At 71.2% G+C, this 114,315-nt stretch carries 109 protein-coding genes (1 of these 109 only partly in view); 43 read left to right on the forward strand and 66 right to left on the reverse strand.

What is annotated here, in order from left to right:
- Nucleotides 1–348 precede the first annotated feature (348 nt).
- The 6 genes from C503_RS0113060 to C503_RS0113085 form a co-directional block, all read right to left on the reverse strand.
- Nucleotides 349–1,629, reverse strand: a complete 1,281-nt coding sequence (locus C503_RS0113060) for a thymidine phosphorylase (RefSeq protein ID WP_018682659.1) — start codon at nucleotides 1,627–1,629, stop codon at nucleotides 349–351.
- Nucleotides 1,629–2,030, reverse strand: coding sequence for a cytidine deaminase (locus tag C503_RS0113065; RefSeq protein ID WP_018682660.1), 402 nt, complete (start codon nucleotides 2,028–2,030; stop codon nucleotides 1,629–1,631). Before C503_RS0113065 ends, C503_RS0113060 begins: the two co-directional genes overlap by 1 nt.
- Entirely contained in the window at nucleotides 2,027–3,283 is a 1,257-nt protein-coding gene (locus tag C503_RS0113070) for an ABC transporter permease (protein ID WP_018682661.1), read from the reverse strand. The genes C503_RS0113065 and C503_RS0113070 overlap by 4 nt, the downstream gene beginning before the upstream one ends.
- Entirely contained in the window at nucleotides 3,280–4,398 is a 1,119-nt protein-coding gene (locus C503_RS0113075) for an ABC transporter permease (protein ID WP_018682662.1), read from the reverse strand. Before C503_RS0113075 ends, C503_RS0113070 begins: the two co-directional genes overlap by 4 nt.
- Entirely contained in the window at nucleotides 4,398–5,948 is a 1,551-nt protein-coding gene (locus C503_RS0113080) for an ABC transporter ATP-binding protein (RefSeq protein WP_018682663.1), read from the reverse strand. Before C503_RS0113080 ends, C503_RS0113075 begins: the two co-directional genes overlap by 1 nt.
- Nucleotides 5,949–6,058: 110 nt before the next feature.
- Nucleotides 6,059–7,132, reverse strand: coding sequence for a BMP family lipoprotein (locus C503_RS0113085; RefSeq protein ID WP_018682664.1), 1,074 nt, complete (start codon nucleotides 7,130–7,132; stop codon nucleotides 6,059–6,061).
- Between the two features lie 508 nt (nucleotides 7,133–7,640).
- Here C503_RS0113085 and C503_RS0113090 point away from each other — a divergent pair.
- From C503_RS0113090 to C503_RS0113115, 6 genes are all read left to right on the forward strand, one after another.
- Complete coding sequence (locus C503_RS0113090) at nucleotides 7,641–7,979, forward strand: hypothetical protein (RefSeq protein ID WP_018682665.1); 339 nt, start codon at nucleotides 7,641–7,643, stop codon at nucleotides 7,977–7,979.
- 334 nt (nucleotides 7,980–8,313) lie between these two features.
- Nucleotides 8,314–8,745 carry a succinate dehydrogenase, cytochrome b556 subunit gene (gene sdhC, locus C503_RS0113095; RefSeq protein ID WP_018682666.1) on the forward strand — a complete coding sequence of 144 codons (432 nt, stop codon included), beginning with the start codon at nucleotides 8,314–8,316 and terminating at the stop codon, nucleotides 8,743–8,745.
- A 1-nt stretch (nucleotide 8,746) separates the two neighbouring features.
- Nucleotides 8,747–9,157 carry a succinate dehydrogenase hydrophobic membrane anchor subunit gene (locus C503_RS0113100; protein WP_018682667.1) on the forward strand — a complete coding sequence of 137 codons (411 nt, stop codon included), beginning with the start codon at nucleotides 8,747–8,749 and terminating at the stop codon, nucleotides 9,155–9,157.
- Nucleotides 9,158–9,187: 30 nt separating this feature from the next.
- Nucleotides 9,188–10,951 (forward strand): succinate dehydrogenase flavoprotein subunit, encoded by a 1,764-nt coding sequence (gene sdhA / locus C503_RS0113105; protein ID WP_018682668.1) that lies wholly within the window; start codon nucleotides 9,188–9,190, stop codon nucleotides 10,949–10,951.
- Entirely contained in the window at nucleotides 10,951–11,736 is a 786-nt protein-coding gene (locus C503_RS0113110; RefSeq protein ID WP_026316252.1) for a succinate dehydrogenase iron-sulfur subunit, read from the forward strand. The genes sdhA and C503_RS0113110 overlap by 1 nt, the downstream gene beginning before the upstream one ends.
- A gap of 290 nt (nucleotides 11,737–12,026) precedes the next feature.
- Complete coding sequence (locus C503_RS0113115; protein WP_018682670.1) at nucleotides 12,027–12,464, forward strand: hypothetical protein; 438 nt, start codon at nucleotides 12,027–12,029, stop codon at nucleotides 12,462–12,464.
- 1 nt (nucleotide 12,465) lies between these two features.
- Here C503_RS0113115 and C503_RS0113120 read toward each other — a convergent pair whose 3' ends face one another.
- On the reverse strand, nucleotides 12,466–13,803 hold the full coding sequence (locus C503_RS0113120; RefSeq protein ID WP_018682671.1) for a D-alanyl-D-alanine carboxypeptidase family protein: 1,338 nt from the start codon (nucleotides 13,801–13,803) through the stop codon (nucleotides 12,466–12,468).
- Nucleotides 13,804–13,917: 114 nt separating this feature from the next.
- Here C503_RS0113120 and C503_RS0113125 point away from each other — a divergent pair, with 114 nt between their 5' ends.
- Entirely contained in the window at nucleotides 13,918–14,145 is a 228-nt protein-coding gene (locus C503_RS0113125) for an SCO4848 family membrane protein (RefSeq protein ID WP_018682672.1), read from the forward strand.
- A 1-nt stretch (nucleotide 14,146) separates the two neighbouring features.
- Complete coding sequence (locus C503_RS0113130; protein ID WP_018682673.1) at nucleotides 14,147–14,491, forward strand: hypothetical protein; 345 nt, start codon at nucleotides 14,147–14,149, stop codon at nucleotides 14,489–14,491.
- 25 nt (nucleotides 14,492–14,516) lie between these two features.
- Here the strand turns inward: C503_RS0113130 and C503_RS43265 are convergent, their stop codons facing one another.
- Together C503_RS43265 and C503_RS43270 are read right to left on the reverse strand one after the other, a co-directional pair.
- Nucleotides 14,517–15,572, reverse strand: coding sequence for a hypothetical protein (locus C503_RS43265; RefSeq protein WP_018682674.1), 1,056 nt, complete (start codon nucleotides 15,570–15,572; stop codon nucleotides 14,517–14,519).
- 40 nt (nucleotides 15,573–15,612) lie between these two features.
- A complete protein-coding gene (locus C503_RS43270) occupies nucleotides 15,613–16,668 on the reverse strand; it encodes a hypothetical protein (RefSeq protein WP_018682675.1) in 1,056 nt (351 codons plus the stop codon).
- A gap of 62 nt (nucleotides 16,669–16,730) precedes the next feature.
- Between C503_RS43270 and C503_RS0113145 the strand changes: the two genes are divergently transcribed.
- Nucleotides 16,731–17,894, forward strand: a complete 1,164-nt coding sequence (locus C503_RS0113145) for a saccharopine dehydrogenase family protein (protein ID WP_018682676.1) — start codon at nucleotides 16,731–16,733, stop codon at nucleotides 17,892–17,894.
- Here C503_RS0113145 and C503_RS0113150 read toward each other — a convergent pair.
- Both C503_RS0113150 and yhjD read right to left on the reverse strand, forming a co-directional pair.
- Nucleotides 17,881–18,624: a methyltransferase domain-containing protein gene (locus C503_RS0113150; RefSeq protein WP_018682677.1), complete on the reverse strand. Its 744-nt coding sequence runs from the start codon at nucleotides 18,622–18,624 to the stop codon at nucleotides 17,881–17,883. The genes C503_RS0113145 and C503_RS0113150 overlap by 14 nt on opposite strands.
- A 67-nt stretch (nucleotides 18,625–18,691) precedes the next feature.
- Nucleotides 18,692–19,711 carry an inner membrane protein YhjD gene (gene yhjD, locus C503_RS0113155; protein WP_018682678.1) on the reverse strand — a complete coding sequence of 340 codons (1,020 nt, stop codon included), beginning with the start codon at nucleotides 19,709–19,711 and terminating at the stop codon, nucleotides 18,692–18,694.
- A 305-nt stretch (nucleotides 19,712–20,016) separates the two neighbouring features.
- Between yhjD and C503_RS0113160 the strand changes: the two genes are divergently transcribed.
- Nucleotides 20,017–20,679 (forward strand): hypothetical protein, encoded by a 663-nt coding sequence (locus tag C503_RS0113160; RefSeq protein ID WP_018682679.1) that lies wholly within the window; start codon nucleotides 20,017–20,019, stop codon nucleotides 20,677–20,679.
- Between the two features lie 366 nt (nucleotides 20,680–21,045).
- Nucleotides 21,046–21,711, forward strand: a complete 666-nt coding sequence (locus tag C503_RS0113165) for a hypothetical protein (protein WP_018682680.1) — start codon at nucleotides 21,046–21,048, stop codon at nucleotides 21,709–21,711.
- Between the two features lie 7 nt (nucleotides 21,712–21,718).
- Here the strand turns inward: C503_RS0113165 and trpS are convergent, their stop codons facing one another.
- Nucleotides 21,719–22,756 (reverse strand): tryptophan--tRNA ligase, encoded by a 1,038-nt coding sequence (trpS, locus tag C503_RS0113170; protein ID WP_245572469.1) that lies wholly within the window; start codon nucleotides 22,754–22,756, stop codon nucleotides 21,719–21,721.
- Nucleotides 22,757–22,913: 157 nt separating this feature from the next.
- On the opposite strand from trpS, the gene C503_RS0113175 reads away from it, so the two are divergent.
- Nucleotides 22,914–24,428: a S8 family peptidase gene (locus C503_RS0113175; protein ID WP_018682682.1), complete on the forward strand. Its 1,515-nt coding sequence runs from the start codon at nucleotides 22,914–22,916 to the stop codon at nucleotides 24,426–24,428.
- Nucleotides 24,429–24,495: 67 nt separating this feature from the next.
- On the opposite strand, the gene C503_RS39220 is transcribed toward C503_RS0113175, so the two are convergent.
- From C503_RS39220 to C503_RS0113205, 6 genes are all read right to left on the reverse strand, one after another.
- Nucleotides 24,496–24,807, reverse strand: a complete 312-nt coding sequence (locus C503_RS39220; protein WP_156893182.1) for a hypothetical protein — start codon at nucleotides 24,805–24,807, stop codon at nucleotides 24,496–24,498.
- A 501-nt stretch (nucleotides 24,808–25,308) separates the two neighbouring features.
- On the reverse strand, nucleotides 25,309–25,671 hold the full coding sequence (locus C503_RS0113185; RefSeq protein WP_018682684.1) for a HepT-like ribonuclease domain-containing protein: 363 nt from the start codon (nucleotides 25,669–25,671) through the stop codon (nucleotides 25,309–25,311).
- A complete protein-coding gene (locus C503_RS0113190; RefSeq protein ID WP_018682685.1) occupies nucleotides 25,661–25,969 on the reverse strand; it encodes a nucleotidyltransferase family protein in 309 nt (102 codons plus the stop codon). The genes C503_RS0113185 and C503_RS0113190 overlap by 11 nt, the downstream gene beginning before the upstream one ends.
- A gap of 15 nt (nucleotides 25,970–25,984) precedes the next feature.
- Nucleotides 25,985–26,812, reverse strand: a complete 828-nt coding sequence (locus C503_RS0113195) for an exodeoxyribonuclease III (protein ID WP_018682686.1) — start codon at nucleotides 26,810–26,812, stop codon at nucleotides 25,985–25,987.
- Nucleotides 26,813–26,830: 18 nt separating this feature from the next.
- On the reverse strand, nucleotides 26,831–27,145 hold the full coding sequence (locus C503_RS0113200; protein ID WP_018682687.1) for a hypothetical protein: 315 nt from the start codon (nucleotides 27,143–27,145) through the stop codon (nucleotides 26,831–26,833).
- A 181-nt stretch (nucleotides 27,146–27,326) separates the two neighbouring features.
- Nucleotides 27,327–28,547, reverse strand: a complete 1,221-nt coding sequence (locus tag C503_RS0113205) for an NADP-dependent isocitrate dehydrogenase (protein WP_018682688.1) — start codon at nucleotides 28,545–28,547, stop codon at nucleotides 27,327–27,329.
- Between the two features lie 123 nt (nucleotides 28,548–28,670).
- Here C503_RS0113205 and C503_RS39225 point away from each other — a divergent pair, with 123 nt between their 5' ends.
- Entirely contained in the window at nucleotides 28,671–29,063 is a 393-nt protein-coding gene (locus tag C503_RS39225; RefSeq protein ID WP_018682689.1) for a hypothetical protein, read from the forward strand.
- 56 nt (nucleotides 29,064–29,119) lie between these two features.
- On the opposite strand, the gene C503_RS0113215 is transcribed toward C503_RS39225, so the two are convergent.
- Nucleotides 29,120–29,686, reverse strand: coding sequence for a GNAT family N-acetyltransferase (locus C503_RS0113215; RefSeq protein ID WP_018682690.1), 567 nt, complete (start codon nucleotides 29,684–29,686; stop codon nucleotides 29,120–29,122).
- 60 nt (nucleotides 29,687–29,746) lie between these two features.
- Between C503_RS0113215 and C503_RS0113220 the strand changes: the two genes are divergently transcribed.
- Nucleotides 29,747–30,556 (forward strand): metal-dependent hydrolase, encoded by an 810-nt coding sequence (locus tag C503_RS0113220; protein ID WP_033400588.1) that lies wholly within the window; start codon nucleotides 29,747–29,749, stop codon nucleotides 30,554–30,556.
- A gap of 146 nt (nucleotides 30,557–30,702) precedes the next feature.
- Here the strand turns inward: C503_RS0113220 and C503_RS48860 are convergent, their stop codons facing one another.
- Nucleotides 30,703–31,062 carry a PIN-like domain-containing protein gene (locus C503_RS48860; protein ID WP_425393521.1) on the reverse strand — a complete coding sequence of 120 codons (360 nt, stop codon included), beginning with the start codon at nucleotides 31,060–31,062 and terminating at the stop codon, nucleotides 30,703–30,705.
- Nucleotides 30,944–31,639: a DUF433 domain-containing protein gene (locus C503_RS0113225; protein WP_211222389.1), complete on the reverse strand. Its 696-nt coding sequence runs from the start codon at nucleotides 31,637–31,639 to the stop codon at nucleotides 30,944–30,946. Before C503_RS0113225 ends, C503_RS48860 begins: the two co-directional genes overlap by 119 nt.
- Nucleotides 31,640–31,741: 102 nt before the next feature.
- Here C503_RS0113225 and C503_RS0113230 point away from each other — a divergent pair, with 102 nt between their 5' ends.
- The 3 genes from C503_RS0113230 (at nucleotide 31,742) to C503_RS0113240 (ending at nucleotide 34,280) form a co-directional block, all read left to right on the forward strand.
- Entirely contained in the window at nucleotides 31,742–32,314 is a 573-nt protein-coding gene (locus tag C503_RS0113230; RefSeq protein ID WP_018682693.1) for an HhH-GPD-type base excision DNA repair protein, read from the forward strand.
- A gap of 101 nt (nucleotides 32,315–32,415) precedes the next feature.
- The gene (locus C503_RS45895; protein WP_018682694.1) at nucleotides 32,416–33,831 is read left to right on the forward strand and encodes a serine/threonine-protein kinase; all 1,416 of its coding nucleotides are present in this window, start codon (nucleotides 32,416–32,418) and stop codon (nucleotides 33,829–33,831) included.
- A 68-nt stretch (nucleotides 33,832–33,899) separates the two neighbouring features.
- Nucleotides 33,900–34,280: a bacteriophage spanin2 family protein gene (locus C503_RS0113240; RefSeq protein ID WP_018682695.1), complete on the forward strand. Its 381-nt coding sequence runs from the start codon at nucleotides 33,900–33,902 to the stop codon at nucleotides 34,278–34,280.
- 126 nt (nucleotides 34,281–34,406) lie between these two features.
- Here C503_RS0113240 and C503_RS0113245 read toward each other — a convergent pair whose 3' ends face one another.
- The 4 genes from C503_RS0113245 to C503_RS0113260 all read right to left on the reverse strand — a co-directional run bounded on the left by C503_RS0113245 (nucleotide 34,407) and on the right by C503_RS0113260 (nucleotide 38,011).
- Nucleotides 34,407–35,273, reverse strand: a complete 867-nt coding sequence (locus tag C503_RS0113245; protein ID WP_169514537.1) for an ROK family protein — start codon at nucleotides 35,271–35,273, stop codon at nucleotides 34,407–34,409.
- Between the two features lie 184 nt (nucleotides 35,274–35,457).
- Entirely contained in the window at nucleotides 35,458–36,477 is a 1,020-nt protein-coding gene (locus C503_RS39235) for an HAD-IIIC family phosphatase (RefSeq protein ID WP_018682697.1), read from the reverse strand.
- Nucleotides 36,474–36,941, reverse strand: coding sequence for a GNAT family N-acetyltransferase (locus C503_RS0113255; RefSeq protein WP_018682698.1), 468 nt, complete (start codon nucleotides 36,939–36,941; stop codon nucleotides 36,474–36,476). Before C503_RS0113255 ends, C503_RS39235 begins: the two co-directional genes overlap by 4 nt.
- Nucleotides 36,938–38,011 carry a bis-aminopropyl spermidine synthase family protein gene (locus tag C503_RS0113260; protein ID WP_018682699.1) on the reverse strand — a complete coding sequence of 358 codons (1,074 nt, stop codon included), beginning with the start codon at nucleotides 38,009–38,011 and terminating at the stop codon, nucleotides 36,938–36,940. The genes C503_RS0113255 and C503_RS0113260 overlap by 4 nt, the downstream gene beginning before the upstream one ends.
- Before the next feature lie 181 nt (nucleotides 38,012–38,192).
- On the opposite strand from C503_RS0113260, the gene C503_RS46775 reads away from it, so the two are divergent.
- Both C503_RS46775 and C503_RS0113270 read left to right on the forward strand, forming a co-directional pair.
- The gene (locus C503_RS46775) at nucleotides 38,193–38,609 is read left to right on the forward strand and encodes a universal stress protein (protein WP_018682700.1); all 417 of its coding nucleotides are present in this window, start codon (nucleotides 38,193–38,195) and stop codon (nucleotides 38,607–38,609) included.
- A 12-nt stretch (nucleotides 38,610–38,621) separates the two neighbouring features.
- Complete coding sequence (locus tag C503_RS0113270; protein ID WP_018682701.1) at nucleotides 38,622–39,218, forward strand: pentapeptide repeat-containing protein; 597 nt, start codon at nucleotides 38,622–38,624, stop codon at nucleotides 39,216–39,218.
- Between the two features lie 59 nt (nucleotides 39,219–39,277).
- On the opposite strand, the gene C503_RS47830 is transcribed toward C503_RS0113270, so the two are convergent.
- On the reverse strand, nucleotides 39,278–45,970 hold the full coding sequence (locus C503_RS47830) for a glycohydrolase toxin TNT-related protein (RefSeq protein ID WP_245572480.1): 6,693 nt from the start codon (nucleotides 45,968–45,970) through the stop codon (nucleotides 39,278–39,280).
- A gap of 95 nt (nucleotides 45,971–46,065) precedes the next feature.
- Here C503_RS47830 and C503_RS48490 point away from each other — a divergent pair, with 95 nt between their 5' ends.
- From C503_RS48490 to C503_RS0113305, 6 genes are all read left to right on the forward strand, one after another.
- Entirely contained in the window at nucleotides 46,066–47,274 is a 1,209-nt protein-coding gene (locus C503_RS48490) for an MFS transporter (protein WP_033400578.1), read from the forward strand.
- Nucleotides 47,271–48,491, forward strand: coding sequence for an MFS transporter (locus C503_RS0113285; RefSeq protein WP_018682703.1), 1,221 nt, complete (start codon nucleotides 47,271–47,273; stop codon nucleotides 48,489–48,491). Before C503_RS48490 ends, C503_RS0113285 begins: the two co-directional genes overlap by 4 nt.
- 70 nt (nucleotides 48,492–48,561) lie before the next feature.
- Nucleotides 48,562–49,548, forward strand: coding sequence for a helix-turn-helix transcriptional regulator (locus tag C503_RS0113290; RefSeq protein WP_018682704.1), 987 nt, complete (start codon nucleotides 48,562–48,564; stop codon nucleotides 49,546–49,548).
- Nucleotide 49,549: 1 nt separating this feature from the next.
- Entirely contained in the window at nucleotides 49,550–50,500 is a 951-nt protein-coding gene (locus C503_RS39250) for a DMT family transporter (RefSeq protein ID WP_018682705.1), read from the forward strand.
- Nucleotides 50,501–50,504: 4 nt separating this feature from the next.
- The gene (locus C503_RS0113300) at nucleotides 50,505–51,359 is read left to right on the forward strand and encodes a bifunctional methylenetetrahydrofolate dehydrogenase/methenyltetrahydrofolate cyclohydrolase (RefSeq protein WP_018682706.1); all 855 of its coding nucleotides are present in this window, start codon (nucleotides 50,505–50,507) and stop codon (nucleotides 51,357–51,359) included.
- A complete protein-coding gene (locus C503_RS0113305; protein WP_018682707.1) occupies nucleotides 51,356–51,664 on the forward strand; it encodes a DUF3017 domain-containing protein in 309 nt (102 codons plus the stop codon). Before C503_RS0113300 ends, C503_RS0113305 begins: the two co-directional genes overlap by 4 nt.
- Before the next feature lie 189 nt (nucleotides 51,665–51,853).
- Here the strand turns inward: C503_RS0113305 and C503_RS0113310 are convergent, their stop codons facing one another.
- On the reverse strand, nucleotides 51,854–52,684 hold the full coding sequence (locus C503_RS0113310; protein WP_018682708.1) for a helix-turn-helix domain-containing protein: 831 nt from the start codon (nucleotides 52,682–52,684) through the stop codon (nucleotides 51,854–51,856).
- Between the two features lie 215 nt (nucleotides 52,685–52,899).
- Between C503_RS0113310 and C503_RS0113315 the strand changes: the two genes are divergently transcribed.
- Together C503_RS0113315 and C503_RS0113320 are read left to right on the forward strand one after the other, a co-directional pair.
- A complete protein-coding gene (locus C503_RS0113315) occupies nucleotides 52,900–53,883 on the forward strand; it encodes a malate dehydrogenase (RefSeq protein WP_018682709.1) in 984 nt (327 codons plus the stop codon).
- 67 nt (nucleotides 53,884–53,950) lie between these two features.
- Complete coding sequence (locus C503_RS0113320) at nucleotides 53,951–54,766, forward strand: inositol monophosphatase family protein (RefSeq protein ID WP_245572470.1); 816 nt, start codon at nucleotides 53,951–53,953, stop codon at nucleotides 54,764–54,766.
- A 56-nt stretch (nucleotides 54,767–54,822) separates the two neighbouring features.
- Here the strand turns inward: C503_RS0113320 and C503_RS0113325 are convergent, their stop codons facing one another.
- On the reverse strand, nucleotides 54,823–55,779 hold the full coding sequence (locus C503_RS0113325; RefSeq protein ID WP_018682711.1) for a zinc-binding dehydrogenase: 957 nt from the start codon (nucleotides 55,777–55,779) through the stop codon (nucleotides 54,823–54,825).
- 76 nt (nucleotides 55,780–55,855) lie between these two features.
- Between C503_RS0113325 and C503_RS0113330 the strand changes: the two genes are divergently transcribed.
- Entirely contained in the window at nucleotides 55,856–56,488 is a 633-nt protein-coding gene (locus C503_RS0113330) for a TetR/AcrR family transcriptional regulator (protein ID WP_018682712.1), read from the forward strand.
- 128 nt (nucleotides 56,489–56,616) lie between these two features.
- Complete coding sequence (locus C503_RS0113335; RefSeq protein WP_018682713.1) at nucleotides 56,617–57,021, forward strand: SsgA family sporulation/cell division regulator; 405 nt, start codon at nucleotides 56,617–56,619, stop codon at nucleotides 57,019–57,021.
- A 77-nt stretch (nucleotides 57,022–57,098) separates the two neighbouring features.
- Here the strand turns inward: C503_RS0113335 and C503_RS0113340 are convergent, their stop codons facing one another.
- From C503_RS0113340 to guaB, 10 genes are all read right to left on the reverse strand, one after another.
- On the reverse strand, nucleotides 57,099–60,404 hold the full coding sequence (locus C503_RS0113340) for an error-prone DNA polymerase (protein WP_018682714.1): 3,306 nt from the start codon (nucleotides 60,402–60,404) through the stop codon (nucleotides 57,099–57,101).
- Between the two features lie 243 nt (nucleotides 60,405–60,647).
- Nucleotides 60,648–62,195, reverse strand: a complete 1,548-nt coding sequence (locus tag C503_RS0113350) for a DNA polymerase Y family protein (RefSeq protein WP_211222390.1) — start codon at nucleotides 62,193–62,195, stop codon at nucleotides 60,648–60,650.
- On the reverse strand, nucleotides 62,164–62,859 hold the full coding sequence (locus C503_RS45910) for a hypothetical protein (RefSeq protein ID WP_156893184.1): 696 nt from the start codon (nucleotides 62,857–62,859) through the stop codon (nucleotides 62,164–62,166). The genes C503_RS0113350 and C503_RS45910 overlap by 32 nt, the downstream gene beginning before the upstream one ends.
- 603 nt (nucleotides 62,860–63,462) lie before the next feature.
- Complete coding sequence (locus C503_RS0113360) at nucleotides 63,463–64,929, reverse strand: FAD-binding oxidoreductase (RefSeq protein WP_425393522.1); 1,467 nt, start codon at nucleotides 64,927–64,929, stop codon at nucleotides 63,463–63,465.
- Nucleotides 64,930–65,159: 230 nt separating this feature from the next.
- The gene (locus C503_RS39255) at nucleotides 65,160–66,767 is read right to left on the reverse strand and encodes an FAD-dependent monooxygenase (RefSeq protein ID WP_018682719.1); all 1,608 of its coding nucleotides are present in this window, start codon (nucleotides 66,765–66,767) and stop codon (nucleotides 65,160–65,162) included.
- Nucleotides 66,764–67,729, reverse strand: a complete 966-nt coding sequence (locus C503_RS0113370) for an MBL fold metallo-hydrolase (protein WP_018682720.1) — start codon at nucleotides 67,727–67,729, stop codon at nucleotides 66,764–66,766. The genes C503_RS39255 and C503_RS0113370 overlap by 4 nt, the downstream gene beginning before the upstream one ends.
- 135 nt (nucleotides 67,730–67,864) lie before the next feature.
- Nucleotides 67,865–69,583 (reverse strand): GMC family oxidoreductase, encoded by a 1,719-nt coding sequence (locus C503_RS0113375; protein ID WP_018682721.1) that lies wholly within the window; start codon nucleotides 69,581–69,583, stop codon nucleotides 67,865–67,867.
- 73 nt (nucleotides 69,584–69,656) lie between these two features.
- Nucleotides 69,657–70,154, reverse strand: a complete 498-nt coding sequence (locus tag C503_RS39260) for a GNAT family N-acetyltransferase (protein WP_018682722.1) — start codon at nucleotides 70,152–70,154, stop codon at nucleotides 69,657–69,659.
- A complete protein-coding gene (locus C503_RS0113385; RefSeq protein ID WP_018682723.1) occupies nucleotides 70,151–71,296 on the reverse strand; it encodes a GuaB3 family IMP dehydrogenase-related protein in 1,146 nt (381 codons plus the stop codon). Before C503_RS0113385 ends, C503_RS39260 begins: the two co-directional genes overlap by 4 nt.
- Before the next feature lie 29 nt (nucleotides 71,297–71,325).
- Entirely contained in the window at nucleotides 71,326–72,837 is a 1,512-nt protein-coding gene (gene guaB, locus C503_RS0113390) for an IMP dehydrogenase (RefSeq protein ID WP_018682724.1), read from the reverse strand.
- 244 nt (nucleotides 72,838–73,081) lie between these two features.
- Here guaB and C503_RS47840 point away from each other — a divergent pair, with 244 nt between their 5' ends.
- Nucleotides 73,082–73,453, forward strand: coding sequence for a DUF5319 domain-containing protein (locus tag C503_RS47840; RefSeq protein ID WP_026316261.1), 372 nt, complete (start codon nucleotides 73,082–73,084; stop codon nucleotides 73,451–73,453).
- Between the two features lie 81 nt (nucleotides 73,454–73,534).
- Here the strand turns inward: C503_RS47840 and C503_RS43280 are convergent, their stop codons facing one another.
- From C503_RS43280 to C503_RS39270, 4 genes are all read right to left on the reverse strand, one after another.
- Entirely contained in the window at nucleotides 73,535–74,722 is a 1,188-nt protein-coding gene (locus C503_RS43280) for a hypothetical protein (RefSeq protein WP_018682726.1), read from the reverse strand.
- Nucleotides 74,723–75,295, reverse strand: coding sequence for a sigma-70 family RNA polymerase sigma factor (locus C503_RS0113405; protein WP_018682727.1), 573 nt, complete (start codon nucleotides 75,293–75,295; stop codon nucleotides 74,723–74,725).
- A 277-nt stretch (nucleotides 75,296–75,572) separates the two neighbouring features.
- Nucleotides 75,573–76,169 carry a response regulator transcription factor gene (locus C503_RS0113410; protein ID WP_018682728.1) on the reverse strand — a complete coding sequence of 199 codons (597 nt, stop codon included), beginning with the start codon at nucleotides 76,167–76,169 and terminating at the stop codon, nucleotides 75,573–75,575.
- A gap of 122 nt (nucleotides 76,170–76,291) precedes the next feature.
- On the reverse strand, nucleotides 76,292–77,353 hold the full coding sequence (locus tag C503_RS39270) for a hypothetical protein (RefSeq protein ID WP_156893185.1): 1,062 nt from the start codon (nucleotides 77,351–77,353) through the stop codon (nucleotides 76,292–76,294).
- A 202-nt stretch (nucleotides 77,354–77,555) separates the two neighbouring features.
- Between C503_RS39270 and C503_RS0113420 the strand changes: the two genes are divergently transcribed.
- Nucleotides 77,556–77,855 (forward strand): WhiB family transcriptional regulator, encoded by a 300-nt coding sequence (locus C503_RS0113420; RefSeq protein ID WP_026316262.1) that lies wholly within the window; start codon nucleotides 77,556–77,558, stop codon nucleotides 77,853–77,855.
- A 64-nt stretch (nucleotides 77,856–77,919) separates the two neighbouring features.
- On the opposite strand, the gene groL is transcribed toward C503_RS0113420, so the two are convergent.
- The 9 genes from groL to C503_RS0113465 form a co-directional block, all read right to left on the reverse strand.
- A complete protein-coding gene (groL, locus tag C503_RS0113425; protein WP_018682731.1) occupies nucleotides 77,920–79,542 on the reverse strand; it encodes a chaperonin GroEL in 1,623 nt (540 codons plus the stop codon).
- A 79-nt stretch (nucleotides 79,543–79,621) separates the two neighbouring features.
- Nucleotides 79,622–79,915 (reverse strand): co-chaperone GroES, encoded by a 294-nt coding sequence (gene groES / locus C503_RS0113430; RefSeq protein ID WP_026316263.1) that lies wholly within the window; start codon nucleotides 79,913–79,915, stop codon nucleotides 79,622–79,624.
- Nucleotides 79,916–80,121: 206 nt separating this feature from the next.
- The gene (locus tag C503_RS0113435) at nucleotides 80,122–80,304 is read right to left on the reverse strand and encodes a type II toxin-antitoxin system HicB family antitoxin (RefSeq protein ID WP_018682733.1); all 183 of its coding nucleotides are present in this window, start codon (nucleotides 80,302–80,304) and stop codon (nucleotides 80,122–80,124) included.
- 44 nt (nucleotides 80,305–80,348) lie between these two features.
- Entirely contained in the window at nucleotides 80,349–81,986 is a 1,638-nt protein-coding gene (locus C503_RS44520) for an esterase/lipase family protein (RefSeq protein WP_018682734.1), read from the reverse strand.
- Entirely contained in the window at nucleotides 81,983–82,408 is a 426-nt protein-coding gene (locus C503_RS0113445; RefSeq protein WP_018682735.1) for a hypothetical protein, read from the reverse strand. Before C503_RS0113445 ends, C503_RS44520 begins: the two co-directional genes overlap by 4 nt.
- A gap of 2 nt (nucleotides 82,409–82,410) precedes the next feature.
- On the reverse strand, nucleotides 82,411–83,454 hold the full coding sequence (tsaD, locus tag C503_RS0113450; protein ID WP_018682736.1) for a tRNA (adenosine(37)-N6)-threonylcarbamoyltransferase complex transferase subunit TsaD: 1,044 nt from the start codon (nucleotides 83,452–83,454) through the stop codon (nucleotides 82,411–82,413).
- The gene (rimI, locus tag C503_RS0113455) at nucleotides 83,451–83,945 is read right to left on the reverse strand and encodes a ribosomal protein S18-alanine N-acetyltransferase (RefSeq protein WP_018682737.1); all 495 of its coding nucleotides are present in this window, start codon (nucleotides 83,943–83,945) and stop codon (nucleotides 83,451–83,453) included. The genes tsaD and rimI overlap by 4 nt, the downstream gene beginning before the upstream one ends.
- Nucleotides 83,942–84,601 (reverse strand): tRNA (adenosine(37)-N6)-threonylcarbamoyltransferase complex dimerization subunit type 1 TsaB, encoded by a 660-nt coding sequence (tsaB, locus tag C503_RS0113460; RefSeq protein WP_018682738.1) that lies wholly within the window; start codon nucleotides 84,599–84,601, stop codon nucleotides 83,942–83,944. The genes rimI and tsaB overlap by 4 nt, the downstream gene beginning before the upstream one ends.
- A 35-nt stretch (nucleotides 84,602–84,636) precedes the next feature.
- On the reverse strand, nucleotides 84,637–85,254 hold the full coding sequence (locus C503_RS0113465; RefSeq protein WP_018682739.1) for a hypothetical protein: 618 nt from the start codon (nucleotides 85,252–85,254) through the stop codon (nucleotides 84,637–84,639).
- 285 nt (nucleotides 85,255–85,539) lie between these two features.
- On the opposite strand from C503_RS0113465, the gene C503_RS0113470 reads away from it, so the two are divergent.
- On the forward strand, nucleotides 85,540–86,976 hold the full coding sequence (locus C503_RS0113470) for an acyl-CoA synthetase (protein ID WP_018682740.1): 1,437 nt from the start codon (nucleotides 85,540–85,542) through the stop codon (nucleotides 86,974–86,976).
- 46 nt (nucleotides 86,977–87,022) lie between these two features.
- On the opposite strand, the gene C503_RS45915 is transcribed toward C503_RS0113470, so the two are convergent.
- The 6 genes from C503_RS45915 to C503_RS0113500 form a co-directional block, all read right to left on the reverse strand.
- Complete coding sequence (locus C503_RS45915; RefSeq protein ID WP_169514538.1) at nucleotides 87,023–87,547, reverse strand: RICIN domain-containing protein; 525 nt, start codon at nucleotides 87,545–87,547, stop codon at nucleotides 87,023–87,025.
- A 205-nt stretch (nucleotides 87,548–87,752) separates the two neighbouring features.
- Complete coding sequence (locus C503_RS0113480; protein ID WP_018682742.1) at nucleotides 87,753–88,460, reverse strand: HAD family hydrolase; 708 nt, start codon at nucleotides 88,458–88,460, stop codon at nucleotides 87,753–87,755.
- Nucleotides 88,461–88,503: 43 nt separating this feature from the next.
- Nucleotides 88,504–88,959 carry a tRNA (adenosine(37)-N6)-threonylcarbamoyltransferase complex ATPase subunit type 1 TsaE gene (tsaE, locus tag C503_RS0113485; protein ID WP_018682743.1) on the reverse strand — a complete coding sequence of 152 codons (456 nt, stop codon included), beginning with the start codon at nucleotides 88,957–88,959 and terminating at the stop codon, nucleotides 88,504–88,506.
- Nucleotides 88,952–90,019 carry an alpha/beta fold hydrolase gene (locus C503_RS0113490; protein WP_018682744.1) on the reverse strand — a complete coding sequence of 356 codons (1,068 nt, stop codon included), beginning with the start codon at nucleotides 90,017–90,019 and terminating at the stop codon, nucleotides 88,952–88,954. Before C503_RS0113490 ends, tsaE begins: the two co-directional genes overlap by 8 nt.
- A complete protein-coding gene (gene alr, locus C503_RS0113495) occupies nucleotides 90,016–91,089 on the reverse strand; it encodes an alanine racemase (protein WP_018682745.1) in 1,074 nt (357 codons plus the stop codon). Before alr ends, C503_RS0113490 begins: the two co-directional genes overlap by 4 nt.
- Nucleotides 91,086–92,522, reverse strand: a complete 1,437-nt coding sequence (locus C503_RS0113500) for a bifunctional ADP-dependent NAD(P)H-hydrate dehydratase/NAD(P)H-hydrate epimerase (RefSeq protein ID WP_018682746.1) — start codon at nucleotides 92,520–92,522, stop codon at nucleotides 91,086–91,088. The genes alr and C503_RS0113500 overlap by 4 nt, the downstream gene beginning before the upstream one ends.
- 70 nt (nucleotides 92,523–92,592) lie before the next feature.
- On the opposite strand from C503_RS0113500, the gene C503_RS0113505 reads away from it, so the two are divergent.
- The gene (locus C503_RS0113505; RefSeq protein ID WP_018682747.1) at nucleotides 92,593–93,387 is read left to right on the forward strand and encodes a dienelactone hydrolase family protein; all 795 of its coding nucleotides are present in this window, start codon (nucleotides 92,593–92,595) and stop codon (nucleotides 93,385–93,387) included.
- A gap of 99 nt (nucleotides 93,388–93,486) precedes the next feature.
- Here the strand turns inward: C503_RS0113505 and purH are convergent, their stop codons facing one another.
- The 8 genes from purH to C503_RS0113545 form a co-directional block, all read right to left on the reverse strand.
- Complete coding sequence (gene purH, locus C503_RS0113510; RefSeq protein ID WP_018682748.1) at nucleotides 93,487–95,058, reverse strand: bifunctional phosphoribosylaminoimidazolecarboxamide formyltransferase/IMP cyclohydrolase; 1,572 nt, start codon at nucleotides 95,056–95,058, stop codon at nucleotides 93,487–93,489.
- The gene (gene purN, locus C503_RS0113515) at nucleotides 95,055–95,687 is read right to left on the reverse strand and encodes a phosphoribosylglycinamide formyltransferase (RefSeq protein WP_033400580.1); all 633 of its coding nucleotides are present in this window, start codon (nucleotides 95,685–95,687) and stop codon (nucleotides 95,055–95,057) included. Before purN ends, purH begins: the two co-directional genes overlap by 4 nt.
- A gap of 65 nt (nucleotides 95,688–95,752) precedes the next feature.
- Nucleotides 95,753–97,246: a cell division protein PerM gene (locus C503_RS0113520; protein WP_018682750.1), complete on the reverse strand. Its 1,494-nt coding sequence runs from the start codon at nucleotides 97,244–97,246 to the stop codon at nucleotides 95,753–95,755.
- Nucleotides 97,247–97,391: 145 nt separating this feature from the next.
- Nucleotides 97,392–98,102: a DUF5336 domain-containing protein gene (locus C503_RS0113525; protein ID WP_026316268.1), complete on the reverse strand. Its 711-nt coding sequence runs from the start codon at nucleotides 98,100–98,102 to the stop codon at nucleotides 97,392–97,394.
- A gap of 180 nt (nucleotides 98,103–98,282) precedes the next feature.
- On the reverse strand, nucleotides 98,283–99,173 hold the full coding sequence (gene sucD, locus C503_RS0113530) for a succinate--CoA ligase subunit alpha (RefSeq protein ID WP_018682752.1): 891 nt from the start codon (nucleotides 99,171–99,173) through the stop codon (nucleotides 98,283–98,285).
- A gap of 5 nt (nucleotides 99,174–99,178) precedes the next feature.
- Nucleotides 99,179–100,348 (reverse strand): ADP-forming succinate--CoA ligase subunit beta, encoded by a 1,170-nt coding sequence (gene sucC, locus C503_RS0113535; protein WP_018682753.1) that lies wholly within the window; start codon nucleotides 100,346–100,348, stop codon nucleotides 99,179–99,181.
- Between the two features lie 161 nt (nucleotides 100,349–100,509).
- On the reverse strand, nucleotides 100,510–100,782 hold the full coding sequence (locus tag C503_RS39280) for a hypothetical protein (RefSeq protein ID WP_156893187.1): 273 nt from the start codon (nucleotides 100,780–100,782) through the stop codon (nucleotides 100,510–100,512).
- Nucleotides 100,779–102,623, reverse strand: coding sequence for a hypothetical protein (locus C503_RS0113545; RefSeq protein WP_018682755.1), 1,845 nt, complete (start codon nucleotides 102,621–102,623; stop codon nucleotides 100,779–100,781). The genes C503_RS39280 and C503_RS0113545 overlap by 4 nt, the downstream gene beginning before the upstream one ends.
- Before the next feature lie 825 nt (nucleotides 102,624–103,448).
- Here C503_RS0113545 and C503_RS0113550 point away from each other — a divergent pair.
- Together C503_RS0113550 and C503_RS0113555 are read left to right on the forward strand one after the other, a co-directional pair.
- A complete protein-coding gene (locus C503_RS0113550; RefSeq protein ID WP_018682756.1) occupies nucleotides 103,449–104,144 on the forward strand; it encodes a M23 family metallopeptidase in 696 nt (231 codons plus the stop codon).
- Between the two features lie 108 nt (nucleotides 104,145–104,252).
- Nucleotides 104,253–105,449: a serine hydrolase domain-containing protein gene (locus C503_RS0113555; RefSeq protein ID WP_018682757.1), complete on the forward strand. Its 1,197-nt coding sequence runs from the start codon at nucleotides 104,253–104,255 to the stop codon at nucleotides 105,447–105,449.
- A gap of 25 nt (nucleotides 105,450–105,474) precedes the next feature.
- On the opposite strand, the gene pcrA is transcribed toward C503_RS0113555, so the two are convergent.
- Complete coding sequence (pcrA, locus tag C503_RS0113560) at nucleotides 105,475–107,859, reverse strand: DNA helicase PcrA (protein ID WP_026316269.1); 2,385 nt, start codon at nucleotides 107,857–107,859, stop codon at nucleotides 105,475–105,477.
- Between the two features lie 292 nt (nucleotides 107,860–108,151).
- On the opposite strand from pcrA, the gene C503_RS0113565 reads away from it, so the two are divergent.
- From C503_RS0113565 to C503_RS0113600, 8 genes are all read left to right on the forward strand, one after another.
- Nucleotides 108,152–108,460: a chorismate mutase gene (locus tag C503_RS0113565; protein ID WP_026316270.1), complete on the forward strand. Its 309-nt coding sequence runs from the start codon at nucleotides 108,152–108,154 to the stop codon at nucleotides 108,458–108,460.
- A 62-nt stretch (nucleotides 108,461–108,522) separates the two neighbouring features.
- Complete coding sequence (locus tag C503_RS0113570; RefSeq protein ID WP_018682760.1) at nucleotides 108,523–108,831, forward strand: hypothetical protein; 309 nt, start codon at nucleotides 108,523–108,525, stop codon at nucleotides 108,829–108,831.
- Between the two features lie 150 nt (nucleotides 108,832–108,981).
- The gene (locus C503_RS0113575) at nucleotides 108,982–109,305 is read left to right on the forward strand and encodes a hypothetical protein (RefSeq protein ID WP_156893189.1); all 324 of its coding nucleotides are present in this window, start codon (nucleotides 108,982–108,984) and stop codon (nucleotides 109,303–109,305) included.
- Nucleotides 109,306–109,308: 3 nt separating this feature from the next.
- Nucleotides 109,309–111,858 carry a hypothetical protein gene (locus C503_RS0113580; RefSeq protein ID WP_018682762.1) on the forward strand — a complete coding sequence of 850 codons (2,550 nt, stop codon included), beginning with the start codon at nucleotides 109,309–109,311 and terminating at the stop codon, nucleotides 111,856–111,858.
- A gap of 9 nt (nucleotides 111,859–111,867) precedes the next feature.
- A complete protein-coding gene (locus C503_RS0113585) occupies nucleotides 111,868–112,410 on the forward strand; it encodes a hypothetical protein (RefSeq protein WP_018682763.1) in 543 nt (180 codons plus the stop codon).
- Between the two features lie 11 nt (nucleotides 112,411–112,421).
- Complete coding sequence (locus C503_RS0113590) at nucleotides 112,422–112,748, forward strand: hypothetical protein (protein WP_018682764.1); 327 nt, start codon at nucleotides 112,422–112,424, stop codon at nucleotides 112,746–112,748.
- A 206-nt stretch (nucleotides 112,749–112,954) separates the two neighbouring features.
- Nucleotides 112,955–114,190, forward strand: a complete 1,236-nt coding sequence (locus C503_RS0113595) for a hypothetical protein (protein WP_156893190.1) — start codon at nucleotides 112,955–112,957, stop codon at nucleotides 114,188–114,190.
- Between the two features lie 4 nt (nucleotides 114,191–114,194).
- On the forward strand, nucleotides 114,195–114,315 hold the 5' portion of the coding sequence (locus C503_RS0113600; RefSeq protein ID WP_018682766.1) for a hypothetical protein. Its footprint extends 101 nt past the window's final position; 121 of the gene's 222 nt are visible here — the first part of the coding sequence; it begins with the start codon at nucleotides 114,195–114,197; the stop codon falls past the right edge of the window.

Consider the following 114,315-nt stretch of genomic DNA (forward strand, 5'->3'; position numbering starts at 1 on the left):
CGCCGCCGCGGCCAACGCCAGCAACGACCCCACCGGATACCGCACACCCCGCCGATCCCGCGGATCAGGCACCCGAGCCAGATAATCCCGCAGGTCAGCCACCCACTCCACACCCCGCCCCGGCACCACACCCAGGGCCAGACGATCGAACGCAGCAGGCATCAGGCAGGATTCCACCACGGGCACGGCTCTCCAACGATCATGCGACATCAGCAATCACATGATCAACGAGACCGTGCCCGACCCATACACCGGGCAACCGACTTTGCCGACCCCCTGCCGGGAGGGAGGGGTGTGCCCTGGTGTGTGTGCCGGGGGTGCGAAAGGATCTTGTTCGGGCTGCCGGGGTCAGCCGCGGATGGTTTCGGTGATCAGGGGTGGGCGGGCTGGGGCGGTGTCGGTAATGGCGTAGGCATCTTGGAGGGCGGTCAGGGCGGCCGGGATGGCTTCGGGGGTGTCGGTGTGCAGTTCCAGCAGAGGGTCGCCTTCCGCGACCCGGGCGCCGGGTTTGGCGTGGCAGAGGATTCCGGCGGCGGCCTGGACCGGGTCTTCCTTGCGGGCCCGGCCCGCGCCCAGGCGCCAGGCGGCGACGCCGATGGCGTAGGCGTCCAGGTGGGACACGATGCCGGTGGCGGGTGCGGGCACGACGTGGACGTGTGCGGGGCGGGGGAGCTCGGCGTCCGGGTCGCCGCCTTGGGCGCGGATCATGCGGGCCCAGACCTCGTAGGCCTGGCCGGAGGCGAGTACCACGGCTGGGTCCACATCGGACACCCCGGCCAGGGACAGCATCTCGCGGGCCAGTTCCACGGTCAGTTCGACCACGTCCGCGGGGCCGCCGCCGCGCAGGACCTCGACCGACTCCGCTACCTCGACCGCGTTGCCGACCGCGTGGCCCAAGGGGACCGACATGTCCGTGAGCAGGGCGGAGATCCGCAGGCCGCGGCCGATCCCGATGGCCACCATGGTCTCGGCGAGCGCGCGCGCGTCCGCGTAGGTCTTCATGAAGGCGCCGGAGCCGTATTTCACGTCCAGTACCAGGGCGTCCGCGCCTTCGGCGATCTTCTTGCTCATGATGGAGCTGGCGATCAGCGGGATGCACTCGACGGTGGAGGTCACGTCGCGCAGGGCGTAGAGCTTGCGGTCCGCGGGGGCCAGGCCCTCGGTCGCCGCGCAGATGACCGCGCCGACGGAGGTGAGCTGGGCCTGGATCTCGGGCAGGGTCAGCTGTGCGCGCCAGCCCGGGATGGACTCCAGTTTGTCGAGCGTGCCGCCGGTGTGTCCGAGGCCGCGGCCGGACAGTTGTGGCACGGCCGCCCCGCACGCGGCGACCAGCGGGGCCAGCGGGAGGGTGATCTTGTCGCCGACGCCGCCGGTGGAGTGCTTGTCGACGGTGGGGCGGTCGACGTCCAGGGACAGGGTCTCGCCGGAGGAGACCATGGCGGCGGTCCAGCGGGTGATCTCGTCGGCGTCCATGCCGTTCAGGAAGATGGCCATGGCCAGGGCCGACATCTGTTCGTCGGCGACCACGCCGCGGGTGTAGGCGTCCACCACCCAGTCGATGTGGTCGTCCGACAGGCGCTCGCGGTCCCGCTTGGCGCGGATGACGTCGATGGCGGTGAACGGCTCCATCAGGGGGTTCCCTTCGCGGGCAGGTCGTGCGGGCCGAAGGCGTGCGGGAGGACGGTGGTCATCGGGGCCGGGCCGTCGGGGGTGTCGACGAGGCAGTCCGGACCGCCGAGCTCGTAGATCACCTGGCGGCAGCGGCCGCAGGGCATGAGAAGTTCGCCGTCGCCGCCGCGGCAGGCGAGGGCGACCAGGCGGCCGCCGCCGGTGAGTCGGAGTTGGCCCGCCAGCGTGCATTCGGCGCACAGGGCCAGGCCGTAGGAGGCGTTCTCGACGTTGCAGCCGGTGATCACGCGGCCGTCGTCGACCAGGGCCGCCGCGCCGACCCGCAGCCCCGAGTAGGGGCAGTAGGCCAGCGCGGCGGCGGAGACGGCGGCGGCGCGCAGGGCGTCCCAGTCGACGGTCACGCGCCCTGCCCCCGCCGGTAGGGTTCGCCGCCCATGCGCGGCGGTCGGAGTCGTTGCGACGCGAGCCCGAGGACCAGCAGCGTCACCACATACGGTGCGGCGCCGACGAGCTCCGGCGGTACCTGGTCGCTGGCGAAGAACCACCAGCCGAACAGCACACCGATCGCGGCGGCCACACCGGACAGTACGTTGTGGCCGGACCGGTACTGCATCACCGCGACCACCAGCAAAGCGATGGCCAGCAACAACAACAGCGCGTGCACGGCCGCGGAGTTGCGCAGTGCCATGGCATCCGTGTAGCCGAACAGGGTCGCGCCGGTGGCCAGGCCGCCGGGCCGCCAGTTGCCGAAGATCATGGCGGCCAGGCCGATGAAGCCGCGGCCGCCGGTCTGCCCGTCGCGGTACTGGCCGGAGCTGACCGCCAGGAACGCGCCGCCCAGGCCTGCGAACGCGCCGGACGCGATCACCGCGATGTACTTGTAGCGGTAGACGTTGACGCCCAACGACTCCGCCGCGGCCGGGGCCTCGCCGCAGGAGCGCAGGCGCAGCCCGAACGGCGAGCGCCACAGCACCCACGCGGTGCCGATGATCAGCAGCACGGCCAGCACGGTCAGCAGCGACAGCTGGGTGGTGACGCCGCGCAGCAGTCCGGCCAGGTCGGAGAGCAGGAACCAGTGCTTGCCCTCGATCGTGCCCAGCCAGTCGGAGAGCCCGGGAATGGTGATCTTCTGCGCGTCCTCGATCGGCGGCGACTGCTTCTGCCCGCCGCCGGGGGCCTTGGCGAAGTACTCCTTGGACAGGAACAGCGCCGCGCCGGGGGCGAGCAGGTTGATCGCGACACCGGAGATGATGTGGTCGACGCCGAAGGTGACGGTGGCGACGGCGTGCAGGGCACCGCCGACGACGCCGAGCAGCAGGCCGAACACGACGGCGGCCCACGGCCCCCACTGGTAGCCCGCGTAACCGGCGCCGAAGGTGCCGAGCACCATCATGCCTTCCAGGCCGATGTTGACCACGCCCGCGCGCTCGGTCCACAGGCCGCCGAGCGCGGCCATGGCCAGCGGCACGGCGGCGGTCAGCGCGGCCTGGGTGGTGCCCGCCGAGGTGAGGTCGTTGGCGCCGGTGAGCACGCGCACCAGCGACACCACCGCGAGCCCGGCCACGGCGGCGATCAGGTACACCATGGGCGAGACGCGCCTGCCCCGCTTGGGCGGGGCGGTCTCCAGCCCCACCGACAGCCCGCCGCCGGTCACGCGGTCACCTCCTCTGCGGTCTTGGTGCGGCCCAGCGCGTGGCCGACGGCCCGCTGTTCGGCGCGCACCCGGTAGCGGCGGACGAGTTCGTAGGCGACGACGACGGACAGCACGATCACGCCCTGCATGATGTCCACGATCTCGCGCGGCACGCCCGCGGTGTCCAGCGAGTTCGCGGTGTTGAACAGGAAGCCCCAGAGCAGCGCGGCGATGGCCATGCCGATGGGGTGGTTGCGGCCGAGCAGGGCCACGGCGATGCCGATGAAGCCGACGCCGACCGGGAAGTTGAGCGAGTAGCTGTAGGAGGAGCCGAGCAGCTCGGGCATGCCGACCAGGCCCGCGACCGCGCCGGAGAGCAGCATCGAGACGATGACCATCTTCTTCACGCTGACGCCGCTGGCCACCGCGGCGGACTCGGACAGGCCGGTGGCCTTGAGCTCGAAGCCGAAGCGGGTGCGGGAGAGCACGAACCAGTAGAGGAAGCCGACCAGCACGGCCAGGAACACCAGGCCGAAGACCTTGCTTGAGGAGCCCTCGATCTCGAAGCCGGGCACCCGGCCGCCCTCGGTGATCTTCGGCGTGCCGATGTTGTTGCTGCCCGCGGTGCTGACCGCGAGCCGCTCCGGGCTGTTGAGGTAGGAGACCAGGTAGGTGGCGATGGCGTTGAGCATGATCGTGGAGATCACCTCGGAGACGCCGCGGGTGACCTTGAGCAGCGCGGCCAGTCCGGCCCAGGCGGCGCCGACGAGCATGGCGGCCAGGATGGTGAGCGCGACCCGGACGAACGAGGGCAGCGAGTCCATGAACGCGGCGCCCGCGAGGCCCGCGGCGAGCAGGGCGGCGAACCGGTACTGGCCGTCGACGCCGATGTTGAACAGCTTCATCCGGAAGCCGATGGCGACCGCCACCGCGGACAGGTAGTAGGAGGTGGCGGTGTTGAGCGAGTTGACCAGGGTGCGCGGGCGCTGGGCCGCGGTGGCCATGGCGTCCACGGTGTCGAACGGGTCGTGGCCGGTGGCCAGCAGGATGACCGCGGACACGGCAGCGGCGAAGACCAGGGCGCCGACCGGGGCGATGAGTCCCAACAGGACGGACCGGGGGGTGAGCGAGCGCATCAGCCTTCCTCCCGCCCCGCGCCGGTCATCGCGGAGCCGAGCTGCTCCGGGGTGACGGTGGCCGGGTCGTGTTCGGCGACGAGCCTGCCGCGCAGGATCACCGCGAGGGTGTCGGACATGCCGATCAGCTCGTCGAGGTCGGCGGAGATGAGCAGTACGGCGAGCCGGTCGGCGCGGGCGCGGCGGATGTGGTCCCAGATGGCGGCCTGGGCGCCGACGTCGACGCCGCGGGTGGGGTGCGAGGCGATGAGCACGACGGGGTCGCCGCTCATCTCCCGGCCGACGATGAGCTTCTGCTGGTTGCCGCCGGAGAGGGCGGCGGCGTTGACGTCGATGGAGGGGGTGCGCACGTCGTACTCGGCGACGATGCGCTCGGTGTCGGCCTTGGCGCCGCGCCGGTCGAGCAGCGGGCCGCGGACGTTGGGCGGCCGGGTCTGGTGGCCCAGGACGCGGTTCTCCCAGAGGGTGGCCTCCAGCAGGACGCCTTGGCGGTGCCGGTCCTCGGGGATGTAGCCCATGCCCGCCTCGCGGCGGTGCCGGGTGGAGTCGCGGGTGATGTCGCGGCCCGCGAGGGTGATGGTGCCCGCGTTCGGGGTGCGGATGCCCATCAGTGCCTCGACCAGCTCGGCCTGGCCGTTGCCCTCGACGCCCGCGATGCCGAGTACCTCGCCAGCGTGGATGGTGAAGGAGATGTCGTCGAGGACGGGGCGGCCGTCGGCGCTGGTCACGGTGAGGCCGGTGACGGTGAGCACCTCGGTCGCGGTGACGGTGGACTCGCGCAGCTCCGGCACCGGCAGCGCGCTGCCGACCATCAGCTCGGCGAGCTTGCGCGCGGTGACGTCGGCCGGGGACACGCTGGCGACGGTGGTGCCGCGGCGGATGACGGTGATGTCGTCGGCGACGGAGAGCACCTCGTCGAGCTTGTGCGAGATGAACAGGATGGTGAGGCCCTCGGCCTTGAGCTCGCGCAGGTTGCCGAACAGCTCGTCGACCTCCTGCGGCACCAGCACGGCGGTGGGCTCGTCCAGGATGAGGATGCGGGCGCCGCGGTAGAGGACCTTGAGGATCTCGACCCGCTGGCGTTCGCCGACGCCGAGGTCGTCGACCAGCCGGTCCGGTTCGATGTCCAGGCCGTAGGCGTCGGAGATCTCGCGGATGCGGGCGCGGGCGGCGGTGAAGTCCAGGCCGAGGCCCTTGCGGGGCTCACTGCCCAGGACGACGTTCTCCAGCACGGTGAGGTTGTCGGCGAGCATGAAGTGCTGGTGCACCATGCCGATGCCCGCGCGGATGGCGTCGGCCGGGGAGGCGAAGGCGGTCGGCACGCCGTCGATGGCGATGGTGCCCTCGTCCGGCGGCTGCATGCCGTAGAGGATCTTCATCAGGGTCGACTTGCCCGCGCCGTTCTCGCCGACCAGCGCGTGCACGGTGCCCGCGCGGACGGTGATGTCGACATCGGAGTTGGCGACGACGCCGGGGAAGCGCTTGGTGATCCCGGACAACTGGACGGCTGGGGCGAGGGTGGTGCTGCCCGCTGGTGGCTCCGTTGACACGGCCGAATCCTTTGTCGCTGGCAGGGGGACTTGACGGGGAGGGGGCCGGATGCCGACGGGCCCGGGGCCGCTGGTGCGGTCGCCGGGCCCGTCGCGATCCGGTCGCGCCGCTACTTCTTCTCCGGCACCTTGATCTCGCCGGAGATGATCTTCTGCTTGTAGTCGTCCAGCTTGGCCTTGATGTCGTCGATCTTGCCGCCGCTGGTGGCGTAGTCGACGCCGCCCGCCTTGAGGTCGTAGACCTTCTGGCCCGCGACGAACTTGCCGTTCTTGACCGAGGAGATGAAGTCGTACACGGCGACGTCCACCTTCTTGATCATCGAGGTGATGATCACGTCCTTGACATCGGCCAGCGCGGGCTGGTTGTACTGGTCGGAGTCGACGCCGATGCCCAGCTTGGTGTTGGCCTTGGCGGCCTTGAACACGCCGTTGCCGGAGCCGCCAGCGGCCGCGTAGACGATGTCGGCGCCCGCGTCGAACATGCCCTTGGCCGCGGTCTCGCCCTTGGCCGGGTCGTTGAAGCCGGTGTAGTCCGGCGGCTGGGTCAGGTACTTGACCTGCACCGTCGCGTCCGCCTTCACAGCCTTGACGCCCATGGTGAAGCCGACCTCGAACTTCTGGATCAGCGGCGTGTTGACGCCGCCGACGAAGCCGACGTTGCCGGTCTTGCTCTTCAGCGCCGCCGCCGCGCCGACGAGGTAGGAGCCCTCGTTCTCGGCGAAGGTCAGGTTGGCGATGTTCTTGCCGACGTCGACGCCGTCGGTGGCGTCGTCGATGATGGCGAACTGCACGTCCGGGGTGTCCCCGGCCACCTTGCCGACCGACTCGGCGTAGGCGAAGCCGACCGCGATGACCGGGTTGTAGCCGCCCTCGACGAGCTGGCGCAGCCGGTCCTCCTTCTGCGCCTCGGTCTCGCCCGCGGCCGCCTCCAGCTCCTTGACCTCGAAGCCGAACTCGGACTTGGCCTTGTCCAGGCCGCGCGCGGCGGAGTCGTTGAAGGACTGGTCGCCGCGGCCGCCGATGTCGTAGGCGAGCCCGATCTTGAGGTTGGCCGCGGCCGCACTGCCCGCGGTCGTGGTCCCCCCGCTGCTGCCGGAGTCGTTGTTCTTCGACCCGCAGCCTGCCAGACCGAGGCCCAGCGCCAGCAGGCCTGCGGCGAGACGAACTCCTCGCGTTCGGCGCAAGGCTTTCTCCTTCCGGATCTCGCGTGGCGCCCGACGCGAGCCGGACGCGGCTTGTTCCGCAGGACCGTACTCCCCGGTACGACGCGGGCCGGGATACGACCCAGGGCGTAATCCAATTGTTGAGTCACGCCACCCGGCCGGGCCACTCGACGACACCACCGGGTGGTACCCGGGCCGTTCGACGCGTGCGTACCGGCTGATCAGGACGGCGCAAGGGGGCTCACGTGGTCCAGAGTGGACGTCTAGGGGTCCGACCGTGGTCGATTCAGGCCACCGCGAGCCGAGCGCCCGACCGATCGGGCGCTTGCACGATCCAGTCACTCTTGGTCAGAGCACTCGTCGAACCGACCCTTCACTCGTTCGGCGCTGTCCGAATCACTCCTTCCGCCGTAAAGTGTTGATTATCGGCGGACGCGCCGGGAAAACTGGGGAGTTCTGGACTTCGACTCAATCAACGAGTCGCGTCGACGCGCATTCCAAACGTCAGCTCGATGTCTCTGGGGATAAAATGAAAACCATCCTGCGCCGCATCGCGGCGTCCGGCCTCGGCGTGGGCCTCACCGCCGCGGCCATCGTCCTCACCGCACCGGAGGCCGCTGCCACGGTCTACAACTGCGTCGCCCCAATCGACACCAACCTCAACGAGGTCCGTGGCTGGTGCGATTCGGGCTTCGGCGGGTTCCGCGTCGGGGCCACCTGCTATTCCCCCCACTACCCTTACTCGATCGACATCTACAGCCCCTATGTCTCCCGTAGCAGCGCAAGTGGCCGCGTGTACACGGGCTGGCTGGAGGGCGATCATTACAACTGCCACATCGGCAAGGCCTGGATCGACGCGTCGTCCTGATAGAACGTGCCGACCCACTGAACAGCCCCCACCCCCGCCGTTCGTGTCCGCATCGGACATCCCCGGTCGGGTGGGGGCTGTTCCGCGTCCGGCGCACGCCCCGGAGGCACCGTCAACAACACGCTCCGTCACCAACACGGGCATCCGCCTCGCGAACCGCACCTCACGACCGGGCATTGGGGCGAAAGCCCGTGTCTCGTCCGTCACAGAGGGGATTGGCGGGTTGGGTGCGCTCGACTTGTCGGGTCTAGCATCCCTTGAGTCAAGCCCGTTTCGTGTGGAGTACCCGCATGGGCGGCACAAGTCCATCAGCGACGTTGGAGGCAGGCTACCGATGTCCGACTCGGCCAGCGCCACCGAGAAGGTGGCGGCGCGCGGGTCCCGGCGCACCGGGACGCTCTACCGCGGCGACCCGGGCATGTGGTCCTGGGTAGCCCACCGGATCACCGGCGTGCTCACCTTCTTCTTCCTCTTCGCGCACGTGCTGGACACCGCCCTGGTGCGGGTCTCGCCCAACGCCTACGACGAGGTCATCGAGACCTACAAGACCCCGATCGTCAACCTCATCGAGGTCGGACTGGTCGGCGCGGTCCTGTACCACGCGCTCAACGGTCTGCGCGTGCTGCTGGTGGACTTCTGGTCCAAGGGTCCCCGGCTGCAGAAGCCGATGCTGTGGACGATCCTCGGCATCTGGGTCGTGGTGATGGTCCCCGGCGCGTACTTCATGCTGGAGCGCACCGTGCGCGAGCTGTTCGGAGGCAACTGAGATGACGCTCGCCCTGGACAAGCCCCGCTCCCCTCGGCGCCCGGCGGCCCGACGCGGCAACTTCGAGCTGGCCTCCTGGCTGTTCATGCGGATCTCCGGGCTGGCGCTGATCATCCTGGTGCTCGGCCACCTGCTGATCATGAACATTCTCGACGGCGGGGTGCACCGGATCAACTTCGCGTTCGTGGCTGGCCGCTGGTCCAGCCCGTTCTGGCAGTTCTGGGACCTGTCGATGCTGTGGCTGGCGGAGATCCACGGCGGCAACGGGCTGCGCACCGTGATCAACGACTACGCCCGCAAGGACGCCACCCGGTTCTGGCTGAAGATCATGCTCTACGTGTCGATGGTGCTGATCCTGGCGCTGGGCTCGTACGTGATCTTCACCTTCGACGCCACGATCCCGGCGAACTGACGCTCCCACCACCGGCGAAAGCGGATATCCATGCAGTTCCACAGGTACGACGTGGTGATCGTCGGCGCGGGCGGCGCGGGCATGCGCGCGGCGCTGGCGGCGGCCACCGAGGCGGGCCACGCGCCGCGCACCGCCGTGCTCACCAAGCTCTACCCGACCCGGTCGCACACCGGCGCGGCCCAGGGCGGCATGTGCGCCGCGCTGGCCAACGTCGAGGAGGACAACTGGGAGTGGCACACCTTCGACACCATCAAGGGCGGCGACTACCTGGTCGACCAGGACGCCGCCGAGGTGATGGCGAAGGAGGCCATCGACGCGGTCCTCGACCTGGAGAAGATGGGGCTGCCGTTCAACCGGACCCCCGAGGGCCGCATCGACCAGCGCCGGTTCGGCGGGCACACCCGTAACCACGGCGAGGCCGCCGTGCGCCGGGCCTGCTATGCGGCCGACCGCACCGGGCACATGATCCTGCAGACGCTGTACCAGAACTGCGTCAAGCACGGCATCGAGTTCTTCAACGAGTTCTACGTGCTCGACATCTGCCTGACCGAGACCGAGAACGGCCCGGTGTGCACCGGCGCGGTGGCCTACGAGCTGGCCACCGGCGAGATCCACGTGTTCCAGGCCAAGGCCGTGGTGTTCGCGACCGGCGGGTTCGGCAAGGTGTTCAAGACGACGTCCAACGCGCACACCCTCACCGGTGACGGCATGGGCATCATCTTCCGCAAGGGCCTGCCGCTGGAGGACATGGAGTTCTACCAGTTCCACCCGACCGGCCTGGCGGGCCTGGGCATCCTGCTCACCGAGGGCGCGCGCGGCGAGGGCGCGATCCTGCGCAACGCGGCGGGCGAGCGGTTCATGGAGCGGTACGCGCCGACCATCAAGGACCTGGCGCCACGTGACATCGTGGCCCGGTCGATGGCGCTGGAGGTGCTGGAGGGGCGCGGCGCGGGCCCGAACAAGGACTACGTGCTGCTGGACTGCACGCACCTGGGCGCCGAGGTGCTGGAGAGCAAGCTGCCGGACATCACCGAGTTCGCCCGCACCTACCTGGCGGTGGACCCGGTGACCGAGCCGGTGCCGGTGTACCCGACGGCGCACTACGCGATGGGCGGCATCCCCACCAACATCCACGGCGAGGTGCTGCGGGACAACGACACCGTGGTCCCCGGCCTGTACGCGGCGGGCGAGTGCGCGTGTGTGTCGGTGCACGGTGCGAACCGGCTGGGCACCAACTCGCTGCTGGACATCAACGTGTTCGGTCGTCGCGCGGGCTTGGCGGCGGCGCGGTACGCGGCCAACCACGAGCTGATCGACCTGCCGGAGACGCCCGCTGCGGTGGTGCAGGCGCAGCTGGAGCTGGTGCTGTCCGAGCACGGCAAGGAGCGGGTGGCGGACATCCGCACCGAGCTTCAGGCCACTATGGACGCGAACGCGTCGGTGTACCGCACCGAGGAGACGCTGAAGCAGGCGCTGCACGACGTGCAGGCGTTGAAGGACCGCTACGCGCACATCTCGGTGCAGGACAAGGGGAAGCGGTTCAACACCGACCTGCTGGAGGCGGTGGAATTGGGCTTCCTGCTTGAGCTGGCCGAGGTCCTGGTCATAGGCGCGCTGGAGCGCAAGGAGTCGCGCGGCGGTCACGCCCGCGAGGACTACCCGAACCGCGACGACACGAACTACATGCGGCACAGCATGTTCTACAAGCAGGGCGACGGTCTCAAGAGCGACATCCGGCTGGACTACAAGCCGGTGACCTTCACCCGGTACAAGCCGATGGAGCGGAAGTACTGATGACTGCTGCAACTGTGGACCGTGTGTCGTCCGGCGCGCGCGGGGACCAGCCGCCGGTGCCGGACGGCGCAGTCACCATCACCGTCCGGATCCAGCGGTTCAACCCGGAGACCGACTCGGAGCCGCGCTGGGAGTCCTTCGGGGTGCCCGCGCTGCCCACCGATCGCGTGCTGAACCTGCTGCACTACGTCAAGTGGTACCTGGACGGCACGCTCACCTTCCGCCGCTCCTGCGCGCACGGAATCTGCGGCTCGGACGCCATGCAGATCAACGGCGTGAACCGGTTGGCGTGCAAGGTACTGGTGAAGGACCTGCTGTCGGGCGGCGGCAAGCACACCACGATCACCGTGGCGCCGATCAAGGGCCTGCCGGTGAACAAGGACCTGCTGGTCGACATGGAACCCTTCATGGAGGCGTTCCGCGCGGTCAAGCCATTCCTGATCACCTACGGAAACGAACCGACCCGGGAACGCATCCAGTCCGCCGCCGACCGCGAACGCTTCGACGACACGACGAAGTGCATTCTCTGCGCCTGCTGCACGACGTCCTGCCCGGTGTTCTGGAACGAGGGCAGCTACTTCGGGCCAGCGGCGATCGTGAACGCGCACCGCTTCATCTTCGACTCGCGTGACGAGGGGGCGGAGGAGCGGCTGGACATCCTGAACGACGCCGAAGGTGTTTGGCGGTGCCGTACCACGTTCAACTGCACCGATGCGTGTCCGCGTGGGATTCAGGTGACCAAGGCTATTCAGGAGGTCAAGCGGGCATTGTTGTTCCGCCGCTGACTGTCTGTTGTGGATGTTTCCGCTGCCCGGGGCTTGATGCCCCGGGCAGCGGTGTCTCCGGGGCGATCCGCACCCCTGTGGACAACTTCGCGCGCGCTGTCGGCTCCAGCAGGCAGGATAAGAACAGGGGTCCCCTGCCGGTTGTCCACATCCCCCCGATCAGTCCACCGGCGGGGATCATGGCTTGCGTCGGGCAGGCATGGCCAGGGCAGCGCCCGACCGGGTGGCGTGACCCTGCCGTCGGGTGAGTGTGCAGGTCAGGGTGCACGCCATCCGGTTATGTCCGAGGTATGACCGGATACCTGACGCGCGGGGCCGTCGCCGCCGCCTTGACCCTGATGATGGCCGGAACCGCGTGGGCGGATGTCGCGCCGGGAACCTACTCGTTGAGATCGGTCTCGCGGGCCGGGTGTGTGGGCAACAGCATGGCGCCCGTGTCCCTGGTGGCCTGCGGTTCGTCCGACTCGGCGTGGATCGTCGATGCCGATGGGGCCCCCGGCTACACCATCGGCTACGACGGCCAGTGCCTCACCAGCGACGACGGCCGGGTCTGGATCGACTCGTGCACCGGGATGCGCAACCAGGCGTTCGACATCCGGTCGGTCGGTGACGGCCTCGCCATCGTCAACACCTCCGGCAAGCTGCTCACCGCAGCCACCGACCGGGTCACCGCCGCCGCGTCGGGTGTGTCGGGGCAGGTTTGGGCGCTGGTCCCGCTGGGCGCCTGAGTCACCCGGTTCGGCGGGCGCGCGCCGCTCGGGCCCGCTTCTGGCGGAGCCACAGGCCGAGCGCGACCACCACCGCCGCACCCGCCAGGGCGACCAGTGGGGCGCCGTAGTTGCCGAAGGCCGATCGGTCCGTGTCGGCCGTGGCCGGGGCGGCGGCGCCCTGTGCGGACGGGGCGGGGGCCGAGTCCGAGTTGGCCGGGGCGTTGCTCAGGCCGGTGTTCGGCTTGGGCTGGGCCTCCGGCGCGTGGTCGACCAGGACGCCCACCGGCTTGGCGTTCTCGGTCAGCAGGGCGAACCCGTAGTCGAGCAGTCGCGAGCCCTGGTCCACCATCAGCGACGGCGTCTGTTCGCCGCGTACCAGCACGACCGCGATGCGTTTGCCGGTGCGCTCGGCCGCGCCGACGTAGGTGTGTCGCGCGTCGTCGGTGAAGCCGGTCTTACCGCCCAGGAAGCCCTGGTAGCGGCCCAGGAGCTTGTTGTCGTTGACGACCTTGTAGCCGGGCTTGTTCGCGTACCCGGGGAAGTCGATCGTCTTGGTGCCGACCGCCTCGGCGAACTCCTTGTGCTTCATGGCCGCGCGGAAGACCAGGATCAGGTCGTAGGCCGAGGTGCTCATGCCCGGTCCGTCCAGGCCGGACGTGGTGGCCGCGCGGGTGTCCAGCGCGCCGAGCTCCTTGGCCAGGGCGTTCATCTTGTCCAGCGCGGTGGGCACGCCGCCGAGCCGGGCGGCCAGGGCGTGCGCGGCGTCGTTGCCGGAGCGCATGAGCAGGGCCTGGAGCAGCTGGCGGACGGTGTACTGGCCGCCGGGTCCGATGCCGACCTTGGTGCCCTCCTGCTCGGCGTCCTCCTGGGTGCCGACGACCACCTCGTCCATCCGCAGCTCGCGGATGACCACGATGGCCAGCAGGGTCTTGATCAGGGAGGCCGGGCGTTCCCTGGCGTGCGGGTCCTTGGCGGCGAGCACGGCGCCGCTGTCCAGGTCGGCGACGATCCAGGACGCGGACACCACGTCGCCCGCGATGGCGGCCTTGGCGCCGGGTGGGGTGACCATCCCGCATTCACCCATCCGTGTGCCGCCGACCGGCTCCTCGGGCACGGGGAGTGCCTGCGGCGTGCTCTGGCCCGGCTTGGGCTCCTCGGAGGTGTCGACCGGCGGCGGCGGGCGGTCGTGGTTCTGGCACTGGGCGCCCGTTGGCGCGGAGTTGCCGGTCGTGGTGGGTGTCTGGCCGCCGGAAGGCTGCGGCTGCTGCGCCTTCCGGGGGCTCTGCGCCGCCGCCCCGGGCGTCGCGACCAGGGCCGCGAGGACGAGGGCGCACAGCGTCACGAGCAGAGCGGTCACGGTCCTGCGGGCTGCGAAGCGCACCCCTGCAGACTAAGGCCTGTCACGATCCGGCCACGATCCGCCCTATCACCCACACGTGGGCACCCGACCCCGGCGCTGGATACTGCCCGTGTGACGCTCAGCCGCCGGTCCGCCCTGTTCCTGCTCGCCTTCGGGCTCTGGTCGTGGGTCATCTGGCCGATGTTCCTGCGCAACGTCTGGGTCGACCCGCGTTCGTGGGCGGACGGGCCGACGGGGTTCTTCGTCGTGCACGCCCTGCTGACGGCGGCCTCGCTGCTGTTCGGCACCATCATCGGGGTCATCGGCTGGCGGGCCTTCCGAGCACGACGAGGGAGTTGACGTGGACTTCGTCCGACACCTGCTGGTCTTCCTGCACCTGCTGGGCATGGGCGTGCTGATCGGCACGTTCCTGCTGCAGCTGCGCGCGCGGACCGGCGAGGTCAACAAGGGCTGGCTGCACGGCGCGGGCCTGCAGCTGCTGACCGGCATCCTGCTGATGGTGCTGGCACCGGCGACCGGCGCGCACTACAACCATGTGAAGTTGGGGGTGAAGCTGCTGGTGGTGGTCGTGATCGCGGTACTGGCGTTCGCGTTCATCGCCAAGCGGGACAACCCGCGCTGGCTGACGCCCACGCTGGGTGGGCTGGTGGTGCTGAACACCGGCCTGGCCGTCTTCTGGACATAGGCCCTGCATAGGTCCTGCATAGGTCCTAGTCGAACAGCGGGCGGCGGATCAGGTCGGGCTTGATGGCCGACCACGGGCGCACCTGGTCGGCGAGGGTCGGGTCGGTGACCAGGGGCAGCGCCTTCTCCACGATGTGGATGTGGTTGCGCAGCCTGCGCGACGTTCGGATCTCGCTCGGTTCGAGCGAGCCGGTGCTGCTCAGCCGGGACGCCTCGGTCAGGTCGGCGGGCGGGTTTGCCAGCCAAGCACGCACGCCGAGGTCGAACTGGGCGAGGCGTTCCTCCTCGTTCACCGGGGTCGACGGGTCGGGGTTGTGCCCGGCCTCGTCGGCGGTGGTGATGAGCCAGGCCGCGTCGTCGCCCGCCGCCGGGTTCACGCCGCGGGCGAGGGCCTCGCGCAGCAGCATGAACGCGAGCGGGTACTGGTTGAGAGCGAGTACGCCGCGGATCAGGCGGGCCCACCAGGCGGCGCGGTCGGCGACCGGGTCGTGTCGGTTGAGCCAGACCAGGGCCTCGTCGGGGTCGATGTCGTAGCGGAAGGCCAGGTCGGCGACCGCGGACATGACCGCCATCCGGCCGGGGTGCGGTGGCACGGCGCTGCCGAGCACGTTGTAGACGTCGCCGATGGCGTGCTCGGCGGCGGTGCCGGTGGACACCGACAGGCCGGTGGTTGGCTCGCAGACGCACTCGCTGCCGTCGGCGTGGCGGGGCTGCGGGATCAGGTTGAAGCCGCGTTCGCGGACCGCGCCCTCCAGCTCGGCGAAGCGCAGGTGGCCGCGGCGGAAGGAGCCGTAGCGGTCGCCGAGGGCGTCCACGACGTGCCCGTCGAGCTGGCGCAGGCGGTGGATCTGGGCGCCGAAGTAGGTGACCTCCCATGGCGCGTCCACAGCGGACCGGTGCCAGCCGAACTCGACCAGGCCGGTGTCGGTGGTGCGCCCGTCCCAGAGGCCGGGGTCCTGGTGCGATGGGTGGGTGTGCTCGGCCCCCATGACGCCCTCGACCTCGCCGAGCTCGCTGGTGTGGTCCAGGCCGAGGACGGTTCCGGTGGTGACCAGGTCCGCGTAGAAGTCGATGTCGCTCATGCTCGAAGTGTCACAGCGGACGCGCCGCGCGGCCGAAGGTTCATCCGAACAGGGGACCCCGCAGCAGCCGGGGTTTCAGTGCCGTCCACGACCGTAGGCGATCTACAGTGGACTGTTCGGCGAGTCGCGGCAATGCCGTCGCGACAACGTGGATCTGGTCGCGGAGCAGGCGGGACAGCCGGATCTCGGCCGGTGTCAACGAGGTCGCGGTGGTCAACTTCGCGGCCTCGGGAAGGTCCGCGGGAGGATCACCCAGCCAGAGGCGCGCGCCCGCGGCGAGATGCTCGCGGAGCTCGCGCTCGTCGAGGACCTGACCGGCCCGCAAGGCTTCCGCGATCAACCAGGCGGCGTCCTCGCCCGGCGCGTTGACCTTTCGCGCGGCGGCCTCGCGCAACACCATGAGTATCAACCGGATCGGGTGTGGTTTGATGCGGAAAAGGCCGTCGGTCAACAGGAACCACCAGTGCTCACGGTCCGGACCGGACGCGCGGTCGTACCGGTCGAGCCAGGCGTGCGCGTCCGGTTCGGCGAGCAGGGCGCGCACGGTGGGCACGAACTCGGCTCGTTGCTCTGTGGACAGTCGGTGGTAGCGGCGCCGGCCGGGGTCGCGGGTGCTGCCCAGCACCTTGAGTACCACTCCCGCCTTGACCGGTCCCCCGTCGGCGCTGGTGACCACGGAGATGCCGGAGCCGCTCTCGCAGGCGTGGTCGTCGCCCGCGGCCGGGTCGGGTACCAGGGCGAAGCCGCGTTCGCGCACGGCGGCGTCGAGGTCGGCGAAGCGCAGCGGCTTGCGGCGGAACTTGCCGTAGCGGTCGACCAGGGCCCGGCCCGCGCGTCCTTTGAGGAACTCCAGCCGGTGCGCCTGGGCGCCGAAGTGGGTCACCTCCCATGGGTGGCCTGCGCCGGGGCGGCACCAGCCGAACTCGACCAGGCCGGTGTCGGTGATCTGGTACTCCCAGAGTTCCGGGTCGTCGTGCAGGGGTTTGGTGAGCCCGTCGCCGAGGACCGCGACGACCTCGTCCAGGTCGCTGGTGTGGTCGAGGCCGAGCACGGTGCCGGTGGTGACCAGGTCCGCGAAGAAGTCCATGTCGCCCACGCCAGGCAGTCTTCCGCGCGAGCCCGCGCGGCGCTTGTTACCAGCGGGTAGGCTCCTGGGGCATGGCCCGGGAATACGACATCGTCCTGTTCGGAGCGACCGGCTTCACCGGCACCCTGACCGCCGAGTACCTGGCCCGGCACGCGCCCGCGGGCACGCGGTGGGCGCTGGCGGGACGGAACCGGGACAAACTCGCGGCGGTCCGGGACCGGTTGGCCGCGATCGATCCGGCCCTGACGAAACTGCCGCTGCTGACCGCCGACGCGACCGACCCGGCGTCGGTGCGCGCGGTCGCGTCGGCCGCCCGGGTGGTGATCACGACCGTGGGCCCGTACATCGCGCACGGCGAGCCGGTGGTGGCGGCGTGCGCGGAGGCAGGCACGGACTACGTCGACCTGACCGGTGAGCCCGAGTTCGTGGACCGGGCCTATGTCCGCCACCACGCCCGCGCGGTCGAGACGGGGGCGCGGCTGGTGCATTCGTGCGGTTTCGACTCGATCCCGTACGACCTGGGCGTCTATTACACGGTTCGGCAGTTCCCGGACGACGTGCCGATCGCCGTCGAGGGTTTCATGCAGGCTTCCGCCACGGTCTCCGGCGGCACGTTCCATTCCGCGGTCACCGCCTTCTCCCGGCTGCGTTCCCTCGCCCAGGCCGCCCGCGACCGTCGCCGCCTGGAGGCGCGTCCGGTGGGGCGGCAGGTCCGGGGAACGGCCGTCCGCCCGAAACGGGTGGCCGTGCTGGACGCGTGGGCGTTGCCCGCGCCGACGATCGACCCCCAGGTGGTGCTGCGTTCGGCACGTGCCCTGGACCGCTACGGGCCGCGGTTCTCCTATGGCCACTACGTCGCCGTCAAGCGGTTGCGCACCGCGTTGGGTCTGGCGGGCGGGGTCGGCGCGATGATCGCGCTGGCCCAGCTGCGGCCGACCCGGGAGTGGCTGCTGGCCAGGAAACCGGCCGGGGACGGGCCGACGCCGGAGCAGCGGGCGCGGTCGTGGTTCAAGGTCACGTTCCTGGCCGAGGGCGGCGGGAAGCGAGTGCGCACCGAGATCACCGGCGGCGATCCCGGCTACGACGAGACCGCCAAGATGCTCGCCGAGTCCGCGCTGTGCCTGGCCTTCGACGACCTGCCGCCGACCGCTGGCCAGGTGACCCCGGCGACCGCCATGGGCGACGCGCTGCTGGACCGGCTGGTCGCCGCCGGGATCGGCTTCACGAGCCGTTAGCGACCACGACGACCACCAGGACCATGGTGGCCAGGAACGGCCCGGTGTCGAGCGCGGCCAGCCACGCGTCGGCCGCCGCCCGGTCGAGCGCGCCCGCGACGACCGCGCGCTCCGCGTTGCGGGTCAGGCCGAGCGTGCGGTCGGCGCCGGTGTGGTCGTCGAACAGCGGCGCGGTGGTGAGAACCGTGCGCACCGTCAGGCCGACCGCGCGGGCGAGCCGCGGCAATGTCCGGCCGACGGCCGGATTGGGGATGACCGATTCGCAGACGAAGTCGCTGATGGCACGGGTTGTGCGCCAGTCGCCGGGGTCGACCGCGAGGGTCGTGTAGTCCGGTTGCGCCAGCACCGCGGTGCCGCCGGGGCGCAGCACCCGGCGCACCTCGGCGAGCACGGCGGTCGGGTCGTCGACCTGGTGCAGCACCCGGTCGACGCGGGCGCGGTCGATGGCGGCGTCGTCGACCGGTAACCGGTGCGCATCGCCGATCCGGAGGTCCAGGGTGGGGTGGCGGTCGCGGGCGTGGGCGATCACGCGCGGGTCGTCGTCGACCCCGATGACCGTCCCGGCGCGGGCGGCGAGGTCGGCCAGGTCGACGCCGGGCCCGCAGCCGACGTCCAGGGCGGTGTCCCCGGGGCCGGGGTTCAACAGGCCGAGCAGATGCCGTTTGTAGGCGCGGCCGACCGCGCTGGAACCGACGTGGTCGAGGTACTCGATCTTGTCCGGGTCGCGCATACCACCCAGTGAACCGAGCACGCGTGCGCGGGATGTGCCCGCGCGGTGTGGATGTTGTGCGGATGGGTCAGGAACGGCGCCTGCCGCGGAAGGCGAGGCCGAGCAGGGCGCCGAGGCCGACCAAGCCGACGGCCTCGCGCAGCCGGGGCGCGCGGGAGACCTCCAGGACCGGCTGGATCAGCGCGGGGCCTGGGGCGACGGGCGGCTCGGTGGTCATGTTCTCGGCGGCGGTGGCCGTCCAGGCGGTGATGAACAGCAGGAAGCGGGAGACCAGGTTGGCGAACACCAGCAGACCGATGATCGGGCCGATCAACGAGCCGAGCGGGCCGCCCAGCACGACGTTCAGGTAGAGGGTGCCGACCCATTTCAGGATCTCGAAGCCGATCGCCGCGGCCAGCGCGCCGCGGACCGCGCTGCGGACGCCGACCGGGCGGCGCGGCAGGCGGGCGATCACCCAGAGGAACACCAACCAGTTGGCGCCGATCGAGAGCACCGTGGTCACCACGATCAGCACGACCTTGGCCCAGCCGTAGCCGCCGAGGCCGATGGCGTCGAGCAGGGTGTCGGCGAGACCTCCGCCGAGCGCGCTGAGGCCGAACGACACACCGATGGCGAGGCCGAGGCCGAGCAGCGAGAGCAGGTCGACGACGATGCCGCGCAGGAACGGCGGCGGGACCAGCTTGTGCCCCCACTGCGCGGTCAGCGCGTCGCGCAGGTTGCTCATCCAGCCGAGGCCGGTGTAGGCGGCGGTGAGCAGGCCGATGACGCCGACCTTGCCGCGCTCGTCGATGGCGGTCTTCACCAGGTCGTCGAGCAGGCCGTGCAGGTTGGTGGGGGCCGCGGCGATGACACTGGAGCGGACCTGGTCGAGGGTGGCGGGCTGGTCGGCGAGCACGAAGCCGAGGACGGCGAAGGCGATCAGGGTGAGCGGGAACAGCGAGAGCACGCTGAAGTACGTGATCGATGCGGCGAAGTGGTTGCCGTAGCGTTCGGTGAACGCGTCGAAGGCCCGGATCAGGTGGTCGATACCGGGGCGCCTGCGGCGCAGCCGGGCCAGCCTCGACTCGTTCTCGGTCACCACCGTCACTCTACTGGGACGCCCGCCGCCCGCAACGCGAAAGATCTTCGCGGCACTGGCCGCACCCTGCGCGTTCGCCCGCACACCGGACACCCACCCGGACTGTGCCAAATGGACCGGAGCGTCCTCGACGGCCACCCGAACGCACTAAGATCGGAATTCAGTGCACCATTCTGCGTGTCGTGGAAATGGCATTCCACAGACCGTCGGACACCTTCGTGTGGGAGTTGTTTCACCGAGCCGGAATTCGGTACTACCGTGGGAATCGGCCCACCGTCCCGGGCCGATCCCTCCGGAACAAAGGGGAAACTCGCATGTCCAGCGCCCTCGACATCGACGTGTCCGACTTGATCCCGCTGCTCGGCACCGCCTACAGCATCCGGATCCGCAACGACTCCGAGCTGGAGGGCCACAACGCGATCGTCTTCCAGTCCTCGCCGCGGATCCCCTCGGACGCGCACACGCTGGCCTGGCTGAGCAAGATGTGCCACCCGGCCACCCGGGTCTCGTTCAACTGGCAGCTGGACTACAACTTCGTGTGGGGCCAACAGGGCGACCTGCACCCCGGGGTGGACTACGAGGCGGGCCAGGAGCTGGCGGCGGATCTCGCCGCCGAGAACGTGGTGAGCCTGTCGTACATCGACGACGGTTTCCTCTTCCACGGCCAGGGCAACGGCGACAAGGGCTCGCTGCTGATCTCCCAGGACCACTCCGTCCCCGGTTCCGGCAACCCCAACCAGGGCTGCGTCGGCATCGGCATGAGCGGCGCGGGCACGTTCGTGCTGCCGACCGAACCCAACTACCAGGCCCAGTTCGACCCGCACCCGCAGTACTGGATCGCGTTCGCGCGGTTCAACGCGGGCACGGTGGTCGACGAGAGCGGCATGACCAACCCGGAGAACATCATGTTCAAGGCGGGCAACACCATCGCCGACTGCGTGTTCGACGGCAAGTCGTGGGTGGTCACCTACTCCTGACCACACCCACTCGCGGGGCAGCGTCCGATCGGCGCTGCCCCGCATTGCGTTCGCCCGGCCATCCAGTCTGCTCGCGGTAGGTACGAACCGGTCCGTCCGGGAATCAGGTACCGATGACGAGTCGCGTGGTCGGCGTCGCGTTGGTCCAGTCGGAGCAAGGGGGTACGTGCGCCAGCCGGCCACAGCATGGCGCCCGCGCGGAGACCATCTCCTCGCCCGGATGACCGGCCCCCGGCGAGATTCCGACCCGGCAATCGTCCGAACGGGCACAGTTTCGGGTAAATCGGGTGATCATGGTTCGCCGTCGGGCGACCGGGGCCTAACGTCGGCGGAATCCGCTTGTCCCCGGACGAAGGAAGTACCCCGATGACGCAGACCATCCAGGGCGTCGACGTCGCCGACCTGGTTGCCTCGCTGGGCGCCCAGCACACTCTGACGGTGACCAACATGTCCACTGTGGATGGTCGAAACGCGGTGCTGTACCAGGACTCCGCGACGCTCCCGGACGGAGCCGTCCGATTGGTGTGGTTGGCCCGGTTGTGCAGGCCGCAGGCGACCGTCGCGCTGGACTGGGCGCTGAACTACAGCTTCGTCTGGGGCCGCCAGGGCAACCTGCACGCCGGTGTGGACTACGGCCGCGGCGGCATCCTGGACGCCCGACTGGCCCGCTACAACGTCGCCCGGCTGGCCTACGACCGCGACTTCGCCTTCCGCCGCGAACCCGGTCCGCACCCGGACGGCGTGCTCGCCGTGCTGCAGGACGGCAGCGTCCCCGGTCCGGGCGCGTACCGTCGCGGCTGTGTCGGGGTCGGCATGGACGGCGCCGCCACCTTCGTCGCGCCGACCGAGCCGGGCCGCACCCTGGAGTTCGACCCGCACCCGACCTACCGGCTGGCCCTCGCCCGCTACGCCGCGGGCGCGGTGGTGGACGAGGACGCGCTGGTCGCGCCGGTGTCGGTGACCTTCCCCAACGGCAAGACCCACGCCCACGCCACCTTCGACGGCGACTCCTGGGAGCTGGACTACAGGTAGCCCGCGGCTAGGGCAGGAAGCCCACCTTGTCGTAGACCCGCTTGAGCGTGCCCGAGGCGACCTCTCGCGCCCGCTCCGCCCCGTCGTGCAGGATCCGGTCCAGCTCGGCCGGATCGTCCAAATAGGACTTCACCTGGTCCCGCACCGGGGTGACGAACTCGGCGACGACCTCGCCGAGGTCCTTCTTCAGGTCCCCATAGCCCTTGCCGTCATAAGCGGCCTGCAGGTCATCGACCGTACGGCCGGTCAGCGCCGAGTAGATGCCGAGCAGGTTGCTCACGCCCGGCTTGCCCTCCGGGTCGAACACGACCTCGCGGCCGGTGTCGGTGACCGCCGAGCGGATCTTCTTCGCGGACACCTTCGGGTCGTCGAGCAGCTCGATGATGCCCGCCGGGCTGGAGGCGGACTTGCTCATCTTGGCGCCCGGTTCCTGCAGGTCGTAGATCTTGGCGGTGTCCTTGAGGATGTAGGGCTCGGGCGGGGTGAACGTCTTGCCGAACCGGGAGTTGAACCGCTGCGCCAGGTCGCGGGTCAGCTCCAGGTGCTGGCGCTGGTCCTCGCCAACCGGCACGTACTGCGGCCGATACAGCAGGATGTCGGCGGCCTGCAGGATCGGATAGGTGAACAGGCCCACGCTCACCAGGCCCTGCTTGGCGGACTTGTCCTTGAACTGGGTCATCCGGCTGGCCTCGCCGTAGCCGGTGAGGCACTGCATCACCCAGCTCAGCTCGGCGTGCTCGTGCACCTGGCTCTGCGCGAACAGGGTGGTCCGCTTGGGGTCAAGGCCGAGCGCGAGCAGCTGCGCGGCCGACACCCTGGACCGCTTGCGCAGCAGCTTCGGGTCGTGCTCGACGGTGATCGCGTGCAGGTCGGCCAGGAAGTAGAAGGTCTCGTGGGTCTCCTGCAGGGCGACCCACTGACGGACCGCGCCCAGGTAGTTGCCGAGGTGGAAGGAGTCGGCGGTGGGCTGGATGCCGGACAGCACCCGCGGCTTGCGCTCCGCGGGCGCGCTCACGGTCTCGGCGCTGGTGGGCTCGGTCGACACCACCCCATTGTCCCAACCGGTGTCCCACCCGCACCGGGCGGGGGCGCTCGACCGAAAGGCGGATTGCCGCGAACCGCCCGAGGTGACAGGTTCTGGCGCAGCCGACCGGCCAGCGCCCCATCGGTGCGGTCCGGCCCCACACCTGGAGGTACAACCAGTGCAGAGACGATCCAGACTCCGCCTGTTAGGCGCCACGCTGGCGATCGCCACGGCCACCGCCGGGCTCGCCGCGTCCACCGGCACCGCCGCCGCGGCGCCCGCCGCCGAGTCTGCCACCCCGGCGCACTTCGTCGTCCTCGGCGACGAGGGGCAAAGCCTGTCGCGCGTGGAACGCGCGGTCCGCGACGCGGGCGGCACCGTGGTCAAGAGCTGGCCGCAGATCGGCGTCGTGGTCGCCACCTCGGCCAGTGCCGACTTCGCGGGCACCGTCCGCCGCAAGTCCGGGGTGCGCGCCGCGGGCGCCACCCGCAACCTGGTCGAGCTGGGCGCCCCGGCGCCGAGCGCGCGCGCCGCGACGTTCGTGCGCGCCCAAGAGGTCGAGGCCACCGAGGGCGTCACCACCAACGGCGGCAAGGGCACCCCGTCCGACCCGGGCGACCCGCTGAGCGTGAACCAGTGGAACCTGACCGCCATCAAGGCGGACAAGGCGCACAGCATCTCCGGCGGCAGCCGTGACGTCGTGGTCGGCGTGCTCGACTCCGGCATCGAGGCCACCCACCCCGACCTGGCCCCGAACATCGACCCGAGCCGGTCGGCGGGCTGCACCAACGAGGGCGTGCCGGACACCTCGCCCGCCGCGTGGGCGCCGACCACCAGCGACCACGGCACGCACGTCGCGGGCATCATCGCCGCGGCCAAGAACGGCATCGGCGTCGTGGGTGTCGCCCCGAACGTGCGGCTGGCCTCGGTGAAGGTCGTCGACGACGGCGGCTTCATCTACCCCGAGTACGCGATCTGCGGGTTCGTCTGGGCGGCCGAGCACGGCATCAAGGTCACCAACAACTCGTACTTCATCGACCCGTGGTTCCTGTGGTGCCGCAACGACCCGGACCAGCGGGCCATCGCCACCGCGGTCACCCGCGCGGTCAACTACTCGGCGCGCCGCGGCGTGGTGAACGTGGCCGCGGTGGGCAACAGCAACTGGGACCTCTCGCACGACATCGTGGACACTGGCAGCCCGAACAACGGCACCCCGGAGACCCGCGAGACCGGCTCGGAGTGCCTGAACATCCCGGCCGAGCTGCCGGACGTCGTGGGTGTGTCGGCGACCGGGGTGCAGAACCTCAAGTCGTACTACTCCAGCTACGGCCGCACCGAGACGGACGTGACCGCACCCGGCGGTGACAGCAAGCAGATCCCGAACACCCCGGACGCCAACGGCCGCGTCCTGTCGACCGTGGTCGGCGGCGCGTGGGGCTACAAGCAGGGCACCTCGATGGCGTCCCCGCACACCACCGGCGTGGTCGCGCTGATCCGCTCGACGCACAAGAGCTGGTCCGCGGACCGGGTCATCGCCGAGCTGCGGCACGACGCGGACCGCCTGCCCTGCCCCGAGGGCGGCGTGTACGACCCGACCGGCGACGGCGCGTGGAAGGCCGTCTGCGAGGGCGGCGCGTCCGGCCGCGGCTTCTACGGCGCGGGCATGATCGACGCGCTGGACGCGGTGCGGTAGTTCCCTGGATGAGACGAGCCCCCGCCGGTATGCCCGGCGGGGGCTCTTGTCGTAGGTCTTGTGTGGTTCAGGCCGTGTGGTCGGCCTGGGGTCGGCGCTGCGCGGGCAGGGTCACCGGAACCGTGACCGACACCTGCTCGATCTTCCGGTTCGCCTCGGTGACCGTGGGGGTCACCTTCCGCCGCCGGATCAGCCCGACGACCAGGCCACCGACCCCGAAGATCACCGCCAGCACGCCGACCGGGCCCATCACCGTGAACGGCACCGGGCTCTCGGCGTTGGTGGTCTCCGCGACCGCCTGACCGGCGCCCAGCACACCCAGGGCCGCGGCGGCGGACAACGCTCCCGCCAGGCGGACTCCCACTGCTCGGGCATTCACGAAACGACACCGCTGTTCACTGCTGTACCGTCCCTCGATCGGACTAGGCACTGCCTGCCAGTCCCTCGGAAACCTACCGATCGTGTCGGCCCCCGCCGCACGTTCGGCTGATGCGGGCGAGCGTAGCGCCCTGTCCGAGTGCGCCACGTCACGGGGTAGTGGATCACCAGATCGCCAACTGGGAACGCCTATCGCCTCCCGCCGTCCGTCCAGGTGAGCGGCCCTGTACCCCACAACAGCACCATCAACCCCACCCGGCACGCCCAGACCCACGCGCACCCACTCCAGTGGCACCCCAAACCACTCGTTCGGGGACGTGCCGTCCAGGCGTCGGCGTAGACGACGCCTGCCAGATCAGGCGGGACGGCGAACTCGGCGCTGTCGAGTTCGTGGTCGTTTGGCGGGCAGGCAGGACCCACCGTGCCTCGAACGTCGCTTAGAAGCCATCCACCCGATGGAAGCGTTACCCCGCGTACTCCTGCGCCAGCCGCTCCGACTCGATCACGTCGGTTGATCGGATGGATCAAACTCGGCGAGCAGTTCGCGAAGCACTCGTTCCAGACCGGGCAGCTTGTCGGTTAGCACCTGCCACACGAGGGCATCGTCCACGGTTGCGTAGCCGTGGATCAGGATATTGCGGAATGCCACAATACGGCGCAAATCCGGCACCCGGGCGGCAAGTTCGGCGTCGATCTTCGAGAGGTTGTTCAGCGCTTCCCCGATGATCTCGAACTGGCGCTCTGCGGCGGAACGCAGCATCGCATCCGCCTGATAATCAGCGAAGGACTTGCTCGCGGTGAACTCGGCCAGCAGACCGGCGGCACGCAGCGCATCCCACAGATATGCACGAGGATCACGCCGCATACAGAGTTTCCCTGGTCTCCATAACCTGCTGCCGGAAGTACGGGTTGCGTATGCCCGCGCCGCTCACCAGGTCGACGGGACGTCCGAGGAGTCGTTCCAGCTCCTCTTTCAGGGTGAAGTAGCTGCCGAAGTGATCGAAGCCCGGCCCCGCATCGAAATCCACCAGGATGTCCACATCGCTGGACGCGGGGTCGAACGACTCAGTGACGGCCGACCCGAACACGTCGAGCGTGCGAACGCCCAGGCGCCTGCACAGTTCCTCGATCTTTGGCAGGTTGGCGGCGATGATCTCGTGCACCCCAGCACCTCCTGGTCACAATTGTGCCCGATCCGCGGTCGGCGGCCAGTCGTAACTCGCCGTGACCGGTGCGTGGTCGGTCCAGCGGGTGTCGTAGCTCTCCGGCCGTTCCACCACGATCGACCGCGCCCGCGTCGCCAACCGCGGCGTCGACACGTGGAGATCGATCCGCCAGCCGGAGTCGTTGTCGAACGCCTTGCCCCGGTAGGACCACCACGTGTACGGCCCAGGCCCGTCGGGGTGCAGCAGCCGCAGCACGTCGCGATAGCCAGCCTCGTCGAACACCCGGGACATCCAGGCACGTTCACCCGGTGTGAACCCGGCGTTCTTGCGGTTGGCCTTCCACGCCTTCAGGTCGATCTCCTGGTGCGCGATGTTCCAGTCCCCGCAGACCAGCACCTCGCACCCGTCCGCCGCCGCCTTCGCGCGCAGTTCGACCAGGTACGGCAGGAACGTCGCCATGAAGCGTTCCTTCTGGTCCTGCCGCAGCGTCCCCACCTCGCCGCTGGGCAGGTACACGCTGGCCACGACCAGGCCGGGGAACCACGCCTCGACGTAGCGGCCGCTGGCCTCGAACTCGGGTACACCGAAGCCGACCCGGGTGGCGAGCGGTTCCGCGCGCGAGTACACCGCGACCCCGTTGCGGCCCTTGAGCAGCGTCGATGTCGCGTGCGTGACGAACCAGCCGTCCGGGGCACCGGCCTCGGCGGGCAGCTCGTCCGGCTCGGCGCGCACCTCCTGCAGGCACACCACCTCGGCCGACGTGGCCGCCAGCCACTCCAGGAAGCCCTTCTTGGCAGCGGCCCGCAGCCCGTTGACGTTGACAGTCGAGACGGTCAGCACGCCGTAGAGAGTAGGTCCCTAGCCGCAGTTGCGGCCTTCCAGGGGTTTGAGGAACTCCGATGACGCCCACCGGGCGTCGCCGAGCTTGCGGAAACCGTTCTGCACCACCGGGTCCGCGTCGCTCTCCGCGCCGACCTTGAACTTGCCGACGATATCGGCGTTCGGGTCCGGCGCCGAGCGCACGTTCAGGATGTCCGCGGTGACCGCGACGCGGCACCGGGCGGTGCTGCTGGTCGGCGTGGTCGACTCGCTGTTCGGGCGGTCGACGCCCATCGAGTAGATGATGACCAGCCCGACAATCGCGCCACCCACCAGCACGGTCTTCGGCAACACCGTTTCACTCTCCCTGCCGCGTCAACGACGTCCCTTCCACGTTGACGCAACCCGAGGGGCCGCCGCCAGTGCCAATCGGGCTAACCACCCACTGGGGCCAATGCCTGCGACGCACCGTCACCGAACGCGAGCGGGCCCCCGCCGACACGCGGCGGGGGCCCGGGAGCAGGCAGAGCGAGCGTCAGCCCGCCATCTTCTTCTGCAGGTTCTCGTCCAGCGTGCCGAGGAACTCCTCGGTGGTCTGCCAGGCCTGGTCCTTGCCGACCAGCAGGGCCAGGTCCTTGGTCATCTTCCCGCTCTCCACGGTCTCGATGACGACCTGCTCCAGCGCCTCGGCGAAGCCGGTCACCTCGGGGGTGCTGTCCAGCTTGCCGCGGTGCGCGAGGCCGCGGGTCCAGGCGTAGATCGAGGCGATCGGGTTGGTCGAGGTCGGCTTGCCCGCCTGGTGCTGGCGGTAGTGCCGGGTGACGGTGCCGTGCGCGGCCTCCGCCTCGACGGTGCGGCCGTCCGGGGTGGACAGCACGGAGGTCATCAGGCCGAGCGAGCCGAAGCCCTGCGCGACGGTGTCGGACTGGACGTCGCCGTCGTAGTTCTTGCACGCCCAGACGTAGCCGCCCTCCCACTTGAGCGCGGCGGCGACCATGTCGTCGATCAGCCGGTGCTCGTAGGTCAGGCCCTTGGCCTCGAACTCGGCCTTGAACTCGGCCTCGAAGACGGCCTGGAAGATGTCCTTGAAGGCACCGTCGTAGGCCTTGAGGATGGTGTTCTTGGTGGACATGTACACCGGGTAGTTGCGCTGCAGGCCGTAGGAGAAGGACGCGCGCGCGAAGTCCTCGATGGACTTGTTGTAGTTGTACATGCCCATGGCCACGCCGCCGTCGGCGCCGTAGTTGGCGACCACGTGCTGGATCGGCTCGGAGCCGTCGGCCGGGGTGAAGGTGATCGTCAGCTCACCGGCGCCGGGCACCTTGAAGTTGGTGGCCTTGTACTGGTCACCGTGCGCGTGGCGGCCGATGATGATCGGCTTGGTCCAGCCGGGGACCAGCCGCGGGATGTTCGAGATGATGATCGGCTCGCGGAACACCACGCCGCCGAGGATGTTGCGGATCGTGCCGTTGGGCGAGACCCACATCTTCTTCAGGCCGAACTCCTCGACCCGCGCCTCGTCCGGGGTGATGGTGGCGCATTTGACGCCGACCCCGTGCTCCCGGATGGCGTTCGCGGCGTCGATGGTGACCTGGTCGTCGGTGGCGTCGCGGTGCTCGATGCCCAGGTCGTAGTACTCCAGGTCGACGTCCAGGTACGGGTGGACCAGCTTGTCCTTGATGAACTTCCAGATGATCCGGGTCATCTCGTCGCCGTCGAGTTCGACGACCTTCCCCTGGACCTTGATCTTGGCCATGAGCCGCGGTGCTCCTCTCGCCTGCTGAATCCCGAAAACGGTACAAGCGTACTGGTAACTCTCCACCCGACGCCTGTGGGCACGGTCACCCGGATCGTAGGCCGTCAAGGTATCTTGACAGTCATGTCCGACCTGGAGCTCCCCGGCCACCACGGCACCGTCATCGACCACCGTCCTACCTGCGACTGCGGCTGGCACGCCGACCACCCGTCCGAGACCCGCGCCGACGCCGAGTCCGAGTGGTGGCGGCACGCCCTGATCGCCAACGAGGCCCGCCCCCCGGACTGGCTCCTGGTCAAATCCGACGTCCTGCGCGAACAGGTCACCGAGATGATCCGTACCCGCCCGGAAGCCGCGCTGCGACTACTCGCCGAGATCGACACCTGGCACCGACCACTCACCCAGCACGCCGTCGCCGCCTACCGGTCGACCGGCGCGTCCTGGACCGACGTGGGCAACAACCTGGGCATCACCAGACAGGCCGCCCACGAACGCTTCCGCCACCTCGACACGTGACCCAGGCCCGACGCCCCTGACCGGGCCCGGTCAGGGGCGTCTTCGGCCGCTGCCCCTCAGTTCGTCGAGGGGGCGGTCCACTCGTGGGCGAGCATGGCGTAGACGGCCTCGTCGGCCCAGCGGCCGCGGACGAACTCGTTCTGCACGAAGTGCGCCTCCCGGCGTAGGCCGAGCTTTTCGAGGACGCGCGCGGAGGCGTGGTTGGCGGCGTCGAGTCGGCCGATGACGCGGTGCATGCCGTAGTGCTCGAACGCCAGCCGCAGCAGTTCGGTGGCGGCTTCGTGGGCGTAGCCGTGGCCGTGGTGGTCGGGGCTGATGACGTACCCGATCTCCGCGGTCCGGTGCTGGACGCTGTTGTAGGCGAGAATGACGTCACCGATCAGGGCCCCGCTGTCACGTGAGGTGACCGCCAACCCGATCACATCACCGTCGTTCTCGAAGACGACCGGCCCGACCCGCCTGCGCAACGCCTCCTCGGTCTCCGCGCGCGTGCGCGGCCCCCAGTACAGGTAGGTCGTGACATCCTCGCGCGACTGGTACGCGTGTATCGCCTCGGCGTCTGCGAGGTCCAGCGGCCGCAAGATCAGTCGGCGGGTCGTGATCGGAAACGCGGGACTGGGCACGACCGGAACCCTAGTGTTGTCGCGGCGCGATTGGCTTTCGAGTTTCTGGGGGTGGGCCCGGTGTCGACCGGACCGACGCACGCGATCAGCGGCCTGGCGGCCTGGGCGGCGGTGACCGCGCTGGCCGCCGACAGCGCCATCGGCAACCTGTCCACCAAGGGCTGGCTGGTCGGCGCGATCCTGGCCACCGGCGCCGCACTGCTCCCGGACCTGGACCACCCGGAGTCCACGGTCTCCGCCACGTTCGGCCCGGTGACGCAGGCCGCCTCTAGTCTCCTCAACGGCCTCAGCAGTGGGCTCTACCGGTTAACTCGAACAAAACGTGACTCCAAACGCGGCGGCGGCCACCGCGGGTTCACACACACGCTCGTGTTCGCGGTCATAGCGACAGTGGTGACTACCGCGATCGTGCAGACCAGCCGCTCGTGGGCCCTGCCGTTGCTGATGTTCTTCTTCTGCGGCCTGGCGGTGCGCGGCATCATGCACAAGTGGTCCCCCCGCCACGACGCCCTGTGGATCACCGGCACGGCCCTGATCCTGACCTACGCCTGCCTGAAGTGGACCGACCACTCCGACGCCAACGCCGCAGCCTGCGGAGTGGCCGTCGGCATCGGCTGCATCGCCCACTACCTGGGCGACGCCATCACCGAGCAGGGCTGCCCCATCCTGTGGCCGGTCCCCATCGGCCTGAAGACGTGGTACCCGGTCGCCCCACCCAAGATCCTCCGCATGCGCACCGGCGGCCGGGTGGAGATGGCCCTGGTCGGCCCGGTCCTGACCGTGGTGGCGATCTGGATGTCGGCCATCGCCCTACACCGCACCGGCGCCCTCCCCATGCTCGACGGCATCCGCCTCGCCCCCTGGACCTAACCCGGCCGCGCCCGCGTCCCTGATCCCGGACCCGGTCGTCTCGGCGGAACGGGCGCAGCAGTGGGATCTGCTTCCGCCTCCCAGGAGTCGTTGCCACAGGTCGGCTCAGTTTGTTCGGTACAGTTAATTGGCTATCAACCGAACACCTAGGAGCAGGGCCCGCGGTGGCGGGACTGGCCCATGTTGCTCGACCAGCAGGTGGCCTGATGTATGCGGCCGTCTTTGCACAACGGAGACCAGCCCCGATCCAGACCGTATGCGAGCCAGTCCTCATCCGCGACGTGCTGGGCGTCATTCGGAAAGTGATCGGCGGCTCGGTGTACCACCCAGCCGAGTTCGACCAGCCGCTCCGCAACTCGGCGGCCCAACCCGCGGTCGAGGAAGAACTCAGGCGGCGTGGCTGGCATGAACTCGGCAGATCGCCTCGACCTGGTCCACGGCCAAGCCATACTCGTAGGCCACCGCCGAGAACGGCTCGCCCGCGAGCCACAGGTCGACGACGGCATCAACCGGCACCTTGCTCGACCGGATCACCGGAACACCGTGTCCGAACCTGGGGTCGAGGATGACCGGCGCGACGTCCGGGTACTGCCGAAGCCGTAGACTCCCGGCGAAGTCATCCGCCGTGTCCCACTCGATAAAGTGCAGGTACCCATCGATAATCTCGCGGATCGGCTGCTGGTTGTCCCCGACCCTGGCCAGTTCGTCACCCGCGTAGTGCACGAAGATGTCCACGCCATCTGTGGTGATCTTCTTTGTCGCGAGGGCATACGGCGTCTTGAACGTCTTGCGGATCTCCGCCGCCGCCTGCTCGATCTTCGCCATGCCGAGGCCGAGGTCGCGCAACGACCGCAGTACGTACGCCTCGACCACCGCGATGAACGGGACCGACGGCCTCCCACGCTTCTCCGCCGGGACCTGGTGGACCAGCGGTGCCCCGTGCGCCTTCTCACCGAGCCAGTAGCGCACCGTCGAGACCGGGATCTCAAGGTGGCGGGCGACATCTTTCGGAGTCAGCATCGGGTCGTGGAACTTGTCGACCACGCCCGGCACCCCCACCCTAGCTCCGACCAGCACTGGCATCGTGACCAGCGCGAACCCCGATCATCATAGCGATGTGCGACACCTTCCGGTGGAGCGCACAGGACAGCGCGTCGCCTGTGCGCCCGTGTCACGATGACACCCATGAGCCCGAAGATCTGCATCGCCCAGAACCCCGACGCGGATGCCCTGCTCGATCGGGAGCCGCTCGCGCTGGTGATCGGGATGTTGCTGGACCAGCAGATCCCCATGGAGGTCGCGTTCAACGGCCCCTACAAGCTCTTCACCCGGCTGGGCAAGCTGGACGTGCATGAGATCGCGGAGTACGACCCCGAGGCGTTCGCGACGTTGGCGACCACGCCGCCAGCGATTCATCGGTATGGGGGGTCGATGGCGAAGCGGGTGCAGGCGTTGTGTCAGTTTGTGGTGGCCGAGTACGACGGTGACATCACGGCTGTGTGGAAGAAGGGAAAGCCGGACGGCAAAGAGGTGCTCAAGCGGCTCAAGGCGTTGCCGGGGTATGGGGAGCAGAAGGCGAAGATCTTTCTCGCGTTGCTCGGCAAGCAGCGCGGTGTGGCCCCGGCGGGCTGGCGGGAGGCGGCCGGAGACTACGGATTGGCGGATAGCAGGCGGTCGGTCGCGGATGTCGTGAGTGCTGAGACGCTTGCCGAGGTTCGGGCGTTCAAGAAGGCCGCCAAGGCCGCCGCGAAAGGGTAGTCGCGCGGGGTTCGGAAAACCCGGCACGTCATGGGGTGCAGGCAAATGCGCGGCAACGTGGGTGCGTCCGTCGCCCGCCGGGATGGAAGTAGATTCCTCCCGTGACCTCGGTGCCTCCCCCTCCCCTGATCCCCGGCCTCACCCTCGCGGGCCCGCTCGGCCAGGGCGGTTTCGGCACCGTCTTCCTCGCCCGGCAGGACCAGCTCGGCCGCGACGTCGCGGTCAAGGTCGACAACCGGGTGCTGCAGACCGAACGCGACCGTGACCGGTTCCTCCGTGAGGCGCGCGCGGCGGCGCGGCTGTCCGGTCACCCGCACGTGGTCAACGTCTATGACGCCGGGGTGACCGCCGACGGCAGGCCCTACATCGTGATGGAGCTGTGCACCGGCGGCTCGCTCGCCGACCTGCTCGACCGGCGCGGCCGACTGCCGTTCGACGAGGTCGTCGAGATGGGCGCGGACCTGGCCGACGCACTCGCCCAGGTGCACCAGGTCGGCATCCTGCACCGGGACATCAAACCGGCGAACATCCTGGTCAACGCGTTCGGCGCGGTGAAGCTGGCCGACTTCGGGCTGGCCGCGATCCTGGACGCGCACGCCGAGAGCACGATCACCGTCGGCGCGCTCAGCCCGTACTACGCCGCTCCCGAGGTGTTCGCGCAGGCAGCACCGACCGCCGCAGGCGACATCTACTCGCTCGCCGCCACTCTCTACACGCTCGCCGCAGGCACCCGGCCGCGTGACATCCCGTGGCCCGCGCATTCGCTGGACGATCTGATCACGGCGTTGCGCGCGCCCGTCCAACCGATCCCGGATGCGCCGCCCGCCTTCAACGCGGCTCTGCTCAACGCTCTGTCCTCGGACGCCGCGCGACGCACGAGCGACGCGACGCAGTTGCGGGACGAGCTCAACGGGCAACGCGCGGTCCGACCGCTGCCTCAGATCGCATCGGACCTGGTCCGCAAGCTGCGTATCGCCGCAGCATCGGTAGCCGTCATCTTCCTGTTCTTCATGGGTTTCCTTACCCGCGGACTGTTCACCGGTGACGAGAAGCAGGTCGCCACTAACACGCCCGGTACACACACCCCGACGAGCGCGGCCGCCACACCTGCCGCTCCTGCGGTGCCACCGGGGATGTCGCCGTGCGGGGACAGCGGTACCAACGGCTTCTGCATCGACGACAAGTGCTTCGGCGGCCTGGTCGTCACCTCGGGCGTGGACGTGAAGGCGAAACCGATCGACTGCGACGAGGACCACACCTGGCAGGCGTTCTCCGGCACCTGGCTCCCGGTGTCCAGCGACGGCGCGCCGGTCAAGTCCATCGGCGAGTTACCCGAGGTCAAGGCCGTCTGCACCGACCGGGTCATGTCCGCGCGGACCGCCAAGGACCAGGACACCCGCGGCTGGGAGATCGACATCTTCCCCACCACGGTCGGCAGCCCGACCCGCCCCTACCTGTACTGCATCGCCCGCCCGAAGGACGGCGACCGCGACGAGAGCGCGTTCACCACCGGATAGGGGCCGTAGGGGTCGGGCAAAACGGATATCCTTCGTGGTAAACCACCACCGATTCCCCGGGGGCCCCGATGCGATCCCGTCTCGCCACCCTAGCCCTGGCGACCGCCCTCCTCGGCACCCTCACCGCCTGCGAGACCGTGCGCGAAGCGAGCAACACCGCGAGCAACGCCGCCGACAAGGCGACCGTGTGCGTGCAGGCCCTGGAGCTGGCCAACTTCACCCCCAGCTCACAAGACCTGGACAAGACGGCCGAGGACGCGAAGAAGACCGTCGACGAACTGAACGAGCTCAGCCACAAGACCGCCGACCAGGCCGTCAAGGACGCCATCAACGACATGTCGGCGAAGATCAACGAACTGGCGGTGCCGGACCTCAACCCGGCCAACATCACCGCCTACGCCAAGAACAAGATCGACGCCTTCGCCGCCCTGACCAACGCCTGCCTGTAGCGCCCCACCCTGTGGACAACTCCGCGCACGCTCACTGCTTGACCGGGTAGCGTGAAATTCGGGGGGTCCCCTGGCAGTTGTCCACAAGCTGTCGAATCATCCACAGGTGCCGAAGGCGTGGTCGGCTCAGGAGCGGGCTGCGAGTAGGGCGCCTACCAGGGCTGCGTCGGTGCCGAATCGGGCCTGGGCGACGACTGTGTGGACCAGGCCTTCCGAGCGGGTGGCCAGGGCCAGGGCGGTTCGGGTGGCCAGGGTCGGGAGGGCGGTGCCCAGGCCGCCGCCGATGTGGGCTCGGGTGGGGTGGGTGGGGGTGGCGAGTTCGGTGAGGGCGGTGGCAAGGGCGATGGCGGCCTCGTCCAGCACGGTGTTGGCCCAGGGGGCGTTGGCGGCGGCCGCGGCGGCGAGTTGGGCGGTGGTGGTCGGGTGGCCGCGGACCTCGGTGGCGCGGATGGCCATGGCGCGGCCGGAGGCGACGGTGCGGAGGCAGCCGGTGCGGCCGCAGGGGCAGGGGGTGCCCGCGGGGTCGACGGTCAGGTGGGCCAGGTCCGTGCCGGGGACGGGGCGGCCGCCGCGGATGATGCCGCCGGTGAGGCCGGAGCCGAGGGACAGGTGGACCAGGTCGGCGCAGCCCGCGTTGTGGGCCTCGGCCAGGGCGGCGGCGCTGCCGTCGTCCAGGGTGGTGATCGTGGCGGTGTCGGTGGCCTCGCGGAGGGTGTCCAGCAGGGGGACGCACTGCCAGGTGGGGCGGGCGTCCCAGGTGGCGACGACGCCGTTGGGGTCGAGTGGGGCCGCGGTGGCCAGGCCGACGCGGTCGATGGGGGCCGCGAGTTCGGCGCGGGCGCGGGCGACGGCGTCGCACAGCAGTTTGCGGTCGGCGGGCCAGTCCGGGCCGGGCCAGGTCGACCTGGTGGTCCAGGTGCCGTGGGGGCCTGCCGCGCGGAGCGCGAACTTGGTGGCGCCGATGTCGATGGCCAACAGGTTTTCCGTTGTCACGATCAAGTCCTCGAACGAAGTCGGGTGCGTGCACCGGTCCGCCCGCCCGGCGGCCACTGGTGATCTTCGCCGATGACCGGGCGCACGGTCCATAGTCCGTAGGGATGGTCTCCGCCACCACACCCGAGTCGGGGGAAATCGGGGCCGCCGGGAATCTTCACCGTCGAACGACCACTGTGGATGGTCAGCGCCAGTGGACGGCAACCGACTCCGGCTGCGGCAAAGCGGGCTCGACACCCCGGCTGAACACCGGTGACTCGCCGCCGGGGGTCGCGCGGAACCCGGCTGCCACAAGGGCGACGCGGAGCGGGACGTTGCGTTCGGTTGGCCGCAACGGGATCCGCACCACACCGGCGGCGGCGGACACCAGCCACGCCAGCAGGGTGTCCGACACGCCGCGGCCCATCGCGCGGCAGGACATCATCACGTGTTCGACGGTCCAGGCGTCGTCGGCGACCCTGACCACGGCGGCGCCGACCAGGCCGTCGTCGACGAACGAGTCCGACAAACCCAGGCACACCACCAGATGCCCAGCGGACCGGATCAGCGCATGAAGCTCGTCCTCGGGCAGGATCACTCCGCGCGAGTTGAACTGAGTGGTCCGTACGGACATCTCGTGCAATCGCGGAACATCCGACGGGTCCGCGTGCCACAACTCGACCGTCGTATGCACCGAGCGGAGGAAGTCCTCGTGGCTGCCGGTGAACCCGGCGGCCGCCGTCGCGCGTTCCCGGGCCGCCACGTACTTCGCCGAGCGGGTACGGCCTTCCGCAGTGATCGCGGGCGGGGTGAACTCTGGCCAGGACATTGCCTCGTGGATGTCCTCCGGGCTCAGCGCGAGCACTCGGGGCAATGCCGCGCTGACCTCGGCGCGTTCGAACGCGTCGTCGTCCACGAAGGCGATCGCGTCGACGGCGATGTTCAGCTCCGAGGCGATTGCCTCGATCGACCGGGATTTGCGCTCCCAACCGTACTGCGGTGCGACGAACGGACCCGGCCAGTCGATCGCGGCGACCGCGCGCGCGGCCAGGTCCGGCGGGTTGCGGCTGGCGATGCTGTTGAGGATTCCGCGCTCGTGCAACGTGGTCAGCGTGGCGAGCATGCCTGCGGCCACGGTCGGCACGACGTCCTCGGCGCGTTCCAGCAACACGCCCTCGAACAGGGTGCGGTCCAAGTCCCAGACCACGCATTTGACCGCGGTCACGGGAAACGCTTGCGCATGGTGAGGTGCACGGCCTCGAACCCGAACTTCCGGTACAGCACCCGCATCGGCCCGTTCTCCACGTGCACCTTGCCGACCAGCTCGGTGACGCCCGCCCCGGTGGCGCGCTGCAGAATGATCCGAAGCAGGATCTCGCCGATCTCGGTGCGATCCGCGTGCGGGAAGGTGGCCAGGGTGCGGAAGTTGCCGTAGCGGGCGCCGGTGAGCGAGTTGGCGCGGTTCGACAGCCAGCCCCAGCCCAGCGCGGTGCCGGGGTCGTCGGCCGCGACCACGACGACGGTGACCTCGCCCGCGCCGCCCAGCGAGCGGCGCACCCGGTCGGTGTGCGTCTTGGGGTCCACCACGGCCTCGTCGCCGAAGGAGATCTTGGCGACCTCGATCTCCAGCAGGGCGATCCGCGGCAGGTCGGCCTCGGTGGCGTCGCGGACCAGGTAGCGGTCGCTCATCTCGTCCCCAACGGCATCGGTCGGAACTTCTCGCTGTGGCAATGCGGGCATCCGTCGCTCTTGAGCTGGGCGATCGTCGTCCAGCGCTGACCGGGGCCGACCTTGTGCACCTGCTTGCAACTCGCGCACTGGTACGGGCGCGCGACGGCGGCGCGGCTGTCGGCGGTGTAGAGGGCGCCGGTGTGGGCGCCCTCGATGACCGGCTTGGCGCCGGGCGTGGTGCGCAGGTGGTACTGGTGGCTGGTGCCGCCGAGCACGCCCGCGCCGGTGTAGGTGTTGAAGTTCGGGACCAGCGAACGCATCGCCAGCCCCATCTCGGCGATCCGCGCCTGCACCCGGTTCGTCTCGTCCGGCCTGCGCGCGCCGAACGCGAAGAACACGTGCTGACCGCCGCCCTCGGCCAGCGCCGTGACCGCGCGGGACAGGAACAGCTCGGCGCCCGCGACGGTGTAGGGCGGGTCGGTGAAGGCCATGTCGAAGCGGCCGAGCAGGTTGTCCGGCAGCGGCTCGGTCAGGTTGTGCTCGACGGTGGTGATCGGCAGGTCGAACCGCGCGGCCTCGGCGGCCACGAAGCCCAGCAGGTCGGTGTCGACGTCGACCACGGTCAGCTCGAACCGGCCGGACGCGCCCGCAGTGACCCGGGCGTAGTGCGCGACGGCGAGCGAGGTGAGGTCGTCGTCGCCGATGAACACGATCCGCTTGTCCAGCGCGCCGTGCTGCATCAGCAGCGCGACCCGGCGCAGCTTGCTGTCGACCGTGCAGTGCGCCTGGTCCAGCTCCAGCTTCGCGCCCGGCTGCGCCTCGAACGTGCGGTCCAGCTCGGCCGCCAGGCCCGCGAGCGCGTCGGTGAGCACGGTGCCGCGGCCGTCGCAGGTGGGGCAGGGGGTCGCGCCGACGACCAGGCCGCCCGCGAACGCCGCGCGGCCGTCGGGGGTCAGTCGGGTGGGGCGTTCGCCGGAGACCACGCCGAGCTGCCGCAGCTCGTTGCAGACCGCCGTGACCAGCGGCACCGGCAGCTCGACGTGCCTGCTGATCTCGCGCGCGGGGACCGGCTCGTGCCGGGCGATCACCCGGATGATGTCCTGGACCCCGACGACGCCCTCGGCGAGACCGACGGCCCGCGCTACCCGCGCGACGGTGTCGTCCGCATCGATCGACCGGATGATTCCTCCTCGTGCCGCCGGGCCGCGGCCGAGTTTACCCCCGCCCGACCGTGGTCCAGAGTGGACCGGTCTGCCTACGATCCGGTACGTGTCGGGTGCGAAGGACGGGCTCACGGTCATCGTCGTCGGGGTGGATGGCACCCCGTCGGCGATGAACGCCCTGGCCTGGGCGGCGGGGTTGGCGCGCCGCGAGCAGGCGCGGCTGGTGCTGGTGTACGTGGAGGCCCTCGCCGGGCCCGCCTACTGGAGCGGGGTGAGCGTCGCGGGCGCGCAGGAGGCGGCGGCCGCGTACGCCGACGAGCTGCGCCTGGACGCCACCCGCTACCTGGACCCCGCGGGCATCCCGTGGGAGGTCGTGCACGTGCGCGGCGATCCGGCGCGTGGTCTGGAGTCGGTGGCGACCGAGGTCACCGCCGACTGCGTGGTGATCGGCCGGTCCACACACGGGCGGGTCGGGCGCACGCTCATCGCCGACGCGGTGTGCCCGGTCGTCGTGGTGCCGTGACAGGGTGGCCGCATGGACAGCGCGACCGTCACCGGCGAGGACTACAGCGAGACCGACCTGCATGAACAGACCTGGGAACGGCGCACGTTCACCGATTGCGACTTCACCGGCGCGGACCTGCGCGGCCTGACCACCGCGGGCTGCGCGTTCGTCGACTGCCGCTTCACCCGCGCCGACCTCGGCGAGTCCCGGCACACCACGAGCGCGTTCCGCAACTGCGTCTTCGACCGCACCACGCTGACCGACGCGACGTTCACTGGCTGCACCCTGATCGGCTCGACGTTCACCGACGTGCGGTTCCGGCCGTTGACGATCACCGACACGGATCTGACGCTGGTCAGCCTGTCCCGGGCGGCGCTGTCCAAGACCTCGCTGAAGGGCCTGCGGTTCCGGGAGGCCAACCTGATCGAGGCCGACCTGCGCGAGACGGACCTGCGTGCGGCCGACCTCACCGGCGCCCGGCTGACCGGCACCCGCCTGGGCGGGGCGGATCTGCGCGGCGCGCGGCTGGACGCGGACGCGTTGGTGCAGGCCAACCTGCGCGGCGCCCGCGTCGACATCGACACGGCCATCTCGTTCGCGGCGGCACACGGGTTGGTGCTCGACTAGCGCGTCGGCGATGCCGTGTCGCCGGGACGGCCCTGGGGCGTCCCGGCGACATCCGGGCGCTAGCGGTTCGGGGCGGAGCGGTCGTCGACCTCGATCAGGTAGCCCTTGTCCAGCAGTTCCGCGACGGAACGGGCCAGCAGGTAGGCGACGCCGCCGCCGGGCTGTTCGAACCACGGGATGGCCACGCCGGTGAGCGCCTCGGTCGGTTTGACGACCCGGTAGGCGCGGTACGGGCGGTTGACCCAGTCCGGGACGAGGGAACGCCGTTCGAACGGGGTGCCCGCGGCGTAGGTGAGGTTGCCCGCCGTCTCGCCGTAGCGGTCGATCTCGGTGCCGGGAGCAAGCTCCAGCAGCTGCTTGCCGCGGAACAGGGTGAGCGGAGGCTCGCCGGGGCGGGGCTGGATCGGCCAGTCCTGCGGGCGGCGCGAGGTCGGCTCGGTCCTGGTCGGCGGGCGCACGGGCTCGGTCTTGCGGGCCACCGGCCGCGGCTGGGCGCGGCGGGGGGTGACGTCCTCCTCGTCGTCGTCGAAGAGGGGGACGGGGGCGGGCACCGTGGCGGCGGGCTCGGGCCTGGCCACGTCCAGGACGAGCTTGCCGATCAGGAACGCGGCCGCGTCGGCGACGTCCTCGAACACGGCGGGGGCGACGAACTGGCCGTCGAACCAGCCGACGCGCCAGCCCTCGCCGGTCTGCTCCATGGTCCAGGCGGAACCGGCGGGGGAACCGATCCGGTACCGGGACTCGGGGACGCCCAGCGCGCCGAGCCGGGCCCGCAAGCGCTCGACGGCTGCCGCTGGGGACTCCTGTGAGGGCAGGGCGGCCGCGGGGGGACGCTTGGTCTCCGCGGTGGGGGTCCAGTGCCTGGACTGGGGCGCGTGCTCGGCACGATGGCCGGTGTCCGTGTGCTGGATGCCCTCGCGCCGCGCCGGGGCGGTCGGGCCTTCAGCGGACCAGCCGGTTGCCTGCTGGTTGGCCAACGCGCCCGGGGCGGGCTGGGGTCCGGACCAGTCGGCATTCGCGACCTGTCGGATGTCGACGGGCTGTTGGGCCGTGGCGGGAATGCTCGCCGATTCGGCGACGGCGCGTTCCGGAAGGCGAGTCACCGCGGGGATGTCCGCGTTTGCCCGGCCTGGCAAGGAATCGGACCAACCGGGGGCTTCTGTTTCGCCGGTTCGGGACTCGGCAGGAGTGACGCCCGGTGTCTGGCGAGCGGGGTCGCCGGATTCCGCGTGCTGCGGGTTGGACTCGGCTGAAGCGGACCAGACATCCGGTGCCTGGCGAGCTGAAATGTCGGGCTCCTCGGCCGATGCGCGGTTCCCGGTGCCTGCCGTGTCGAATTGGGACTGAGCCGAACGGACCTGGTGAACGTCACCGGATTCCGTCGCGGCACGTCGACCGGTGTCGGCCATACCAGGCTGAGGCGCCGTCGAAGCGGCATCCGCCTGAATTGCACGACGCCCTGGTCCCGCGTCGTCATGCTGATTCGACCAGCCCGCGGGGGCATCCGTCGTCTGTCCAGGAATGTCGCTCGCCAGTGCGCGACGGCCGGTGGCCGCCTCGGCGGGGAAATCGGTCAGGGCGCGGCGGCCGGAAACTGCCTCGGTGGGCTGAGAACCGGCCGGGTCGGACCAGTCGGAAGCGGCATCGGCCGACTCCGTGAACGTACTGCCCGCGTTCGTGTTGGTGGGCTGGGACTCGGCCGATCCGGGCGCGGCACCTGTCATCTGGCCTGCCTCGACCGACTCTCCGGAAGCACGACCGCCTGCGTCTGCCTCGCCTGGCCGGGACATCCAACCGTCGGCCATCTGCTGTGCCGGGATGTCGACCGATTCCGGCATAGCGCGGCGGCCGGTGCTCGCCGCGGGCTGGGCCGTCGGACCGGCTTCCATCGTCTGGTGAGCAGGGCTGTCGGCCTGCTCGGCCGCAGCGCGACGGCCTCCGGTCGCCTGACCGGACCAAGCGTCCGTCATCTGGTGGGCGCGAATGTCGGGCGACTCCGCAGCGCGTCGGCCTGCGGGCTCGGCGTTGGAGCCGGACCAGGTGGGAGCAGCATCCTGGGTCTCCGCCAGAGCTCGGCGACCAGAGGCTGCCTCGGTGGGCTGGTATTCGGCGTCCATCGCCTGATGGGCGGGAACGTCAGTGGACTCCGGGCCTGCATTCACGTCGGCAGGCCCGGACCAGCCGGAAGCAGCATCCGAAGCCTGGTGGACGGGAATGCCCGCAGGCTCAGGATCCGCGTTGACATGCTGGAGTTCAGCCGAGCCGGACCAGGTGGACGCGGCATCCGAAGCCTGGTGGGCGGGAGTGTCACTGGGCTCCGAGAAAGTGCCCGAGTTGGCAGGCTGGGACTCGGCCGGACCGGACCAGGTGGAGGCATCATCCGCCTGGTGGGCGGGAATGTCCGTGGGCTCGCGGCCAGTGTCTGTGTTGGCAGGCCGGGACTCGGCCGGGCCAGACCAGGTGGAGGCAGCATCTGTCTGGTGGGCGGGAATGCCAGCGGACTCCGCCAAGAAACCGCAGGCATCCGCGTTGGCAGACTGGGACTCTGCCTGGCCGGACCAGCCGAAAGCAGCATCTGTCTGGTGGGCGGAAACGTCAGTCGACTCTGGCAGAACACGCCCGGTGTCCTGGGACTCGGCCGAACCGGACCAGGTAGACGCGGCATCCGTTGCCTGATGGGCGGGAATGTCAGCGGACTCCGACAGAACAGTGCCCGCATCCGAGTCGGCAGGCCGGGACTCGGCCGAGCCGGACCAGGCGAAAGCGGCATCCGATGCTTGATGGGCGGGAATGTCGGAGGGTTCCGGCAAAGCATGGCCCGTGTCCGCGTTGGCGGATCGGGATTCGGCTGGGTCGGACCAGCTCTGGCGGGCCGGAATGTCGGTCGACTCCGGCAACGAGTGGCCGGGGTCCGCGTTGATGGGCCGGGGCTCGGCCGGGCCGGACCAGGCGGATGCAGCATCTGCCTGGTGAGTGGGGAAGTCGGTGGGCTCGCGGCCAGCGTCTGTGTTGGCAGGCCGGGACTCGGCCGGGCCCGGCCAGGTGGACGCGGTATCTGTTGCCTGGGTGTCGGTCTCGGCCAGGGCGCGGCGGCCGGAGGCCGACTCGGTGGGCTGTGCGGTGGACCACGCGTGGCTGGGTTCGGGGTGAGTGGCCGGGTCGTCGGGCTCGGGTGTGTGGTGGCTGGTGGGCGTGGACCAGTCGGGAGTGGTCTCGGCGGGCTGGGAGTCGGACCACGCGGAGGTGGTCGGCTCGGCGGTGGACCGGCTGGACGTGGGTTCCGCGCTCGGGGACTGCGTGGAGTCGGCGAGGGCGCGACGGCCGGTGCTGGGCGCGTCCGTCCAGTCGGGGCTGGGGTCGGCAGGCGGCTGGGTGAGTGAGTCCGCCGTGGGGTCGGCGAGGGCGCGGCGGCCTGTCGCCTCCGGGGAGGACGTCGCCGGGGTCCAGCCGGTCGGTTCGGTGGTGAACCAGTCGTTGGCGGGTTCGGGGATGGCGCGTTCCCACGGGGCCGGGGTGGCCGTGACGCTTGGCACCTGGTCGGTGGGGACGGTGAAGACCGGTTCGTCCATCCCGGGGGGTGCCGACCGCCACAGCGTGGGATCGGCGGGCTCGCCCGACTCGGCCATGGGCTGCCACTCGGGTCGGGACTCGACCGGGGTGGACTGCTGACCGGGCTCAGCCGCACCGAGCTGCCAGTCGGTCCGCGAGTCTGCGGTCTGACCTGCGGAAGGCGCCTCGCGGAGGGCGTCACCGGGCTCGGACCCGCCGAACCGCGCAGCGCCGACCGGGGTGGGCCCGTCCTCGAACCTCGGCTCAGCGGTTCGTCGGCCTGAGTCGGGGACGTCACCAGGCTGCCAGGCAGATCCGCCCGGTTCGGTCGCGGACGCATCCGCGTCAGGTCGCCAACCAGCGCCAATGGCCTCGTGGCCGGGGCCGGAGGACTGGTGACCGGCTTCAGCGGCCTCCGCCGAACTCGCCACCGACTCCGAGCCGGGCGACCGACGACCGGGGTCGCCTGCGACCCCGCCGGGCTGCCAGTCGGAAGAGGCGTCAGCGGTCTCCGGGCCAGAAGATCGGCGACCGGGGTCGCCGGCGATTCCGTTGGGCTGTCGGCCGGAACCGGCATCCTCGATCACATGCGCTGCGGACGTCGGATCGGAGGATCGGCTACCGGAGTCGCTTGCAGTCGGGTCGGGCTGCCAGTCGGGGGTGGGGTGTGGGTCGAGGTCTGAGTCGGTGGGGAGGCTGGTCGGGGCGTCGGGGTGCCAGCCGGTGTCCAGGGGCTCGGTGGTGGGACGGTCTTCGAACCGTGGGGTCAGGGGTCGGGGGTCGGCGAGGTCGTCGTCGTCCAGGTCTGGGCGGGGGCGGGGTTCGGCGTGGGCGTGGCCGTTGCGTTCGACGGGGGGTGTCGACTCGGCGGACTTCGGGTCCCACAGGAGGGGCATGTGGGAGATCACGCCCAGATCGGTCGGGTCGGTCGGGTCGGTGTGCTCGTCGTCCTCGGCCGTGGGGGCCCACGGCGAGTCCTGGTCGACCGGTTTCGGGGTCCAGCCGGTGGTCGGGGGCTCGTCCACGGCCGAGTCGACGGGGCCCCAGGGGGGCTGGTCCTGCGCGGCAGGGGTCTCGGGTTCGGGCAGGCCGACCTCGGCGGGGGCCCACGGCTGGGCCTCCTCCTGCTCGGCGGTGCCGTCGAAGGCCCAGGAGCGTTCCGGGGTGCGGGACCACGGCGGTGGCGCCTGCTCGGTCCCCGATGGGGTGAAAGCGTCGAACGGGGTGCCGTAGATGGCGGCCTGGCCTGCCTCGGCGGTCTCCCGGTCACCCGTCGCGGTGAACGCGTTGGCGATGTCGACGGCGGGGCGGTCGGTCGGCTCCTCCGGGATCCACGGCGACTGCTGGTCCTGGTCCGACTCGGTGAGGGACTCCATCGGCCTGCCGGACCCGGTCATCGCCGCGCCGACCTTCGGCTGCGCGGAGCGGGGGTCCGGCAGCTTCGGCGAGCTGCTGACCCGGGACGACTGTCCACCGCTGGAGCGCGCGCCGGTGTCGTCGGCGCGGGGGCGGGGGGTGCTGCTGTCGGGGATGCCCGCGCCACCGTCGTCGAACGGTCGCCCGGAGCCGTTGTTGCCGTGGTCGGGCCCACCCTCGATGTCGTCATCGGGTGCGTAGGCCGCGGCCTCGCCGGACTCCGACTCCGAATGCACCGACTCGGGTGCGCCCGCCCCGGAACGCGAGTGGGGTGCATCGCCGAACTCGGACCCGGACAACGCCGACTCGGGTCGCCCGGAGCCAGGCGCGTCGCCGAACCCAGGGCTCGGCGCAATGCCCTCGGAGTGCACCGAGCCAGGTGCGCCAGCGAACCCGGAACCTCCCGAACCGGAGTACATCGGGCCGGGAACGTCACCGAATCCGGAGCCAGCCGGGCCCGAATGCACTGAGCCGGGAGCTTCACCGAATCCCGAGCTTGCCGGGCCGGAGTGCGCCGAACCAGGGGCTCCAGCGAACCCGGAGTCAGCGGAGTCGGAACGGATCGAGGCAGGAGCCTCACCGAACCCGGAGCTTGCCGGACTGGAATGCACCGAACCCGGGGCGCCAGCAAACCCGGAGTCTGCCGGGCCGGAATGCACCGGGCCGGGGGCAGCACCGAAGTCGGGGCTGGTCGACTCGGGGTGGGTCGGTGCGCTGGTGAAGTCGGTGCCGGGGCGCATCGGGCCGGGGGCACCTGCGAAGTCGGGAGAGTCGGTGCTCGCGGCGTCGGCGTGCGGCGGGCCGAACGGGCCGGGAGGCGCCTGGTCAGCGGCGTCGAACCGAGGGATGGCGTACCCGACTGCCCCGGGACCGCCGAGACCGGACGCGCCGGGGCCTGCCGGACCCGCACTCCCCAGACCGGGGCCCGCGGGCTCTCCTGGTCCAGGACGGTTCGGCCGCGGCGCGCGGCCGCGGCTCAGGAACACCGCGGCGTTCTGGCAGGTCAGCTCAGCGATCTCCGGCAGCTCGAAGCCTGCCCGGCGGATGTGTTCCACCAGGTCGGGCTCCGGCGGTACGCCGTGCGCGCGCAGGTAGTAGTTGACCGCCGCGGGCCAGATCCACGTGCCGTCGGTGTGGAAGGCGACCGGGACGGCCTGCCTGCCCTCGTCGTCGAGGTGGTCGGTGTCCATGCCGCGGACCGGCAGCGCGAGCGGTGCGCTGTCCAGGTAGTGCAGCAGGTCGTCGGCGTCGTTCACCGGCGGTCGGTTGACCGAGGGCCGACCGCCCGGCCCGGGCGCGTCGAAGATGCGGGCGACCCGAAACGGCGGCTTCAGCTCGGCCATCCGGCGCACCACCCACTCCGGGACGTTCGCCTCGTCGCGCGGGAAGGTGCGCAGGTCGTCGGCGTAGGCCGGGAGCGGCGGCGGAGAGGTCCAGCGCGGCTCGTCGCGGTCGTACTCCAGGTTGTAGGCGGATGGCTGGTCGAGCTGGTAGCGGGCGTTGAACCAGGTGCCCCGGCCCTCCCGGTACATGCCCGCGCGGAGCCTGCCGAACAGCATGGCGATGTCCGGGGACACCTTGATGTCCTCGTCGGTCCCGTCGCCGAGCGTGACGCGACCACCCGCCTCCAGGTAGCGGCCCAGGGCGCGGTACTCGACCACGATGCTGGTCCACCGCGCCGGTGCGGCCCGCAGCAGCGCCAGCCCGATCTGCTTGACCAGGGCGTCCTGTTCGGTCGGGTTCAGCTGCGTCGGTAGTGCCACGGTGACATCTTCTCCTGCGAGCATGCCTTCGGCATACGGTGGATCCAACGGGGCCGGTCTGCCTGCGACAATGACATAATCGTTACCGGCCTGTCGGCCCCCTGGGGCACAGTGGCCACGTGCTGGGGACTTACCGCCGACTTTTCACCATTCCGGGGCTACCCCGGTTGCTGAGCTGGTCCCTGTTGGGCAGGCTGCACTTCCCCGGCACGCCGCTGGCGATGACGTTCCTCGTCGCGGGCTGGACCGGCTCCTACGTCGCCTCGGGTGTGGTCGCCGGGGGCTACAGCGTCGGCATGGCGGTGGGCGGCCCGGCGCGTGGCCGGTCAGCCGATCGGGGGGACCCGGTCCGGTTACTCCTGGTGATCTCCGCGGTGTACGCGGCGGGGTTGGCGGCTGTGGCGCTGCTGCCCGAGGTGCTGCCCGCGCGGCTGTGGCCGGTGGTGGCGGTGCTCGCGTTCGCGGTGGGGCTGGCGCAGCCGCCGGTGATCCAGATCGGGCGGGCGGCGTTCGCCCGGTTGATCGTCGACTCGGACACCCGGCAGTCGGTGTACACGGTCGAGGCCACCATGCAGGAGTCGACGTGGGTGGTCGGGCCGGTGCTGGTGGCGGCGGTGGTCGGCGCGGTCGACGCGCGGGCGGGTGTGCTGCTGTGCGCGGGGCTGGCGTTCGTCGGTCCCGCCGGGTTCGCGTACGCGCTGCACCGGGTCGGGCTGCGCGCGCCTGCCGAGCGGGCGGGCGGGGCGGGTGGTCCGCTGCTGCGCGCCCGTGGGCTGCGGCCCGCGCTGATGATGTCTCTGTGCATGTTCGCGCCGCTGGCGGCGGTGGACATGGCGATCGTGGCGTGGTCACGCGACAGCGGCCTGCCCGCCGTGGCCGGGGTGCTGGTGGCGGTGTGGTCGGCCGGGTCGGCGGTGGGCGGGCTGGTGATGGGCGGGCGCCCCGGCGAGGCCCGGCTGGGGCTGCGGACGCTGTTGATGGCGTTGGGGCTGGTCGCGTTGATCCCGGTGTTGCCGCCGGTCACGCCCGGTTCGCCCTGGCTGATCGGGGTCGTGCTGGCGGTGGGCGGGGCAGCGGTGGCGCCCGCGCTGGCGGCGAACAACCACCGCATCGGCGAGCTGGCGCCCGCGGGTCGGACCGCGGAGGTGTTCGGCTGGGTGATGGCCGCGTCCACGCTCGGGTCCTCGCTGTACCTGCCGGTGGCGGGCTGGCTGCTCGACCACGGCGGCCCGGCGGCGACCGCGGCCGGGTCGGCGGTGATCGCGGGGACGGCGGCGGCACTGTCGCAGGCCGTGCCCGTGCCCGGTCGGGGGCCGGTCCTGGCATGACGGCCGGGACACTGGGCACCTACCGCAGGCTGTTCGCCGTCCCCGGCCTGCGCGGCCTGTTCACCTGGGCGATGTTGGGCAGGCTCTACCTGCCGGGCACCCCGCTGGCGTTGACGTTCCTGATCGCGGGCTGGACCGGCTCCTACGTGGCCGCGGGCGTGGTCGGCGGCGCGTACACCGTGGGTGTGTCCCTTGGCGGGCCGCTGCGCGGGAAGTCCGCCGATCGGGGGGACCCGGTCCGCCTGCTGGCCGGTCTCGTCTCGCTGTACTCGGTGACGATGGTGCTGCTGGCCTTCCTGCCCACGCTGGCGCCCGCCCGACTGTGGCCGCTGGCGACGGCGGTGGCCTGCCTGGTCGGCCTGGTGCAGCCGCCGGTGACGCAGATCGCCCGCGCCGCCTACCCCCGGTTGATCACCGACCCGGGCGACCGCCAGTCGATGTACGCGGTCGAGGCGACCGTGCAGGAGTCGCTGTGGGTGGTCGGGCCGGTGCTGGTGGCGGCGGTGGTCGGGGTGGTGGACCCGCGCGCCGGGGTGCTGTTGAGCGCGACGCTGGCGGTCGTCGGGTCCACCGGGTTCGCCCGCGCGCTGCACCGAGTCGGCCTGCGCACCCCGGTCGAGCGGCCCGCCGGGTCCACCGGTTCGGTGCTGCGCGCGCCGGGGCTGCGGGCCGCGTTGACCATGGGGCTGTGCATGTTCGCGCCGCTGGCCATGGTCGACATGACGATCGTGGCGTGGACCAGGGACACCGGTCGGCCCGCGGCGGCGGGGCTGCTGGTGGCGGTGTGGTCGATCGGGTCGGCGGTGGGCGGGGTGGTGGCAGGCGCCCGCTCCGGCACGGCCCGGCTGGGGCTGCGCACGCTGATGATGGCGGCCGGTTTCGGGATCCTGGTGCCGCTGCTCCCGCCGGTCATACCGGGTTCGGTGTGGCTGCTCGCGGCCGCGCTGGGGATCGGCGGGCTGACCGTGGCGCCCGCGCTGGCGGCGAACAACCACCGCGTCGGCGAGCTGGCGCCGGAGGGCCGGACGGCCGAGGTGTTCGGCTGGATGATGACCGCCGCGACACTCGGCTCGTCGTTGCTGCTGCCGGTGGTGGGGTGGCTGCTCGACCACATCGGGCCCGCGGCCGGTGTGGGGGCCGCGACGGTGGTCGCGATGATCGCCTCGGGGCTGTCGTTGGCGGTGCCGGTACCGGGGCGGACGGCCGTTCCCGCCTGACACCTGGGCTATTGGTGTCACCGTCACATCCGTGCCAACCTGCTCCGGTCCCCCTGGTGAAGGAGCCACCTTGTCCGACGGCGACCTCGCGCCGCACCTGACCCGCCTCGGCCTGCCGGACGACGAGATCCGCGGCTACCTGTACCTGCTGCGCACCGGCCCGTCCACGGTCGACGAGGTGGCCGTCGGGCTGGCCGAGCCGAGGGCGGACGTGCACGCCGCCGCGCGCGCGCTCACCGACGCCGGGCTGGTCGGCGCGTGCGGCCCGGACGGCGACCTGATCACCCCGGTACCGCCCGCGTCCGGGCTGCAGATCCTCAGCCGTCGTCGCGAGTCGGAGCTGGAACAGGCCAGGGTGGCCACGCTCAACGCCTACGACACGTTCCGCCGCGCGGTGTCCCCGCAGCGCACCGACGACCTGATCGAGGTGGTCACCGGGACCGCGATCGCGCAGCGCATCCAGCAGATGGAGCTGAGCGCGCGCGCCGAGATCCGCAGGCTGGACTCACCGCCGTACTTCACCGAGGGGCACGTCAACAGCGCCGAGCTGGAGCAGCTGGCGCGCGGCGAGGTGACCTACCGGGTGGTGTACGCGCGCGCCTCGATCGAGGACCCCGGCCGGTACGCGCAGAACATCCAGCCTTGTGTCGCGGCGGGTGAACAGGCCAGGGTGCTGCCGGAGGTGCCGGTGAAGCTGACGATCGTGGACCAGCAGTTCGCCACCGTGTCGTTGCCGGTGGCCGAGGCGGATGTGAACCGGTCGCTGCTGGTGGTGCGGCCGAGCAGTCTGCTGTCGGCGTTGATCGGCCTGTTCGAGGCGTCCTGGCGGCTGGCGGTGCCGCTGCACGCGGGCACGCGGGCGTCGTCCCCGGTGCAGCCGGTCGAGCAGCGGTTACTCGGGTTGCTGGCGGCGGGCGCGAACGACGACTCGATCGCCCGGCAGCTCGGGGTGAGCAGACGGACGGTGTTCCGTCACCTGCAACGGTTGATGGACCACGCGGGTGCGACGTCGCGGTTCCAACTGGCCGTGCACGCGGTCCGACACAGGTGGATCTGACATGCGGACGATCGCGGCAGTGGCGTCGGTTCTGGGCGGTGTCGCGCTGGCACTGCAGAGCAAGGTCAACGGCTCTCTCGGGCATCACCTCGGCGACGGGTTGTTCGCCGCGTTGATCTCCTTCTTCGTCGGCCTGGTGCTGCTGGCCGTGCTGGTACTGGCCGTGCCTGCCTGGCGCGGGGGCGGCCGCCGGTTCGCCGACGCGTTGCGCACGCGGAAGCTGCGGCCGTGGCAGTGCCTGGGCGGCATGGCGGGCGCGTTCTACGTGACCACGCAGGGCCTGACGGTGTCGCTGCTGGGCGTGGCGATGTTCACCGTGGCGGGCGTGGCCGGGTCGGTGGTGAGCAGCCTGCTGGTGGACCGGGCCGGGTTCGGGCCCGGCGGGCCGCGGCCGGTGACGCCGACCCGGGCGGTCGGCGCGGTGCTGGCCGTGGCCGCGGTAGGCGTGGCGGTGTCCGACGAGCTGGGCACGCCGAGCCAGCTGTGGCTGTCGCTGGTCCCGGCGCTGGCAGGCGCGGGCATCGGCTGGGCGCAGGCGGCGAACGGGCTGGTCGGCGTGGCCACCCGGAGTGTCGCGTTCGCCTCGCTGGTCAACTTCGGCATCGGCTTCGTGTTCCTGGTGCTGGCCTGCGGCGTGGACGCGCTGGTGCGCGGGCTGCCCAAGGCGCCGCCCACCGACCCGGGCCTGTACGCGGGCGGGTTGCTGGGCGTGGTGATGCTGCTGGCCACCGTGTTCGCGGTGCGGCACATCGGCGCGTTGATGGTCGGGTTGTGCGCGATCGCCGGGCAGATCGTGGGCGCGGTGGTGCTCGACCTGTTCGCGCCGGGTGCGTCCGGCGGCATCGAGACGACGACCCTGGTTGGGGTGATCGTCACGCTGGTGGCGGCGGGCGTGGCCGCGGTGCCCAGCGGACGTGGCCGCGTGCGCTCGGGCGCCCGGGTGGAACAATGACCGCGTGACCGCGACGATCCTGGACGGCAAGGCGGCCCGCAAGGCCATCCTCGCCGAGTTGACCACCCGAGTCGAGGCGCTGGCCGCCCGGGGCGTGGTCCCCGGCCTGGCCACCGTGCTGGTCGGCGACGACCCCGGCTCGCACTCCTACGTGCGCGGCAAGCACCTGGCCTCGAAGAAGACCGGCCTGAACTCGATCCGCCGCGACCTGCCCGCGCAGTCCACGCAGGCCGAGGTCGAGGCGGTCGTGGACGAGCTGAACGCCGACCCGGCGTGCACCGGCTACATCGTGCAGCTGCCGCTGCCCGGTCACCTGGACACCGGCCGGATCCTGGAGCGGATCGACCCGGCCAAGGACGCCGACGGCCTGCACCCGGTCAACCTGGGCAAGCTGGTGCTCGGCGACACCGCGCCGCTGCCGTGCACCCCGCTGGGCATCGTCGAGCTGCTGCGCAGGCACGAGATCCCGCTGGCGGGCGCGCGGGTCACCGTGGTCGGCCGCGGTGTGACCGTGGGCAGGCCGCTGGGGCTGCTGCTCACGCGGCGCAGCGAGAACGCCACCGTCACGCTCTGCCACACCGGCACCAAGGACCTGGCCGCCGAGGTGCGCCGGGCGGACATCGTGGTGGCCGCCGCGGGCAACGCGGGCCTGATCACCGCGGACATGGTCAAGCCGGGCGCGGTCGTGCTGGACGTCGGCGTGACCCGCACCGACGCGGGCCTGGTCGGCGACGTGCACCCGGGCGTGACCGAGGTGGCGGGCTACCTGGCGCCGATGCCGGGCGGGGTCGGCCCGATGACCGTGGCCATGCTGCTGCGCAACACCGTCGAGGCGGCCGAGCGGGGCCTGCGCGGGTGAGCAACGGCCCGCAGCGCGGCGGCGGCAGGCACCCTGCGCTCGTCCACCTGCCGTTCGTGCTGGTCATGGCGGTGGTGGTGCTCGGCCTGGTGCGCATCGCGCAGTACTCGTGGCGGGAGGGCTCGTTCTGGATCGGCGCGGCGCTGCTGCTGGCGGCGGGCCTGCGGGTGCTGCTGCCCAACGAGCAGGCCGGGCTGATCGCGATCCGCGGCCGCGCCATCGACGTGCTGCTCTACGGCGTCTTCGGCGTCCTGGTGATCGCGGTCGCGCTGACGATCGAGGGCTGGACCCCGCCCTGGGCCTAGGCGCTGTCCGGTAAGTCTGGTGCGCGGGATCCGTGATCCGCGTGGTCTCTGGGCGTGCGGGCGGGAAGCCGCACGTACCGGGTTGTACTTGGGTTTTCCGCCCGTGCGGCCGGAGGCCGCGCGGGCGCGGATAGCGCGTGCCGGACTTGCCGGACAGCGCCTAGCGCGGCCGGGGCGAGTGCCCTGGGGTCAGCGCATGCCCAGCTCGGTGATCAGCTCGGCGGAGGCCTGCTCGTCCAGCGCCACGCTGAGCAGCTCGACGACCACCTGGTCGTAGCGCTTGATCTCCGCGGTGTCCTCCACGAACAGCCCGGACGTGCGGTTCTCCAGCAGCACCAGGGCGCCGCGGCCGCCGAACTGCAGCCGCCGGAACGGTCCGCGCAGGCCGGGGTGGCCGTGGCCAAGGTGCGGGATGACCCGGATCGTCAGGTCCGGTTTGCGGCCCGCCTCCACCAGGTAGCGCAGCTGGCCGCGCATGACCTCGCGGCCGCCGATGGTGGTGCGCAGCGCGGCCTCGGTGAGGATCGCGTAGTAGCGCGGCGGGGTGGGTCTGCGGAAGATCGCCTGTCTGCGGATGCGCTCGGCGGTGCGCTCCTCGATGGCGTGCTCGTCGACCATGTCCACCTCGCGCAGCACCGCCTGCGCGTACGGCACGGTCTGCAGCAGCGCGGGCACCAGGCTGGCCTGGTAGTCGACCAGCAGCTCGGCCTTGGCCTCCAGCACCCGCAGCGTCGCCGACGGCCGCTGCTCCGGCCAGGCCATCGGCTCGGTGGCGTCCCTGGCCAGCGCCAGCAGGTCGGCGCGGCGGGCCTCGGGCACCCCGTAGATCGCCAACAGCGCCGTGACGTCGTCGAGCTTGTGCGGTCTGCGGCCATGTTCGAGCCTGCTCAGCTTGGAGGTGCTGATGCCGGTCTTCGCGGTCACCTCGGCCAGGCTGAGCCCGGCCGTCTCGCGGTGCCTGCGCAGCTCCTCGCCGAGCAGTTCGAGCCGGACGGTGGTGTCCGGTGCGTGCAGCGTCACCGAGCCATGATCGGGGTGCGCGCGGACACATACCCACTGGTAGCGGGGGTTGTCGGCAGAGAACCACCCGAAGGGGTCGAGACCCTGCTCACCGCGCGGGTCCCGAACGGCCCCTGCTTGATAACCTCGCCGTCACCGGGCGATGTCGCCGACAGGGCCCCACTGCCGCGTGATCGCCCCGTGACTCATTCATCCGTCTCGGGAGGATCCGCCAAGTGGCACCCGTCAACGTCACCGTCACCGGCGCGGCAGGCCAGATCGGCTACGCCCTGCTGTTCCGCATCGCCTCCGGTGCCCTGCTCGGCCCGAACACCCAGGTCAACCTGCGGCTGCTGGAGATCCCGCAGGCGGTCAAGGCCGCCGAGGGCACCGCGATGGAGTTGGACGACTGCGCCTTCCCGCTACTGAGCGGCATCGAGGTCACCGACGACGCGAAGAAGGCCTTCGACGGGGCGAACGTGGCGCTGCTGGTGGGCGCCCGCCCGCGCACCAAGGGCATGGAGCGCGGCGACCTGCTGGAGGCCAACGGCGGCATCTTCAAGCCGCAGGGCGAGGCGATCAACGCGGGCGCCGCCTCGGACATCAAGGTCCTGGTCGTGGGCAACCCGGCCAACACCAACGCGCTCATCGCCCAGCAGCACGCGCCGGACGTCCCGGCGGGCCGGTTCACCGCGATGACCCGGCTGGACCACAACCGCGCCATCTCGCAGCTGTCCACCAGGCTGGGCGTGTCGGTCGCCGACGTCAAGAAGCTGACCATCTGGGGCAACCACTCGGCCACCCAGTACCCGGACGTCTTCCACGCCGAGGTCGGCGGCCGGAACGCGGCCGAGCTGGTGAACGACGAGGCGTGGCTGGCCGACACGTTCATCCCGACCGTGGCCAAGCGCGGCGCGGCGATCATCGAGGCGCGCGGCGCGTCCTCGGCGGCGTCCGCGGCCAACGCGGCCATCGACCACGTGCACGACTGGGTGCTTGGCACCGCGGCGGGCGACTGGACCTCGATGGCCATCCCGTCCGACGGCTCCTACGGCGTGCCCGAGGGCATCATCTCCTCGTTCCCGGTGACCTGCCAGGGCGGCGAGTACTCGATCGTGCAGGGCCTGGAGATCAACGAGTTCTCCCGCACCCGCATCGACGCCTCGGTCGCCGAGCTGACCGAGGAGCGCGACGCGGTCCGGGCCCTCGGCCTGATCTGATCCCGTTTCCCCGATGGCCCGCCCCGGTTCGCCGGTGCGGGCCATCGGTTTGTCCTACGGTGCACGGGTGACCTTGATCCCGTGGCCGGTGCCCGAACCCGAGCTGCCCGCGAGCACCCACCCGGTGCTGGCCGACGCCGCGCGCGCCGCGGCCGCCGCCTACCGCGAGGCGCGCCGCCTGCACACCCGCCCGGAGCTGGCCGAGGAGGTCGCGATGGGCGCGGACGGCACCCCGACCATGCGGGTGGACGCGCTGGTCGAGGACGCCATCGCCGAGTCGGCGCAGCGCAACCGGGTCAACCTGCTGTCCGAGGAGGCCGGGTTCGTGGACAACGGCTCGGCGGTGACGCTGGTCATCGACCCGCTGGACGGCTCGTCGAACGCGGCAGCTGGCGTGCCGCTGTCCTGCTTCGCCGGGGTGCTGACCCGGGACTCGATCGCCGACGAGGCGCTGACCGTGTGGCTGGACACCGGCCGCGCGTGGTGGGCGCGCACCGGCGAGTCCACTCCGTACCGGACCACCGGCCGCACCACTGTGGACGGTGCGGCGGTCAGCCTGCTGCGGCCCAAGGACAACAACCGGGAGGCCTGGCTGCGCGTCGCCGACCGGGCGGCCAAGCTGCGCATCCTGGGCACGACCTGCCTGGAGACGGCCCTGGTCGCGGAGGGCTCGGTGGACGCGTTCGCGGACGCGGGCTCGGATACGCTGCGCATCGTGGACCTGGCGGCGGCCCTGGTGACGGTGCCTGCGGCCGGGGGCGCGGTGATCGACGCGCGCGGTCGACCGCTGGAGTTCGACCCGGACCTGACCCGGCGCTGGTCCGGCATCGCGGCCGCGACCTCGCGCCTGGCCGATGAGCTGGCCGAGACCATCCTGGGCTGATCCCCTCCCGCCACTCTCCGCCCACTGCGCGGTCCAGGCGCCTAGTGGTGCGACCCCTAGTCGAAGATCAGCACCGCTTTGCCGGTGACGCGCCGGGCCAGGTAGTCGGCCATGGCACCGGCGGCCTCGGCGGCCGGGTAGCGCGTGACCGGCACGTCCACATCGGACTGAAGCACAGCGGTCAGGTCGGCGGCGAAGGCCCGGTCGGGCGTGACATTGAACAGCCGGACGCGTCTGCCCCGGCCGAGCCCGATGAACCGCCGCAGCTCCCAACCGGCAAGCCGGGCGGCGATGACCAGGTACGGCAGGATTGACGGGCCAGTGGCGTCCACGGTGCTGTCGCTGCCGTAGCTGACCAGCGTGCCGCCGGGGTTGAGCCGCTGGTAGGAGCGCACGAGGTGCCGCCCACCGAGGTGGTCGAAGATCACGTCCGCCGAGCCGGGGTCGCCGGTGCGGTAGTCGACTGCGGTGGCGCCGAGCGCGCGGACGGCGTCGAGCTTGGCCGCCGACGCGGTGCCGACGACGGTGGCGCCCGCGCCGATCGCGAGCTGGGCGAGGAGCCCGCCGACGCTGCCGGACGCGCCATGGACAAGGACGGTCTGGCCTGCGCGGACGCGGGCGACCTTGTGGATCATCCGCCACGCCGTCACACCGTTGGTGACCAGCGCCACCGCTCGGGCCGGGTCGGTGCCGGGCGGGAGCGGGACCAGGTGGTCGGGGTCGAGCTGGGCGTGCGTGGTCCACGAGCCCCGTCTGGGCATGGCGGCGACCAGCGTGCCCGCGACCGGTCCGGTCGGGGCCGCTTCGACGACCTCGCCGACCAGGTCGTATCCGCTGACGAACGGGAACTTGGGCTGCGCGTAGAAGCGACCGGCGAGCATGTCGGCGTCGGCCGATCCCAGCCCGGCGGCGATGACGCGGACCAGCGCCTTCGCCGGATCCCGCCGTAGTGGCCGCGTGCGGACCTCGATCGGCCCGTCCTTCCTGGTCGTGACGACTTCCCGAACGTCCATGTGACACCTTCTTGCGTGAGTTAGAACCTCTAACGCAAGCTTGGGCCTGTTACCGTGCCGCTGTCAAGGAGGGTGCGTGAGCAGGCGCGAGCGGTACCGGGCGGAGACCCGGCAGGAGGCGAAGGACCACGCGCTGGCCCAGCTCGCCGAGCACGGCCCGGCGGGTATCTCGGTCAACGCGATCGCGCACCGGATGGGCCTGTCCGGCCCGGCCCTCTACCGTTACTTCGCCAACCGCGACGCCCTGCTGTCCGAACTGATCTCCGATGGCTACCTCGACCTGGCCAGGACCATGGAGGCCGCCGCAGGCGCGGGTGCCACCCCCGAGGACCGCGTACGGGACATGGCCCACGCCTTCCGCGCGTGGGCGCTGGCACAGCCGCAGCGCTATCTGCTGCTGTTCGGCACCCCCGTCCCCGGCTACGAAGCCCCCGAGGGCACTATCGGCGCCGCACAGCGCACACTGGTCGCGTTCGCGCGGATGCTCCAGGAACTCCCGGCCGAGGAAAACCCCCTGGACGCCGAGTTCGCCCGCTGGACGAGCACGCGCGAACTGGACGTGTCCCCGTCCGCTTTCCGCCGGGCCGTGCTCGGTTGGACCAGGCTGCACGGGGTGCTCAGCCTCGAACTGGAAGGTCATTTCACCCTAATGGGTTTGGATGTGACCCAGGTCTACGCACAAGAGGTCCGTTCACTGCTGGAGCACTAGCCCGTCCGAGGCTGTATACCCCGATCGCGTGAACAACTCGCCAATGGCATCACGGGCTGCCGCGAAATACGTTTCCCTGCTGACGGTTCGCCCAGACCACGCGCGAACACCAGGACAGGAGGCACGAGATGACCGGCCACAACGAACACACCGAGCAGATCATCTCGCTCTACGGCGGCAGCACTCCTGTTCGCTCGCGGTGGAGCTACAGCGCGGACGAGCCGTTCACCGTGGTGGCGGCCTTCCAGACCGACACCGACCGCTGGGTCGAATGGATCTTCGGTCGCGACCTGCTCGCCGAGGGCCTGGTCGGCCCCGCAGGCGAGGGCGACGTCCGGCTGAGCCCGGAGGTCAGCAACGGCCGCACCGTGCTCGCCCTGGAGATCGAGTCCCCCGACGGCCACGCCCTGCTGGAGATGGACCACGCCGCCGTCCAGGGCTTCCTCACCGCCACCACCGAGATCGTCCCCCTCGGCCAGGAGAGCGACCACTTCGACATCGACGCCCTCATCGAGGAAATCACCAACGTCTGAGGTCGAACCGATCACCAGCACCCCCGGGTCCGCGCGTACCGGGGGTGCTGTCATTTCCGATCACCGTGACCAGCGGGTCAGCGGAAGTCGCGGGACTTGGCGGGGATGTGCAGGGGGAGGTTTTGCAGGTGGTCGGCGTAGAGGCTGGTGACGCCTTCCGCGTTTTCGACTACTCCCCTGATCAGCAGGGCGGCGCTGGTTCTGGCGACCTTTCGGTAGCGGGTCCACAGGCCAGGTGAGCAGACCACGTTCACCATTCCGGTTTCGTCTTCGATGTTCAGGAATGTGACGCCGCCTGCGGTCTGTGGTCGTTGTCGGTGGGTTACCGCGCCGCCGAAGAGGATTCGGGTGCCGTTTTTCTGTTTGGGGAGTTCGGCGGCGGTGATGGCGCCGAGCTCGGTCAGGCGGGTGCGAATGAACTGGGTGGGGAAACTATCCGGGGACAATCCGGTTGCCCAGACGTCGGCGGCGGCCAGTTCTATTTCGTTCATGCCGGGGAGGGTGGGGGCCTGGACGCCGACGGCGGTTCCGGGGAAGCGGCCGGTTCCCTCGCCCGCGACTGATCCGGCGGCCCACAGGGCTTCGCGGCGGTGCGGGGTGAAGCAGGTGAAAGCGCCCGCGGTGGCCAGGGCTTCGAGTTGTTTTCGGTTCAGGCCGGTGCGGCGGGCGACGTCGACCAGGTCTCGGAATGGGGTTTCGTCGCGGGCTTCAATGATTCGGGTTGCCAGCGGTTCGCCGATGCCGCGTACGGTGCTCAGGCCCAGGCGGATGGCGGGGCCGGGGTCGGCGGGTTCGAGGCCGGGATGGGTAAGGCTGGCGTTGATATCGGGGCCGCGGACCGGCACGCCGTGTCTTCGGGCGTCGGCGACCAGGGACTGCGGGGAGTAGAAGCCCATGGGTTGGGCGCGCAGCAACGCGGCGCAGAAGGCGGCCGGGTAGTAGAGCTTGAACCAGGCGCTGACGAAGACAAGGTGGGCGAAGCTGAGGGCGTGGCTTTCCGGGAAGCCGAAGTTGGCGAATGCCAGGAGTTTCTCGTAGATGCGGCCCGCCAGTTCCGGCTCGATACCGCGGGCGGCGGCACCGGCGTAGAAGCGTTTCCGGAGGCGTTCCATGCGGTGGGTGGACCGCTTCGCGCCCATGGCGCGGCGAAGCTCGTCGGCCTCGGCCGGGGTGAAGTCGGCGACGTCCACGGCCATCTGCATCAGCTGTTCCTGGAACAGCGGGACGCCCTTGGTCTTGTGCAGAGCCTTTTCCAGCAGCGGGTGGTCGTAGGTGATCGGCTCCTTGCCGTTCTTGCGGCGGATGTACGGGTGCACCGAGCCGCCCTGGATCGGGCCGGGGCGGATCAGGGCGACCTCGACCACCAGGTCGTAGAACTCCCGGGGCTTCAGTCGGGGCAATGTGGCCATCTGGGCCCGACTCTCCACTTGGAACACTCCGACCGAGTCGGCTCGGCAGAGCATGTCGTAGACGGCCTCGTCGGCCAGGTCCAGGGCACCGAGATCGACCTTGCGGCCGTGGTGCTCCGCGACCAGCTCGACCATGTAGTGCAACGCGGACAGCATGCCCAGGCCGAGTAGGTCGAACTTGACCAGGTTGACCGCGGCGCAGTCGTCCTTGTCCCATTGCAGGACGGTGCGGTCGGGCATCCTGGCCGGTTCCACCGGGCAGACCTCGCTGACCGGCCGGTCACAGATGACCATGCCGCCGGAGTGGATGCCCAGGTGCCGTGGGAAGTTCTCCAGCTGCCCGGCCAGCTCCAGCACCGGCGCGGGCACGTCCAGGTGATTGTCTCCGACCGTAGTGGACAGTGGACCCCACCGGTCGATCTGCTTGCTCCACGCGTCCTGTTGCCCCGGCGAGTAACCCAGCGCCTTGGCCATGTCGCGCACGGTCGATTTCGACCGGTAGGTAACCACATTCGCGACCTGCGCGGCGTGTCGACGTCCATGCTTCCCGTACACGTACTGGATGGCTTCCTCGCGCCGGTCGGACTCGATGTCCAGGTCGATATCCGGCGGCCCGTCGCGCGCGGGGGCGAGGAACCGTTCGAACAGCAGCTCCCAGCGGACCGCGTCGACATTCGTGATGCCCAGGGCGTAGCAGACCGCCGAGTTCGCGGCCGAACCCCGGCCCTGGCAGTAGATGTCGTTGGCCTTGCAGAACCGCACGATGTCCCACACCACCAGGAAATAGCCGGGGAACCCCAGCTCCTCGATGACGGCCAGCTCGCGCGCGATCTGCTCGTACGCGCGCGGCGCCCCGTCGGCCGGGCCGTACTTGGTCGCGGCGCCCGCGTAGGTCAGCTCGCGCAGGAACGTGACCTCGGTGTGACCAGGTGGCACGTCGAACGGCGGCAGTTTCGGCGCGACCACCTTCAGGTCGAACGCCAACTCGACACCGAGCACGGCCGCCCGCTGCACCGCGCCGGGGTAGCGGGCAAACCGGGCCGCCATCTCCGCGCCGGTGCGCAGGTGCGCGGTCGGCGCGGGCGGCAGCCACCCGTCCATCTCGTCCAGGCTTCGCCGTGCCCGCACCGCCGCCATCGCGGCCGCCAACCGTCCCCGGCCCGGGTGCGCGTAGTGCACGGCATTGGTCGCCACGGTCGGCACGCCCAACTCGGCGGCCATGTTGTGCAGCAGGTCGTTGCGCTTGGAGTCGTCGGGATAGCCCTGGTCGACCAACTCGACGAACACGCGATCCCGCCCGTAGGCGACGGTCAGCAGCCGCAGCTGTTCGAACGCGGCCGCTGGGCCCTCGTTCGCAAGCGCTTGCCGGACCGCGCCCTTGCGGCAGCCGGTGAGCACGACGCAGGTGTCGCGGGTCTCCTCGACCACCTCGCGCAGGTCGTAGACGGGCTTGCCCTTCTCCTTACCGCGCAGGTGCGCGGAGGTGAGCACGCGGCACAGCCGGTGGTAGCCGTCCTGCTGGTCGGCGAGCAACAGCAGGTGTTCACCCTCCGGGTCCTCGACCCCGTTCTGCGGCGCGGTGAGCCCGAGGCTCAGCTCCGTGCCGAACACGGTCCGCATCCCCACTTCCCGTGCCGCCTCGGCGAACCGCACGACCCCGTACATCCCGTCGTGGTCGGTGATCGCGACCGCGTCCAGGCCGAGCAGCGCGGCCGTCTCGACGATCTCCTCCGGGTGGCTGGCGCCGTCCAGGAAGCTGAAGTTGGTGTGGCAGTGCAGCTCCGCGTAGGGGACGCGGTCCTCGCCGTCCACTTGATCGGTGACGCCGAAGGTGTGCGATCCAGCGGGCGCGAGGTACCGCTCCCGCTGCCGGGTCCACGCCGGACTGTCCCCGCCGTCACCGATCTCGGGCGCGCGGCCGGACAGGATCCGTTCCAGCTCCGACCACCGCACCGGCGGGTTGTTCCAGCCCACCGCCTGCTCCTTGTCTACGCTCCCGCCTTGTCCCACAACCCCGCGACAAGCGCGCGAAAACGACCGGATCGGGTCGGTCTGCCCCGGGGCGTCAGGGAACGACCCGACCGACCCGATCCGGTCTCGGGTGTGGTCAGCGCGGCTGGGTGCGGGGCTCCGGGGAGTGGCGCGGCTCCGGGATGAGGTCGGCCAGGTCGACCAGGTCCGGCCAGTCGTCGGTGCGGTAGTCGTCGTCGGGACGCATCAGTCGTAGATTCCTTCCACGGACCATTGTTCGTTCTCGCGGACCAGCAGCAGCGCGCCCTGGTTGTCCTTTTCGGACTGTTCGGCCAGCAGCACCTGCAGCCGGGCCCGGCGGCGGGCGGTCTCGGCCTCCCACCAGCGCTCGTCGGCAGGCCACGGGCCCGCCCAGGCGATGACGCGGCGGGTGTGGCCCGCGACCGCGACCTCGTCCGGCGGGTTGGTGAGGGTGAAGCGGCCGGTGACGCCGACCTCCTTGCCGTCGCGGTCGACGACGGTGGCGGGTGGGCGGGGGCTGGGGATCGTGGCCGGGGCGGGGCCGGGTAAGTGGCCGGGCCAGGGCTGGTCGGCGGGCGCGGCCGGGGTGCGTTCGTCGCCCCACGGCACGAGGGTGGCGCGGTCGGTTGGCGCGCGGCCGCCGCCGAGAACCGGGGTGACCACGGCGTCGGGGCCGAGCAGGCCCTGCACGTGGACCATCGCGCGGGCGGCGCGCTCGGCCCGTTCGTCCTGGCCGCCCTGCCACAGGCCCAGTTGCAGGGCGTGGCCGTCGACGGTCTCCTCCGGGAACAGGCGCAGCGCGGTGATGCCCGCGGACGGGCGGTGTGGGCCGCGCAGCCAACCGTCGAGCTGCCAGCGGACGCGGTCGGCGATGCCACCGGGGGTGAGCGGGTCGGCGCAGCGCCACAGGCGGGTCAGTTCCTCGCCGTTGGCGGTGACCGCGTGGATGGCCAGGCGGGTGCAGGCCAGGCCGTGCGTGGCGAGCAGCGCGTGCAGCCGCTCCCCCAGGGCGCGCGCGGCGAACGCGGCCGAGTCGACGCGGTCGATCGGCGGGTCCGGGGTGTGTGTGACGGACAGGTCGATCGGCGGGCGCCTGCGCGACGGCGGCCGCTGCTCCAGGCCCTGGGCGAGGCGGTGCGCGTGGCCTGCTTCGGCCCCGAAGCGGGAGGTGACGTCGCCGGAGTCCAGGGCGGCGAACGCGCCGAGAGTGCGGATTCCCAGGCGGCGCAACAGGTCCACCAGCTCGGGTTGGCCCGGCAGCTCGTGCACGCCCAGCGGCGCGAGGAAGCCCGCGCTCTCCCCGGCGGGCACGACCTGGCCGCGGCGCGCGGCGAGGGTGGCGGCGAACAGCCCGTCGGCGATCCCGACCTGGGACTCGGCACCGGTGCGGGCCGCGACCTGGTCGATCAGCCGCTCGGCGGCGGCCGCCTCGGAGCCGTAGTAGCCCGCCGGGCCGCGCACCGGCACGGCCACCACACCGGGGCCGACCACCTCCACACCGACGGCCAGCTCCTCGACGGCGGCCGCGACCGGTTCGAACATCCGGGCGTCGCGGTCGGGATCGGCGGGCAGCACGGCGAGGTCCGGGCACCGGCCCTGCGCGTCGCGGCGGCGGAGGTCGACCTGGATGCCCTCGGCGCGGGCCTGGGCGTTCACCGCGACCAGCCGGTTCGCCGAGACGACGGCGGCTGGCGCGTCGACCGGGAGCCCGGCCGCGGCGGTGGCGGCGACGACCGGCCAGTCAGGGCAGCAGAGGACGAGCAACCTGGTCATGTCGTCCTCCCCCATGATCTCCCCTATGGCTCACCGCGCCCTGTTCGAACATATGTTCGACCGAAGATCGAGTCAAGGGCTGGAGCGTGACGGGATGACGGACGGGACGGGAGGCGGCGCCGCGACCACGGGCGTGGACTTCCGCGCGCTGGGTTTCCAGGTGGCCGTGACCTTGCCCGAGGCCGGTCCAGCGGGCCCTGGTGCGGGTGAGTTCGAGCTCGGCGCCGGGCCAGGGGGTCAGGGAGATGAGGATGGCGCCTCGGTTTCGGGCCCTGGCGGAGAGTTTGCGCGCGATGGAGTCGGGAAGGTCGGCGTTGATGGCGACGATGTCGAAGCCGTCCAGGAGAGCGGCGGTGGCGGTGGCGATGTCGGGACCCGGATTGGGGATCAGGGCCAGGTGGTCGAGGTTGATGCCTGCTTCCTGCGCGGCGGCTATGCCCAGGGAGGGAAGGGCGATGGCGGCTATCCAAGCGCCCTGGGTGCTGGGTTCGGCGAGGAGGGAGAGGAGGAGGCTGGTGGAGTTGGCGAGGGTGATGGTGGCGCCTCTACGGAGGGCTTGCCAGGGGGAGAGCGGGGTCAGATGGGGGTGCAGGGGGAGGGTTTCCGGGACTGGGGTGCGGTGTACTTGGGATAGGTCGTGCTTCAGACTCTCCCAAGTGGACATGCGGGCAGCGTAACGCCGACAGGTGAGCCTGTCTCAGCTTGTCCTTAGTGGATCTTCTGGCGCACGGAGCGGCCGACGCCGTGCTTACCAGGGAAAAAAGAGTGGTCGCCGCCCGGTGCCGAGTACTTCCCCGCGTCGGCTTGGGGCGGCGACCACATCGCACCCCTCCGACGGACACGCGCTCCGCTCGATGCGCGTGGGTCGGAGGTGTGAAGCCCGGGGGCGCCGGCCTCGACTCCGGGTTGCCCAGGCTCGAACTTGTGTTCGACAGATCAAGAGTACCCCGGAAACCCGCCGTCACACAAGACGATCGTCCGAAACGCGCGACGTTAGTCCTTAATGGACCTAGCACGAAACAGGTTGGGGGATAACAGAAAAGAGAGTGGTCGCCATCCGTTGTCGAGTACTTCCCCGCGCCGACAACGGATGGCGACCACGCCGCTTGGCTCCGTCAGGGTGCGAACGTACCGCTCAATACGCGCGCGCCGAGCAGGAGGGTGGCGGTCGGCGGGAGACCGGCCTCGACTCCGGTCGCCCAACCTTCGAACGTGTGTTCGATGACGGAAGACTACCGCACCCGTCGACCGTCGACAAGCGGAGACGTCAGGCCTGCTGGATGGACTGGGGGAACGAGAAGACGTCGTCGGGGTCGTAGCGGCGGGCAACGCTGCCGAGACGGTTGAGGTTGGCGCCGTAGTAGGCGACGCCCCAGTCGGGCATGGCCGCCTCGATGTAGTTGACGTAGCCGCCGCGGACGCCGAGCCTGGCCAGGGCGTCGCGGGTTTCGGCGACGGCCCTGGCGGCCGCGGCCTGACCGTCCTTTGTGGTCTTGTGGTAGATCTGCACGGTGCCGAGGGCGGCGCGGTGCGGGAACGCGGTGTCCTCCGGGGCGATCCGGGCGACGGCGCCGCCAAGCGAGTCGACCAGCAGGTTCAGGTCCGGGCGGCCGTCGACCAACGCCACCAGCGCGGCCGGGTCGGTGAGCGGGCCGGACAGGATGCGGGAGGACGCCATGAAGGCGGAGCGGGGGCTGTCGGCGGCGCACTGCTCGGCGGTCTTGTTGCCGCAGCCCGCGAAGTAGCGCATGGCGTCGAGATAGCTCTTCTGCTGCACCAGGCGGTTCGACGGTTTGCCCGCGGTCCTGGCCAGGCGGTCCAGCAGTGGCATCAGGCCCGACTGGGGACCGACGAAACAGCCGCTGACCGAGCACTTGACCGGGCTGCCGCCGTCCAGGGCGACCGCGGCCCACAGCTCGTCGGGGGCCGAGGCGAACAGCTCCTGCCAGGCGCCGACCACGGTGGCGGCGGCGCCGTCGCGGTAGTCCAGGTGGAAGACCGTGACGTCGGGGGAGGGCTCGGTGCTGAAGGTGAACGAGGTGGCGATGCCGAAGTTGCCGCCGCCACCGCCGCGCAGGGCCCAGAACAGGTCGGGCTCGTTGGCCTGCGACACCGTGTGTAGCGCGCCGTCGGCGGTGACGACCTGGGCGCCGACCAGGCGGTCGCAGGTCAGGCCGTACTTGCGGGCCACCACGCCGAGGCCGCCGCCGAGGGTGAGCCCGGCGATGCCGACGGTGGGGCAGGAACCGGCTGGCAGGCAGCGGCCCGCGGCGCCGAGGGCGGTGTAGACGTCGATCAGGCGGGCGCCCGCGCCGACCATGACCGTGCCGTCCGGCCGGACGTCCACACCGGACATCCGGCGCACGTCGACCACCAGGCCGCCGTCCGGCACCGAGTAGCCGGTGTAGCTGTGGCCGCCGCTGCGCGCGGCGAGCGGGGTGTGCGAGACGCGGGCGAGCTCGACGCAGGCCTTGATGTGGTCGACGGTGGTGCAGTAGGCGATGGCGAGCGGGCTGTGGTTGTCGTACAGCGTGTTCACCGAGCGCCGGGCCTCGTCGTAGCCCGCCTCGCTGGACTGGACCAGGGCGCCGCCGAGCCGCTCGCGCAGCGCGTTCCAGTCCGGGGGCACCGGCGCGGGGCGGGAGGTGGTGGTCACGGCGGACGTTGTGGTGCCGGACAGGTTGCCGGTCCCGGCGGTGTTCTCGCCGTCGGAGCAGGAACCCACCGTCGCCACCGCGGCCCCCAGCCCGGTAACCCGCAGAAACGACCGCCGATTGAGCCGATTGATCAAATGTCCCGACCTCCCCACCCGCGCGGGTCTCGATCTCACCACCCGAACGCCCGGCTGCCTAGCAACCCGCGTTCCCACTAGTCCATCAATACTCCTGGTATTTCCAGCCTTACCCGGCGTGAGCAACCATGGATCATTCTGTGTCCTAGGTCACTCACGCCGGGTGGTTCTGCTCAGCTCGCGACCGGCTCCGCCGGGATGAGCACCCAGCCCAGGGCCCGGCGCAGTGCCGCGGTCAGTTCCTCCGCCAGGTTCTCGCCGGACAGCACCGCGGCCAGGTGGCCGTCGGGGCGGACCAGCGCCGCGCCGCCCGGTGCCAGGCGCAGCGCCTCGACGGCCGACGGAGGCAGCGGGACCACCGTGGTGACCTCGCCGGGCGCGTCCATCGGGGTGGCCGGTAACTGCGGGGCGAACGCGGCCAGGTCGGCGTCCGGCGCGATGAGCACGGTGCAGCGGGGGCCCAGGTGGTCGCGCAGCCGGGTGCCGTCCGGGAACGCGACGTCCGGGCACAGCACCCCGGGCAGCGGCGGCCGGGGCACGCCCGCCTCGCGCGGGAACGCGGCGATCTCCTCGTCGTCGGCCGCGGTGGTCAGCGCCGAGTCCAGGTACCAGAACGGTTCGGCGAGCTTGCCCGAGTCGATCGTGGCCGCCGTCCCCGGATCGGTGACGCTGCGCTCCAGGATCTCCCGGCGGCGGGCCCATTCCTCGTCGTCGGCCGGGCACAGGAACCGCATGGTGGTGCTGGTGACCCGCAGGTTCTCATCGGTGGCCGGGCCGCGCTCCGGATCGTAGGTGTCCAGCAGCGCCGGGCCGCCCCAGCCGCCGCGGATCGCGGCGATCTTCCAGGCCGCGTTCTCCACGTCGGCCAGGCCGGAGTTCATGCCGCGGGCGCCGAACGGGCTCATGATGTGCGCCGAGTCGCCCGCCAGCACCACCCGGCCGACCCGCATGGTGGGCACGCGCCGCTGGTGGAAGCGGTAGAGCGAGGCCCACACCAGCTCGTAGTCGAGATCGCCGAGCACCTTGCGGATGCGCGTCTCCAACGCACCACTGGCCTGCTCGGCTTCGAGGTCGTACTCCTCGGGCACCTGCCAGTCGATGCGCCAGACCGAGTCGGGCTGCGGGTGGATCAGCACCTGGCGGCCGGGGTTCCACTCCGGGTCGAAGTAGAAGCGCCGCTCCGGCACCGGGGAGTCGAACGCCGCGCGCACGTCGGTGATCAGGAACTTGTCGTTGAACGAGTGTCCGTTGAAGGTCAACCCGAGCAGCTTGCGGATGGTCGAGCGGCTGCCGTCGGCGGCGACGCAGTGTGTGCCGCGCGCGGTCCACGGGCCGTCCGGGCCGTCGAGTTCCAGCGTGACGCCGGTGTCGTCCTGGCTGATCGCCGTGGCCCTGGTGCGGTAGTGCAGGTCGATCAGCGGCTCGGCCAGCACCCGGGCCTCCAGCACGCGTTCGACGCTGTTCTGCGGGGTGTTGACGAACGGCGGGAAGTGGCCGGGCGCGGGCTCGGGCAGCGTCATCGAGAACACCTCGTGCTCCCGGTAGTAGATCCTCCCGGAGTACCAGGTGGCGCCCAGGTCGACGACCTCGCGGCCCGCGCCGACCCGGTGCAGCACGTCCAGGGTGTCGCGCTGCACGCAGATCGCCCGGCTGCCCAGCAGTTCCCGGCCCGCCTGCGCGTCCACCACCAGGCTGGGCACGCCGTGCCTGGCCAGCAGCAACGCCCCCGTCATGCCGACCGGACCCGCGCCGACGATCAGCACGGGCTCCGCGGTGCTCATCGCCCCTCCTGCAGCGCGGCCCACACCTCGCGGTCACGCTCGGCGGTCCAGACGATCGGCCAGTCGTGCCCGTCCAGCTCGTCCCAGTAGCGCTGGACGTCGAACGGCAGGCAGTGCTCGAAGATGGGCCAGCGGCCGTACTCCGGCTCCAGCGCGGTGTGTGTGGCCCGGAACGCCTCGCCGACCGTGCCGCCGCGGCCGTGCACCTCGCGCACGATGCGGCGCAGCTCGTCGAGGAAGTGCCTGCTCTGCGCGATGGCGGCGGCCACCGCGTCGGCGCCGCGGGCGACCGCGCCCCGGCCGCCGACCAGCACCTCGGCCCCGAGCGCGGCCACGTTGTCCAAAGTGGACGTGGCCCAGTCGTCGTGGAAGGCGTCCCCGGTGTACAGCGCGGCCTGCGCCTCCACCAGGTCACCGGCGAAGAGGATCTTCTGCCGGGGCAGCCAGGCGACGATGTCGCCCGCGGTGTGCCCGCGTCCACAGTGGGCCAGCACGAGATCGCCGCGGTCGCCGCCGAGCGGGATCACCAGCCGGTCGGTGAACGTCAGCGTTGGCCAGGTCAGGCCGGGGACGCTGTCCGGTTCCTCGAACAGCCGGGGCATGCGCCCCAGCTCGCTGGCCCAGTCGGCCTCACCGCGCTCGGCGATCAGGGTGCGGGTGGTCTCGTGGGTGATGATCTCCGGCGCGTCGAACGCGCTGGCGCCCAGCACCCGCACCGCGTGGTAATGACTCAGCACCAGGTAGCGCACCGGTTTGTCGGTGCGCTCGCGCAGCCGCTCCAGCCAGCGGCGGGCGGCGACCGGGGTGGCCCTGGCCTCGAAGCAGACCAGGAAGTCCTCACCCTCGATGGCGCCCACGTTGGGGTCGCCCTCGGCGGTCAGCGCGTACACGCCGTCGGCGAGCTCGACGAACGTCTCGACTTTGCGTTCCAGGTCGGCGCTGGATGCGAATGCTTTTGTCACATTCCCAACCCTGCCACCGCGCCCGGCTCCGGTACAGAGCGGCGACCCGCCTGTGGATGGATCCGGGCGCATGTGGACAACTCGCCGGGCACACGGATCCCATGCGGGCCAACGTCTACGTGATCAACTGGCCGATCAACTGGCTGGGGTCTTCCCGACCGAGCGCAGCGCGGCGGGCGCCGAGGCGGGCACGGCCGGTGACACCGGTGGTACGGGATCCAGCCGCCGGTAGGCATCGCCCTGGTCGGGGCGCGGATCCGGCTCGCCCCTGTTGGGCCAGAAGGAGAACGCGCGCTCGGCCTGGGCGGCGATCGTCAACGACGGGTTCACGCCCAGGTTCGCGGTGATCGCGGCGCCGTCCACCACCGAGATCCCCGGGTACCCGAACACCCGGTGGTATGGGTCGAGCACGCCGTCCGCGGCCGACACACCGATCGGGCAGCCGCCGATGAAGTGCGCGGTGATCGGCACGTCCACCAGATCGCCCCAGGTGCCGCCAGGCAGGCCGCCGATGTGCTCGGCGGTGAGCTGGTTGGCCCGGTGCCCGGCCGGGATGAAGCTGGGATTGGGTTCGCCGTGCCCCTGCCGGGAGGTGTACTGGCGGCGCCCGAACAGGCCGCGCCGGGTGTAGGTGGTGATCGAGTTGTCCAGGCTCTGCATCACCAGCAGGATCACGGTCCGCTCGCTCCAGCGGTATGCCTGCAGCAGCTGCGTGGTCTGGATCGGGTGCCGCAGCATGAACCGCAACGCCTGTAGATAGCGCGGAACGGGCGAGTCGCCGTCGGTGGCCACGGTTTGCAGCAGGCTCATCGCGTTGCTGCCCTTGCCGTAGCGCACTGGCTCGATGTGTGTGTTCTCGTCGGGGTGGAACGACGAGGTGATCGCGACACCCCGGCTGAAGTCCCGCGTCGGGTCCACCGACGGGCGGGCCGCGCCCAGGATGGCCTCGGAGTTGGTGCGGGTCAGCTCGCCCAGTCGCGGTGACAGACCGGGCAGGGTGCCGGTGTCGCGCATAGCGTGCAGGAGGTTCTGCGTGCCCCAGGTGCCCGCGGCCAGCACCACCTGGCCCGCGGTGATCGTCGTGCGGAACCGCTTGGACCGCGTACCGGTCTTGCGTAGGTCCAGTTCGTAACCGTCGCCGCGCGGCCGGACAGCCGTGACGGTGGTGAGCGGGATGACCCGCGCGCCACCCTGTTCGGCGAGGTACAGGTAGTTCTTGACCAGGGTGTTCTTCGCGCCGACCCGGCAGCCGGTCATGCACGAGCCGCACTCGGTGCACCCGGTGCGTTCCGGGCCCGCGCCGCCGAAGTACGGGTCCGCCGCGCGCTCCCCCGGTTTCCCGAAGTACACGCCCACCGGGGTCGGGTGGTAGGTGTCGGCGACGCCCATGTCCGTCGCGACCTGGCGCATGACCACGTCGGACGGGGTGACGCTGGGGTTGGTGACCACGCCGAGCACGCGCGCCGCCTGGTCGTAGTGCGGGCCGAGCTCAGCCTCCCAGTCGGTGATGTGCGCCCACTGCCGGTCTGCGTAGAACGGTTTGAGAGGCCGGTAGAGGGTGTTCGCGTAGACCAGTGAGCCCCCGCCGACGCCCGCGCCCGCCAGCACGAGCACGTCCTTGAGCAGGTGGATGCGTTGGATCCCGTAGCAGCCCAGCGCGGGCGCCCACAGGTAGCTGCGCAGGTCCCAGGAGGTCTTGGCGAACTCGTCGTCGGCGAACCGGCGCCCGGCCTCGACCACGGCGACGCGGTAGCCCTTCTCGGTCAGCCGCAGCGCGGCGACGCTGCCGCCGAAGCCCGAGCCGACCACCACGACGTCATAGTCCGGCTTGTTACCGGCGAGTCGCTCACCCATGTCCCGAGGTTAGGCGCCGGTCGCGACCGCGGCTAGGGGCTCGGCCAAACCTTCTGTGACCGTCGGTAACAGGTCAGCGATCGGACCGCAGCACCCCGTAGGCGACCAGGTCCCGCCGCACTCCACCGCGCAGCTGGGCACCCCGGATCACGCCCTCGCGTCGCATCCCCGCCGCCGCGAGCGCGCGCTGCGCGGGCAGGTTGTCCACGTCGGTGGATGCCTCCACCCGGTCCAGGTCCGTGGTCGCGAACAGGTGCTCGACCACCATTCGTATCGCGGCAGACCCCACACCCCGCCCGCGCGCGGCAGGCAACAGCATGATGCCCATGTTCCACGCCCCGCACGCGTGCGTGCGCCCGTACTGCACCTGGTGCCAGGAGACGTCACCGAGCAACTCACCCGTCGCGACGTCCACCACCACCGCGCGGTCCACGTTCACCGGCGGCGGCGCGGACCGTTCGTCCGGGTCGACGTCGAACGCCCCATCGGACTCCGCCCGCAGCCGCTCCACATCGCCATCGGCGGGTTCGGCCAGCGCGAACCCGCCGCGGACGAACAGCACGACCCTCACGAGCGGACCGTCAGCCCGACCTTCTGGAACTCCTTGAGGTCGGAGTAGCCGGTCTTGGCCATCGACCTGCGCAGCGCGCCGAACAGGTTGACCAGCCCGTCCGCGTCGTTCGACGGCCCGAACAGCAGCGTCCGCAGGTCCACCTCGACGTCCTCGGCCACCGGCAGCACCCGGCTGCGCGGCAGCGACGGGTGCGCGGCCGCGGAAGTCCAGTACAGGCCCTGGCCGGGCGCCTCGGCGGCCACCGCGAGCGGCGCGCCGAGCATCACCGCGTCCGCCCCGCAGGCGATCGACTTGGCGATGTCGCCGCTGGTGTGCACGTCGCCGTCGGCGATCACGTGCACGTACCGGCCGCCGGTCTCGTCCAGGTAGTCGCGCCGGGCGGCGGCCGCGTCCACGATCGCGGTGGCCATCGGCACCCCGATGCCCAGCGCGGCGTCGGTGGTGGTCACCCCGTCGCAGTGGCCGTAGCCGACGATCACGCCTGCCGCACCGGTGCGCATCAGGTGCATGGCGGTGCGGTAGTCGTGCACGCCGCCCGCGACCACCGGCACGTCCAGGTCGGCGATGAAGCTCTTCAGGTTCAGCGGCTCGGCCTGCCCGGAGTCCCTGGCGACGTGCTCGGCGGAGACGATGGTGCCCTGCACGACCAGGATCTCCACGCCAGCGCCGAGCAGGTGCGGGGTCAGCTCGGCGGCCCGCTGCGGGCTGACCCTGGCGGCCACGGTCACCCCGGCCTCGCGCACCTTGCGCACCGCCTCGGTGATCAGCTCCACCCGGATCGGCTCCGCGTGCAGCTGCTGCAACGCGCGCACCAGCTCGGCCGGTTCGGCGCCCTTCTCGGCGGCGGTGACCAGGCGCAGCAGCGCGTCCTCGACGTTCTCGTGCCGGGCCCACAGGCCCTCGGCGTTGAGCACGCCCAGGCCGCCCAGCTCGCCGACGGCCACCGCGGTCCCTGGCGAGACGATGGCGTCCGTGGGGTGGGTGACCAGCGGGATGTCGAACCGATAGGCGTCGATCTGCCAGGTGGTGGCCACGTCCTTGGAGGAGCGGGTGCGCCGGGACGGCACGATCTCCACCTCGTCCAGGCCGAAGGCGCGCCGGGCGGTCCGGCCCATGCCGATGTCGACGAGATCCCGCACGGGTCTTCCTTTCGCGGCCGCTGAGAAGGTCAGCGGGTGGTGTAGTTGGGCGCTTCGACGGTCATGGTGATGTCGTGCGGGTGGCTCTCCTTGAGCCCGGCCGCGGTGATCCGGATCAGCTGCGCCCGCTTCAGCTCGGCGACGCTCTGCGAGCCGGTGAAGCCCATGCCCGCGCGCAGGCCGCCGATCAGCTGGTAGACCACCTGGGACAGCGGGCCGCGGAAGGGCACCCGACCCTCGATGCCCTCGGGCACCAGCTTGTCGTCGGAGAGCACGTCGTCCTGGGCGTAGCGGTCCTTGGAGTAGGACTTGGCCTCGCCGCGTGAGCGCATCGCGCCGAGCGAGCCCATCCCCCGGTAGCTCTTGAACTGCTTGCCGTTGACCAGGATCAGCTCGCCGGGGGCCTCCGCGGTGCCCGCCAGCAGGCTGCCCAGCATGACCGCGTCGGCACCGGCGGCGATGGCCTTGGCGATGTCGCCGGAGTACTGGATGCCGCCGTCGCCGATCACCGGGATGCCCGCCGGGGCGCACGCCTGCGCGGCCTCGTAGATGGCGGTGATCTGCGGCACACCCACGCCCGCGACCACCCGGGTGGTGCAGATGGAGCCGGGGCCGACGCCGACCTTCACGCCGTCCGCGCCCGCCTCGACCATGGCCAGGGCGCCCGCGCGGGTGGCCACGTTGCCGCCGACCACGTCCACCGCGTCGCCAAGCTCGCCCTTGAGCCGCGCCACGATGTCCAGCACGGCCCGCGCGTGCCCGTGCGCGGTGTCCACCATGATCACGTCCACACCCGCGTCCACCAGGGTCATCGCCCGCTGGTAGCCGTCCTGGCCGACGCCGACCGCGGCGCCGCAGATGAGCCTGCCGTCCGGGTCCTTGGTGGCGTTGGGGTACTGCTCGGTTTTGACGAAGTCCTTGACGGTGATCAGGCCGCGCAGCTTGCCCTCGCCGTCGATGATCGGCAGCTTCTCCACCTTGTGCCTGCGCAGCAGCCCGAGCGCGGCCTCCGCGGACACCCCGACCTGGGCGGTGACCAGCGGTCCCTTGGTCATCACCTCGCTGACCAGCCGGGTGTGGTCGACCTCGAAGCGCATGTCCCGGTTGGTGATGATGCCCACCAGGGTGCCCTCGGCGTCGGTGACCGGCAGGCCGGAGATGCGGTAGCGCGCGCACATGGCGTCGACCTCGGCGAGCGTGTCGCCTGGCGAGCAGGTGACCGGGTCGGTGACCATGCCTGCCTCGGACCGCTTCACGGTCTCGGCCTGCCTGGCCTGCTCCTCGATGGACAGGTTGCGCTGCAGGATGCCGATGCCGCCCTGGCGGGCCATGGCGATGGCCATCCTGGCCTCGGTGACGGTGTCCATCGCGGCCGAGGCGAGCGGGATGCGCAGCGTGACGTTGCGGGAAACCCGGGTCGAGGTGTCGACCGTGCTCGGGATCACATCGGACTGCGCGGGTTGCAGCAGCACGTCGTCGAAGGTGAGGCCGAGGGTGGCGAACTTGGGCGGGATCCCGTCAGCGTTGAGCTCGCTGGTCATGGTGGGTGGCGGACCTTCCTGCCTTGCCTGCGGTCCCGGTGGCCTGCCGGGGGTTGCTCTAGCGGCCGTGGACGCGCCAGGAACCGGTACGGGTGCGCTGGTGACGCGGTTCCCCCATGGTATCCGGGCAGGATCGGGGGCTCGCCCGGTACCGTGCGTGGTCGTGCCGCATGACGCAGTTCCCCCCACCCCGTTCTCGGGCGAGCCGTGGGACGAGCGCCCGCCGGGCGACCCCCGCGGGGCGCTGCCGCCCGACCCGTTCGCCGACGACCCGGACGATCCCGCCCGGGGGCTGGACGAACCCGATGACGAGGCAGGTCCGCCGATGAGCCAGGAGGAGCGCGAGGAGCTGCTGGCCGACCTGGCCGACCTGGCGGTGTACCAGGCGCTGCTGGAGCCGCGCGGCGTGCGCGGCATCGTGGTGGACTGCGCCGAGTGCCAGGAGCCGCACTACCACGACTGGGCGCTGCTGGCGGCCAGCCTGGAGCAGCTGCTCAACGACGGCAAGATGCGCCCGCACGAGCCCGCCTACGACCCGGACCCGGGCGACTACGTCAGCTGGGAGTACTGCCGGGGCTACGCCGACGGCGTGACCGCCAGCGAGAACGCCCTCTAGACCGCCGGGAACGGCCCGAACACGCGAAAGAGCCCCGCCGGGAGATCGGCGGGGCTCTTTCGCGTGTTCGGTTCGGCCCGCTCAGGGCGTGGTCGTGCTTGTCGTGCTCGTTGGCGGATTGGCCATCTGCACGGAGAACGACTGGACCTGACCGGTGGCGGGCGCCGCGCCGGGACCCGGCGGGGTCTCGTTGCGCGGGGACTCGTTCAGCGGCTCGCTGGTCGTGGTCGGCGGCGTGGTGGACGGCGGCGTCGTCGGCGGCACGGTGGTGTCCGGCGGGCTGCTCGGCGCGACGGTCGGCACGGGCTGTTCCGGCTTGGTGTTGTTCGAGGTGGGGGCCGTGGTCGGCACCGTGGTGGGCACCGGCTGGACGGTGCTGGGGATGGCCGACGGCGGGGCCTGCACGCCGCCCGCTGGCGATCCCGGCAGCTGGGAGAGCAGGTCGGCGTGGGTGGCCGCGAGCTCGGCGGCACCGTCCTCGGTGGCGATGGACGGCAGCCCCTTCTGCGCGTCCTCCAGCTTGGACTTGGCCTCCGCGACCTTGCCCTCGGCGAGGGCGGTCTGGGCGATGTCGAGGTCCTGGCGCACCGAGGCGGCGGCCTCGACGGAGCGGGCGTGGTCGGCGTAGAGCACCTTGGTGAGGCTCCACAGCGTGTCACCCGGCTGGGCGTCGCGGGCGGCCAGGCCTGCCCCGGTGAACGCGATGGCGAGCACGGCGGCGGCCGCGGCGACCGGGACCAGGAGTCTGGGTCTACGGCGCTTGCGCGCCCTGGCGGCGTACACGGTGGCCACCGCGAGCTGCCCGTCGACCAGCTCCGGGATGGGCGCCGAGTCGACCTCGTCGCGCCAGGAGCTGAGCAGGGCGGCCAGGTCGTCGTCGCGGAAGTCGACCGGCAGGTCGGCGTCGTGCCGGGTGGGCGCGTCGAAGGCGAGCGGGTCGAAGCCGCGGGAGTCGAGGTTGTCGGCGCGCACGGCGGCGCCGAGCATGTCCAGGAAGGCGTCGTCGGCGTGCACGCGGGAGATGTCCACCGCGTCGTCGAGCCCGTCCGGGCCGTCCTCGCGCAGCAGGCCCGCCAGTTCGGCGCGCTCGGCCGGGCCGAGCAGGTCGCCGAGGTCACCAAGGCCGTCGAGGTTGCCGACACCGTCGAGGCGCACACCGGAGCCGAACGTGAGCGGGGTCACGTTGGACTGGTCCGGCCGTCCTGGCGCGGGGACCGAGGACGTCACCTCGTCCACACCGCGCTCCTCGCGATCGCTCTGGTCGGGCACTCAGGCCACCTCCTCCGCCGACAAAGTCTTCCGCAACCGGGCAAGTGCCCGGTGTTGGGCCACTCGAACCGCCCCCGGGGTGGATCCGACCGCCTCCGCAGTCTCCTCCGCCGAAAGCCCCACCACGACCCGCAGCACCACGATCTCGCGCTGCTTGTCCGGCAGGACGCTGAGCAGCTCGCTCATCCGCCGCGACAGCTCCCCCTGCATCGCGCGTTGCTCCGGCCCCGCCTCCTTCTCCGGCTCGTCGGGCACATCGGCCACCGGCTCGGATCGGTTACGGGCGGAGGCGCGGTGCGCGTCGGCCACCTTGTGCGCGGCGATCCCGTAGACGAAGGCCAGGAAGGGCCTGCCTTGGTCGCGGTAGCCGGGCAGGGCGGTCAACACCGCGAGACACACCTCCTGCGCCACGTCGTCCGCCGAGGCGAACGACCGTTCCTGCCTGCCGACCCTGGCGCGGCAGTACCGCACCACCAGGGGCCGAACCGACGCCAGCACGCGCTCGACCGCACGAGGATCGCCCTCGACGGCAGCACTCACCGACGTGTCCAGTCCGTCCCCCAATGTGGTCATCGCAGATTGCAGCCCTGGTGTTACGAATGTGGTCAACTGCCGGTCACCGAACCGGGGGTGAGTCCCGGCCCGCGGTCCACCGTACCGCCCTGCTCGGTCGTCGATTCCGGGTACCGCCGGGGGCTCGGCGATGATCGGGGTGGACGGGCAGCGGTCACGGTATCGGGCGCCGCGCCAAGCGCAAGGGCCGAACGGGTGTCGGACTGGACGCGCACGACTAGCCGTGCGTGCCCGTTCCGCCCCGGGCACGCACGGCTCGCCGCCGACGCTGTACTCGCTAAGAGACCAGGCCGCGCCGGAACCCATGGGCCACCGCCTGCGCGCGGTCCCGCACGCCGAGTTTCCGGAAGAGCCGACGCGCATGGGTCTTGACGGTGTCCTCCGACAGGTAGAGCTCGCGGCCGATCTGGCCGTTGCTCTTGCCCTGGCTCATGCCGCGCAGCACCTGCAGCTCGCGGTCGGTGAGCTGGACACCGGGATCGGAGGGTTGGCGGGGCGCGGGCACGGAGGTGCTGGCCAGCGTGTGTGCGAGCGCGGCGACCAGCTCCGGCCGGGACGCGTCCCAGCGCAGGTAACCACGCGCGCCGCCGGCAATGGCCGCGGCGATGCTGCCCGCGTCATCGGGTGCGCCGAAGACGATGACATTGGCCTGCGGGTTGGCCGAGACGAGCCGCCGGGTGGCCTCCACGCCGGTGGGCACTGCCCGCTGGGTGCCGACCAGGACGACATCGACCGGCTGCCGGGAGAAGCGGGCGAGCAGCTCGTCACCGTGCGCTACGCAGTCGATGCGACTGACCCCTGGGACAGCAGACATGACACGGGTCAAGCCCTCCCGAACGCTGCGGCGGTCGTCGCAGATCAAGACCGTCGTCACGGGGACTCCTTCCTGCAGCCGAGTGACGTTCCAATTCCCCTATCGGACGCCGGCGGCCCAACCTTGACACGATTCGGTGGTAAATCTGTCAACCAATCAACCGGACGACCGGTTCGCCGATGTCACCTGTTCGGAGCAAGATCAAAACCCGAGGTCGGGAGCCATGGCGACGCCGCGGCGAGCGACCGGCCCGCCGGGTCGGCGTGTCGTAACACACAGTGCAGGACCTCCTCCGCGTGCCGCCGGTGCGCGGCCGCCGCACCGGGCTCCAGGTCCGCGAGCACGAGGGCGCACGGCCAGCGCAGCGGCGACAGCCGGTGCCCGACCGACTCGCGCGCGCAGCCGGAGATCAACCAGTGTGCCTCTTCCCGGTCGCCGGTAACAGCCCTCACCGCGCCCAGGACGAGGGCGGACTTGATCCGGTGCCGGGTGGAACCGGAGTCCGCGGCGACCTCGGCGGCCGCGCGGGCGGGTGCCTCGGCGGCCGCCGGGACGCCCGCGGCCAGCTCGATCTCGGCGGCCACCCAGCCGCGCCGGACGGTCCCCCGCCAGCCAGGGTTCGGGCAGGTGGACTCGATTCCGAAGAGGCTCCGCGCCTCGCCGACGCGGCCCAGCCCGACGGCGTCCGCGGCGAGCCCGAGCAGCACGTCGGACAGCGCCGCGGCGGCGTCCGCGCCCTCCTCGCCGGGGACCCGCGCGGGCGGTCGCGCCGGGGTGATACCGACTTCGGCGAGTCGGCGGAGTCCTAGTCCGTCGAGATCGCGGGCGGCCGCGTGGCCGCCGAGCTGCCTGCGGTGGGAGGCGAGGGTGGCGGCGGCCAGCGCGGCGAGCACCGGGTCCGTGCCGGAGACCAGCGGGAGCAACGTCGCCATGGCGCGGGCGTAATGGCCCTGTCCGCCCAGCGCGACGGCGCCGAGCCAGGCCGAGAACGGATCACCGGGTGGGTACCGCGGGGTGGCACCGGGTGTGGCGCCGAACGCGACGTCCCACAGCGCGGTCCGATCGGGGTCACCCACCCGGCGGATCGACCGCGGCGGCCCCGGCGCGGTGGGATTCGACCCGGCCGAACGGGCGGAACGCTGTCGAGCAGCGGGGTCGTAGCCGGTCAGTGCGGTGCCCGCGACCACCCGGGGGCCACCCACAGTGGAGGAACCCGGGGCGGCACGCGCGGAATCGGCACCCACCCTGCCATCTTCGGGTGACGCTCTCCGCCGGGCAACCGGTCCGCTGGCCACGCTGCGTCGACCGGGTGATGCCGATCGGCTGAATCGCGTATCCGATGAGTCGATCACCCTTGAACAAGGAAAGTCACGGTTCTAGCGTGTAAATCGCTGCACCGAATGGAGTAACCGACTCCGCCAGTCCACTCATCAGGAGGCTGCCACCATGGCGGACACTCGCAGGCTTCCGGGCCCGAACGCCGACGTGTGGGATTGGCAGCTGGACGGTTCCTGCAGAGGGATGGACAGCGCCTTCTTCTTCCACCCCGACGGCGAGCGTGGCCCGGCCCGCGCCCGGCGGGAGGCCAAGGCCAAGGCGATCTGCCAGTCCTGCCCGGTGTTGTCGCTGTGTCGCAGCCACGCGCTCGCGGTGCACGAGCCGTACGGGATCTGGGGCGGGCTCTCCGAGTCGGAGCGCGAGGCGATCATCAAGACCGAGAAGCGCACGCTGGCCGTCGCGAAGTAGCCACGGACACCGGAAGGGCCCGGTCCTCGCGGACCGGGCCCTTCCTTATTGCTCGTTCTTCAGGTCAGTGGCCGTGCCCGTGGCCGTGACCGTGACCAGCCGCGGCGGGCTCGTCGTCCTTCTTCTCCACCACGGCGCTCTCGGTGGTGAGCACCATGCGGGCGATGGAGGCGGCGTTGGCCACCGCGGAGCGGGTGACCTTGACCGGGTCCACGACGCCGTCGGCGAGCAGGTCGCCGTAGGTGAGCTTGGCGGCGTTGAAGCCCTGGCCCCAGGGCAGCTCGCGGACCTTGTTCACCACGACCGCGCCCTCCTGGCCGCCGTTCGCGGCGATCCAGTAGAGCGGCGCGGACAGCGCCTCGCGCACGATGGTCACGCCGGTGGCCTCGTCGCCGGTGAGCCCGAGGTTGTCCTCCAGCTCCTTGGCGACCTGGACCAGCGCGGAGCCGCCGCCGGGGACGATGCCCTCCTCGACCGCGGCCTTGGTCGCGGCGACCGCGTCCTCGATGCGGTGCTTGCGCTCGGACAGCTCGGTCTCGGTGGCCGCACCCACCTTGATCACGGCGATCCCGCCGGACAGCTTGGCCAGCCGCTCCTGCAGCTTCTCGCGGTCCCAGTCGGAGTCGGTGGCCTCGATCTCCTTGCGCAGCTGCTCGGCGCGCCCGTCGATGTCGGCCCGGGTGCCGCCGCCGTCGACCAGGGTGGTCTCGTCCTTGCTGACCACCACGCGGCGGGCGGTGCCCAGCGTGTCCAGGGTGGCCTCGGCCAGCTTCAGGCCGATCTCCGCGGAGATCACCTGACCGCCGGTGACCACGGCGAGGTCGTCCAGGAACGCCTTGCGCCGGTCGCCGAAGTACGGCGCCTTCACCGCCACGGCCTTGATCGTCTTGCGCAGGGCGTTGACCACCAGGGTGGACAGCGCCTCGCCCTCGACGTCCTCGGCCACGATCAGCACCGAGCGGCCGCTCTCGGCGACCTTCTCCAGCACCGGCAGCAGGTCGGCCAGGGCGGAGATCTTCTCCCGGTACAGCAGGATGTACGCGTCCTCCAGCACCGCCTCCTGCGCCTCAAGGTCGGTGGCGAAGTGGCCGGAGATGTAGCCCTTGTCGAACTGGACACCCTCGGTGACGACCAGCTCGGTGGCCAGCGTGGAGGACTCCTCCACGGTGATCACACCGTCCTCGCCGACCTTCTCGATGGCCTCGCCGAGCAGCGCGCCGATCGAGGCGTCGCGGGAGGCGACGGTGCCGACCTGGGCGATGTTGTCGCGGCCCTTGACCGGGGTGGCCTTGGCCTTGAGCGACTCGACCACCGCGTCCGCGGCGGCCTGGATGCCGCGGCCGATGGAGGTCGGGTTGGCACCCGCCGCCACGTTCCGCAGGCCGACCCGGACCAGGGCCTGGGCCAGCACGGTCGCGGTGGTGGTGCCGTCGCCAGCGACATCGTTGGTCTTGGTGGCGACGTTCTTGGCGAGCTGGGCGCCGAGGTTCTCGAACGCGTCCTCCAGCTCGATCTCGCGCGCGATGGTCACACCGTCGTTGGTGACGGTCGGACCACCGAACTTCTTGGCGAGCACGACGTGCCGACCGCGCGGGCCAAGGGTGACCTTGACGGCGTCGGCGAGCTTGTTCACGCCGCGTTCGAGCGCCCGACGAGCGTCCTCGTCGAAGCTGATCTGCTTGGGCATTGCCTACCCTCTCGTGATGCGAAACGCCCCGGATGCCCCGAACGGGGCCGCCGGGGCGCTTGGCTGGTCAGCCGGGGTGTCAGTTGATGACAGCCAGCACGTCGCGGGCGGAGAGGATGAGGTACTCCTCGCCGTTGTACTTGACCTCGGTGCCGCCGTACTTGGAGTAGATGACGACGTCGCCGACCGCGACGTCCACCGGGACGCGGTTGCCCTTGTCGTCGATCCGGCCGGGACCGACGGCGAGGACCTTGCCCTCCTGCGGCTTCTCCTTGGCGGTGTCCGGGATGACCAGGCCGGAGGCGGTCGTCGCCTCGGCCTCGCTCGCCTGGACGACGATCTTGTCTTCGAGCGGCTTGATGTTGACGCTCACCGCTGTGACCTCCACGGGTCGTCGATAGCGTTGGCAGGTACAAGAGCGCGGGCAGGTGCCCACGCCCACGGCTCCTGCCACCCCGCCGTCGCGGGTGCCGGGGCGGTGCTGGCGCCGTGCGACTAGCACTCTACCGAGGCGACTGCTAACCCTGCAACGACCCCCGCGTGTGATGAGGCAAGGTGGCCTGACCAGGCCCGTTCGTGCTAGTGGCGACCGCGCTCCGGCTCGGCCACCTCGGCGAGGTACAGCTCCACGGCCTCGCGGACATTGCCCAGCGCCTCCCGGATCGTTCGCCCCTGGCTGGCCACGTCGATCTCCAGGCACTGCGCGATGTACCAGTCCTCTTCCCGGTGCACGGTCGCGGTCAGCATCTGCTGGTTGCCCATGCCTCCAGTGTCACCCCGAGGTGCAGGCACAACGTCCGGCGCCCTCAGGAGGTGGCGAAGTAGGCGGTGCGGACCTGTTGGGTGGTCGGTGGCGGGAAAGTCTGGTCCTGGTCGCCCAGTTGGCCCACCTTGACGGTCCACACCGGACCGGAGCGGTCCACCGCGGTGTCCTGGTCCGGCGCCGCCAGCACCACGTCCGAACTCGGCTGGCACGAGTAGGCGCCGGTATACCCGTCCGCTCGGCCGCCCCAGGCGCCGCCGTTGCGGATGACGCACTTCATGCCGTTGGCGAGTTCCAGCCCCCACGGTTGAGGCGACGGCGGGACGTCCGCCGCGGGCACACTCTCGGTCGAGTGGGCCGAGTACAGCTTCTTCTCCCACGGCAGCCCACCACACAGCAGCGCGTGTCGGTCCGGGCCGGGCCAGCAGGCGATGGCGCCCGCGGCGGAGGGTGAACAGGAGACGATGTCGGCGGCGACCGCCACCGGCGAGGCCGAGCACATGTCGACGTCGCCGGTGTCATCGGCAACGGTGTACCCCGAGGCAGGATTACCGGACTTGTCCACCGCGGCGACGTTCACGGTCTTCGTCGCGTTCCCCGCCGCCGGTTTCCCGAGCTCGCCCAGCGCCGACTTGACCACCTCGGTCATCTGGTTGACCGCGCTCTGGTCGGTCGGCAACCGCAGGTGCGAACACGCCGCGGTGATCGTCGCACCGCCGAGGTATGCCTGGACCGGTGCGCTGAAGCGGTCCTTCTGCAGGTCCTGCAACGTCAGGTAGTCGAACGCCATGGATGATGCCGCGAACGCCAGGCTGTGTGCCGCCTGGTTGACGAGTCCGAAGTCGACGCTGCACGAATCCGTTCGGGTATAGGACTTCGCGCCGTCCTCGGGCGGCAGCCCCGTCGGCCCCGAAGGGGGATAGCCGTGCGCGGACGGGACAGGGACGATCCCGTCGCTGAACAGGGGGATCGAATACGCGGTGAGGCCGAAGAAGGTGCGCTTGACCGTGATGTCCCCGGCGATCTGCGTCAGGTTCATCCCCTTCGGCAGGTACGGCGGCAGCCCTCCGCACCCGCTCGGCAGCGAGGAGCCCCGCTGGTGCTCGGCCAGGCACTTGCCGCCGTCCTTGCCCTGCGTGGGCGGCAGTTCCTTGCCGAACACGTGCCGGACCACCTCGTTGATCCGCGACAGCCCGTCCGCCCCACCCCACGGCGACCCCAGCTGCGGCGTGCCGAGGGTGATCACGTACGGCACCCGGGCCGCGAGCGCGGGCGACGACGCGTACCGCAGGGCCAGGCCGCCCATCGAGTGCGCGACGACGATGATCCGGCCGTCGCCGCCCGCCTTCTCGTAGGCTCCCGACACCAGCATCAGGTATGCGGCCAGGCAGGGCGCGATGTGCTCGTCCGAGGCCCAGTAGGACGCCCACCTGCTGTAGTCGAACGTGAACGTGCTGATCTTCCCGTCGAGCTGTCCGGCGAGCTTGCCAGCCGAGTCGCCCATCGGGTCACCGGTCCAGCCGTGCACGAACACCACCGGCCGCTTGGCCGACGACTGTCCGGCATCCGGCGCGGTCGACTTCCCGTCGCACTGCTTCGGCATCTCCTGTGCACTCGCCGGGGCAGCGCACAGGAGTACGAACGCCAGCACCACACCGACTATCGCCAGGACACGCCTCATGCCTGCTCCGTCGCGCTGATCAGCCACTGACCGTCCACTGCCACCAACCACACGGTCCACTTAGCACTGTCCACTGTTCCGACGACCCGGGCCATACCGTTCGCCTCGGTGTGAAAAGTGGACACATCGAGGGTCAGCGGGACCTTCGCCATGCCGTCCACGAACCCGGGGTCCAGCGGCTGGTCGGGCGCGAGCGCGAGCGCGCGCCGGACCCGTTCCTCCGAGCCACTGGTCAAGTCCGCCACCAGGGCTTTCGCCCGGTCCTCGGTCAGCGGCGGCGCGCTCGACGGCGTCGGTGTCGCCGCGGCGTCCTGGGCGACCGGCGTGCCGGTAACCTCGCCCCCGGTGAACACGAGCACGCCGACGATCACCGCCGCGACCACGACCAGGCAGCCCGCGACGATCAGCACCCGCCGGTTCACCGCTACACCGAGATGGTCGACACCGGCAGCGCCGGGTCCGCCGAGAGGTCCAAAGAGGACGGTTTGACGCCCGCCGCGACCAGGTGCGCGCCCAGCGCCGCCATCATCGCGCCATTGTCCGTGCACAGCCGGGGCCGGGGCACGCGCAATTCGATACCGGCGGCCGCGCAGCGCTCGGCGGCCAGCTCCTTGAGCCGCGAGTTGGCCGCGACCCCGCCCGAGACCACCAGCGTGCCGATGCCCAGCTCGGTCGCCGCGCGCACCGCCTTGGCGGTCAGCACGTCCGCGACCGCCTCCTGGAACGAGGCCGCGACGTCGTCCACCGGCACCTCCTCGCCGTCGCGCTCGCGGGCCTCCACCCAGCGGGCCACGGCGGTCTTCAGGCCGGAGAACGAGAAGTCGAACTTGGCGTCGCGCGGGCCGGTCAGTCCACGTGGGAACGCGATGGCGGCCGGGTTCCCACGCCGGGCCGCCTTGTCGATCGGCGGGCCGCCCGGGTAGGGCAGGCCGAGCACGCGGGCGACCTTGTCGTACGCCTCGCCCGCCGCGTCGTCGATGGTGGAGCCGATCTCGGTGATCCCGCCCGCCAGGCCGTCCACCCGCAGCAACTGGCTGTGTCCACCGGAGACCAGCAGGGCCAGCGTGGGCGCGGGCAGCGGGCCGTGCTCCAGGGTGTCCGCGGCGATGTGCCCGGCCAGGTGGTTCACCCCGTACAGCGGCTTGCCGAGGGCCATCGCGTACGCCTTGGCCGCGGACACGCCGACCAGCAGCGCGCCCGCCAGGCCTGGACCGCAGGTGACCGCGATGGCGTCCACATCGGACAGCGCGATCCCGGCCGTGTCGAAGGCCCGGCGCATGGTCGGCACCATGGCCTCCAGGTGCGCCCGGCTGGCCACCTCGGGCACCACGCCGCCGAACCGGGCGTGCTGCTCCACACTGGACGCGACCTCGTCGGCCAGCAGCTCAAGGCCGCCGTCCGAGCCGAGCCGGACCAGACCGACGCCGGTCTCGTCACAGGAGCTCTCGATGCCCAGGATGATCGTCATGAGCTTTTCTCCGCTGTCTCGGGCACTGTCTCGCGCAGCCGCGCGGGCCGGGCCATGGTGTAGGCGTCGGCGCCGGAGGGCTGGTAGTAGCGGCGGCGCAGGCCGACGGTGGCGAACCCGTGCGCCTCATAGAGGGTGATGGCGGCGGCGTTGTCCGTACGCACCTCCAGGAAAACCTGCGCGCGCGCCTCGTCGGCGCGGGTGAGCAGGGTGCGCAGCAGGGCACGGCCGACGCCCTTGCGCTGCCAGACCGGGTCGACGCCCAGGGTGTGCACGCTGGCCTCCATGTCGCCGGGCGCGCCCACCAGGGACAGCCCGGCGTAGCCGACGAGCAGCTCGCCGTCGAAAGCGCCGACGTAGTGGTGGCCCCAGTCCAGCTCGGCGGCGAACGCGGACTCGCTCCACGGGTCCTCGCCGGGGAACAGCACCCGTTCCAGCTCGGCGCAGCGGCGCAGGTCGGCCCGGCGCAGCGGCGCTATCCGGACGGTCATCCCGGGCTCACCCGCTTGCGCGCGGCGGGTTCGACGGCGTCCGGCCTGCGCAGGTAGAGCGGGGTGAGCGGGCCGGGCGCACCGGTCAGGTCGGCGGCGGCGACCAGGCCGAGCGGGCTCGGGTGCTCGGGGCCGACGACGGGCAGGCCGAAGTCGAAGATCCGCGCGCCCGCGACCCGGGTGACGCCCAGCCCGGCGACCCGCGCGGCCACCTCGGCCGGGGCCGTCACGGCGGGGTCGGTGACCCGGCGGCCGTCGGCGTCGTAGGCGGCCCAGTAGACCTCGCGGCGGCGCGCGTCGGTGACCACCAGCAGCGGCTCGCCGGGCACCCCGGGTACGTCCGACGCGATGGCGTCCAGCGTGCACACCGGGTAGACCGGACGGTCGAGACCGTGGCCGAGGGCGGCGGCGGTGACCATGCCTGCGCGCAGGCCGGTGAACGGACCGGGGCCGATGCCGCAGACCAGCGCGTCGACCTCGGACAACGTCCGGCCCGCCACGGCCAGCGCGTCCCGCAGGTGCGGGGACAGCAGCTCGCCGTGCGCTCTGGCGTCCACGGTGATCCGTTCGGCGAGCAGCCTCGGTGTCCCGTCCGCGAGTTCGACGACTCCGGCGGTGACCGCGGGGGTGGCGGTGTCGACCGCGAGAACCAGCACAGCCGTCAAGGGTACGAGCAGGCCCGACGGGCCCGTCAGCGGACCGCCCGCTGACGCCTGCTGGTCGACACGCTCTCCGCCGCGAACGCGCAGAACAGGGCGAACAGCGTGCCCGCCGCGAGCACCCCGCCGACCTTGGAGATGCGTGCCTTGGGCAGCTTCTCCGGCTCGGCGGGCGCGGCCACCACGCTCACCGTCACCCAGGTGGAGGCAGGCGCGCCGAGCGCCTTCTGCCTGTCGTCGAGCGAGTCGCGGATCAGGTCGAAGCCCTCTTTGCCCAGCTCCAGGGCGCGCGCAGCGGTGGCACCCTCGACCTTGACGGACATGAACGGGCCGTCCCTGGTGATCTCGACGGCGTCCTTCGGCTGGGTGACCAGCTTGGCCGCGGAGACGGCGGTCTCCTCGATCAGCATGATCGTGATCGTGGACAGCGTCGGCGCGAACGCGAGCAGCGAGTTGGTCTGCTCCAGCTGGCTGGCCGGGCGCACGATCCGGCCGTCCTTCGGCGCGAGCATCACCACGCTGCCGGTCCACTGGTAGCCCAGCGGGGTGGTGACGTAGGCGTACCCGGCGCCGACCGCCGTGACGAGCAGCAGCGGCACGAGCACCAGCCACCGTCGCCGCAGCAACCCGAACAGCTTCCCGAAGTTCAACCCGACACTCCCGACACCCGGACTTCCCCGGCTTCCCTATCGCCGCCGACGCGGTGGCCGTAACAGCGGGTCACAATGTGCGACGAAGTTCACCGCCATGGTGACGATCTATTGCCCTAGTGCCTCGACCCGGGGTGTCGGCCGCGTATCGGCCTGTCCACGGCGTTCCTGGCAAGGCGCCGGAACGCCCTCGTACTGGGCCTTGGGCGTTTCGGCAACGCAGCCAGGGACGTCGTGGGCAGGTCGAGACGTGGTCGGCACTCCGGGTCGAGGCACTACAGTTGAGTGGTGCTGCTGCCTCCGCTGGTCACGCTACCCGCGCGCGAAGCGGTTCGCTTCGGCGCCGACGCCATCGACTATGCCGGGCTGGCCGGGTCCGCCCGCGCGACGGCTGCCCGGCTTTCCGGACACGCCAGGGTCGCGGTCTGGGCCACGCCGAGCCTGCACACCTGTCTGGCGGTGGTGGGCGCGCTGGCCGCAGGAGTCGCGGTGGTGCCGGTGAACCCGAAAATCGGTGAGCGCGAGCTGGCGCACATCGTCGCCGACAGCGCTCCTGAGCTGGTACTGGCGGCGCCGGAGGTCGAGCTGCCCGGCGCGCTCGCCGAGCTGCCCGGCGCGCTCGCCGAGCTGCCCCGCCTGCATGTCGATCCGGAGGTGCGGGCCGCGGGCGAGTGGCCCGTGGAGCCTGATCCGGAGTCGCCCGCGTTCATCGTCTACACGTCCGGGACCACCGGGCCGCCCAAGGGAGTGCTGCTGCCTCGGCGGGCCATCGCCGCCAACTTGGACGCGCTGGCCGAGGCCTGGGAGTGGACCTCCGCCGACACCGTGGTGCACGGGTTGCCGTTGTTCCACGTGCACGGCCTGATCCTGGGCGTGCTCGGCCCGCTGCGGCTGGGCGGCGGCGTGTGGCACCTGGGCCGGTTCGAGTCGGGCGCGGTGGCCGCCGCGCTGGGCTCGGGGGCCACGATGATGTTCGGCGTGCCGACGATGTACCACCGGCTGGTCGCGGACTGCGAGGCCGACCCGGCGCTGGCGAAGGCGATCGGCGGTGCGCGGCTCCTGGTGTCCGGCTCGGCCGCCCTGCCCGCCACCGACCACGCCCGCCTGTCCGCGGCGACCGGGCAGCAGGTGGTGGAGCGGTACGGGATGACCGAGACGCTGATGAACTGCAGCGTCCGGGCGGCAGGCGATCGGCGGCCGGGAGCGGTCGGGCGGCCGGTGGACGGTGTGGATCTGCGGCTGGTCGATGACGACGGGCTCGTCGTGCACGAGGGCATCGGCGAGATCGAGGTGCGCGGGCCGAACCTGTTCCTGGGGTACCTGAACCGGCCGGACGCCACTGCCGACGCCATGCGCGATGGGTGGTTCCGGACCGGGGACATGGCCATTCGCGACGCCGACGGCTACGTGCGGATCGTGGGGCGGCGGGCCACCGACCTGATCAAGAGCGGTGGGTACAAGATCGGCGCCGGGGAGATCGAGAACGCGCTGCTGGAGCATCCGGGGGTGGCGGAGGCCGCGGTGACCGGGGAGCCGGACCCGGATCTGGGGGAACGGATCGTGGCCTGGGTGGTGGCCGAGGGGGCGCCGCCCGCGGCGGATGAGCTGGCCGACCACGTGGCGCGGTTGTTGGCCCCGCACAAGCGGCCCCGGGTGGTGCGGTATCTGGACGCGTTGCCGCGCAACGAGCTGGGCAAGGTCACCAAACGCGCCCTGGGCTGACGGTGGTGGGCCGCCACACCTCGGGACGGCCCACCACCGGGTCCGATCAGATGCCGCTGAAGAGCCAGCGCTGGTTCGGGCCACCGTGGCACTGCCACTGGATCACGCCCGCGCCGTTGTCCTGGCTCGCGCCAGACACGTCCAGGCACTTGTCACTGTGCACGGCGACCAGGTTGAACGAGCCGCCGCCCGCGCCGACGACGCGCCAGCGCTGGTTCGGACCGCCGTGGCACTGCCACTGGATCACCCCGGCGCCGTTGTCCGCGCTCGCACCGCTCACGTCCAGGCATTTGTCACTGTGGTCGACGACCAGGTTGTAGGTGCCACCGCCCGCGTCGACCAGGGTCCAGCGCTGGTTCGGACCCCCATGGCACTGCCACTGGATCACCCCGGCGCCGTTGTCCGGACTCGCGCCACTCACGTCCAGGCACTTGTCACTGTGTACCGCCTGCACCTGGTAACGCCCGCCCGCGACCGGCGTGTCCAGCGGGTCCGCCGCCGCGGACACCGCGCCCATCACCAGGATCCCGACGCTTGCCACCCCGCTGAGGAAAACCGTGCGTGACCTCATGGTCCTCATGGTCTTCGTCCCTCCCCGTTCCGGGCGGGACACTCCCGCCCGGAACCACCCTGGCGCAGAACGCGGCCCAGGCCGATCCCCCCGACGGCTTGTCCGACTCCTCGAACAGGGGATGGTTGGTGACAGACGGAATGCGCTACGGCACTTAGGTTTTCGCTCCGACGACTGTCGGATGTAGACGAAAGTCGAGGGTGAGCTACCTGTGTCGCAGCCACTCGTCGAGCACGGCCGGAAGATCGGACAGCTTCTGCACCACCGCGTCCGGTCGGACATCGACCGGGACCTGTTGCGCGAGCGGGATATCGCTGTGCGGCACGAGGATCGCGCGCATGCCGACCGCCTTGGCGCCGCTGATGTCGTCGTACGGCCGGTCACCCACGTACACGCAGTCGGCCGGGTCGTCGACGCCGACCGCGGCCATCGCGGCCTCGAAGGCGACCCGGTGCGGCTTGGTGTACGCGAGGTCGCTGCTCCACACCAGCGCGTCGAACAGGTCGTGCACGCCGTCGCGCCGCAACACGTCCACGTGCCAGGCGGCGGGCCAGGCCGTGGAGGACAGCACGCCGGTGCGCAGGCCGCGCTCGCGCAGGACGCCGAGCATCGGGGCGACCTCCGGGTCGGTGTAGGTGGCGCGGTCCCAGTAGCCGCGGAAGGCGTCCAGGGCGGGCACGTCGTGCGGGGCACCGACGCTGTCCAGGACCTGGGCCAGGGTGAACGCGGTGTGGTGGTCGCGCACGCGCAGCCAGGCGGCGCTCTCGGCCGCGCTCACGGTGGCGGCCAGGCCCGCGGCCCGCTCGGCGTCGTCGGGGTGCAGGACGTCGGCGTAGGCCCGCCAGGCCGCCAGGTGGTCCATGGTCACCCACGGGGTCAGCGTGCCGCCCCAGTCGAAGATCACCGCGCGCATACCGCGACCCTAGCCCCGCCGCCCGCCCCGTGACCAGCGGTTTTCACGCCCAGGCGCGGGTGGCCCAGGCGCCGTGCGGTTCGACGACGGCCTGCCTGCTGTCGTCGGGGTTGCGGGTCAGCCGGATGAGCAGGTGGTCGGCGGACAGCCGGGCGGCGGTCTCCTCACCCCACTCCACCACCACGACGGACTCGACCAGCGCCGAGTCCAGGTCCAGGTCGTCCAGCTCGTCCAGGTTCCCGCCGAGCCGGTAGGCGTCGACATGCAGCATCGGCACGCCGCGCGGTCCGGGGCGGTGCTGGCGGGCGATGATGAAGGTCGGGCTGCTCACCCGGCCGCGCACCCCAAGGCCCTCGGCGATCCCCTTGGCCAGCACGGTCTTGCCCGCGCCGAGCGGGCCAGCGAGCAGCACGAGGTCGCCGGGGCGCAGATGGACGGACAGGGTCCTGCCGAAGGACAGCGTGTCGTCCGCGGTGAGCAGTTCGACGCTTTCAGCCACGGTTCCACCATTTCTTCCGACCCGCGCACTCGCGCAGCAGCGTAACCAGGTGCTCGGTGACCACGTCCGGGCGCTCCAACATCACCACATGCCCGGCGCCCGCCACCCGGACGAGCCGCGAGTCGGGCAGTGCGGCGTTGATCCGCTCGGCATGCGCGAACGGGGTCATCCAGTCGTGGTCACCGCTGAGCACCAGGACCCGGCAGTGCTTGAGACCGGCCAGCGCGGCGTAGCGGTTGTGGCTACCCAGGGTGGGCACGAAGTCGGCGAGCACCCGGACGGGGGTGACGTCGAGCATGTCGACCAGGAACTCGACCAGGCGCGGACTGATGTCACCCGGCCCGAACCCGAACGTCCTGGCCGCGCGCCGGGTCAGCCCACCACCCGCCGACCGGACCAGCTCGACGGCACCGGGCTGCCACTCGGCGACCTGGCCGAGCACCCGGGTGAGCGGGTTGTACTTGGAGAGCAGCGGGCGAGGCAGGCCGCTGCGGCCGACCTCCCCGGCGGAGGTGCCGATGAACGCGACACCGCGGACCCGGTCGGCGAACAGCTCGGGCTCGCGCTCGGCCAGCGCCATGATGGTCATGCCGCCCATGGAGTGTCCGATGAGGACTATCGGGCCGGTGGGCACGACGGCCCTGAGCACCTCGTCGAGATCGGCGGCCAGCTGCTCGATGGTGCTGCTCTTGCTGGTCGCGCGGCCGGATCTGCCGTGCGAGCGCTGGTCGTAGAGGACCTGGCGGACGCGCGGGTCGGTGAGGTTCGCGATGTCGCGGCGCTGGAAGTGCCAACCGCGCCTGCTCATGGCGAAACCGTGCACGTAGACGGCGGTGAGGACGGGTTTGCCGCCGTCGGCCGGGTCGACTTCCTCGACGGAGAGATCCACGCCGTCATCGGCTACGACGGTGCTGGTGCGGTCTGGGCGCAGTTCGCCCAGCTGCTCGTCCGCGTAGGGATCCTCCGCCTTGCTCCGCTTGCGGGTGGTCACCCCGACCGCGACCGCTGTCACGGCGGCGAGGACACCGGCGCCTGCCGCGAGCTTGCTCGCGCGGTTCATTCGCCCACGTACCTGCGGGTCACCCGAGGGCGGTACATGCCGGTGACGATCTCGTAGTCGATGGTGCCGATGGTCTCGGCCCATTCGGTGGCGGTCGGTTCGCCGTGGGTGCCCGGGCCGAACAGGGTGACGTCGTCGCCTGGGGAGACCGGGGTGTCACCGCAGTCGATGACTATCTGGTCCATGCAGACGCGGCCGCGGATGGGGTGGCGGTGGTCGTTGATCAGGACGCTCATGCGGTTGGAGAGGAGGCGGGGGACGCCGTCGGCGTAACCCGCGGTCACCAGGGCCAGGGTGGTGTCGTGCGGGGCGGTCCAGGTCTGTCCATAGGAGACGGACTCGCCTGCCGGGATGCGTTTGACCGAGGCCACCTTGGCGCGGAAGGTCATCGCGGGGCGCAGGTTTTCGTTGCTGGGCAAGGGGTTCAGGCCGTACATCGCGATGCCCAGGCGGACCAGGTCGAAGTGCAGGTCGGGGCGGGTGAGGGTGGCGGCCGAGTTCGCCAGGTGGCGGCGGGGGTTCAGGCCTGCCGAGACGGCGATGTCATAGGCGTCGGTAAAGCGTTTGGCTTGGAGGTCGATCGCGGGGTGGCCGGGCTCGTCCGCACAGGCCAGGTGGGACCAGACGGCGTAGACCTCGTTGTCGGAGGCGGCCGCGGCACGGACCAGGTCCGGCCAGAGCTCCGGAGGACAGCCGTTGCGGTTCAGTCCGGTGTCGACCTTCAGGTGGACGCGGGCGCCGGACAGCCTGCCCAGTTCCTCCACAGAGGACACCCCGACGTCGATCCCGGCCGGGACCGCCGCCGATAGGTCGACATCCGGAGTGTCCAACCAGGACAGGATCGGGGCGGTGATGCCCGCCTCGCGCAACGCCAGGCCCTCGGCGAGGGTGCAGGAGCCCAGCCAGGTCGCGCCCGCGGACAGGGCGGCCCTGGCGATCGGGACGGCGCCGTGGCCGTAGCCGTCGGCCTTGACGACGGCCATGCTCTCCGCGCCCGCGGCCCGGTCGACGAGCAGGGCGACGTTGTGCCGCACGGCGTTCAGGTCGACGACGACCTCGGCGCGGCTCATCGGGCGGCGCCGAGCAGGTCGCGCAGGGCGGCCGGGATGGCGTGCACGATGGCGGAGGCGGACGTGGGCGCGCCGAGGGCGGCCAGTTCCCCGGCGCGGACGTGCAGCCATGCCGCGCAGCCGCCCGCGAGCAATGGGTCCGATCCGGCCGCGAGCAATGCGCCGATGAGACCGGACAGGACGTCGCCGGAACCGGCCGTGGCCAGCCAGTGCGACCGTGCCGGGTTGACGAGCACCCGGCCGTCCGGGGCGGCGACGATGGTCGCGTGCCCCTTGAGCAGCACGGTGACGTCCAGCTTCGCGGCGAGAGCGGACGCGGCGGCCACCCGGTCCGCGCCGAGGTCGATACCGCGCGGCTCGGCGATCCGGGTGAACTCTCGGTCATGCGGGGTCAACAGCACCGGTGCACTCGGATCACGCGCGTCCCACAGGTCGGGGTGCGCGGCGAGGAGGCTGATCCCGTCCGCGTCGATACAGGTCGGCACGCCCGCGTCCAGCACGTGCGCCAGCACGTCCCGGGACGACTTGCCGGTGCCCATCCCCGGCCCGGCCACCCAGGCCTGCACCCGCCCCGCGTCGGTGACGGAGCCGGTGGCGACCACCTCCGGCCACTGCCTGCTCACCTCGTCGGCGGCCGATCCGGCGTAACGGGTCAGCCCGGATGTCGCCCGGACGGCGGCCCCGACGGCCAGCACGGCCGCGCCAGGGTAGGTGGACGATCCCGCCGCGACACCCACGACACCCTGGCTGTACTTGTCGTCGTCCGCCTCGGGCACCGGCCACGCGGCGGCGACATCCGTCTCGTCGAGCACCATGAAGTCGGGTCGGTCCAATGGCAGCCCGAGGTCGATCAAATGCACCGCGCCGCACCGAGCCCCGGCCAGGAAATGCACCGGCTTGTACGCACCGAATGTGACGGTCACGTCCGCGGTGACCGCGGGCCCATCCACCGCGCCGGTGTCCGGATCGACCCCGCTGGGCAGGTCGACGGCCACGATCGGGGCCCGCACCCGCCGCACGACCTCAGCCGCGTCCGGCCGCAGCGGACCGCGCGCGGACAATCCGACAATCCCGTCGACGACCAGGTCCGCGAAGTCCACCTCATCCGGCGTGCCGACCCGGCCCCCGGCACGCCGTAGAGCAGCAAGTCCCTGGGCATGCGCCCGGTCCGGGGCAAGCAGGACAGCGGTGACGCCGACCGAGCGGCGACGCAGGAAAGCACCGGCCCACAACGCGTCACCGCCGTTGTTGCCCGCGCCCACCAGTAGCACCACCCGACGCCCGGAGACACCGCCGGTGTGCCGGTCGAGCAGGCGCATGACGTGGAGCGCGACCCCGTGCGCTGCCCGGCGCATCAACGCGCCCGGCGCGGTCCGGGCCAGCACGACCTCCTCGGCGGTCCTGACGTGCCCGGTCGTCCAGACGCCCCGCATGCGGCTCCTCTCTCGTGCTCCCGCACCAGGGTAACCACCAGGTACTTCGAGCACCGATAGGCTGACCGGCATGGCCAAGCACCTCCTGGACGAGCTAGCCCGCCCCGGCCCCCACCAGGTCCTCCGCGGCGACCTGGCCCTGGTCGGCCTGCCGGGGCTGGTGTTCACGCCGAGCGCCGGTCTGGGGCTGCCCGCGGTCGCGTTCGGACACGGCTGGCTGCAGCCGCCGTTGCGCTACCGCGGCCTGCTGCGCCACCTGGCGTCCTGGGGCATCGTGGTGGCGGTGCCCGGGACGCATCTGGGGCCGTTCGGGTCGCACCGGCTGCTGGCCGCCGACCTGCGGACCGCGCTGGATGTGTGTGTCGGGGTGCGGCTCGGCGAGGGCGCGATCAGCGTCGATCCCGAGCGGTTGGGGGTGGCTGGGCATTCCACCGGGGGTGGGAGTGCCGTGTTGGCCGCTGCTGCTGATTCACGGGTGCGGGCGGTGGCGACATTGGCTGTGGCGCAGACCCGGCCATTGGCTTCCGAGGCTGCTGCTCGGTGCTCGATGCCTTCGTTGCATGTGTTGGCGGGGCAGGATCTGGTGGCTCCGGCCGGGGCGCATGGGGACCTGATCGCTCGGGCCTGGGGTGGGAGTGCCCGGGTTAGGACTATCGAGAAAGCGTCGCATCTCGGGTTTGTGGAGGGGCGGCATTGGAGTGATCTGTTGGTTGCCGGGCGGGGGGAACATGCGACGCAACGGGTGGCTCGGGCGTTGCTGACCGCGTTCTTCTTGGGGGAGCTTGGTGGGGACGGGAAGTATCTGGGGTTCTTGGATGAGAACGTGAAGGGAGTGGAAGTCGGGTTTGAGAAGGTGGCCGCCTAGCGTGCGATTCCCATTCATTGACGACAGAAGCCCGTTGGTGGTGGGTAAAAACCAATGGGGGCGTGGACCACAGTCCACGCCCCCATTGTCTTTGCCGTGCTAGTGGGCGAAGTGCCTGGTGCCGGTCAGGTACATGGTGGCGCCCGCCGCTTCCGCCGCCGCGATGACCTTGCCATCGCCGACCGACCCGCCGGGCTGGACCACTGCCCGGACGCCCGCCTCCAGCAGGACTTCCAGGCCGTCCGGGAACGGGAAGTACGCGTCCGAGGCCGCGACCGCGCCCTTGACCCGGTCCCCGCCCCTGGCCACTGCCAGGCGAGCGGCGTCGACCCGGTTCACCTGGCCCATGCCGACGCCGATCGAGGCGCCCGCGGACGCGATGAGGATGGCGTTGGACTTCACCGCCCGGATGGTGCGCCAGGCGAAGGCGAGGTCCGCGAGGGCGTCCTCATCGACGGCCGGGCCGGTGGCGAGGGTCCACTTGGTGGGGTCGTCGCCGTTGGCGTCCAGGGCGTCGGCGGTCTGGATCAGCAGGCCGCCGGAGATGGGGCGGAGTTCGGCGCCGCCCAGGGTGGGGGGTTCGGCGAGCAGGATTCGGATGTTCTTCTTGCGCGCCAGGACCTCCACCGCGCCGTCCGCGTAGGACGGGGCGATGACGACCTCGGTGAAGATCTCCGCGATCTGTTCCGCCATGGTCAGGCTGACCTCGCGGTTGGCGGCGATCACGCCGCCGAAGGCGCTCATCGAGTCGCAGGCGTGGGCCTTGCGGTGGGCATCGGCGATGTCGACGTCCGAGATGGCGATGCCGCACGGATTCGCGTGCTTGATGATGGCCACGCAGGCGGCCGCGTGGTCGTGCGCCGCGCGCCAGGCCGCGTCGGAGTCGACGTAGTTGTTGTACGACATTTCTTTGCCGTGCAACTGGGTCGCGGTCGCCAGGCCCGTGACGCCGTCGCCCCGCACGTACAGCGCGGCGCGCTGGTGGGGGTTTTCGCCGTAGCGCAGTACCGACTGGCGGTTCCAGGTGGCGCCTGCCCAGCCCGGGAAACCGGAGCCCTCGTCGTCCGGGGCCAGTGCGTTGCCCATCCAGGAGGCCACGGCGACGTCGTACGACGCGGTGTGGCGGTAGGCGGCGGCGGCCAGCGACTGGCGGTCGACCAGCGTGAAGCCGCCCGCCGCCACCTCCTCCAGGAGCCACCGGTAGCGGGTGGGATCGACGACCACGGCGACGCTGGCGTGGTTCTTCGCGGCGGCGCGGACCATGGCCGGGCCGCCGATGTCGATCTGCTCGACGCACTCCTCCGGGGACGCGCCGGAGGCGACCGTCTTGACGAAGGGGTACAGGTTGACCACGAGCAGGTCGAACGGGGCGATGTCCAGCTGGTCGAGCTGGGCCACGTGGGCCGGGTCGCGCATGTCGGCCAGCAGGCCCGCGTGCACGCGCGGGTGCAGGGTCTTCACCCGGCCGCCGAGGGACTCGGGGAAGCCGGTGACCTCCTCCACGGGGGTGACCGGGACGCCCGCGTCGGCGATGGTCTTGGCGGTGCCGCCGGTGGAGACGATCTGCACACCTGCCGCGTGCAGGCCGGTGGCCAGCTCCAGCAGGCCGGTCTTGTCCGATACGCCGATCAGCGCGCGGCGGATGGGCCTGCGCGCAGCGGATTCGGTCACGGGATGCTCACCTTTCGTCCGTCCACGGTGTAGCCGTCGCGGGACATGCCCGCCACCACGTCGACCAGCAGCCGCCGCTCCACCGCCTTGATGCGTTCGTGCAGGCCTGCCTCGTCGTCACCGGCCAGCACCGGGACCGCCTCCTGGGCCAGGATCGGGCCGGAGTCCACCGCGTCGTCGGCCAGGTGCACGGTGGCGCCGGAGACCCGGACACCGTGCTCCAGCGCGTCGCGGACCGGGTGCGCGCCGGGGAAGGCGGGCAGCAGCGCCGGGTGCGTGTTGATCATCTTTCCGGCGAAGCGGGCCATGAAGGCCGGGCCGACGATCTTCATGAAGCCCGCCGAGACCACCAGGTCGGGCTCGTGCGCGGCGACCGCCTCGGTCAGCGCCACGTCCCAGGCGGCGCGGTCGGGGAAGTCCCGCAGGCGCACGCTGAAGGTGGGTACGTCCGCCTGCTCGGCGCGCTCCAGCCCACCGGCCCGGAAGCGGTCGGCACCCACCGCGACCACGCGGGCGGGGTAGTCGGGCGAGCGGTGTTCGTCCAGCAGGGCCTGCAACAGGGTGCCCGATCCGGAGATCAGGACGACGACCCGGGCAGGCGCGGCGGCGGGTAGGTACTGGGCGCTCAGCGTGCTCTCCTACGAGGGGCCGGACGGGGATGTGCCCAGCGTAGGCCGTGCTCAGTGGATCTTGCTCAGCGCCCCGACCCGGGCTCCGGCCCGGCCTCCCCCAGCTCATCGGGCGCGTCCGGCTCGTCCTCCCGGCCGTCGTCCGTCAGCGAGTCCTCGACATCACCGGCCGGGTCGCCGAGCACGTCGAGATCATCCAGTTCGTCGAGTTCGTCCAGATCGTGCACGACCCGGAGACCGTCGGCCCGGCCCACGTCCGGCTCGTCGAGCACGTCCTCGGCATGGGCGTCCTCATCGAGCACGTCGTCATCGGAATCGTCATCGGAATCGTCATCGTCGAAGTCGGCGTCCTCGTCCGCGAACTCGTCCTCCGGGTCGATGAGCCCGAGCGGCCCGGTCGGCTCCGGCCGTGGCCCGGCGGTCCACGCCACCAGCCCGCCCGGCACCCCGATCCACGCCACCAACGCCACCGACAGCCACGCGGCCCGCAGGTCCAACGGGTGGAACGGCCCGCCCGCCAACGCCCCGCCCACGGTCCCGGCCAGCACGGCGAACGCCACCGCCACGATCACGGCCGCGACCGCCACCGCGTGCAACCGCTTGCGCGGCGACTCGTCGACCTCGCGCAGCTCCCACCCGACGAACGTCCCCACGGCAGCGGGGAAGGCGAACAACAGCGGCCACCACGCCGCCGCCCCGCCGGGCAGTGCACCGAGCAACGGCAGCGGCGGCACCGGTCCACCCGCGAAGTCCACAGGGGACATCACGACCGCGCCAAGGGAAAACCCCGGCCCGGCCGCGAACCCGGCGGCGGCGATCACCCCGTTGGGCAGGTACCCGGCCGACAGCAGCAGCATGCCGAGCCCGCCGCCCGGTCCTTCGGCCGCGAACAGCCGCGCGACCGTGCCCGCGGACAACACCAGCGCCAGCGCGAAGACGAATGCGCCCACGGCGATCATCGCGACCGTGGCGAACCCACCGACCCGGGCGCCGCGCAACGCGATCGGGTCCAGCCGGTCGGCCCATTCCAGGAACAGTCCCGAACGCGGCAGCACCCCGACGGCGGCGGCCAGCCCGGACAGCAGCGCCGGATACCACAGGCCCGCCAACGGGTCCACGGTCACCGGGCTGCCCGCGCTCAACAGTCCCAGCGTCAACCCGACCGAGCCGTGCGCGCCCGCCACCGCCGCGACGATCTGTGCCGCCTCGCGCGGGGTGACCACGTCCAGCCGGTCGGCCGCGCTCGCCGCCGTCCGCCACACCAGGACCAGCACCAGCAGGGTCGGCAGCAGCGGCAGCGCGCCCAGCTCGTGGCCCTCGATCCGGACCGGGACCTGGTACGCCGCAAGCCATCCGGGCACCGAGGCGGCCAGCACGCCGCCGGTGGTGAAGTGCGCGCGCGCCGCGATGGCGGTGACCAACGCGAGTACGGCAGCGACCGCCGCGTACCCGGTGAGCATCGGTCCGACCGCGACCACCGAGAGCACCTTGGCCCGCAGCGATCGGGGAACCTCCACCCGTTCGTCGAGGACGGCCAGTGGGTCGGTGTACAGCGACATGGCCTCCACTGTGACACCGGAGTGGACCGGTCCCCGGTGCGGGCGCGCCCGTCGTCAGCCGATCCAGTGAACAGGGAAACGGCGGGGCGGCACCGGAATCCGGTGCCGCCCCGCCGTTTCGAAAGCGTTCGGTCGCTCGCGGGGCTCAGCCCTGCTGCGGGTACCCGCCGGGCGGGGTGCCCGGCGCGCCCGGGGGCGGCGGCTGCGGCGGCTGGCCGAACTGCCCCTGCTGCGGCGCGTAGGTGGTCTGCTGGCCGCCCGGCTGCTGCGGCGGCACCGGCGGCTGCCCGTAGGGCTGCTGGAACTGGCCGGACGGCGGGTTGTAGCCACCGGGCTGGCCGAAGTGGCCGTGGTGCGGTGTGGGGGCGGGCGGCTTGAGGATGCCCGCCTCGAACAGGTACCCGGTCACCGCGGCGGCGGTCTGCACCAACGCGAAGATCAGCACCATGATGCCGCCCGCGCCCAGGCTGGAGGTGTTGAACACGGTGAACAGGAACGCGAGGGTGACGCCGAGCGTGAGCGCGGGCGAGGTCAGGCCGACCTTGCGGTCCTCGCCAGGCAGGATCGCGGGCAGCGCGAGCAGGCCGCCGACGAACAGCAGGCCGGGAATCCAGCCGGGACCGTCGTAGAAGTTGATCGAGGCGGAGTAGGAGCCGACCCCACCCGACTGCAGCGGGGCGAAACCAAGGAACAGGTTGAGCACGCCGAGGCCCGCGACGACCAGCTGGATGGTCTGCACCAGGGTGAACCTGCTCCCGGCTGGCGCGGGCGGCGGGCCGAAGCCCGGCTGCGGTTGCGGCGGCTGCTGCGGTCCCGGTCCCGGGTACCCGCCCGGTGCACCACCTGGATAGGTCATCGCGTGCTCTCCTCAGCGACTTAAGGACTTCCTCAGAGCCAACGAAACGCTAGCCCATCCCGGATCTTCGACGCTCGCCACCCGGCACCGGTTCCGGCCGGGAACCGGGGAGAAACGAACGTGGGGTCGGACGCTACCAGCGTCCGACCCCACGTGGTCAGGTCGAGTCGGGGGCGATTCTCAGGCGTTCGCCTTGAACAGCTCCCTGGCCAGCGCGGCCGTCTCGGACGGCGTCTTGCCGACCTTGACGCCAGCGGCCTCCAGCGCCTCCTTCTTGGCCTGCGCGGTGCCCGCGGAGCCGGACACGATGGCGCCCGCGTGGCCCATGGTCTTGCCCTCCGGGGCGGTGAAGCCCGCGACGTAGCCGACCACCGGCTTGGTGACGTGCTCGGCGATGTAGGCCGCGGCCCGCTCCTCGGCGTCGCCGCCGATCTCGCCGATCATCACGATCAGCTCGGTCTCCGGGTCCGCCTCGAACGCGGCCAGCGCGTCGATGTGCGTGGTGCCGATGATCGGGTCGCCGCCGATGCCGACCGCGGACGAGAAGCCGATGTCGCGCAGCTCGTACATCATCTGGTAAGTCAGCGTGCCCGACTTGGACACCAGGCCGATCTTGCCCGGGCCGGTGATGTCGGCCGGGATGATGCCCGCGTTGGACTTCCCGGGGCTGATCAGGCCGGGGCAGTTCGGACCGATGATCCGGGTCTTGTTGCCGGTGGCGACGGCGTGCGCCCAGAAGTAGGCACTGTCGTGCACCGGGATGCCCTCGGTGATCACCACAGCCAGGCCGATGGCCGCGTCGATGGCCTCCAGCACCGCGTCCTTGGCGAACTTCGGCGGCACGAAGATGACCGACACGTCCGCGCCGGTCTCCGCGATGGCTTCGGCCACGGTGGCGAACACCGGCAGCGAGTGGCCCTCGATCTCGACCTTGGTGCCTGCCTTGCGCGGGTTCACGCCGCCGACGATGTTCGTCCCGGACTTGAGCATGCGCGCGGTGTGCTTGCTGCCCTCGGAGCCGGTGATGCCCTGGACGATGACCTTGGAGTTCTCGTTGAGGAAGATAGCCATCGGTCTCAGACCCCCGCAGCCGCGAGCTCGGCGGCCTTGTCGGCCGCGTTGTCCATCGTGTCGACCACGGTCACCAACGGGTGGTTGGCCTCGGCCAGGATGCGCCGACCCTCGTCGACGTTGTTGCCGTCCAGGCGGACGACCAGCGGCTTGGTGGCCTCGTCACCGAGGATGCCCAGCGCCGCGACGATGCCGTTGGCGACCGCGTCGCAGGCGGTGATGCCGCCGAAGACGTTGACGAAGACGGACTTCACATCCGGGTCGCCCAGGATGATGTGCAGGCCGTTGGCCATCACCTCGGCGGACGCGCCGCCGCCGATGTCCAGGAAGTTCGCGGGCTTGACGCCCTTGTGCTTCTCGCCCGCGTAGGCCACCACGTCCAGAGTGGACATGACCAGGCCCGCGCCGTTGCCGATGATGCCGACCTGGCCGTCGAGCTTGACGTAGTTGAGGTCCTTGGCCTTGGCCGCGGCCTCCAGCGGGTCCTCCGCCTCCTGGTCGACCAGGTCCGCGTGCGCGGGGTGGCGGAAGGACGCGTTCTCGTCCAGGGTGACCTTGCCGTCCAGGGCGATGATCTTGTCCTGCGGGTCGCGCACCAGCGGGTTGACCTCGACCAGGGTCGCGTCCTCGCTGACGAAGGTCTCCCACAGCTTCACGATGACCTCGGCGGCCTGCTCGGCCACCGCGGCGGGGATCTTTGCCTCGGCCACGATCTCGCGGGCCGCGGCCAGGTCGACGCCCTTGATCGCGTCCACCGGCACCTTGGCCAGCGCGTCGGGGCGCTCCACGGCCAGCTGCTCGATCTCCATGCCGCCCTCGGCCGACGCCATGGCCAGGAAGGTGCGGTTGGCGCGGTCGAGCAGGAACGAGAAGTAGTACTCCTCGGCGATGTCGGACGCGACGGTCACCAGCACCCGGCGGGTGATGTGGCCCTTGATGTCCAGGCCGAGGATCTTCCCGGCCTTCTCCTGCGCGTCGGCGGGGTCGTCGGCCAGCTTGACGCCACCGGCCTTGCCCCGGCCGCCGGTCTTGACCTGGGCCTTGATGACCACGGTCTGGCCCAGTGCCTCGGCGTGCGCGCGGGCTTCCTCGGCGGTCTGCGCCACGTGACCCGGCAGGACCGGGACCCCGTGGGCGGCGAAGAGGTCCTTCGCCTGGTACTCGTACAGGTCCACTCGACAGTCTCCTGACTACGGTGTCGACGTGCTGTGGTGCGTGCCCCGGGGTCGGGCGCCACGGGGTACCTCGCCCCGGTCGGACGTCACGGAACCCTAGCGACGTGGGAATGGGGTTGACACTTCGCACCCGGTGAGGTCCGTCACGACCGGTGGTGACTTCACTCACCGGCCGTGGCGGCGGCCCAGTCGAGGATCTCGTCGAGGGCGACCACGGCGATATCCCGTACCTCATTGTCGGCCAATGCGCCGGTGATCGCCGGGAGAGCGTCAGCGGCCGCGATCGCTGCCGCGTCCTCCTGAACTGCGGTGCGCGCGATCCGAGCCGGGTCGGTGTCCACAAGGTAAACGACCTCGACGCCGTTATCCCGGAGCACGCGGGCGGTCGCGTCGGCGCCCGACCCGGTGACGACCACTCGCAATCGAGCGGTCACCGGCCACTCCGGCTGACCGCGATGAGCGAGCTCACCACCAGTGCCGCGACGCAGGCCAGGGACAGCCACAGGCCGGGCCCGGGGGTGGCGCCGTCCGCGCGGGCGGCGGTCAGCGGGTACTCCAGCGCGCGCACGCCGACCACGCCCGCGGCGCCGAGCAGCAGCGCGCCCGCGCGGCCGGGCCGGGAGGCGGGGGCCAGCGCCATGGCGACCAGGACGGTGAGGAAGGCGGCGAGCAGTCCCCAGGAGCCGAACCGGAAGTCGGACACGATGCCCGCAGGCACGTACCCGGGGGCCTTGATCGACGGCAGGTCGAAGGCGCCGACGGTGAACAGCGCGGCGGCGACCAGCGGGCCGACGAGCACCAGGTTCGAACGGCGCCGGGGGTCCTGGTCGCCGGGGTCGACCTCGTCGCGTTCGGCGCTGCCCGCGAGCGCGGCGAGGACGGCGGCCGCCAGGGCCAGCAGCACGGCCAGACCGGTGAACGCGGCGCCGACGCCGATCCGCAGCGCGCCGCTGGCGCCGGTCGCGGTGAACGTGTCGTCCAATGTGGACAGCGCGACCAGCGGCACGGCGGCCAGCGCGACGGCGAACGCGGGGCGCACGCCCGCGGCCACCTTCGGCACCAGCAGGCCGATGGCGAGCCCGAGCACGAGGATCCCGGCCGGGACGAACAGCCGGTCGCCGAAGGTGTCGAGCCCGAGTTCCCCGTCCACCAGGACGAGCTGCGCGGAGAACGCGGCAGCGAGGGCGCAGATACCGGTCAGGACACCGAGCACGCCAGCGGCCCGGTGCAGCTTGCCGACCTCGAAGCTGACATCGGCCTCCGACACCGCCTCGGTCCGGGTGCGACCGCCCGCCACCCAGACCGCGACGGTGATCACGACCAGCCCGGCCAGCGCCAGGTACGGACCCGGCTGCGGGCTCAGGCGCGCGACCGACAGGCCCGCCACGACCTGCGGCAGGGTGATCGTCGCGACGACCAGGGTGGCGCCGAGCAGGACGCCGCGCACCACCGCCGGGCGCCGGGACACGACCGCGTGCACGGCCACGCCGGTGACGGCCGCGGCGAGCGCGAGCAGGCCGAGCCATGGCACGACCGGGTTGTCCAGGGCGTCACGGGCGAGCAGGAAGGCGTCGACCGAGCCGAACGGCCGGAGCAGGACGCCGATCGCGGCGGTGGAACCGGCGACCAGGGCAAGGAGCAATACCCACAACCGGACCCTGGTCGGCCCGGCGGCCGGGTGCTCGTCCGGACCGTCCGCGCCTGCCTGGACCGGCATGGCGACCGGGCTCTCCGGAGCGGGGTCGTCCTCGAACTCGACGGCGTAGCGGGAACCGGGGATCGCGCCCGCGCGGCCCGCGGCGAGCGCGCCGGCCAACACGATGAGGACGTGACCGGCGAGCAGCAGCCACAGGCCGGGCGCCGCTGGCAGGGCGGCCAGGCTCTGCTGCACGAGCAGTTCCGGCCGGGATGCCTCGGCGGAGTCGACGAGCAGCTGCGCGTCGACCAGCGCGCGGCCGGGCGTGAACAGCGCGGCGCCGACCAGGACGCCTGCGCCGACGACCGGGCGGCCCGCGGCGGTGAGGCCGAGCGCGGCCGCGGGCAACGCCAGGGCGAGGACGGTGAGCAGCCAGAACACGTGGACCCAGCCGGGTGGCGCGCCCTGGACCAGGCCGATCTGCGGGCCGATCGCCTGCAGGACGGCGCCGAGCACGGCGCAGCCGAGGGCGACCCGCAGCCGCCGCGGCGTGTCCCGCACGCGGATCCGCTGGTCGGCGCTCGGGTCGGGCGCCCCGGGGAGATCACGGGTCGGCGGGGTATCGGTCCGCGAAGTCATCGCGGGCAACGCTAGCAACCCGATCCCGCGAACGCGGTCCCACGCGTGCGGGCCAGGTGGGTGATCCGGACGTCGTCGCTGGTGGGCATGGTTGTCCGATTCCCGTCGACCGGGGGCGGGCGGGGTGGGACAGACTGCGGGCCCCGCTCGGCCTAGCCAGGGAGCGAGTGATCGCTTCGCACTGTGACAAAGGTGCTCGACCGGGTGTCGCTGGACCCGGGATCGACACGGAGTGTCGGCGGCGGCCGGTCGTGATCAACGGGACGGGAGGCTCGCGTGTGGGTGAACAGCGGGCCGCACGATCGGTGACGCACCCGCCGTGACCTGCGCAGGACTGGAAACCTCGCGCGTCGACGTGCGAGGCATCTCTGGGTTGCCACCCGGACGGCCGATTGAAACGAGACTCATGTCACACTAAGGGCGTGATCTCGGGTTAACTTTGCGTAGTAATCCCAGCGTGCCCACTTTTGCGGCCGTAACCCTCGTTTGGAACCGGGTGACGACTGTTGCCCGACGCGCGGCCTCCCCGTTACTGTCCCCGGGTCCGTTGTCACAGTCCGGTCACGAATAGGACAGGGAACGCATCCGCTCGACGCGCCCCAGCCGGGACCCCCGCCCGGCGTCCGACACCGACGCTCGTCCCCCGCGAGCGCCCCGGTGAGCGAACCGGTCTCCCCGAACGCGGAAGGCTAGGCCTTGTCTCGACATCGCACGTCGGGCAGTGAACAAGAGTCCACTGCCCTGGATGAAGCCCTGGAACGCGGTCCCCGCCGGGTCCGAGGCGCCCATCGCATCGCCCCGCCCTCCTCGGCGCTGCGCGGCCGCGTGGTCGTCGCCGCTGTCGCGGTCGGCGCGTTCGCCGCGGCCGCCGCAGGCCAGACGATCCAGGCCGCCTCCGGTGGCGGCGGCACCGCCGCCGACGAGATCGTCCCGCTCGCGGGCGTCAACAACGCCTCGGCCGCCATGGGCGTCGGTGGCGACGACGACGGATCGGACGCGCCCGAGCTGCTCGCCATGACGCGACAGGTCGACGGCGGCGTCGAGGCCCAGAAGATGGCCGCCAGCGAGCGGTTCACCCAGGCCAGGGTGCAGCGCGCGGCCCAGCTCAAGGCCCAGCAGGACGAGGCCGCCCGGCCCAAGTACGTCCGCCCCGCCCAGGGCACCTTCACCTCCGGCTTCGGCGCCCGCTGGGGCGTCACGCACTACGGCGTGGACATCGCCAACTCCATCGGCACCCCGATCGTCGCGGTCGCCGACGGCGTGGTCATCGAGGCGGGCCCGGCCAGCGGCTTCGGCCTGTGGGTGCGCATCCAGCACCCGGACGGCACCATCTCGGTCTACGGCCACATGAACGACTTCGTGGTCCGCGAGGGCCAGCAGGTCAAGGCGGGCCAGCTGATCGCGCACATCGGCAACCGCGGCCAGTCCACCGGCCCGCACCTGCACTTCGAGATCTGGGACGCCGCGGGTCGCAAGATGAACCCGCTCCCCTGGCTGAACGCGCGCGGTATCTCGCTCTGATCCTGTCCTGCACTTTACTTTGTCCCCCAGGTGTTCCGTGCCTGCGGACAGTCAAGCGCAGGGGTACGACAATCCGGGTTGTCGCTGGTCCTGGCTAGTGTGCGGCGCATGAGCAACCTGTCGCACGACCGACTCGACCGATGGCGCGCGACCCTGGCAGGACATGTCGAACGCGGCACCGTCCCGGGCGCGGTCGGCCTGATCAGCAGGCGCGGCGAGACGCACGTGACCACCCATGGCGTGCGCGCGCTCGGCGGATCGGCGCTGACCGAGGACTCGATCTTCCGCGTCGCCTCGCTGACCAAGCCGGTGGTGGCAGCGGCGGCGATGATCCTGGTCGAGGAATGCGTGCTGCGACTGGATTCCCCGGTCGCCGACCTGCTCCCGGAGCTGGCGGAGCCGCGGGTGCTGCGCGCGCTCGACGGGCCGGTGAACGAGACGGTGGCGGCGGAGCGGCCGATCACGGTACGTCATCTGATGAACTCCACGTTCGGGCATGGACTGATCATGGCGCCGCCCGGGACCTATCCGGTGCAGGACGCGTTGGCCGCCATCGGGATGGCACCCGGACCGCCGCGCCCAGGGTCCACTCCGGACGCCGACGAGTTCCTCCGTCTACTCGCGACTGTCCCCTTGCTCACGCAACCCGGCCGAAAGTGGTGGTATGACACCGCTTCCGATGTGCTGGGCATCTTGATCTCGCGCGCCACCGGCAAATCGTTGGGCGAGTTCCTGCGGGAACGGATCTTCGAACCGCTGGGCATGGTGGACACGGGCTTCCACGTGCCCGCGGACAAGATCGACCGACTGGTCACCGCGTACCTGACCGAGGGTGATCAGCCGGTGATCTATGACCCGGCCGAGGGTGGCGAGTGGAGTGCCGCCCCCGCCTTGGAATCCGGGCGCGGCGGGCTGGTCTCCACCGCCGCCGACTACCTCGCGTTCGGCCGGATGCTGCTCGATCAGGGACGCGGACCGAACGGCCGGATCCTGTCGCGACCGTCGGTGCAGACGATGACGAGCGACCAGCTGCTGCCGAGCCAGCGGGCGGGTGCCGATCTCATCCCGGGCTTCTTCGACAACCAGACCTGGGGCTTCGGCCTGAGTGTCGTGACCCGCCGGGACGACATCCACATGGTTCCCGGCCGCTTCGGCTGGACCGGCGGTCTGGGTACGACGGCTCAGATGGACCCGACCGAGGACATGGTCATCGTCCTGCTGACCCAGCAGGCCTGGACCTCCCCGTCCGGACCGGACATCTACACCGACTTCCTGGTGTCGAGCTACGCGACCATCGACGACTGAGGTCGGGCGGCCGTGCCCATGGCGACTACAGCTTCACCATGGGCACGCTGCCGATCAGCATCAACCGGATGGTGCCCGAGCTGCCGAAGTCGATCGTCGCGGTGGCCCGAGCGCCTTGCCCGTCGGCCGCGATCACCGTGCCCAGCCCGTACTTGTCGTGGTTGACCCGGTCCCCCACGTTCAACGACAACGCGGGAGTGTCCTGCCAGCCACGCATCGGCGACGCGTTCGCCCGACTCGCCTGCACGGACTCGCTCGACCGACGCCCACCCCAGGTGGTCGCCCGCTTGGGACCGGACCGCTCCGGCCCCAACCGACGCCAGTCCAGCAGATCAGCCGGGATCTCGTCGAAGAACCGCGAAGCCGGGTTCGTCATCGGCTGCCCCCACGCCGAGCGCACCAACGCCCGCGACAGGTACAACCGTTCCCGGGCCCGGGTGATCCCCACATAGGCCAGTCGACGCTCCTCGGCCAACTCCACCGGATCGCTCAGGGCGCGCATGTGCGGGAAGATCCCATCCTCCCAGCCGGTCGAGAACACGACCGGGTACTCCAGCCCCTTGGCCGTGTGCAGGGTCATCAACGTGACCACCCCGCCCGAGTCCTCCGCGTCCGGCACCGAATCGGCGTCGGCCACCAGCGACACCCGCTCCAGGAACGCGTCCAACGAGCCGGACACCGGTCCGACCGGCACGATCGGCTCCGACCCCTCCGGCGCGTCGTCGATCTCCGCCGCCAGCGGCTGTTCGGCGAACTCCCTGGCTACGGTGATCAGCTCGTTGAGGTTCTCCAGCCGGGACGCGTCCTGCGGATCGTCGCTGGCCTCCAGCTCACCCCGGTACCCGGTCTGGTCCAGCACCGCGTCCAGGATCTCGGCCACGTCCTGACCGTCCTCGACGAACCGGCGCAGGCCGTCGATCAGCTCGACGAAACCGGCGATCGCACGCTGCGAACGCGGGTTGAGCATCGGGACCTTGCCCTCGGTCGCCGCCCGCAGCGCCGCCGCGAACGGGACCCGCTCGCGGTCGGCGTAGGTCGACACGCAGGCCTCGGCGCGGTCGCCGATCCCGCGCTTGGGCACGTTCAGCACCCGGCGCAGGCTGACCGTGTCGTCCGGGTTGGACAGGACACGCAGGTACGCCAGCGCGTCGCGGATCTCGCGGCGTTCGTAGAAGCGGACGCCGCCGACGACCCGATACGGCAGGCCGAGCCGGATGAAGATCTCCTCGAACACCCGGGACTGGTTGTTCGTGCGGTAGAACACGGCGACGTCGCTGTTGTTCGCCACGCCGCTGTCGACCAGGCGGTCGATCTCGCCCGCGACGAAGCCTGCCTCGTCGTGCTCGTTGTCGCCGACGTAGGCGACGATCTTCTCGCCGTCGCCGAGCGCGGTCCACAGCCGTTTGTCGCGCCTGCCCGGGTTGCGCGAGATGACCGCGTTGGCCGCGGTGAGGATGTTCTGCGTCGACCGGTAGTTCTGTTCCAACAGGACGGTCGTGGCGTCGGGGTAGTCGCGTTCGAACTCGACGATGTTGCGGATTGTCGCGCCACGGAAGGCATAGATCGATTGGTCCGCGTCGCCGACAACGCACAGCTCGGCAGGCGGGACCTCGCCGCCGTCCTTGCCGACCAGCTCACGCACGAGCGTGTACTGCGCGTGGTTGGTGTCCTGGTACTCGTCGACCAGCACGTGCCGGAACCGCCGGTGGTAGTACTCGGCGACGTCCGGGAACGCCTGCAGCAGCTCGACCGTGCGCATGATCAGGTCGTCGAAGTCCATCGCGTTGGCCTCGCCCAGCCTGCGCTGGTACTCGGTGTACACCTCGGCGACCCGGCGCTCCAGGTCGTTCGACGCGTTCCGGCCCGCGGTCTCCGGGTCGACCAGCTCGTTCTTCAGGTTCGACAGGTGGATCGACAGCGTGCGCGCCGGGTACCGCTTGGGGTCGAGGTCCAGGTCACGGGCCACCAGGGTGATCAGCCTGCGCGAGTCGTCGGCGTCGTAGATGGAGAAGCTGGACGTCATGCCCAGCGTCTTCGCCTCGCGCCGGAGCACCCGCACGCACATGGAGTGGAAGGTGGACACCCACATGGCGTTGGCCCGGCGGCCCACCAGGTCGGCGACCCGCTCCTTCATCTCGGCGGCGGCCTTGTTGGTGAACGTGATCGCCATGACCTGGCCTGGGTGCACCTGTCGCTCGCCCAGCAGGTAGGCGATGCGGCGGGTGAGCACCCGGGTCTTGCCCGAGCCCGCGCCCGCCACCACCAGCAGCGGCGTTCCGGCGTGCTCGACGGCCCGGCGCTGCTGGTCGTTGAGGTCGTCCAGCAGGGCGGCGGACCGGGAGCGCCGGGGGGGCTGCTCGGGCTCGGCTGCTGAACGGGGATCTGGGGGGAGGTCGAAGAGGGCTTCCATCGCGCCGACCACGGTACCGGTGACCACCGACAGCGATGAAGCGCGCCGCGCCAGGCAGCCCGCCTGCCCCGGCCGGTGACATCGCTCGCCTCCGGCTCGACCGAAACGGCCGATCTGTGCCACACTCATGGTGTGCTGCGCTGCTGCTACGAGTTTTTTTACGGGAACCGGACTCCGGCTCCCGTAGTGGCGTAGGTACACCAGACCACCGCGAAGCCCCGGAGTCCTCGGACCCGGGGCTTCGTTGCTTGCGGGGACGCGGGACCTGGGCCGGACCTGTCGAGGGATGACGATGAACTCCACCGTGAACGGCGATAAGCAGACCGGCGAACCCAGGCCAGGGGTGGAACTGCCCGCGCCGGAAGAGGTCGCCGAGCTGCGCCAGGAGATCGACGAGCTGGACCGGGAGATCCTGCGCCTGGTCAAACGCCGGGCCGAGGTGTCCCGCACGATCGGCGCGGCGCGGATGGCGGCCGGTGGCCCGCGGATCGTGGTCAACCGGGAGATGGACGTGCTGGCCCGCTACCGCGAGCTGGGCCCGGCGGGCCGCGAGCTGGCCATGGCCCTGCTCGACCTGGGCCGCGGCAAGCTGGGTCGATGACCAGGGTCGGCTAGGGGATTTCCCCGCATCCGGTCCGACCGCGACTGGGGCAGACTGGACACATGCTCGATCTCATCGCGGTCCTTGTCGCCCTCGTCGCCCTGGTGGCCGCCCTCGGCCACGGCGCCTATCTCGCGCTGCTCAACTCGGCCGCCCGGAAGCGGGGGGTCAGCGGCAATCCCGTCGCCCAGTACGTGCGTGGCCGGTGGCCCGTGGTCGGCATCACCACCGCGGGCGCCGCGCTCGCCTGGCTGCTGACCGCGGGCGGCGGGGCGGCCGACGTGCTGGCCATCCTGCTCGCGGCGGGCTCCGGCACGGTGGCGAGCAACTCGCTGTCCAAGACCATGCAGCGCTACCGCGGCGACAGGTGACGCGCACGCCACAGTGAGTGGGGCAATTACCCCATTCGGGCGCGCCACAGCTCCTCACCTGGGTACATTCCTTTGCGTACGCGACGGCACCGGCGCACGGTGCGCCACGTCCGAGTGGGGGATTCACCCGAGGGGACACAAGGGGGAGCGGTGCCACTAGACGAGACCATGCAGATGGACCACGAGGTGGTCCGGTCCGCCGGTCAGGACATGGCCGACCTGGCCGTGTCGGTGCAGGACGTCCAGGCCTATGCCACCGGGGACGGGCTCAAGGTCGAGCACTTCGGCGGCACGACCAACGGCAACGCCGCGTTCAACTCCTTCAACGGGGCGGTGCAGGCCCTGGCCGCCTCGGTCGGGAAGGCCGCGCAGTTCTGCACGGAAGCCGCGCAGCGCATCGACGCCTCCGCCAAGGCGACCAAGGGCACCGACGTGGACAACGCGTGGGGCCTGGCGCAGGTCGAGGGGAAGTAAGCGATGCCGAACCGCTTCAGCCAGGACGTCGTCGACACCCTGCAGACCCCCGCGAACGTGCACACCGAGGACGAGTCGGCCCGGATGCTGGAGGGGCTGGAGAAGTACATCCAGCAGATGGGTCCGGCCAAGCTCGGCTTCCTCTACCAGATGTGGCGCGACCACCCGGCCTGCCTGCCCGCGAACAAAGGCCGGTGGACCGAGAAGGTCGCGGGCGAGGGCGACCAGGAGAAGACCGACCCGGGCGGCGGCCTGTACCAGTTGAAGGTCATCAACTGGGGGTTCCTCTGGGGCGCCCGGGGCAGGCTGGACAACCTCGCCGCGGCCGCAGGCAAGATCGACGGGGCGGCGAGCGCGGTCTCCGGCAAGCTGCAGGGCGGCTGGACCAGCAAGGCGGGCGAGGCGGCCGTCACCAAGATCAACGACCTGCGGGGCACCAGCCAGGACTACGCGACCGCCGTCGGCCAGCTGCGCGACCACATCGGCGGCGCCTGGCAGGCCACCCGCGAGGCGGTGCAGAAGCTGTCCCAGTTCGCCGACCGGTCCGATGTCGGCGGCAAGTCGATGACCGACCGCTTCGGCAAGTACGCCGACGGCCTCAACGGCTTCCCGATCAACCGGTCCGAACGCGACAACTACATGATCTACATGGGCGAGATGAACGACGCCATCAAGAACGGCGTCTACCGCGGTGGCTGGAACGACAAGGAAGTGTCCAGCACCGGCGGCGACATCACCCAGTTCGCCTTCAGCCCGGCAGGCGGCCTGTTCACCTCGGTGACCCCCTCCAACCCCCAGGAACTGCACACCCCCGGCGCGGTGAAGCTCACCGAGGGCGACAACCGGTGGTCGAACGAGATCTGCAACGAGCTCAACGACTACTGCGAGTGCTACCACCTCACGATGCAGAACCTGCGCAAGCAGATCGATGAGACGGTGCGGACCGTCAAGTCCGCCTGGGACGAGCTGCGCTCGGCGACCATCACCCTGTCGACGGACCCGTTCGCCAAGCTCTCGCTGGCGTCGGCGAACCCGCCACCGCCCGAGGAGAAGGGCGACGACCACCCGGGCAAGGACCAGCCCGGCGACGGTCACCAGGGGCAGGACAACCCGGGGACCGGTACCGGCAACCCCGGGACGGGCAACACCGGTACCGGGATGCCCACCCAGCCCGCCAATGTGGAACCGCCGAAGATGCCCGAGCCGGGGGCGACGGACCCGAGCTCGGTGCCGGGTACCCCGCAGCCGCCGACTCCGCAGCCGCCGAGCCTGAGCGCGCCGGAGACGGTGACCATCCAGGACGGGGACCGGACGATCGGGGTGCAGAGCCCGGACGGGCAGGGGCACGTCAAGGTCACCGTGGACGACGGGTCCGGCAAGCCGAAGACCTACGACCTGGATTTCAGCGCGGGCAGCGGTGGTGTCGGGCCGGACGGCAAGCCGGTGGTCGGCGCGGACGGGCAGCCCGTGGTCGGACCGGACGGCAAGCCGGTGACCGATGGGCACGCGGGGTCGGCTGGACAGCCGGTCGGCGGGTCGCAGGCGATCGGGGCCGACGGGAAGCCGGTGGCCGGTGCGCAGACCGTGCTCGGGCCGGATGGTCAGCCGATTGTTGTCGGGCCGGACGGGCAGCCGGTGATCGGGCCGGACGGCAAGCCGGTGACCGGGTCGTTCGGGCCGGAGGGCAGCACGCAGTCGGATCCGTCGGTGCAGCACGTGCAGGCCGGGGCGGACGGTAAGGCTGTCATCCACGACGGTGACCTGACGATCACGGCCGAGCGGCCTGCCGACTCGCCGGACAGCGTGCGGATCACGGTGGACGACGGGACCGGGCATCCGGTCACCTACACCGTGGACGCGGACGACTCGCCCGCCCAGGCGCAGGGCGCTACGTCCCGTGTGGACGGTGGCCCCGCGGATCCGCGCGCGGGTGTGCACGGCGGTCCGGGTAGCGCAGATGGCTCGACCTCGGGAGTCCCGGGCACCCATAGTGCCAACGGCCCGGTTTCGGGGGACGGCTCGGCCACGGCGGTCTCGGGTGGTCATGGTTCCGGTGGATCGGTCATGGGCGGACCCGGGGCTGACGGTGCGGGTTCGGCTGCCGCGATGTCCGGCAACGCGGACGCGGGTTCCCGGGACGCCTTCGCGCACCAGTCCACGTTCGCCGCGAGTGATGGCGGCGGTTCCTGGGGTGCGGCGGGCAGTGTCTTCGACGACCCGACGGGTGACGCGCTGCGCCAGGACCACCCCGGTGACCACAGCAACGGTCACGACAGCCACGGCGGCCACGACAACGGCGACACGCAGGCATCCGGCGCGGGTGAGGCGTCGCTGGCCAGTGCGCAGGTCGGTGGGCACGATCAGGCGAGCGGTCAAGCTGGGTCCGCGATGGGCGGTATGCCCATGGGCGCCATGGGTGGCGGCGGCGCGGGTGGTGGCGGCGGTGACGCGGAGCGCGGCGGTTCGCAGTGGCGTACCTCCGGCCAGCTCTTCGACGATGACTACGCCGAGGCCGAAGCGCGGATCGCGGGCAGTCTCGACGGGAACCGGTAGGGGGCGGGCATGTCCGAGATCAGTGTGGAGACGCGGCAGATCCTGGCCCGGTACGAGGACATCTCCGCCCAGCACGCGGCGCGGGTGAACGACATCGGCGAACAGTTCGCCACCGACCTGGCCCGGCACGACGCCGAGGCGGCGGAGCGGGACCGACTGTACGCCGAGCAGAAGCCGGGGATCGACGCCGCGCACGAGGCGGCCAAGGCGGAGTTCGCCCGCAAGCAGGCGGAGGAACAGGCGAAACCGACGACGTGGCAACGCGAGTCGAAGCCGACGGTGCTGTCCTTCGGCGACGAGGAACCGCGTCGGCCAGCGCCCACCCCGGTGCCGCCGGTTTCCCAGGCTCCCCCGGCACCTCCGACCGCTCCCGAGCCGACGCCGACGCCCGCCCGGGACCGCTTCCTGGACTTCACCGTGGACGAGGAGTCCGCGCCGCAACCAGGACAACCAGCACAGCCTGCACAATCATCACGGCAGCCGGTCAAGCCCCGACGCCCCACCCCGGTCGAGGATGACGACGACTGGTCCGGCCGCAGCTGGTTACGCTGAGGGAGCGCCCCGTGCCCACGGACAACCCCCGGGGAGTACTCAGCGTCGACCAGGAAGCGGTCGCCGCACTCACCCGCGAGGCCACCGACCTGCGCGCGGCACTGGACGAGGTACTCGCCTTCGCCCGCGCGGAAAGCCTTACGCCACGCCAGTTCGGCACCATCGGCGCCGAGGCGGGAGCCGCGTTCACCGCGTCGACCGAGCGAATGCTGGACTCGTTCGAGCGAGCCATCCCCGAGGTGGAGACCATGGTCTCCGGCCTCTCGGAAGCCACCCGCCGCCTGGTGGACACCGACGAGGAGGCAGCCCGCCACATCACCCGAGCCGGTGAGCGATGACCGCGAGTGCCGTGCGGGCGGCGTTGGCCGAGCCGTCGCCCGCTGATCCGCAGGACACGGCTGACGTGTTGTTGGATGGAGTGCTTGCCAGGCCCCGAAAAGCTCTGTCCTTACAGGACGGTGGAGTGGTTTTCCAGCGCTGGCGGGAACATCCGGTCGCTCGTGGGGGTTGGGCACAGGCGCCATGGGGACCGGCGGACGAGCGGTTGGTCGACGATCTGCGGGGGGCCGAGTTCGGCGCCCTCACGGCCGCACACGAGCGGTTGACAGCATTAGCTAGGGCCGCGGACGCGTTGCGGGCCGGGGCCGGTGGATTACGGACTCGGCTAGCCGACACGTGGGCGGGGCGCGGAGCCGATCAGGCGGCGACCAGGTTCGACGCGCTGGCCACTGCGGCGGGAACGTGGCATGACGGGTTGGTTCGACTGACCACGGCGTTGGACAGTGCTCGGAAGGTGGCGGCCGACGCGCTGCACGGGTGGGCTGATCAGGCGGGCACGCTGCGCGGGGTTCAGGTGGACGACCTGCGGACGCGGCTTGCGCAGATTGATCGGTTGGACGCGTTGTCGCGGTCGTATACCGCCGACCAGTTGCGGACCGGTGCGATCAATCTCAACGGCATGACCGGTGAGCCCTGGCCCAGCGGCGAAGTGATCACCTACCTGGACGACTACAGTGCCCGCTACACCGCTGCCGTGGCACGGTTCCGGCGCGACCTGCACGCTGTCCACGATGCGACAGTCCGGGCGTGGCAGGCGTTCACATCTGTCCAACGTGGAGTGTCGACCGAGCCGTTCGCACCGGTGACCACTCCGTCGTCGGCGACCAGTCCGTCCCATTCGGACGGTGCGCGGGTGACGTTCCGGGATCCGAAGCACGCGGTCACCGTCGACACCACCGGCGGCGGTCTCGGCATCACCGTCGACGACGGCGACGGTCGACCGACCAAGTACGTCGTGGACCCCGCCAAACCCGCCCCCGCCACCCCGAGCACCGGCCCGAACGCCCTCACCGGCGCCGGGACAGGTGCCGATGGCGCAAGCGGCGCCGGGGCGGGCAGCGCAGGCACGGGCGCGGGTGGAGCAGGCGGCGCTGGTGTCGGGACAGGTGGCGGCGGGGGCGGGGAGACGTCCTCGGCGAATCCGCTGGCGGCGGGAGCCGCGACCAGTGCGGAGGCCCCGGTCACCATGGAGCCGCAGCCTGCGGCGTCAGCCCAGTCGGGCGGCCCGGCGGCCGGTGGCGCGCCGCAGGGTGGCACGGGCGGCGGCATGGGCGGGATGGGGATGGGCGGCATGGGCGGTGGCGGCGGCCAGGGCGGCGGCGACACCGAGCGCAAGGCGAGTCAGTGGCGTCTGGTCGGCAGCCTGTTCGAGGACGAGGACCCGGCCGCGCACTTCGACGGCATCGTCGGCGAGGACCCGGCCAACCGGGCCAAGAGGTGACCCGGTGACCGATGAGTCCGACCCGGCGGTCCGCGCCATCCGTGCCCGATTCGAGCAGATCAGCGCGGCACTTACCGACTCCCTGGAACGCTCCCGCGCCACCTACGAGTCCGATCTGTCCCAAC

The organism is Actinokineospora enzanensis DSM 44649, from assembly GCF_000374445.1.
Classification (GTDB): Bacteria; Actinomycetota; Actinomycetes; order Mycobacteriales; family Pseudonocardiaceae; genus Actinokineospora; species Actinokineospora enzanensis.

Excerpts from the sequence above, each read along its gene's own strand:
- C503_RS39250 (WP_018682705.1), top strand. The coding sequence starts at position 49,550 with ATGCGGACGATCGCGGCAGTGGCGTCGGTTCTGGGCGGTGTCGCGCTG.
- C503_RS0113185 (WP_018682684.1), bottom strand. The coding sequence starts at position 25,671 with ATGCGGCGTGATCCTCGTGCATATCTGTGGGATGCGCTGCGTGCCGCC.
- C503_RS44520 (WP_018682734.1), bottom strand. The coding sequence starts at position 81,986 with ATGAGGCGTGTCCTGGCGATAGTCGGTGTGGTGCTGGCGTTCGTACTC.
- C503_RS0113525 (WP_026316268.1), bottom strand. The coding sequence starts at position 98,102 with ATGACCTATCCAGGTGGTGCACCGGGCGGGTACCCGGGACCGGGACCG.
- C503_RS0113335 (WP_018682713.1), top strand. The coding sequence starts at position 56,617 with ATGACCGGCCACAACGAACACACCGAGCAGATCATCTCGCTCTACGGC.
- C503_RS0113230 (WP_018682693.1), top strand. The coding sequence starts at position 31,742 with ATGAGCCCGAAGATCTGCATCGCCCAGAACCCCGACGCGGATGCCCTG.
- C503_RS0113565 (WP_026316270.1), top strand. The coding sequence starts at position 108,152 with ATGAACTCCACCGTGAACGGCGATAAGCAGACCGGCGAACCCAGGCCA.
- tsaD (WP_018682736.1), bottom strand. The coding sequence starts at position 83,454 with ATGACGATCATCCTGGGCATCGAGAGCTCCTGTGACGAGACCGGCGTC.
- alr (WP_018682745.1), bottom strand. The coding sequence starts at position 91,089 with ATGAGCCGCGCCGAGGTCGTCGTCGACCTGAACGCCGTGCGGCACAAC.
- C503_RS0113090 (WP_018682665.1), top strand. The coding sequence starts at position 7,641 with ATGAAAACCATCCTGCGCCGCATCGCGGCGTCCGGCCTCGGCGTGGGC.
- C503_RS0113555 (WP_018682757.1), top strand. The coding sequence starts at position 104,253 with ATGAGCAACCTGTCGCACGACCGACTCGACCGATGGCGCGCGACCCTG.
- C503_RS45915 (WP_169514538.1), bottom strand. The coding sequence starts at position 87,547 with ATGAGGTCACGCACGGTTTTCCTCAGCGGGGTGGCAAGCGTCGGGATC.
- rimI (WP_018682737.1), bottom strand. The coding sequence starts at position 83,945 with ATGACCGTCCGGATAGCGCCGCTGCGCCGGGCCGACCTGCGCCGCTGC.
- C503_RS47830 (WP_245572480.1), bottom strand. The coding sequence starts at position 45,970 with ATGCTCGCAGGAGAAGATGTCACCGTGGCACTACCGACGCAGCTGAAC.
- C503_RS39255 (WP_018682719.1), bottom strand. The coding sequence starts at position 66,767 with ATGAGCACCGCGGAGCCCGTGCTGATCGTCGGCGCGGGTCCGGTCGGC.
- C503_RS0113150 (WP_018682677.1), bottom strand. The coding sequence starts at position 18,624 with ATGCGCGACCCGGACAAGATCGAGTACCTCGACCACGTCGGTTCCAGC.
- C503_RS39225 (WP_018682689.1), top strand. The coding sequence starts at position 28,671 with ATGTCCGACCTGGAGCTCCCCGGCCACCACGGCACCGTCATCGACCAC.
- C503_RS0113580 (WP_018682762.1), top strand. The coding sequence starts at position 109,309 with ATGCCGAACCGCTTCAGCCAGGACGTCGTCGACACCCTGCAGACCCCC.
- C503_RS0113060 (WP_018682659.1), bottom strand. The coding sequence starts at position 1,629 with ATGGAGCCGTTCACCGCCATCGACGTCATCCGCGCCAAGCGGGACCGC.
- C503_RS0113165 (WP_018682680.1), top strand. The coding sequence starts at position 21,046 with ATGACGCAGACCATCCAGGGCGTCGACGTCGCCGACCTGGTTGCCTCG.
- C503_RS0113350 (WP_211222390.1), bottom strand. The coding sequence starts at position 62,195 with ATGACCAGGTTGCTCGTCCTCTGCTGCCCTGACTGGCCGGTCGTCGCC.
- C503_RS0113285 (WP_018682703.1), top strand. The coding sequence starts at position 47,271 with ATGACGGCCGGGACACTGGGCACCTACCGCAGGCTGTTCGCCGTCCCC.
- C503_RS0113075 (WP_018682662.1), bottom strand. The coding sequence starts at position 4,398 with ATGCGCTCGCTCACCCCCCGGTCCGTCCTGTTGGGACTCATCGCCCCG.
- C503_RS0113375 (WP_018682721.1), bottom strand. The coding sequence starts at position 69,583 with ATGGGTGAGCGACTCGCCGGTAACAAGCCGGACTATGACGTCGTGGTG.
- pcrA (WP_026316269.1), bottom strand. The coding sequence starts at position 107,859 with ATGGAAGCCCTCTTCGACCTCCCCCCAGATCCCCGTTCAGCAGCCGAG.
- sucD (WP_018682752.1), bottom strand. The coding sequence starts at position 99,173 with ATGGCTATCTTCCTCAACGAGAACTCCAAGGTCATCGTCCAGGGCATC.
- C503_RS0113240 (WP_018682695.1), top strand. The coding sequence starts at position 33,900 with ATGCGATCCCGTCTCGCCACCCTAGCCCTGGCGACCGCCCTCCTCGGC.
- C503_RS0113405 (WP_018682727.1), bottom strand. The coding sequence starts at position 75,295 with ATGACCACATTGGGGGACGGACTGGACACGTCGGTGAGTGCTGCCGTC.
- C503_RS0113110 (WP_026316252.1), top strand. The coding sequence starts at position 10,951 with ATGACTGCTGCAACTGTGGACCGTGTGTCGTCCGGCGCGCGCGGGGAC.
- C503_RS0113255 (WP_018682698.1), bottom strand. The coding sequence starts at position 36,941 with ATGAGCGACCGCTACCTGGTCCGCGACGCCACCGAGGCCGACCTGCCG.
- C503_RS0113420 (WP_026316262.1), top strand. The coding sequence starts at position 77,556 with ATGGCGGACACTCGCAGGCTTCCGGGCCCGAACGCCGACGTGTGGGAT.
- sdhC (WP_018682666.1), top strand. The coding sequence starts at position 8,314 with ATGTCCGACTCGGCCAGCGCCACCGAGAAGGTGGCGGCGCGCGGGTCC.
- groL (WP_018682731.1), bottom strand. The coding sequence starts at position 79,542 with ATGCCCAAGCAGATCAGCTTCGACGAGGACGCTCGTCGGGCGCTCGAA.
- C503_RS43265 (WP_018682674.1), bottom strand. The coding sequence starts at position 15,572 with ATGAGCGACATCGACTTCTACGCGGACCTGGTCACCACCGGAACCGTC.
- C503_RS0113435 (WP_018682733.1), bottom strand. The coding sequence starts at position 80,304 with ATGGGCAACCAGCAGATGCTGACCGCGACCGTGCACCGGGAAGAGGAC.
- C503_RS0113490 (WP_018682744.1), bottom strand. The coding sequence starts at position 90,019 with ATGAACCGCGCGAGCAAGCTCGCGGCAGGCGCCGGTGTCCTCGCCGCC.
- C503_RS45910 (WP_156893184.1), bottom strand. The coding sequence starts at position 62,859 with ATGTCCACTTGGGAGAGTCTGAAGCACGACCTATCCCAAGTACACCGC.
- C503_RS0113545 (WP_018682755.1), bottom strand. The coding sequence starts at position 102,623 with ATGACTTCGCGGACCGATACCCCGCCGACCCGTGATCTCCCCGGGGCG.
- C503_RS0113205 (WP_018682688.1), bottom strand. The coding sequence starts at position 28,547 with ATGGCCAAGATCAAGGTCCAGGGGAAGGTCGTCGAACTCGACGGCGAC.
- C503_RS0113505 (WP_018682747.1), top strand. The coding sequence starts at position 92,593 with ATGGCCAAGCACCTCCTGGACGAGCTAGCCCGCCCCGGCCCCCACCAG.
- C503_RS0113585 (WP_018682763.1), top strand. The coding sequence starts at position 111,868 with ATGTCCGAGATCAGTGTGGAGACGCGGCAGATCCTGGCCCGGTACGAG.
- C503_RS0113520 (WP_018682750.1), bottom strand. The coding sequence starts at position 97,246 with ATGTCGCTGTACACCGACCCACTGGCCGTCCTCGACGAACGGGTGGAG.
- C503_RS0113480 (WP_018682742.1), bottom strand. The coding sequence starts at position 88,460 with ATGCGCGCGGTGATCTTCGACTGGGGCGGCACGCTGACCCCGTGGGTG.
- C503_RS0113225 (WP_211222389.1), bottom strand. The coding sequence starts at position 31,639 with ATGCCAGTGCTGGTCGGAGCTAGGGTGGGGGTGCCGGGCGTGGTCGAC.
- C503_RS0113570 (WP_018682760.1), top strand. The coding sequence starts at position 108,523 with ATGCTCGATCTCATCGCGGTCCTTGTCGCCCTCGTCGCCCTGGTGGCC.
- C503_RS48860 (WP_425393521.1), bottom strand. The coding sequence starts at position 31,062 with ATGCCGTCGTCGACCTGTGGCTCGCGGGCGAGCCGTTCTCGGCGGTGG.
- guaB (WP_018682724.1), bottom strand. The coding sequence starts at position 72,837 with ATGACCAGCGAGCTCAACGCTGACGGGATCCCGCCCAAGTTCGCCACC.
- C503_RS0113100 (WP_018682667.1), top strand. The coding sequence starts at position 8,747 with ATGACGCTCGCCCTGGACAAGCCCCGCTCCCCTCGGCGCCCGGCGGCC.
- C503_RS0113500 (WP_018682746.1), bottom strand. The coding sequence starts at position 92,522 with ATGCGGGGCGTCTGGACGACCGGGCACGTCAGGACCGCCGAGGAGGTC.
- C503_RS0113270 (WP_018682701.1), top strand. The coding sequence starts at position 38,622 with ATGGACAGCGCGACCGTCACCGGCGAGGACTACAGCGAGACCGACCTG.
- C503_RS0113160 (WP_018682679.1), top strand. The coding sequence starts at position 20,017 with ATGTCCAGCGCCCTCGACATCGACGTGTCCGACTTGATCCCGCTGCTC.
- C503_RS0113115 (WP_018682670.1), top strand. The coding sequence starts at position 12,027 with ATGACCGGATACCTGACGCGCGGGGCCGTCGCCGCCGCCTTGACCCTG.
- C503_RS0113145 (WP_018682676.1), top strand. The coding sequence starts at position 16,731 with ATGGCCCGGGAATACGACATCGTCCTGTTCGGAGCGACCGGCTTCACC.
- sdhA (WP_018682668.1), top strand. The coding sequence starts at position 9,188 with ATGCAGTTCCACAGGTACGACGTGGTGATCGTCGGCGCGGGCGGCGCG.
- C503_RS0113325 (WP_018682711.1), bottom strand. The coding sequence starts at position 55,779 with ATGGACGTTCGGGAAGTCGTCACGACCAGGAAGGACGGGCCGATCGAG.